General features: G+C 64.1%; 103 protein-coding genes and 1 tRNA gene (1 of these 104 cut by a window edge). 63 read left to right on the forward strand and 41 right to left on the reverse strand.

Features of this window, described 5'->3' with window-relative positions; genetic code table 11:
- Positions 1 to 262: 262 nt before the first annotated feature.
- A complete protein-coding gene (locus ABDB81_RS12200; RefSeq protein WP_346811454.1) occupies positions 263 to 1192 on the forward strand; it encodes a DUF3047 domain-containing protein in 930 nt (309 codons plus the stop codon).
- Between the two features lie 49 nt (positions 1193 to 1241).
- On the opposite strand, the gene ABDB81_RS12205 is transcribed toward ABDB81_RS12200, so the two are convergent.
- The gene (locus ABDB81_RS12205; protein WP_346811311.1) at positions 1242 to 2435 is read right to left on the reverse strand and encodes a M20 aminoacylase family protein; all 1194 of its coding nucleotides are present in this window, start codon (positions 2433 to 2435) and stop codon (positions 1242 to 1244) included.
- On the opposite strand from ABDB81_RS12205, the gene ABDB81_RS12210 reads away from it, so the two are divergent.
- The 6 genes from ABDB81_RS12210 (at position 2425) to ABDB81_RS12235 (ending at position 8542) form a co-directional block, all read left to right on the forward strand.
- The gene (locus tag ABDB81_RS12210) at positions 2425 to 2697 is read left to right on the forward strand and encodes a hypothetical protein (protein ID WP_346811313.1); all 273 of its coding nucleotides are present in this window, start codon (positions 2425 to 2427) and stop codon (positions 2695 to 2697) included. The two genes, ABDB81_RS12205 and ABDB81_RS12210, sit on opposite strands and share 11 nt — an antisense overlap.
- A 65-nt stretch (positions 2698 to 2762) precedes the next feature.
- Entirely contained in the window at positions 2763 to 4364 is a 1602-nt protein-coding gene (locus ABDB81_RS12215) for an ABC transporter substrate-binding protein (protein WP_137928247.1), read from the forward strand.
- A 191-nt stretch (positions 4365 to 4555) separates the two neighbouring features.
- Entirely contained in the window at positions 4556 to 5533 is a 978-nt protein-coding gene (locus ABDB81_RS12220; RefSeq protein ID WP_137928246.1) for an ABC transporter permease, read from the forward strand.
- A 3-nt stretch (positions 5534 to 5536) separates the two neighbouring features.
- On the forward strand, positions 5537 to 6466 hold the full coding sequence (locus ABDB81_RS12225; RefSeq protein WP_346811315.1) for an ABC transporter permease: 930 nt from the start codon (positions 5537 to 5539) through the stop codon (positions 6464 to 6466).
- A gap of 16 nt (positions 6467 to 6482) precedes the next feature.
- Positions 6483 to 7481 carry an ABC transporter ATP-binding protein gene (locus ABDB81_RS12230; RefSeq protein WP_346811317.1) on the forward strand — a complete coding sequence of 333 codons (999 nt, stop codon included), beginning with the start codon at positions 6483 to 6485 and terminating at the stop codon, positions 7479 to 7481.
- Complete coding sequence (locus ABDB81_RS12235; RefSeq protein ID WP_137928243.1) at positions 7478 to 8542, forward strand: ABC transporter ATP-binding protein; 1065 nt, start codon at positions 7478 to 7480, stop codon at positions 8540 to 8542. Before ABDB81_RS12230 ends, ABDB81_RS12235 begins: the two co-directional genes overlap by 4 nt.
- Before the next feature lie 71 nt (positions 8543 to 8613).
- Here the strand turns inward: ABDB81_RS12235 and ABDB81_RS12240 are convergent, their stop codons facing one another.
- Positions 8614 to 9813, reverse strand: a complete 1200-nt coding sequence (locus ABDB81_RS12240; protein WP_137928242.1) for an ABC transporter substrate-binding protein — start codon at positions 9811 to 9813, stop codon at positions 8614 to 8616.
- Between the two features lie 286 nt (positions 9814 to 10099).
- Between ABDB81_RS12240 and ABDB81_RS12245 the strand changes: the two genes are divergently transcribed.
- The 4 genes from ABDB81_RS12245 to ABDB81_RS12260 all read left to right on the forward strand — a co-directional run bounded on the left by ABDB81_RS12245 (position 10100) and on the right by ABDB81_RS12260 (position 15948).
- Positions 10100 to 12205: a molybdopterin oxidoreductase family protein gene (locus tag ABDB81_RS12245; RefSeq protein ID WP_346811319.1), complete on the forward strand. Its 2106-nt coding sequence runs from the start codon at positions 10100 to 10102 to the stop codon at positions 12203 to 12205.
- Positions 12202 to 13335 (forward strand): aminopeptidase, encoded by a 1134-nt coding sequence (locus ABDB81_RS12250; RefSeq protein ID WP_137928240.1) that lies wholly within the window; start codon positions 12202 to 12204, stop codon positions 13333 to 13335. The genes ABDB81_RS12245 and ABDB81_RS12250 overlap by 4 nt, the downstream gene beginning before the upstream one ends.
- Before the next feature lie 76 nt (positions 13336 to 13411).
- Positions 13412 to 14077, forward strand: a complete 666-nt coding sequence (locus tag ABDB81_RS12255) for a TetR/AcrR family transcriptional regulator (protein ID WP_202126699.1) — start codon at positions 13412 to 13414, stop codon at positions 14075 to 14077.
- A 188-nt stretch (positions 14078 to 14265) separates the two neighbouring features.
- Complete coding sequence (locus ABDB81_RS12260; protein ID WP_346811320.1) at positions 14266 to 15948, forward strand: long-chain fatty acid--CoA ligase; 1683 nt, start codon at positions 14266 to 14268, stop codon at positions 15946 to 15948.
- A gap of 76 nt (positions 15949 to 16024) precedes the next feature.
- Here ABDB81_RS12260 and ABDB81_RS12265 read toward each other — a convergent pair whose 3' ends face one another.
- From ABDB81_RS12265 to ABDB81_RS12280, 4 genes are all read right to left on the reverse strand, one after another.
- Positions 16025 to 16492: a hypothetical protein gene (locus ABDB81_RS12265; protein WP_346811322.1), complete on the reverse strand. Its 468-nt coding sequence runs from the start codon at positions 16490 to 16492 to the stop codon at positions 16025 to 16027.
- Positions 16489 to 16995 carry a MarR family transcriptional regulator gene (locus ABDB81_RS12270; protein ID WP_346811323.1) on the reverse strand — a complete coding sequence of 169 codons (507 nt, stop codon included), beginning with the start codon at positions 16993 to 16995 and terminating at the stop codon, positions 16489 to 16491. Before ABDB81_RS12270 ends, ABDB81_RS12265 begins: the two co-directional genes overlap by 4 nt.
- A gap of 68 nt (positions 16996 to 17063) precedes the next feature.
- The gene (locus ABDB81_RS12275) at positions 17064 to 18065 is read right to left on the reverse strand and encodes a tripartite tricarboxylate transporter substrate binding protein (protein ID WP_346811325.1); all 1002 of its coding nucleotides are present in this window, start codon (positions 18063 to 18065) and stop codon (positions 17064 to 17066) included.
- A gap of 184 nt (positions 18066 to 18249) precedes the next feature.
- On the reverse strand, positions 18250 to 19434 hold the full coding sequence (locus tag ABDB81_RS12280; RefSeq protein WP_160472998.1) for a porin: 1185 nt from the start codon (positions 19432 to 19434) through the stop codon (positions 18250 to 18252).
- 339 nt (positions 19435 to 19773) lie between these two features.
- On the opposite strand from ABDB81_RS12280, the gene coq7 reads away from it, so the two are divergent.
- The 15 genes from coq7 to ftsA all read left to right on the forward strand — a co-directional run bounded on the left by coq7 (position 19774) and on the right by ftsA (position 36986).
- Positions 19774 to 20397: a 2-polyprenyl-3-methyl-6-methoxy-1,4-benzoquinone monooxygenase gene (coq7, locus tag ABDB81_RS12285; RefSeq protein ID WP_137923397.1), complete on the forward strand. Its 624-nt coding sequence runs from the start codon at positions 19774 to 19776 to the stop codon at positions 20395 to 20397.
- Positions 20398 to 20876: 479 nt separating this feature from the next.
- Positions 20877 to 21305, forward strand: a complete 429-nt coding sequence (gene mraZ / locus ABDB81_RS12290; RefSeq protein ID WP_137923385.1) for a division/cell wall cluster transcriptional repressor MraZ — start codon at positions 20877 to 20879, stop codon at positions 21303 to 21305.
- 7 nt (positions 21306 to 21312) lie between these two features.
- Positions 21313 to 22290 (forward strand): 16S rRNA (cytosine(1402)-N(4))-methyltransferase RsmH, encoded by a 978-nt coding sequence (rsmH, locus tag ABDB81_RS12295; protein ID WP_137923384.1) that lies wholly within the window; start codon positions 21313 to 21315, stop codon positions 22288 to 22290.
- The gene (gene ftsL / locus ABDB81_RS12300; protein WP_137923383.1) at positions 22287 to 22604 is read left to right on the forward strand and encodes a cell division protein FtsL; all 318 of its coding nucleotides are present in this window, start codon (positions 22287 to 22289) and stop codon (positions 22602 to 22604) included. Before rsmH ends, ftsL begins: the two co-directional genes overlap by 4 nt.
- On the forward strand, positions 22601 to 24415 hold the full coding sequence (locus tag ABDB81_RS12305; RefSeq protein WP_346811327.1) for a penicillin-binding protein 2: 1815 nt from the start codon (positions 22601 to 22603) through the stop codon (positions 24413 to 24415). Before ftsL ends, ABDB81_RS12305 begins: the two co-directional genes overlap by 4 nt.
- Positions 24412 to 25959 (forward strand): UDP-N-acetylmuramoyl-L-alanyl-D-glutamate--2,6-diaminopimelate ligase, encoded by a 1548-nt coding sequence (locus tag ABDB81_RS12310; protein WP_346811329.1) that lies wholly within the window; start codon positions 24412 to 24414, stop codon positions 25957 to 25959. The genes ABDB81_RS12305 and ABDB81_RS12310 overlap by 4 nt, the downstream gene beginning before the upstream one ends.
- A complete protein-coding gene (gene murF, locus ABDB81_RS12315) occupies positions 25956 to 27365 on the forward strand; it encodes a UDP-N-acetylmuramoyl-tripeptide--D-alanyl-D-alanine ligase (RefSeq protein ID WP_346811331.1) in 1410 nt (469 codons plus the stop codon). The genes ABDB81_RS12310 and murF overlap by 4 nt, the downstream gene beginning before the upstream one ends.
- Positions 27366 to 27378: 13 nt before the next feature.
- Positions 27379 to 28548, forward strand: coding sequence for a phospho-N-acetylmuramoyl-pentapeptide-transferase (gene mraY / locus ABDB81_RS12320; protein WP_137923379.1), 1170 nt, complete (start codon positions 27379 to 27381; stop codon positions 28546 to 28548).
- Positions 28549 to 28589: 41 nt separating this feature from the next.
- Complete coding sequence (gene murD, locus ABDB81_RS12325; protein ID WP_346811333.1) at positions 28590 to 30104, forward strand: UDP-N-acetylmuramoyl-L-alanine--D-glutamate ligase; 1515 nt, start codon at positions 28590 to 28592, stop codon at positions 30102 to 30104.
- A complete protein-coding gene (gene ftsW, locus ABDB81_RS12330; RefSeq protein ID WP_137923377.1) occupies positions 30101 to 31342 on the forward strand; it encodes a putative lipid II flippase FtsW in 1242 nt (413 codons plus the stop codon). The genes murD and ftsW overlap by 4 nt, the downstream gene beginning before the upstream one ends.
- Positions 31339 to 32409 (forward strand): undecaprenyldiphospho-muramoylpentapeptide beta-N-acetylglucosaminyltransferase, encoded by a 1071-nt coding sequence (gene murG / locus ABDB81_RS12335; protein ID WP_346811335.1) that lies wholly within the window; start codon positions 31339 to 31341, stop codon positions 32407 to 32409. The genes ftsW and murG overlap by 4 nt, the downstream gene beginning before the upstream one ends.
- A 10-nt stretch (positions 32410 to 32419) precedes the next feature.
- Entirely contained in the window at positions 32420 to 33835 is a 1416-nt protein-coding gene (gene murC, locus ABDB81_RS12340) for a UDP-N-acetylmuramate--L-alanine ligase (protein WP_160472991.1), read from the forward strand.
- Complete coding sequence (locus tag ABDB81_RS12345; protein ID WP_160472990.1) at positions 33832 to 34815, forward strand: D-alanine--D-alanine ligase; 984 nt, start codon at positions 33832 to 33834, stop codon at positions 34813 to 34815. Before murC ends, ABDB81_RS12345 begins: the two co-directional genes overlap by 4 nt.
- 33 nt (positions 34816 to 34848) lie before the next feature.
- Positions 34849 to 35757, forward strand: coding sequence for a cell division protein FtsQ/DivIB (locus ABDB81_RS12350; protein WP_137923373.1), 909 nt, complete (start codon positions 34849 to 34851; stop codon positions 35755 to 35757).
- Positions 35754 to 36986: a cell division protein FtsA gene (ftsA, locus tag ABDB81_RS12355; RefSeq protein ID WP_061955279.1), complete on the forward strand. Its 1233-nt coding sequence runs from the start codon at positions 35754 to 35756 to the stop codon at positions 36984 to 36986. Before ABDB81_RS12350 ends, ftsA begins: the two co-directional genes overlap by 4 nt.
- 12 nt (positions 36987 to 36998) lie before the next feature.
- Here ftsA and ABDB81_RS12360 read toward each other — a convergent pair whose 3' ends face one another.
- The gene (locus ABDB81_RS12360) at positions 36999 to 37178 is read right to left on the reverse strand and encodes a hypothetical protein (protein ID WP_346811337.1); all 180 of its coding nucleotides are present in this window, start codon (positions 37176 to 37178) and stop codon (positions 36999 to 37001) included.
- On the opposite strand from ABDB81_RS12360, the gene ftsZ reads away from it, so the two are divergent.
- The 3 genes from ftsZ to lpxC all read left to right on the forward strand — a co-directional run bounded on the left by ftsZ (position 37165) and on the right by lpxC (position 40326).
- The gene (gene ftsZ / locus ABDB81_RS12365) at positions 37165 to 38361 is read left to right on the forward strand and encodes a cell division protein FtsZ (protein ID WP_137923371.1); all 1197 of its coding nucleotides are present in this window, start codon (positions 37165 to 37167) and stop codon (positions 38359 to 38361) included. The genes ABDB81_RS12360 and ftsZ overlap by 14 nt on opposite strands.
- Before the next feature lie 387 nt (positions 38362 to 38748).
- Positions 38749 to 39255, forward strand: a complete 507-nt coding sequence (locus ABDB81_RS12370; protein WP_137923370.1) for a peroxiredoxin — start codon at positions 38749 to 38751, stop codon at positions 39253 to 39255.
- Between the two features lie 153 nt (positions 39256 to 39408).
- Entirely contained in the window at positions 39409 to 40326 is a 918-nt protein-coding gene (lpxC, locus tag ABDB81_RS12375; RefSeq protein WP_137923369.1) for a UDP-3-O-acyl-N-acetylglucosamine deacetylase, read from the forward strand.
- Between the two features lie 76 nt (positions 40327 to 40402).
- Here the strand turns inward: lpxC and ABDB81_RS12380 are convergent, their stop codons facing one another.
- The 3 genes from ABDB81_RS12380 to ABDB81_RS12390 all read right to left on the reverse strand — a co-directional run bounded on the left by ABDB81_RS12380 (position 40403) and on the right by ABDB81_RS12390 (position 42983).
- Positions 40403 to 41104, reverse strand: coding sequence for a hypothetical protein (locus ABDB81_RS12380; RefSeq protein ID WP_137923368.1), 702 nt, complete (start codon positions 41102 to 41104; stop codon positions 40403 to 40405).
- 33 nt (positions 41105 to 41137) lie between these two features.
- A complete protein-coding gene (locus ABDB81_RS12385) occupies positions 41138 to 42310 on the reverse strand; it encodes a M20 aminoacylase family protein (protein WP_137923367.1) in 1173 nt (390 codons plus the stop codon).
- Between the two features lie 169 nt (positions 42311 to 42479).
- Entirely contained in the window at positions 42480 to 42983 is a 504-nt protein-coding gene (locus ABDB81_RS12390) for a DciA family protein (RefSeq protein WP_160472989.1), read from the reverse strand.
- Between the two features lie 272 nt (positions 42984 to 43255).
- On the opposite strand from ABDB81_RS12390, the gene secA reads away from it, so the two are divergent.
- The 5 genes from secA to ABDB81_RS12415 all read left to right on the forward strand — a co-directional run bounded on the left by secA (position 43256) and on the right by ABDB81_RS12415 (position 51004).
- Positions 43256 to 46048, forward strand: coding sequence for a preprotein translocase subunit SecA (secA, locus tag ABDB81_RS12395; RefSeq protein WP_137923365.1), 2793 nt, complete (start codon positions 43256 to 43258; stop codon positions 46046 to 46048).
- A 148-nt stretch (positions 46049 to 46196) separates the two neighbouring features.
- Entirely contained in the window at positions 46197 to 47423 is a 1227-nt protein-coding gene (gene argJ / locus ABDB81_RS12400) for a bifunctional glutamate N-acetyltransferase/amino-acid acetyltransferase ArgJ (RefSeq protein WP_160472987.1), read from the forward strand.
- A 42-nt stretch (positions 47424 to 47465) separates the two neighbouring features.
- The gene (locus tag ABDB81_RS12405) at positions 47466 to 48356 is read left to right on the forward strand and encodes an ATP-binding protein (RefSeq protein WP_137923363.1); all 891 of its coding nucleotides are present in this window, start codon (positions 47466 to 47468) and stop codon (positions 48354 to 48356) included.
- 6 nt (positions 48357 to 48362) lie between these two features.
- Positions 48363 to 48803 carry an NUDIX domain-containing protein gene (locus ABDB81_RS12410; RefSeq protein ID WP_137923362.1) on the forward strand — a complete coding sequence of 147 codons (441 nt, stop codon included), beginning with the start codon at positions 48363 to 48365 and terminating at the stop codon, positions 48801 to 48803.
- A 167-nt stretch (positions 48804 to 48970) separates the two neighbouring features.
- The gene (locus tag ABDB81_RS12415; RefSeq protein WP_346811341.1) at positions 48971 to 51004 is read left to right on the forward strand and encodes an oligopeptide transporter, OPT family; all 2034 of its coding nucleotides are present in this window, start codon (positions 48971 to 48973) and stop codon (positions 51002 to 51004) included.
- Positions 51005 to 51081: 77 nt separating this feature from the next.
- Here ABDB81_RS12415 and ABDB81_RS12420 read toward each other — a convergent pair whose 3' ends face one another.
- The 8 genes from ABDB81_RS12420 to ispB all read right to left on the reverse strand — a co-directional run bounded on the left by ABDB81_RS12420 (position 51082) and on the right by ispB (position 58501).
- Positions 51082 to 51270 (reverse strand): DNA gyrase inhibitor YacG, encoded by a 189-nt coding sequence (locus tag ABDB81_RS12420; RefSeq protein ID WP_130389136.1) that lies wholly within the window; start codon positions 51268 to 51270, stop codon positions 51082 to 51084.
- A gap of 6 nt (positions 51271 to 51276) precedes the next feature.
- Positions 51277 to 52035 carry a cell division protein ZapD gene (gene zapD, locus ABDB81_RS12425; RefSeq protein WP_137923361.1) on the reverse strand — a complete coding sequence of 253 codons (759 nt, stop codon included), beginning with the start codon at positions 52033 to 52035 and terminating at the stop codon, positions 51277 to 51279.
- A 261-nt stretch (positions 52036 to 52296) separates the two neighbouring features.
- Positions 52297 to 52923 carry a dephospho-CoA kinase gene (gene coaE, locus ABDB81_RS12430; RefSeq protein ID WP_137923360.1) on the reverse strand — a complete coding sequence of 209 codons (627 nt, stop codon included), beginning with the start codon at positions 52921 to 52923 and terminating at the stop codon, positions 52297 to 52299.
- 52 nt (positions 52924 to 52975) lie between these two features.
- A complete protein-coding gene (locus tag ABDB81_RS12435) occupies positions 52976 to 53875 on the reverse strand; it encodes an A24 family peptidase (protein WP_283205133.1) in 900 nt (299 codons plus the stop codon).
- An 18-nt stretch (positions 53876 to 53893) separates the two neighbouring features.
- Positions 53894 to 55156 (reverse strand): type II secretion system F family protein, encoded by a 1263-nt coding sequence (locus tag ABDB81_RS12440; RefSeq protein WP_137923358.1) that lies wholly within the window; start codon positions 55154 to 55156, stop codon positions 53894 to 53896.
- Between the two features lie 150 nt (positions 55157 to 55306).
- Positions 55307 to 57028, reverse strand: coding sequence for a type IV-A pilus assembly ATPase PilB (gene pilB, locus ABDB81_RS12445; protein ID WP_137923357.1), 1722 nt, complete (start codon positions 57026 to 57028; stop codon positions 55307 to 55309).
- 325 nt (positions 57029 to 57353) lie between these two features.
- Positions 57354 to 57430: transfer RNA gene (locus ABDB81_RS12450), tRNA-Pro, on the reverse strand.
- Positions 57431 to 57571: 141 nt separating this feature from the next.
- Positions 57572 to 58501 (reverse strand): octaprenyl diphosphate synthase, encoded by a 930-nt coding sequence (gene ispB / locus ABDB81_RS12455; protein WP_137923396.1) that lies wholly within the window; start codon positions 58499 to 58501, stop codon positions 57572 to 57574.
- A gap of 509 nt (positions 58502 to 59010) precedes the next feature.
- Here ispB and rplU point away from each other — a divergent pair.
- The 4 genes from rplU (at position 59011) to proB (ending at position 62111) form a co-directional block, all read left to right on the forward strand.
- Positions 59011 to 59322, forward strand: coding sequence for a 50S ribosomal protein L21 (gene rplU / locus ABDB81_RS12460; RefSeq protein ID WP_008647259.1), 312 nt, complete (start codon positions 59011 to 59013; stop codon positions 59320 to 59322).
- Between the two features lie 51 nt (positions 59323 to 59373).
- A complete protein-coding gene (gene rpmA, locus ABDB81_RS12465; RefSeq protein WP_071015560.1) occupies positions 59374 to 59634 on the forward strand; it encodes a 50S ribosomal protein L27 in 261 nt (86 codons plus the stop codon).
- A 211-nt stretch (positions 59635 to 59845) separates the two neighbouring features.
- Complete coding sequence (gene obgE, locus ABDB81_RS12470; protein WP_137923356.1) at positions 59846 to 60943, forward strand: GTPase ObgE; 1098 nt, start codon at positions 59846 to 59848, stop codon at positions 60941 to 60943.
- 49 nt (positions 60944 to 60992) lie between these two features.
- Entirely contained in the window at positions 60993 to 62111 is a 1119-nt protein-coding gene (gene proB, locus ABDB81_RS12475) for a glutamate 5-kinase (RefSeq protein ID WP_137923355.1), read from the forward strand.
- A 103-nt stretch (positions 62112 to 62214) separates the two neighbouring features.
- Here proB and ABDB81_RS12480 read toward each other — a convergent pair whose 3' ends face one another.
- Positions 62215 to 62805 carry a CNP1-like family protein gene (locus ABDB81_RS12480; protein WP_137923354.1) on the reverse strand — a complete coding sequence of 197 codons (591 nt, stop codon included), beginning with the start codon at positions 62803 to 62805 and terminating at the stop codon, positions 62215 to 62217.
- Positions 62798 to 63493: an RNA pyrophosphohydrolase gene (locus ABDB81_RS12485; RefSeq protein ID WP_346811346.1), complete on the reverse strand. Its 696-nt coding sequence runs from the start codon at positions 63491 to 63493 to the stop codon at positions 62798 to 62800. Before ABDB81_RS12485 ends, ABDB81_RS12480 begins: the two co-directional genes overlap by 8 nt.
- A 194-nt stretch (positions 63494 to 63687) precedes the next feature.
- Between ABDB81_RS12485 and ABDB81_RS12490 the strand changes: the two genes are divergently transcribed.
- From ABDB81_RS12490 to ABDB81_RS12515, 6 genes are all read left to right on the forward strand, one after another.
- Positions 63688 to 65409 (forward strand): proline--tRNA ligase, encoded by a 1722-nt coding sequence (locus ABDB81_RS12490; RefSeq protein ID WP_346811348.1) that lies wholly within the window; start codon positions 63688 to 63690, stop codon positions 65407 to 65409.
- A gap of 106 nt (positions 65410 to 65515) precedes the next feature.
- Positions 65516 to 66199 (forward strand): lytic transglycosylase domain-containing protein, encoded by a 684-nt coding sequence (locus tag ABDB81_RS12495; RefSeq protein WP_346811456.1) that lies wholly within the window; start codon positions 65516 to 65518, stop codon positions 66197 to 66199.
- Positions 66196 to 67122 (forward strand): 2OG-Fe(II) oxygenase, encoded by a 927-nt coding sequence (locus tag ABDB81_RS12500; protein ID WP_160472980.1) that lies wholly within the window; start codon positions 66196 to 66198, stop codon positions 67120 to 67122. Before ABDB81_RS12495 ends, ABDB81_RS12500 begins: the two co-directional genes overlap by 4 nt.
- A 7-nt stretch (positions 67123 to 67129) precedes the next feature.
- On the forward strand, positions 67130 to 67927 hold the full coding sequence (locus ABDB81_RS12505) for an AraC family transcriptional regulator (RefSeq protein WP_160472979.1): 798 nt from the start codon (positions 67130 to 67132) through the stop codon (positions 67925 to 67927).
- 108 nt (positions 67928 to 68035) lie between these two features.
- Positions 68036 to 68674 (forward strand): LysE family transporter, encoded by a 639-nt coding sequence (locus tag ABDB81_RS12510; protein WP_346811350.1) that lies wholly within the window; start codon positions 68036 to 68038, stop codon positions 68672 to 68674.
- 112 nt (positions 68675 to 68786) lie between these two features.
- Complete coding sequence (locus tag ABDB81_RS12515) at positions 68787 to 69419, forward strand: LysE family translocator (RefSeq protein ID WP_160472977.1); 633 nt, start codon at positions 68787 to 68789, stop codon at positions 69417 to 69419.
- Between the two features lie 33 nt (positions 69420 to 69452).
- Here the strand turns inward: ABDB81_RS12515 and ABDB81_RS12520 are convergent, their stop codons facing one another.
- Both ABDB81_RS12520 and ffh read right to left on the reverse strand, forming a co-directional pair.
- Positions 69453 to 69995 carry a hypoxanthine-guanine phosphoribosyltransferase gene (locus ABDB81_RS12520; RefSeq protein ID WP_137923347.1) on the reverse strand — a complete coding sequence of 181 codons (543 nt, stop codon included), beginning with the start codon at positions 69993 to 69995 and terminating at the stop codon, positions 69453 to 69455.
- 44 nt (positions 69996 to 70039) lie between these two features.
- The gene (gene ffh / locus ABDB81_RS12525; protein WP_137923346.1) at positions 70040 to 71431 is read right to left on the reverse strand and encodes a signal recognition particle protein; all 1392 of its coding nucleotides are present in this window, start codon (positions 71429 to 71431) and stop codon (positions 70040 to 70042) included.
- Between the two features lie 128 nt (positions 71432 to 71559).
- Here ffh and ccsA point away from each other — a divergent pair, with 128 nt between their 5' ends.
- From ccsA to ABDB81_RS12565, 8 genes are all read left to right on the forward strand, one after another.
- Complete coding sequence (gene ccsA, locus ABDB81_RS12530; RefSeq protein WP_137923345.1) at positions 71560 to 72495, forward strand: cytochrome c biogenesis protein CcsA; 936 nt, start codon at positions 71560 to 71562, stop codon at positions 72493 to 72495.
- Positions 72496 to 72560: 65 nt separating this feature from the next.
- Positions 72561 to 72839: a PP0621 family protein gene (locus ABDB81_RS12535; RefSeq protein WP_137923344.1), complete on the forward strand. Its 279-nt coding sequence runs from the start codon at positions 72561 to 72563 to the stop codon at positions 72837 to 72839.
- Entirely contained in the window at positions 72839 to 74866 is a 2028-nt protein-coding gene (locus ABDB81_RS12540; RefSeq protein WP_137923343.1) for a histidine kinase dimerization/phospho-acceptor domain-containing protein, read from the forward strand. Before ABDB81_RS12535 ends, ABDB81_RS12540 begins: the two co-directional genes overlap by 1 nt.
- Before the next feature lie 25 nt (positions 74867 to 74891).
- Positions 74892 to 76592: a sigma-54 dependent transcriptional regulator gene (locus ABDB81_RS12545; protein ID WP_346811354.1), complete on the forward strand. Its 1701-nt coding sequence runs from the start codon at positions 74892 to 74894 to the stop codon at positions 76590 to 76592.
- On the forward strand, positions 76585 to 77193 hold the full coding sequence (gene ampD, locus ABDB81_RS12550; protein WP_137923341.1) for a 1,6-anhydro-N-acetylmuramyl-L-alanine amidase AmpD: 609 nt from the start codon (positions 76585 to 76587) through the stop codon (positions 77191 to 77193). Before ABDB81_RS12545 ends, ampD begins: the two co-directional genes overlap by 8 nt.
- 569 nt (positions 77194 to 77762) lie before the next feature.
- Positions 77763 to 80702, forward strand: a complete 2940-nt coding sequence (locus ABDB81_RS12555) for a ribonucleoside-diphosphate reductase subunit alpha (protein WP_137923340.1) — start codon at positions 77763 to 77765, stop codon at positions 80700 to 80702.
- A gap of 135 nt (positions 80703 to 80837) precedes the next feature.
- The gene (locus tag ABDB81_RS12560; protein WP_137923339.1) at positions 80838 to 82031 is read left to right on the forward strand and encodes a ribonucleotide-diphosphate reductase subunit beta; all 1194 of its coding nucleotides are present in this window, start codon (positions 80838 to 80840) and stop codon (positions 82029 to 82031) included.
- 426 nt (positions 82032 to 82457) lie between these two features.
- Entirely contained in the window at positions 82458 to 83261 is an 804-nt protein-coding gene (locus tag ABDB81_RS12565) for a zinc-binding alcohol dehydrogenase family protein (protein ID WP_249359057.1), read from the forward strand.
- Between the two features lie 38 nt (positions 83262 to 83299).
- On the opposite strand, the gene ABDB81_RS12570 is transcribed toward ABDB81_RS12565, so the two are convergent.
- Positions 83300 to 84235, reverse strand: coding sequence for a recombination-associated protein RdgC (locus ABDB81_RS12570; RefSeq protein WP_346811356.1), 936 nt, complete (start codon positions 84233 to 84235; stop codon positions 83300 to 83302).
- A 140-nt stretch (positions 84236 to 84375) separates the two neighbouring features.
- On the reverse strand, positions 84376 to 84975 hold the full coding sequence (locus ABDB81_RS12575) for a YSC84-related protein (RefSeq protein WP_137923336.1): 600 nt from the start codon (positions 84973 to 84975) through the stop codon (positions 84376 to 84378).
- A gap of 183 nt (positions 84976 to 85158) precedes the next feature.
- Between ABDB81_RS12575 and ABDB81_RS12580 the strand changes: the two genes are divergently transcribed.
- Positions 85159 to 85689 (forward strand): hypothetical protein, encoded by a 531-nt coding sequence (locus tag ABDB81_RS12580; protein WP_346811358.1) that lies wholly within the window; start codon positions 85159 to 85161, stop codon positions 85687 to 85689.
- Between the two features lie 71 nt (positions 85690 to 85760).
- Here the strand turns inward: ABDB81_RS12580 and ABDB81_RS12585 are convergent, their stop codons facing one another.
- Together ABDB81_RS12585 and ABDB81_RS12590 are read right to left on the reverse strand one after the other, a co-directional pair.
- A complete protein-coding gene (locus ABDB81_RS12585; protein ID WP_346811360.1) occupies positions 85761 to 86594 on the reverse strand; it encodes an aldo/keto reductase in 834 nt (277 codons plus the stop codon).
- 129 nt (positions 86595 to 86723) lie between these two features.
- The gene (locus tag ABDB81_RS12590) at positions 86724 to 87122 is read right to left on the reverse strand and encodes a 4-oxalocrotonate tautomerase (protein WP_137923334.1); all 399 of its coding nucleotides are present in this window, start codon (positions 87120 to 87122) and stop codon (positions 86724 to 86726) included.
- A 152-nt stretch (positions 87123 to 87274) separates the two neighbouring features.
- Between ABDB81_RS12590 and ABDB81_RS12595 the strand changes: the two genes are divergently transcribed.
- Positions 87275 to 88159 carry a LysR family transcriptional regulator gene (locus ABDB81_RS12595; RefSeq protein WP_346811362.1) on the forward strand — a complete coding sequence of 295 codons (885 nt, stop codon included), beginning with the start codon at positions 87275 to 87277 and terminating at the stop codon, positions 88157 to 88159.
- A gap of 120 nt (positions 88160 to 88279) precedes the next feature.
- On the opposite strand, the gene ABDB81_RS12600 is transcribed toward ABDB81_RS12595, so the two are convergent.
- Both ABDB81_RS12600 and ABDB81_RS12605 read right to left on the reverse strand, forming a co-directional pair.
- On the reverse strand, positions 88280 to 89263 hold the full coding sequence (locus ABDB81_RS12600; RefSeq protein WP_137923332.1) for a tripartite tricarboxylate transporter substrate binding protein: 984 nt from the start codon (positions 89261 to 89263) through the stop codon (positions 88280 to 88282).
- A 148-nt stretch (positions 89264 to 89411) separates the two neighbouring features.
- The gene (locus ABDB81_RS12605; protein WP_137923331.1) at positions 89412 to 89885 is read right to left on the reverse strand and encodes a DUF2147 domain-containing protein; all 474 of its coding nucleotides are present in this window, start codon (positions 89883 to 89885) and stop codon (positions 89412 to 89414) included.
- A 1708-nt stretch (positions 89886 to 91593) separates the two neighbouring features.
- On the opposite strand from ABDB81_RS12605, the gene ABDB81_RS12610 reads away from it, so the two are divergent.
- Positions 91594 to 92196, forward strand: a complete 603-nt coding sequence (locus tag ABDB81_RS12610) for a histone H1-like DNA-binding protein (protein ID WP_160472967.1) — start codon at positions 91594 to 91596, stop codon at positions 92194 to 92196.
- Between the two features lie 226 nt (positions 92197 to 92422).
- Here the strand turns inward: ABDB81_RS12610 and ABDB81_RS12615 are convergent, their stop codons facing one another.
- The 10 genes from ABDB81_RS12615 to ABDB81_RS12660 all read right to left on the reverse strand — a co-directional run bounded on the left by ABDB81_RS12615 (position 92423) and on the right by ABDB81_RS12660 (position 101406).
- On the reverse strand, positions 92423 to 92890 hold the full coding sequence (locus ABDB81_RS12615; RefSeq protein ID WP_137923327.1) for a hypothetical protein: 468 nt from the start codon (positions 92888 to 92890) through the stop codon (positions 92423 to 92425).
- 69 nt (positions 92891 to 92959) lie between these two features.
- A complete protein-coding gene (locus ABDB81_RS12620) occupies positions 92960 to 93907 on the reverse strand; it encodes a carbohydrate kinase family protein (RefSeq protein ID WP_137923326.1) in 948 nt (315 codons plus the stop codon).
- A 110-nt stretch (positions 93908 to 94017) separates the two neighbouring features.
- Positions 94018 to 94518, reverse strand: coding sequence for a thiol peroxidase (tpx, locus tag ABDB81_RS12625; protein ID WP_137923325.1), 501 nt, complete (start codon positions 94516 to 94518; stop codon positions 94018 to 94020).
- 83 nt (positions 94519 to 94601) lie between these two features.
- Positions 94602 to 96317 carry a DUF3426 domain-containing protein gene (locus tag ABDB81_RS12630; protein ID WP_346811365.1) on the reverse strand — a complete coding sequence of 572 codons (1716 nt, stop codon included), beginning with the start codon at positions 96315 to 96317 and terminating at the stop codon, positions 94602 to 94604.
- A gap of 9 nt (positions 96318 to 96326) precedes the next feature.
- Complete coding sequence (prmA, locus tag ABDB81_RS12635; protein ID WP_346811367.1) at positions 96327 to 97241, reverse strand: 50S ribosomal protein L11 methyltransferase; 915 nt, start codon at positions 97239 to 97241, stop codon at positions 96327 to 96329.
- A 42-nt stretch (positions 97242 to 97283) separates the two neighbouring features.
- Positions 97284 to 98651, reverse strand: coding sequence for an acetyl-CoA carboxylase biotin carboxylase subunit (gene accC / locus ABDB81_RS12640; RefSeq protein WP_137923322.1), 1368 nt, complete (start codon positions 98649 to 98651; stop codon positions 97284 to 97286).
- 118 nt (positions 98652 to 98769) lie between these two features.
- Positions 98770 to 99228 carry an acetyl-CoA carboxylase biotin carboxyl carrier protein gene (accB, locus tag ABDB81_RS12645; RefSeq protein ID WP_137923321.1) on the reverse strand — a complete coding sequence of 153 codons (459 nt, stop codon included), beginning with the start codon at positions 99226 to 99228 and terminating at the stop codon, positions 98770 to 98772.
- A gap of 135 nt (positions 99229 to 99363) precedes the next feature.
- Positions 99364 to 99852 carry a type II 3-dehydroquinate dehydratase gene (aroQ, locus tag ABDB81_RS12650; protein ID WP_137923320.1) on the reverse strand — a complete coding sequence of 163 codons (489 nt, stop codon included), beginning with the start codon at positions 99850 to 99852 and terminating at the stop codon, positions 99364 to 99366.
- Positions 99853 to 100122: 270 nt separating this feature from the next.
- Positions 100123 to 100671, reverse strand: a complete 549-nt coding sequence (locus ABDB81_RS12655; protein ID WP_137923319.1) for a TlpA disulfide reductase family protein — start codon at positions 100669 to 100671, stop codon at positions 100123 to 100125.
- 51 nt (positions 100672 to 100722) lie between these two features.
- A complete protein-coding gene (locus tag ABDB81_RS12660) occupies positions 100723 to 101406 on the reverse strand; it encodes a UDP-N-acetylmuramate--alanine ligase (RefSeq protein ID WP_137923318.1) in 684 nt (227 codons plus the stop codon).
- A gap of 172 nt (positions 101407 to 101578) precedes the next feature.
- Here ABDB81_RS12660 and mpl point away from each other — a divergent pair, with 172 nt between their 5' ends.
- The 7 genes from mpl (at position 101579) to mtgA (ending at position 109240) form a co-directional block, all read left to right on the forward strand.
- Positions 101579 to 102976, forward strand: coding sequence for a UDP-N-acetylmuramate:L-alanyl-gamma-D-glutamyl-meso-diaminopimelate ligase (mpl, locus tag ABDB81_RS12665; protein WP_160472965.1), 1398 nt, complete (start codon positions 101579 to 101581; stop codon positions 102974 to 102976).
- Positions 102977 to 102991: 15 nt separating this feature from the next.
- On the forward strand, positions 102992 to 103591 hold the full coding sequence (locus ABDB81_RS12670) for a YqiA/YcfP family alpha/beta fold hydrolase (RefSeq protein WP_137923316.1): 600 nt from the start codon (positions 102992 to 102994) through the stop codon (positions 103589 to 103591).
- A 17-nt stretch (positions 103592 to 103608) separates the two neighbouring features.
- The gene (locus tag ABDB81_RS12675; RefSeq protein ID WP_346811458.1) at positions 103609 to 104247 is read left to right on the forward strand and encodes a chorismate lyase; all 639 of its coding nucleotides are present in this window, start codon (positions 103609 to 103611) and stop codon (positions 104245 to 104247) included.
- 145 nt (positions 104248 to 104392) lie between these two features.
- Positions 104393 to 106513 (forward strand): RNB domain-containing ribonuclease, encoded by a 2121-nt coding sequence (locus ABDB81_RS12680; protein WP_137923315.1) that lies wholly within the window; start codon positions 104393 to 104395, stop codon positions 106511 to 106513.
- A gap of 142 nt (positions 106514 to 106655) precedes the next feature.
- Positions 106656 to 107585: a TonB family protein gene (locus tag ABDB81_RS12685; RefSeq protein ID WP_160472963.1), complete on the forward strand. Its 930-nt coding sequence runs from the start codon at positions 106656 to 106658 to the stop codon at positions 107583 to 107585.
- Entirely contained in the window at positions 107585 to 108463 is an 879-nt protein-coding gene (gene aroE / locus ABDB81_RS12690) for a shikimate dehydrogenase (RefSeq protein WP_346811372.1), read from the forward strand. Before ABDB81_RS12685 ends, aroE begins: the two co-directional genes overlap by 1 nt.
- Before the next feature lie 75 nt (positions 108464 to 108538).
- The gene (gene mtgA / locus ABDB81_RS12695) at positions 108539 to 109240 is read left to right on the forward strand and encodes a monofunctional biosynthetic peptidoglycan transglycosylase (RefSeq protein ID WP_346811460.1); all 702 of its coding nucleotides are present in this window, start codon (positions 108539 to 108541) and stop codon (positions 109238 to 109240) included.
- Positions 109241 to 109300: 60 nt separating this feature from the next.
- On the opposite strand, the gene corA is transcribed toward mtgA, so the two are convergent.
- On the reverse strand, positions 109301 to 110263 hold the full coding sequence (gene corA / locus ABDB81_RS12700; RefSeq protein WP_137923312.1) for a magnesium/cobalt transporter CorA: 963 nt from the start codon (positions 110261 to 110263) through the stop codon (positions 109301 to 109303).
- Positions 110264 to 110749: 486 nt separating this feature from the next.
- Positions 110750 to 111634, reverse strand: coding sequence for an EamA family transporter (locus tag ABDB81_RS12705; RefSeq protein WP_346811374.1), 885 nt, complete (start codon positions 111632 to 111634; stop codon positions 110750 to 110752).
- Positions 111635 to 111753: 119 nt separating this feature from the next.
- Here ABDB81_RS12705 and pyrF point away from each other — a divergent pair, with 119 nt between their 5' ends.
- Positions 111754 to 112572, forward strand: coding sequence for an orotidine-5'-phosphate decarboxylase (pyrF, locus tag ABDB81_RS12710; protein WP_137923310.1), 819 nt, complete (start codon positions 111754 to 111756; stop codon positions 112570 to 112572).
- An 82-nt stretch (positions 112573 to 112654) separates the two neighbouring features.
- On the opposite strand, the gene ABDB81_RS12715 is transcribed toward pyrF, so the two are convergent.
- Positions 112655 to 113101, reverse strand: the 3' portion of a protein-coding gene (locus ABDB81_RS12715) for a CinA family protein (protein ID WP_346811376.1). Its footprint extends 51 nt past the window's final position; only the last 447 of its 498 coding nucleotides appear in the window; its start codon lies beyond the right edge, outside the window; the stop codon is at positions 112655 to 112657.

Here is a 113101-nt window from a genome sequence, read left to right on the forward strand (position 1 = left end):
CCAAAACCCCTCGACAGCCAACGCTGCGAGGGGTTTTGTCTTTGGGTCTTCGGGTTTAACGTTGATACCGGGGTTGTTGTATTCCTGTTTTCAGGGTCCCGGAGCATTCCGGCCTCAATACGCTTCTGATAAGGTCCACTCTCAAGCGCTGTACCGAAATCAGCGCGATGCAGTCTGCAACAGGAAGTCGCGGTGCCGCATGGCCTGACGCATGTTGTTGAGATTTGGCTAGCGGGTGGGGAAACAGGGTTTAGGGGGTCTTATGGCCAAGGAGTTTAGGCCAGCACTGGCATGTGTTGCGGGTATCGTATTGCTCGCCGGCTGTGCATCATCGGCATTGCCGCCAGTGGATCCGTCGAAGATGGCGGATATTTCAGATGGGAGTTGCAAGACGTTCGCGGTAAAAGCCGTGCCGATCACGGCTTCGGCCGCGGCGACTCCCGGTCCGTTGGCGCTCGCCAACCGGAGTGCGCCTTCTGACGTCGATGCGGAAGCTGGCGCGGATGGCGAAGCCGAAGCTGACGCCGAATTGGCGCAGCCCCTGGCGCAACTACCGCCATTTTCCCTGCTGGCGTCCTCAGGCCAGATGCAGTCGACCGGCTGGCAGCCCTGGAGGGTCAATCGGAACAAGACGCCCACGCGTTATAGCCTGACCGAACTGGACCAGCATACGGTCTTGCACGCACAGGCCGATGCGTCGGCGTCCGGTCTCTACGTCCCGCTGACCGAACGCGAAGCCCGAACGTTGCGTTGGCGCTGGAAGACGCGTGATGTGATCCGTGTTGCCGATAACGCGGTGAGTCATCGCGAGGATGCGCCGCTGCGAATTTTCGTGGCGTTCGACGGAGATCGCAGCAGTTTGCCGCTACGTGACCAGCTGATGTACGAAATGGCGCGCATCACCACGGGCCGTGAGATGCCCTATGCCACGCTGATGTACATCTGGGGTGGCCGTCGGCCCGAAGGCAGCATCCTGAACAATCCACACACCGATCGAGTGCGTATGATCGTCGTCGATTCGGGCACGCGCCACACGAATGAATGGCGATGCCATGAGCGGGATTTACGTGCCGACTATCGGAAGGCGTTCGGTTCGGATCCCGGCAAGATCCTGGCTGTCGGCTTGATGACCGATACCGATAATACAAAGAGTCGTGCCGAATCCTGGTACGGTGATATCGCAATCGACTAGTGCCTGCGAGGCGGACGACGGCCAGTATAGGCCGGCGTCCTTCCTCGGATCAGGCCGCAGGTAGCCACTTCTCCACAAGCTTCACGAAGAACGTCGAGCCAACCGGCAGCAATTCGTCGTTAAAGTCGTAGCTCGGGTTGTGCAGCATGCACGGGCCGATGCCGTGGCCAGCCTCTCGGTGTGAGCCTTCGCCATTGCCAATGAACAGGTAACAGCCCGGCTTCTCCTGAAGCATGAACGAGAAGTCTTCGGCGCCCATCGTCGGCTCTACGTTGCCATCGACGTTCGATGCGCCCACCAGTTCGCTCGCGATGCCCACGGCGAACTCGGCTTCTGCCGCGCTGTTGATGGTCGGCGGATAGTTGCGGCGGAATTCGAAGTCGATTGTGCAATCGAACGCCTGCGCCACGGCGCGCGACACTTCCTCCATGCGCCGCTCGATCAGATCGAGAACTTCCACAGTGAACGTCCGCACCGTGCCACCGAGCCAGACTTCGTTCGGCACGATGTTCGTGGCGTCCCCACCATGGAACTGCGTCACCGAGATCACGGCCGTATCGATCGGACGCTTGTTGCGCGTGATGATGCCCTGCAGTGCCGAGACGATTTGCGCGCCGGTGAACACCGGATCGCAACCGTTGTGAGGCATTGCGGCATGGGCGCCCTTGCCCCGCACCACGATCTTGAATTCATTGCTCGATGCCATGAGCGGACCGGCCGTCGTGCCGAACGAACCCACCGGCATGCCGGGCCAGTTGTGCATGCCGAACACGGCATCGCACGGGAAGCGTTCGAACAGGCCGTCCTTGATCATCTCGCGCGCGCCGCCACCGCCTTCTTCAGCAGGCTGGAAAATCAGATGTACCGTGCCGTCGAAGTTGCGATGCTCGGCCAGGTAGTGCGCGGCGCCAAGCAGCATCGCCGTGTGACCATCGTGACCACATGCGTGCATCTTGCCTTCGTGCTGCGAACGATGGCCGAACGTGTTGGCTTCCTGTAGCGGCAGGGCATCCATGTCAGCGCGTAGGCCGATCGAGCGGGTGCCGGTGCCGTTGCGCAGCACGCCCACCAGGCCGGTGGTACCCAGGCCGCGATGGACGTCGATGCCCCAGGATTCAAGATTCTTTGCTACGACATCGGCGGTGCGCTGCTCCTCGAAGCAGAGTTCCGGGTGAGCGTGTATATCGCGTCGGATGGCGCGGATTTCGGCTTGCGCCTGAAGGATTTCGGGAATGAGCTTCATGATGCCGTCGAGGCTGATCGGACATTTGCGATACCCCGATCATACGACGCCTATCGTAGAAGCGCCAAAACAAGGCCAGAGCGTCACGTTGATCGTAGAAACTGGTGCAGCGCCGCATCGGCGGGAAGCTGAGTGCGGGTGGGTTTCCCCGCATGGCGTCCACCGTCGCGTGCTGGAACAGTTCATGCTTGAAGTGCCCGGCCGGTTGCGCCCCGCGCTGCACGGTGGAACGCCGCACCAAAACGCGGCCTTTTCATCGTGATCACAGTGGGTGCGTGGCTGATCCATATTGTCATTTCAAGACATCCCTCCAGGGAGAATCGCACGATGTCCCTCAGCAACGTCAAGAAGGCGCTTGGCAAGAAGGCCGGCACGGTCATATTAGCTGGCGCTCTTGCCCTCGGCCTGTCAGCCCCTGCGCTCGCCGCCGATATCAAGATTGCCTTGAGTTCGCCGCCGACCTCGATGGACCCGCATTTCTACAACCTGTTCTCGAACATCAATGTGTCCGAGCACGTGTTCGATTCGCTGATCAAGCTCGATCCCGACAGCAAGATCGTGCCGGGGCTGGCGGAGTCGTGGAAGCTGGTGAACAACCTGACATGGGAGTTCAAGATCCGCAAGGGTGTGAAGTGGCACGATGGCACGGAACTCACCACCGAGGATGTGGTGTGGTCGCTCGATCGTCCGGCCACCATTCTCAACAGCCCAGGCAAGTTCGACGTCTACACCAAGGCGATCATCAACAAGAAGATCATCGACAAGTACACGATCCAGCTGACTACCAATCAGCCGTATCCGTTGATGCTGAATGACCTGACGTCGATCTTCATGGTGCAGAAGAAGGCCACGCAGGGTCTGACCTCTGATGACTTTGCGCAGGGCAAGGGGATGATCGGTACGGGTCCGTTCAAGTTCGTGAGCTATGCCCGCGACGATCGGGTGGAACTGGTTCGCAACCCCGACTACTGGGGTGCGAAGCCGGCCTGGGACAAGGTCACGTTGCGCTTCATCCCGAACCCGGCCACGCGCCTGGCCGCGCTGCTTTCCGGCGATGTGCAGGCCATCGAGAACGTGCCGACCCCGGACCTGCCGAAGGTTCGCAACGATCCCAAGCTGCAGTTCTTCTCGAAGATCTCGCATCGCGTGATCTACCTGTACTTCGATGCCAAGCGTGACAAGTCGCCGTTTGTCACGACGAAGGAAGGCCAGCCGATGGACAAGAACCCGCTGAAGGATGCGCGGGTGCGTATTGCCATCAGCACGGCTATCAACCGGCAGGGCATCAAGGACCGGCTGATGGAAGGCTTGTCCGAGCCGACGAACAACCTGGTGCCGCCCACGCTGTTCGGCTACAACCCGGCTTTGAAGACGCTGAAGTACGACCCGGAAGCCGCCAAGAAGATGCTGGCTGACGCTGGCTATCCGAACGGCTTCGGCATCACGCTGCACACGCCGAACAACCGCTATGTGAACGACGAGAAGATTGCACAGACCATCGCGCAGAATCTGACGCGCATCGGCATCAATACGAAGGTGGAAGGCATGCCGATGGCCACGTACTCGTCGAAGGGTATCAAGCACGAGTGGTCGTTCGGACTGCTTGGCTGGGGTGCACAGACCGGCGAAGTCAGCTCGCCGCTGCGCGCGCTGCTGGCCTGCGAGGACTCGAAGAAGGGCTTCGGCACCACCAACTGGGGCGAGTACTGCAATCCGAAGATGGACCCCGTGCTGGAAAAGGCGCTGGCCACCGTGGATGACGCGGAGCGTTCGAAGTTGCTCCAGGAAGCCACGGCCATTGCAGTGCTGGACGGCGGCATCATTCCCATCCACCATCAGGTGACGACATGGGCGACGCAGAAGGGCATCACGTACGTGCCGCGTACCGACGAGCGCACCTACGCGCACCTCTTCAAGCCGCAGCAGTAAGTGGCCGCAGAAAATGGCAGCGCTAAGTAGATAGTCGCAAAATCGGAGCCGGCGCAGCAGCCGGCCGGCTCCGGTATCATCGCGGCCCCGGCCCGCCAGAATGGCCGGGCGTACTGCCCACGACATCCCCCGTGGGTCGCGAACCCGCTGGCCGTGCCATGGCACACCGGCGAAAGGATAGCGTCTGAAACATGCTGGTTTTCATCATCCGGCGACTGATGCAGAGCGTGATCGTGCTGCTGGTCATGTCGTTGCTCGTCTTTCTCGGCGTGTTTGCGATCGGCAATCCGGTCGACATCCTGATCAGCCCGCAGGCCGACCAGGAAGACATCAAGCGCACCATTGCCGCGCTCGGTCTCGACAAGCCACTATGGGAGCAGTACTGGATCTTCCTGCAGAACGCGCTGCACGGAAATCTGGGAACATCATTCGCCCATGGCACCCCAGCGCTCAAGCTGATTTTCGAACGCATGCCGGCCACGATGGAGCTGGCCATCTGCGCGATCCTTCTCGCTATCGTGCTCGGTATTCCGCTGGGACTGTGGGCCGGACTGCGGCCGAATGGCGTGGCGGGCAAGACCATCATGACCGTGTCAATTCTCGGCTTCTCGCTGCCCACGTTCTGGGTGGGCCTGATGCTGATCATGGTGTTTGCTGTGCAACTCGGCTGGCTGCCGTCGAACGGACGCGGCGAGACGGTACGGGTGCTCGGCATGTCGCTGAGTTTCCTGACGCTGGATGGCATCCGGCACCTGATCCTGCCCGCCATCACGCTGTCGCTGCTCAATATCGCGATGGTGATCCGGCTCACGCGGGCTGGCACGCAGGAGGCGATGCTGCAGGACTACGTGAAGTTCGCGCGCGCCAAGGGGCTGTCGAACACGCGCATCGTTGGCGTACACGTGCTCAAGAACATCCTGATTCCCATTGTCACGGTGATCGCGCTGCAGTTCGGTTCGATCATCGCGTTCGCCATCGTTACCGAATCGATCTTTGCATGGCCCGGCATGGGCAAGCTGATCATCGATTCGATCCAGTTGCTGGACCGCCCAGTGATCGTCGCGTACCTGATGGTCATTGTGACCCTGTTCATCCTGATCAACCTGCTGGTGGACATCGTCTACAGCATGCTCGATCCGCGCGTGCGCATCGCTGACAACAAGGGCTGAGCCATGAGCACTCCGACCATACCCGATGCCGCCGCCACGCCAGTGGCCGCCGTGAAGGAGCAGACACCGTTCCGCCGCTTCGCGCGGCAGTTCCTGGAGAGCAAGCTGGCGGTGCTGGGCCTTGTCACGCTGATCGTGCTGCTGCTGATTGCGATCTTCGCGCCATGGCTGGCGCCGCAGAATCCGTACGACCTCGCCACGCTCGATGTGCTCGATGCGCGCATGGCGCCGGGCGAACAGTCCGGCATGGGCATGACCTTCCTGATGGGTTCCGACGAACAGGGCCGCGATATGTTGTCGGCCGTGATGTACGGCCTGCGTATCAGTGTGGGCGTGGGTGTGGTGAGCACGGTGATCGCCCTGCTGATCGGCGCGACACTGGGTCTGCTGGCCGGTTTTCTCGGCGGCCGCACGGAAGTGTTCATCATGCGCGTGGCCGACCTGCAGCTTTCGTTTCCGCCAATCCTGCTGGCGCTGATCCTTCTGGCATTCCTGCGGCCCGGCATTGGCAATATCGTGATCGCGCTGGTGGCCGTGCAGTGGGCTTACTACGCGCGGACTACGCGCAGCGCGGCGCTGGTGGAGCGGCGGAAGGAGTATATCGAGGCGGCCACGTGCCTGGGGCTGCCCCCGCGTCGCATCATGTTCCGGCATTTGCTGCCGAACTGCCTGCCGCCGCTGATCGTGATTGCTGCGCTGCAGGTGGCATCCGCCATCACCCTCGAAGCCACGCTGTCGTTCTTGGGGCTGGGCGTGCCGGTGACGGAACCGTCGCTGGGCATGCTGATCGCCAACGGCCAGCAGTACATGCTGTCGGGCAAGTACTGGATAAGTTTCTTCCCGGGCATCGCACTGGTGATCACCATCGTGGCGATGAACCTCGTGGCCGACCAGTTGCGCGATGTGCTGAACCCGCGCCTGCAAACGCAATGATCGAACGGGAGCCAACATGACGCAGCCGACTCTCGTCGTTGAAAACCTGAAGACGCAGTTCTTCACACGCGCCGGCGTGGCCAAGGCCGTGGACGATGTGTCGTTCACGGTGGGACGCGGCGAAATCATGGGACTGGTCGGGGAATCGGGTTCTGGCAAATCCATGACCGGGTACTCGATCATGGGATTGATCGATCCACCGGGCAAGGTCGTCGATGGTCGCATCGCGCTGACCAGCCGCGACGGTGTCACGCGCGACCTGCGCACGCTCACTGCCGCGCAGCAACGCGATGTGCGCGGCAATCGCATCGCCATGATCTTTCAAGATCCGATGATGACGCTGAACCCGGTCCTGCGTATCGACACGCAGATGATCGAGGCCGTGCGTGCGCATGACAACGTCAGCAAGGCCGCGGCCCGCGAGCGCGCTCGCAATGCGCTGGCACGCGTAGGCATTCCGTCGCCCGACGAGCGGTTGCTGGCCTATCCGCATCAGTTCTCTGGCGGCATGCGGCAACGCGTGGCCATCGCCATCGCGCTGCTGAACAAGCCGGACCTGATCATCGCCGACGAACCCACCACGGCACTCGACGTGACGATCCAGGGCCAGATCCTTTACGAGATGCAGACGCTGTGTCGCGAGTCGGGCACCGCGCTGATCTGGATCACGCATGACCTGTCCGTGGTGGCCGGTCTCGCGGACAAGGTGTGTGTGATGTACGCCGGCAAGATCGTGGAATCGGGCGATGTGCGACAGGTGCTGGAGCGTCCTGGGCATCCATACACGCATGGGCTGATCGGCTCGGCGCCATCGCGCAATCCACGCGGTACGCCACTGCGGCAGATCCCGGGCATGACGCCGTCGCTTCTGAACCTGCCGGGCGGCTGCTCGTTCCGCAATCGTTGTCCCTACGCCACGGAAATCTGCAAGACCGATCCGCCGCTCGATACCTCGCCCGATGGTCCTCAGCTACGCTGCTTCCATCCGGTCCATGCCCAGCAGGAGGCTGCATGAGCACGCCGGTGATCGATACCCCCAATGCCGCAGTGGCTGTACCGAACGCGGAGAGCAGCATGCCGCCGGCGCCGCTGCTGGAACTGCGCAGCGTGTCGAAGCGTTTCGTGAAGTCGCTCGATGTGGCCGCGAAGATCGCCAACGTCTTCGGCGCAAAGCAGAAGATGGAAGTGGTGCACGCCGTGGACAAGGTGGACCTGGCGATCCGTACCGGCGAAGTCGTCGGGCTGGTGGGCGAGTCGGGCTGCGGCAAGTCCACGCTCGGACGCATGGCCGTGGGCCTGCATTCGTTGACCGAAGGCGAGCGCTTCTGGCGCGGCACCGATCTCGATCGGTTGCCACCGGAGAAGAAACGCGAGCGGCAACTGGCGATCCAGATGATTTTCCAGGACCCTTACGCGTCGTTGAATCCGCGCCTGCGCGTGCTCGATATCGTCGGCGAGGCGCCGGTCGTGCATGGCATGGTCGACAAGAATGCGCAGCAGGCGTACGTGGAAGACATGCTCGTGCGCGTGGGGATGGACCCCACTGTGCTGCGGCGTTTTCCGCACCAGTTCTCGGGTGGTCAGCGGGCACGTATTGGCATTGCACGCGCACTGGCTGTGAAGCCGGAATTTCTGGTGTGCGATGAATCGGTGGCAGCGCTCGACGTATCGATCCAGGCCCAGGTGCTGAACCTGTTCATGCGCCTGCGTGAAGAACTGAACCTGACCTATCTCTTCATCAGCCACGATCTCGGCGTGGTCAAGCACATCAGCGACCGCGTGATGATCATGTACCTGGGGCGTGTGGTGGAGTCAGCGCCCACTGAGCAGGTGTTTTCGTCACCCAACCATCCGTACACGCAGGCACTGCTGGCCGAGGCACCGAAGCTGGAGGTTGGCAAGAAGACGTATGGGGCGATTCGCGGAGAAATCCCGTCGCCTCTGAATCCGCCGATGGGTTGTCACTTCCATCCACGCTGCCCGCACGCCATGCCGCGTTGCAGGGAGGAGCAACCGATGCTGAAGGAGATCGCGCCGATGCGGTGGTCGGCTTGTCATTTGAATGATGCCGCCTAGTCTCCCTGTCGGTGTTCTCCCCTCTCCCGCGTAGTGGGAGAGGGGAGCAAGCCAGACGAAGCGGTAGAGCACTACCGAATCACCGCACCCTTCGAATTAATGATCGTCATCTCCACGAACTTCGACCCGACGTGGTTGTCTGGTCCGAACTGGACGATGTAGCCGCCGAGGTCTACATTGCGCATGCTTTCCATGGCGGTGACAAAGCGTTCGCGGGTCAAGTCCTTGCCCGCGCGGCGCAATCCTTCCACGAATGCCTTGGCGGCGATGAAGCCTTCGATACTGGCGTAGTCGAACTCGTTCGATTTGCCGGCGGCCTGCAGCAGGCGCAGGTATTCGCGCACCACCGGCAGCGTGGCGTTGCCCGGATGCGGCATCACCTGCGAGATGATCACACCGCTGCCTTGCGGGCCCACTTCGCGGGCCAGTGCCTGCGTGCCGACGAACGACACGTTGTAGAACTGGCCACTGTAGCCCCGGCGCAGCGCTTCCTTCACGAAAGCGCCCACGGTGCGGTAGGCGCTGATCAGCACTACGGCATCGGGCTTGGCCTTCATCGCGCCCTGCATGGCGTCGCCGATCTCGACGGTGTTGCGGATCACGCTTTCCTGCGCCACCAGCTTCACACCGCTGTCGGCCGGCAGCGTCTTGATGGCGTGCTCGATGCCCGAGATGCCAGCGCGGCCATAGGCGTCGTCGTTGTAGACCACGGCGATGCGCTTGAGCCCGGTGGTGCGGATCTGGCGCACGATGGCAGCAGTTTCCTCGTCGTAGCCGGCGCGCACGTGGAACACATAGCGGCTGTGCGGCTCGCGCAGCGATTGCGCGCCCGTGAAGGGCGCGAAGAACGGGATGCGCATGTGATTGACCAGCGGCAGCACGGCCTGGCTCGTCGGCGTGCCCACGTAGCCGAACAGCGCGAAGACGCGCTCTTCCTCGATCAGCTTCCTGGTGTTCTTGATGGCCTCGTCGGGCTCGTACATGTCGTCGAGCGCCTTAAGCTCGATCTTGCGTCCGAACACGCCGCCCTGGCTGTTGATGTGGTCGAAGTACAGGCGCGCGCCCGCGTTCATCTGCTTGCCGAGCACTGCGGTGGAGCCCGTCAGCGCGGCCGACTGGCCCAGTACGATGGTGTCGGCCGTCACCCCGGTTTCCCCGGCGGCAGTGTTGACGCCCAGCGCGGCACCCGATACGCCGCATGCCGCGATGGCGGACGCCACCATCACGCCGACCATCAGCTGCCGGCGCTTGACCCCTGTCTTGAAACCCATGTAAATCCCCGTCAAAAAATCCGTACAACGTTCTGATTGATTCTGATGTTCTGTGCTGCTGGCGGACCCGCATCCCTTGTCCGGTCTTGTGCCGATACGGGCTTCCGACCGAGGGCCGGACTGCGCCGGCACATCATAATCGAATACAATCGGAGCCAAACAAATTCCCCGGTCCGGCAGGTTTTCGCCGACGCAGTGGCGCCACAGTCACGCCGTTGACACGCGCCCGGCCTGCTGTCTTTTCTGCCCGTACCGGGTGCCCCAGCCTGAATTACCTCTGATCGCCATGGCCCCCCGCATCGTTCGTGCCGCCTGTCCCCATGATTGCCCCGATACCTGTGCATTGCTCGTCACCGTGGAGGACGGGCGCGCGATCAAGGTGGCCGGTGATCCAGACCATCCCGGCACGCAAGGGGTGCTTTGCACGAAGGTGTCGCGCTATACCGAACGCACCTATCATCCAAATCGTGTGTTGACGCCGCTGCGCCGCGTGGGCCGCAAGGGCGAGGGCAAGTTCGAATCGGTGTCGTGGGACGAGGCACTCGACGAAATCGCCGCGCGGCTGTCAGCCATCGCGGCGCGCAATCCGGAAGCCATCGTGCCGTACAGCTACGCCGGTACGATGGGACTGGTGCAGGGCGAGAGTATGGCGGCGCGCTTCTTCCACAAGCTCGGTGCGTCGCTGCTGGATCGCACGATCTGCGCCAGCGCAGGGGCCACGGCGCTCAAGTACACCTATGGCGCGAGCGTCGGGATGGACATGGAGCATGTGGTCGACGCCAAGCTGGTGATCATCTGGGGCGGCAATCCGATCGCATCGAACCTGCACCTGTGGACGCGTGTGCAGGAAGCCAAGCGTCGCGGCGCCACGCTGGTAGCCATCGATCCGTATCGCTCGCTGACCGCCGAGAAGTGCCATCGCCACATTGCGCCGATGCCGGGCACGGATGGCGCGTTGGCGCTGGCGATGATCCACATCCTGATTCGCGACGACCTGCTCGATCACGACTACATCGCGCAGCATACGGTGGGCTTCGACGCGCTGCGCGAGCGCGCGATGGAATTTCCGCCCGCCCGCGCCGCCGAGATCTGCGGTGTGCCGGTGGAAGATATCGAGTGGCTGGCCGGCCTCTACGGCAATCTGGCCGTGCGCGAGCGCCAGCCCGTGGCGATCCGTATGAACTACGGCATGCAGCGCGTGCGCGGCGGTGGCCAGGCGGTGCGCGCGGTCGCGAGCTTGCCGTCCCTGGTGGGCGCATGGCGCCAGGCAGCTGGCGGCATGCAGTTGTCGACGTCCGGCTTCTTCCCGATCGATCACGAGACGCTGCAGCGTCCGGACCTGCTGCCGAACTGGCCCAGCCAGCCGCGCACCGTGAACATGAGCACGATCGGCGACGCCCTGCTCGACGATGGCACCACCGGCCAGGGTCCGAAGATCGAGGCCGTGGTGGTCTACAACAGCAACCCCGTGGCCGTGGCACCGGAGTCGGTGAAGGTGGCCGAAGGCTTCGCACGGGAAGACCTGTTCACGGTGGTGCTGGAACACTTCCGCACCGATACGGCGGACCACGCCGATTTCGTGCTGCCGGCCACGACGCAGCTCGAACACGTCGATGTGCACAAGGCCTACGGCCACACGTACTTCCTGGCCAACAACCAGGCGGTGGAGCCGCTGGGCCAGGCGCTGCCGAACACGGAGATTTTCCGACGGCTGGCGGCGCGCATGGGCTTCACCGAGCCGTGTTTTGCCGATAGCGACGAGACCATCGCCAGCCAGGCCATCCTGCGCGAAGACAAGCGTGCGGCGGGCATCAGCTGGGAGTCTCTCAAGGAGCAGGGCTGGCAGAAGCTGAGTGTCGGCGCCGCGCCGTTCGCTGACGGTAATTTCCCGACGCCATCCGGCAAGTGCGAGTTCTATTCGGAGGCGATGGCGCGTGACGGCCTGGACCCCGTGCCGGCCTATGTGCCGCCGTACGAAGCGCCGTCGTCCGCCCCGGAACTCGCCGCGCGCTATCCGCTGGCGATGATCTCGCCGCCGGCGCGCAACTTCCTCAACAGCTCGTTCGTCAATGTGGATAGCCTGCGTGCCACCGAGGGCGAGCCGCATCTTGACATCCACCCGGACGACGCCGCCGCACGCGGCATCGTCCACGGCGCGATGGTGCGGGCGTATAACGACCGCGGCAGCATGCAGGCGCGCGCCCGCGTGACGGATCGCGCCAAGCGCGGGCTGGTCGTGGGCCTGTCGATCTGGTGGAAGAAGCTGGCGCCGGATGGCAAGAACGCCAACGAACTGACCAGCCAGCGCCTCACCGACATGGGCCGCGCGCCGGTCTTCTACGACTGCCTCGTCGAAGTGGAGGCGGTCCCCTCGGAGGCATTGGCATCATGATCCGTTGGCCGGCCCGCCGGCGCCTGGCGGGTATCGTCGCGATACTCGCCCTGGGCGCACTGGCGGCCGGCTGCGACACGATCGGCTACTACTATCAGTCGATCGGTGGTCACCTGGGCGTGATGGCTTCGGCCAAGCCCATCGACGACGCCATCGCCACGGCCAATGGCGCCAACGACGCCCGGCTCGCCCAACGGCTCGAACTGGCGCGCCGCATCCGCGACTACGCCTCACGCGAACTGAAGCTCCCCGACAACGGCAGCTATCGCCGCTACGCCAATCTGCACCGGCCCTATGTGGTCTGGAGCGTCTTCGCCACGCCCGAACTGTCGATGGACCTGCGCAAGTGGTGCTTCCCGGTGGTCGGGTGCATCACCTATCGCGGTTACTACGACCAGAACGATGCCGAGCATTACGCGAAGGGTTTGCGCGGTGAAGGCTTCGAGGCCTACGTGGCAGGCATCCCGGCCTACTCGACGCTCGGCTATTTCGACGATCCGCTGCTGAACACTTTTGTCTACCAGCCCGAGGGCGAACTGGCGCGGCTGATCTTCCACGAACTGGCGCATCAGGTGGTCTACGTGCGCAACGACACCGCGTTCAACGAGTCGTTTGCCACGGCGGTGGAGGCCGCTGGCGTAGAGCGCTGGCTGGCGCAGGAAGGTTCGGCCGATGCACGTGCGAGCTACCGGATCTACGATGGCCGGCGCCGCCAGTTCCGGGCGATGCTGCTCGATACGCGCGACAAGCTCGTGAAGCTGTACAAATCCCCGCTGGACGATGCCGCCAAGCGCCAGGGCAAGGCGCGCATCTTCGAAGAACTGCGTGACGAGTATGGAACGCTGAAAGTGGAGTGGGCCGGCTACACCGGCTACGACCGCTGGTTCGACCAGCCGCTGACCAACGCCCACCTGGCCGCCGTGGCCACTTACCAGCAATGGGTGCCCGCGTTCACGGCGCTGCTCGCGCAATCCGGCGGCGACTGGGATCGTTTCTACGCCGCAGCACGCCAGATCGGCGACCTTCCGCCTGCCGAGCGCGATGCCGCACTGCGCAAGCTGGCACCTCCGGCCACGGAGGTCACGCCGTTGACAGCGGGACAGTCCGGCACTCCTGCCGCGCGGCCCTGAACAACGCTCTGCCCATCCCCTGAATCGCGGGAGTTTCCCGATGGTGGCGAGCGCAGTGCGTGCGAGAATGTCGCCTATGTCTCATGCCCCGAGAAAACCCGGCCACACGCCGCGCGCCACCATTGCCGCCACCCTGAGCGAGGACGGTCCGGCGCGCTCGCACGTTGCCGAACGCCAGGAAGCGCGCCGACGCCAGATCCTTGATACCGCCGCGCAGCTTTTCTACACGAAAGGCTACCCGGGCATGACGATGAACGACCTGTGTCGGGCGCTGGGTGTCACCAAGCCCGCGGTCTATTACTACTTCTCGGACAAGTACGAGATATTCGACATCCTGTGCCGCGAATCGGCGCAAACCTGCCTGCCTGTGATTCGCGAGACGGCCGATCCGTCCCTGCCGGTGCGCGAGCGCCTGCATGCCTGCCTGCTGGAGATGGCGAGGCGCTGCGTCAAATGCCACGTGGCAGCGGCGTTGAGCTTCCGCGACAACCAGTACCTGCAGCCAGAGACAGTGGACTGGCTCAACAGCATGGCCCGCGATTTCTACCGCGACCTGTATGGCCTGCTTGAGGAAGGGCGCGCGGCTGGCGTGTTCGCCTTCGGCGATGCGCGCGTGACAGCCCATTCCATGGGCGGCGTGATCGGCTTCATGTACACCTGGCACGAACCGGATCGCATGGACCCTGAAACGCTGGCGATCGAGCTGGCGCAGAACATGATGAAGCTGGTGTTGCCGGCCTGATTGATCGCGGCCAATCGTTGCAAAGATCGTCAGGGTATTCCCTCGAATGGATGGCTGCGTGACGCATAATCCACGATTTCCGCGATCGAATTCGTGGAGGACTTCGTCTAACGGGTTGTCTTTACATGGGGCAGGCGTTTAGCATTCCCAAAAAATCGAACGACCATTCAGAAAATTCAGGAGACGGTATGGAAAAGCTGTGGCTGAAACATTATCCGGCAGGCGTACCGGCAGAGATCGACGCCAGCCAGTTCCGTTCGCTGGCCCAGTTGCTCGAGGAATCGTTCCGTACCTACGCTGATCGCCGTGCGTTCATCTGCATGGACAAAGCCATCACCTATGGTGAGCTGGACGCGCTCTCGCGGCACTTCGCGGCGTGGCTCCAGGCACGTGGCCTGCGTCCCGGCGCCCGCGTTGCCATCATGATGCCGAACGTGCTGCAATACCCGGTGGTGCTGGCCGCCGTACTGCGCGCGGGCTACGTGGTGGTCAACGTCAATCCGCTCTACACGCCGCGCGAACTGGAACACCAGTTGAAGGACAGCGGCGCCGAAGCCATCGTCATCCTGGAGAACTTCGCTTCCACGCTGCAGGCCGTGCTCCCAGCCACGCCGGTCAAGCACATCGTGGTGGCCAGCATGGGCGACATGTTGGGCGGCCTGAAGGGTGCCATCGTCAATTTCGTGGTGCGCAACGTCAAGAAGATGGTGCCCGCGTGGGAGCTGCCCACCTGCGTGCGCTTCAACGATGTGCTGGCCGAGGGCCGCAGCATGGAACTGAAGCCGGTCAGCACCGGCCCGGACGACATCGCCTTCCTGCAGTACACGGGTGGCACCACGGGGGTGTCGAAGGGCGCAGTGCTGCTACACCGGAACATCGTGTCGAACGTGCTGCAGTCGGAAGCATGGATGCAACCGGCGCTGGCCAAGGGCGCGCACATCGACCAGGTCATCACGATCACGGCGCTGCCGCTGTATCACATCTTCGCGCTGACGGTCTGCTGCCTGCTGGGCATGCGTAGCGGCGGCCTGAGCATCCTGATTCCGAATCCGCGTGATATCCCAGGCTTCATCAAGGAACTGCAGAAGTACAAGTTCAACATGTTCCCGGCCGTGAACACGCTCTACAACGCGCTGCTGAACCATCCCGATTTCAGCAAGGTGGACTGCTCCGGGCTGCGCGTGGCCAACGGCGGCGGCATGGCCGTGCAGGAAGCCGTGGCCAAGAACTGGCTGGCCAAGACGGGCTGCCCGATCATCGAGGGCTACGGCCTGTCCGAGACCTCGCCGTCGGCCACCTGCAACCCCACCGATACCGACGCCTTCTCGGGCACCATCGGCTTGCCGCTGCCGTCCACCGAAGTGTCGATTCGCGACGACGACGGCAACGAACTGCCGCTCGGCCAGCCCGGCGAGATCTGCCTGCGCGGCCCGCAGGTGATGGCTGGTTACTGGAACCGCCCGGACGAGACCGCCAAGGTCATGACTCCGGACGGGTTTTTCAAGACCGGCGACATCGGCGTGATGGACGAACGCGGCTATACGAAGATCGTCGACCGCAAGAAGGACATGATCCTGGTCTCGGGCTTCAACGTGTACCCGAACGAGGTGGAAGGCGTGGTGGCGGAATGCCCGGGCGTGTTGGAAGTGGCAGCCGTCGGTGTGCCGGACCAGCACTCGGGCGAGGTGGTCAAGCTGTTCGTGGTCAAGAAAGATTCGGCCCTGTCAGAAGCCGACGTGATCGCCTTCTGCAAGGAACGGCTCACTGGCTACAAGCGACCCAAGTACGTGGAATTCCGCACGGAACTGCCGAAGACCAATGTCGGGAAGATTTTGCGGAGGGAGCTGCGGGATAGTCGGAAGGCGGCTTAAGCTTTCTCTCTCCCGGGTGGTTGTTCCCCTCTCCCGCACTCCGGAGAGGGGAGGCCACTATCAGTAGCAAGACCCCTCAACACTCATTCGACGGCGCCATCTGCGGCTGCGTCTGCCCATCCGGATAGATCAGCCGCACACATACACCCGGCTCTAGCCCCTGCGCCGCAGGCGCGTCCACCTGGGCCAGCGTCCCATCGTTGGCCTTCACCTTGTAGCGGTACAGATCGATTTGCTGCGGCGGCGCCGGACGGCTGAAGAGTCGCGTCAGGTCCACCGACACCCCCACGCCGCCACCGCCACCCCCTCCGCCTGCGAAGCCTCCCACGCCTACCCCAGTGGCCCCATAGGGCGTACCGGGGTTTGCCACGTCCACGCGGGACAGGAACGTCTTCTCGGTCACGCGGCCGAGCTTGATCGTCGCGTTGACAGGGGTGATCTGCGGGGCTGCCGGGGTGCTGCTGCAGGCGGATAGCGTGGCCAGGGTCATCGATACGGCGGCTACGGCCAGTATCGGCATCAGGCGGATGTGAGGTCGGGTCATGGCGTGGTCAGGCTTGTCTTCAAACGTCCCAGCAATCGGAACAGCGCGCGTCTGTCCGTTTCGGCAAGTCCGGAGAACAATTGTTCCACCCAGGCTTCGTGCGCACGCGCCATCTGCGAGAACGCGTCGCGTCCGGCGGGTGTCAGGCGGATCAGAAAGGCGCGGCGATCCGTGGGCAGGGCTTCACGCGTGACCAGGCCCTCCTGCTGGAGCTGGTCGGTGATGCCGGTGACATTGCCGCCCGTGACCATCATGCGACGCGACAGCTCGCCCATCTTGAGGCCCTCGGGATGGCGATCGAGTTGCGACATGAGGTCGAAGCGCGGCAGCGTGACCGCAAAGTCCTGCCGTAGCCGCGAGCGGATATCGCTCTCGATCAGCGTGGTGCAGGTGAGCAGGCGCAGCCAGAGCCGCAGCGCCTCGTGCTCCGATTCGCCGGCGCTGGTTTCCAGGTCTACTGGCGCAGCGTCGGCCGGACTGCTGCCGGCGGAAGGATTGGGCATCGGGATTGGGGCAACCTGAACATTTGATGCCTGAAGTATATGCGCGATGCCCGCGCCATCCGATAGCGTCAGTCCACCTTCGCGCCCGAATCCTTAACCACCTTCGCCCACTTCGTGGTTTCGCTGCGGATCAATGCGGCGAACTGCTCGGAGGTATTGCCCGAGGGCTCGGCGCCCTGGGCCTGCAACCGCTCGCGCACGGCAGGCGAGTTGAGGCTCTTGGCCACTTCCTGCTGGATGCGATGGACGATCTCGGTCGGCGAGCCGGCCGGCGCCAGCAGACCGAACCACGAACTCGCCTCGAAGCCGGGCAGGTTGGCGGCCTGGGCGATGGTCGGGACACCCGGCAGGGCGGGCGACGGCTTGGCACTGGTTACCGCCAGCGCCTTGAGCTTGCCGGTCTTGATCAACTGCATCGATGAGGGCAGGTTGTCGAACATCACCTGCATCGTGCCGCCGGCCATGTCGGTCAGCGCCGGGCCACTGCCGCGGTACGGGAAGTGGACCATGAACGTGCGCGTCTGCGTCTTGAACAGTTCGCCGGCCAGGTGGATCGACGTGCCATTGCCGCTCGACGCCATGTTCAGCTTGCCGGGATTGGCTCGCGCATAGGCAATCAGGTCGTTGACGCTATTGATCTTGTTCTGGGTGGCAAAGGCCGGGTTGACCACCAGAACGTTCGGCACGGCGGCCACCAGCGTGATCGGTACGAAGTCCTTGATCGGATCAAACGACAGTTTGCCGTAGAGCGACTGGTTGATGCCATGGGTGCCCACGGTCCCCATCAGCAGCGTGTAGCCGTCCGGGGCCGCCTTGGCGACGATGTCCGAGCCGATGTTTCCGCCTGCGCCGGGTTTGTTGTCGACCACCACGTTCCAGCCCGGCAGCTTCGACAGCTCGGCGGATACTGCGCGCGCCATGATGTCGGTGGTGCCGCCGGCCGGGAACGGCACGACCAGCCGGATCGGCTTGTTCGGATACGCGTCGCTGGCATGGGCGGTGGCGATGGCCAGCGGGCCCAGCGCGACGGACATCAGTAGCGCAAGGGTGCGGCGGCGAGGTTGTTGCATGACAGGGTCTCCATGGAAGGCGGCCGGTGTTCCGGTCTGGAGGCCATTCTAGAGGGCGGCGGTTACGGCGCGGATGAGGTGAAACCCGTTGAGACATTTGGGTGCGGGCGTCCGGGCCACGCCATGAAAAAAGGCGCCCGAAGGCGCCCTGCAAAGGAACAATGTCGATACGCGATACTGCGGATCAGAACTTGTGGCGGACACCCACGGCCACACCAACCTGGCTGGTCTTGCCCTGTTCGAGCGGATAGCCGTTGGCGAAGCTGACTGCCGAGGTGTCGAAGTTCAGGCCCGAGTTCTTCACGTACCCGGCCGTCAGGTAGACGTCCGTGCGCTTCGAGAAGTTGTAGTCGGCCACGAAGCTGATCTGCCACGGGTTCTTGGGGTTGTCGCGCACGAATGCCGACGATGCACGCATCGTCTTCACGTCGTCGTAGAAGTACGCCAGCGTCAGGCCCAGCGGTGCGGTGACCTGGTAGTTCACGCCAAACCAGTAATAGTTGTCGCGCAGCAGTTCCTGGTCGTTGGCATCGGTGGTGCGGCCGTAGCGGTATCCCGCCATCACCTTGGCCGGACCGAACGCGTAGCTGGCCGCGGCACCCACCTTGCGCGAGCGGCCCGGCTGGCCGATCGTGATAGTCGGGCGCCATTCGTCATAGGCCACCGTCAGGCCCAGGGGGCCGCTCATGTACAGCACGCCCGCACCACCGCCGGCGTTGTTGTTGAAGTTGCCAGGCGATTCGCCAGCGCCCGCGCCAGCCAGCGGCACCGGACCGATGGCAGCCACGCCCGTACCGAAGCTCCAGTGCGCCTCGGCCGTGACCGGACCCACCTTGGCCGTGTACTTCACGGTGTTGTCCGAACGGAAGTTGGTGCCCAGCTGTGCCACCACCGGCTCGTAGAGCGTCGCGTAGCCGGTCGGCGAGAAGTTCGCGAACATGTCGAACATCGTCGTGTACTGGCGACCGAAGGTCACGCGACCGTACGTGTTGCTCAACAGGCCGACAAATGCCTGACGACCGAACAGGCGGCCGCCTTGCTGCGATCTGCCATCGTCGAGACCGAAACCGCTTTCCAGCACGAACAGCGCCGAGAGGCCGCCGCCGAGATCTTCCGTACCACGCAGGCCCCAGCGCGAGCCGGACAGGCCACCGCCGGTCTGCAGGCCGACACGGCTACCGCCGCCTGCCAGCGAAGGCGGCCGGCCGTTCGGGCCCCAGCTTGCCGGATTGGTATTGAAGCCCGGTGCCAGGTTGTTGTTGTATTCGATCGGCACGTCGACGACGCCGTAGAGCGTCACGCTGGTTTGCGCGTTTGCAGCAGAGGCAAACGCGCTCATCGCGGCAAGCGCGAGTAGCGATTTTTTCATGCTGGGTGATCTCCACTTAAGAATTATTAGTTGAAGCTTCGGAAGGACCTCCTGTGAGCCCTCTACATCCTTCCGCGCTTGACTTCCTGAGAAGCTGCGGACAACTCTAGCAAAACACTTCTTTTTTCGACCCTGTGGTAAACGTCTTGTCTTCTTTTCACAACTAAGGGTTATTGGGTACGCAGGCGCAGGGTGCTCGCGCATGCATGGTCGGCATGGCTGACCTGCACAAAATGCCGCAGGTACAATGCGGGAATTCCCGAGACGCATTCGAGGCAAGCCTCTACCCATCAGTGGGGCATGTTCCATAAGCGTCGGCAGACCTATCCATTGACACGCATGGACACGTTCATCCGAGAATTCGATGTCGCACTGCGCGCAATTGCCGGTGCCACCCGCGCCGGCCGCGCCAATCCCGCCGATCGCCTGACGCCCGACACGGCGCCGATGAGCGCTGCGGACCGCCGCCATGTGGCCGGCCTCATGCGCATCAACCACGTGGGCGAGGTCTGCGCGCAGGCCCTTTACCAGGCGCAGAAGCTGACCGCTCGCACACCGGAAGTCCGCGCGCAGATGGACGCCGCCGCCGCCGAGGAGGAAGACCACCTGGCCTGGTGCGCGGAACGCCTGCGCGAACTGGGTTCACGGCCCAGCCTGCTCAACCCCGTCTGGTATGCGGGCGCATTTGCCATTGGCTGCCTGGCCGGCCGCGCGGGAGATCGCATCAGCCTGGGCTTCGTGGCCGAGACCGAGCGTCAGGTGGAACACCATCTGACCGGACATCTGGAACGCCTGCCAGCAGCCGATGGCCGCTCGCGCGCGATCCTCGAACAGATGCGCGATGACGAGATCCGTCACGGCGATGCTGCGCGCGATGCGGGTGGCGTGCCGCTGCCGGGGCCGGTGCGCGCGTTGATGCGTGCCGCATCGAAGGTCATGACTACGGCGGCGTATCGGATCTGAGTCTTAACTAAGTCGACTCTGAGTCTGAATACGGCCCCTGTGGAAAACCGCCACCAGCCCTTGCTTGGGCAGGGCTGGCGGTAAAACGTTGTATCCTTCCCCACGGCGCGGAACTGAATGCATCGCGCGCTGTCTGGCAGTCCCCCTCCCGTAGTTCTCAGGTGGTTTCTCTGCTTTGCTCCCCAAGTGCTTCATTTCATTAAGGATTCCCATTATCGGTGCGTGAAGTTTGCGCGCTAAGTCTTTGTTCTGATTAAAAAAATCCTGTTTGCCGCCCCATGGCGAGCCTTGACCGGCCAAAATGCTTCCTCTAAAGTGGGAAATAGTGTGAGGAAGTGTATTTTTGTGTGATAAACAGGGCTGTCTCTGCGATGATTCTTATCAGTTGGGACGGTCGCGGGCGAGGATGAATCGACCAGTCGGCGGCGTGAATACTGCGAGTTTCGCCAGTCACGCCGACGGCAACCGGGGGGCTTAGCTTGTTTCAGGGAGCATCGGCGCTGTCGCTGGATGCCAAGGGCCGGATGTCCATTCCGGCCAGGCATCGCGAAGCGCTGCAAACGCAGGCCGAGGGCCGGGTGACGCTGACCAAGCACCCGGACGGCTGCCTGCTGCTCTTTCCTCGCCCGGAGTGGGAGATTTTTCGCGGCCGCATCGCGGCGCTGCCTATGGATGCCCATTGGTGGAAGCGAATTTTCCTCGGCAACGCCGCCGACGTGGAGATGGACGGCGCAGGCCGCGTGCTGATTGCACCGGAACTGCGCAGTGCCGCCATGCTCGACAAGGAAGTGATGCTGCTCGGCATGGGCAGCCATTTCGAAGTCTGGGATGCCGCCACCTACGCCGCCAAGGAACAGGCGGCGATGGCGCAAGGCATGCCGGACGCATTGAAGAATTTCTCTTTCTGAAGAGGTCATGACCCCTAACGCAACGCCGGGGACCACCGCCCTGCGCCATCGCACCGTGCTGCTGGACGAGGCCGTAGACGCGCTCGTCTGGCGGCCCGACGGCGCCTATGTGGACGGCACCTTCGGAAGGGGTGGGCACAGCCGCGCGGTGCTGGCGCGGCTGGGGCCGGCCGGCAGCCTGGTCGCGTTCGACAAGGATCCGGCAGCAATCGCAGAAGCGGGCACCATCAAGGATGCCCGCTTCTCCATTGAGCACGAGAGCTTTGCGGAAATGGGCGCCCGGCTGGCAGGCCGCGCGCCTGTGGCCGGCGTGCTGCTCGACCTGGGTATCAGCTCGCCCCAGATCGACGAGGCGGCGAGGGGATTTTCCTTTCGTTTCGAGGGCCCGCTGGACATGCGCATGGACACCACGCGCGGCGTCACCGCCGCCGAGTGGCTGGCGCAGGCGGACGAGCAGGACATTGCCAGGGTGATACGAGACTATGGGGAAGAACGGTTTGCTGTACAGATTGCAAAGGCGATTGTTGCTCGCCGGCGCGAACCCGGCGATGGCGGACCACTCGCCACTACTTCAGACCTTGCCGCGCTCGTGGCGAAAACCGTCAAGACCCGTGAGAAGGGTCAGGACCCTGCGACCCGCACCTTTCAAGCTCTACGGATTCACGTCAATCAAGAGCTTGCGGACCTCGAAACCGGTCTGAAGGCTGCATACGATCTGCTGCAGGTCGGGGGCCGTCTGGTGGTGATCAGCTTCCACTCGCTCGAGGACCGCATCGTCAAGCGGTTCATGCAGGCGCACGCGCGTCCAGAGCAGGATGTCGATCCCGCGCTGCGCCGTGCGCCGCTGCGCGCGGTGGACCTGCCCCAGCCGACCATGAAGCTGCTGGGCCGCTTCAAGCCGGGTACCGAGGAAGTGGCCGAGAACCCGCGCGCGCGCTCCGCCGTGATGCGCGTGGCCGAGAAGCTTGGAGCGCAGCCGGCATGAACCGCCTGACCTTCTTTCTGCTCGCTGCTCTGATGCTCTGCGCCCTGTCCCTGGTCAGTGCGCAGCATCAGGCGCGCACGCTGTTCGTGGCACTTGAACGCGGGCAGTCCGAGGCCAAGCAACTCGATATCGACTGGTCGCGCCTGCAGTACCAACAGAGTTCGCTCAGCAAGAGTGCCCGCATCGCCGATTCGGCCCGGGACCAGCTCAAGATGTCGCCGGCGCTGGCCGGTCGCACGCACTACCTCCAGGGGGTGATACTGCCCCCCACACCTCCCGATGCCGAAAAGCCGGGCGGAGGCGCTGACAAATGACCGCCCGCCCGAACCTGAACCGCCCCCGCAACGGCAACAAGCCGCGCGGCGAGGCCGCACGTCCGCGCACCGGCCAGTTCTCGGCCAGTCCGGTGCTGGGCCTGCGCCTGCCGATGTGGCGGTCCAAGTTCGTGGTGTTCCTGATGTTTGCCGCGTTCGGGGCGCTGGCCATCCGCGCGATGTGGATCCAAGGGCCGGGCAACCAGTTCTATGAGGCCGAAGGCAAGAAGCGATTCCAACGCACGCTGGAGTTACCGGCCACGCGCGGCAAGATCCTGGACCGCAACGGACTGGTGCTGGCTACGAGTCTGCCGGTCAAGGCCATCTGGGCGGTGCCCGAGGATGTGCCGAACAATATCGACGCCCAGCAGATGCGCCAACTGGCGAAACTGCTGGAGATGTCCGAGAAGGACTTGCGCGCCAAGTTCAACGAGGACAAGAGCTTCGTCTACCTGAAGCGTCAGGTGCTGCCCGACGCGGCTGACAAGATCGCCGCGCTCAAGATCGACGGTATCCACCAGACCCGCGAATACAAGCGCTTCTATCCGGAAGGCGAGGCGATGGCGCACATCGTCGGCTTCACGAATGTCGAGGACAAGGGCCAGGAAGGGATGGAACTGGCGCGCGAGACCGCGCTGGCCGGCCGCCCGGGCGCGCGGCAGGTGATCAAGGACCGGCTGGGCCGCGTGGTCGAGGACGTCGGCATCCTGAAGACGCCGCGCGACGGCGAGGACCTGCAACTGTCGATCGACGCCAAGATCCAGTACCTGGCCTACAACGAGGTCAAGGCCGTGGTAGAGCGCCACAAGGCCAAGGCGGCCAGTGCGGTGGTCATCGATGCCCAGACCGGCGAGGTGCTGGCGCTGGCGAACTGGCCCACTTACAACCCGAACGATCGTAGCCGGCTGTCGGGCGAGCAGTTGCGCAACCGCGTGCTGACCGATACCTTCGAGCCGGGCTCGATGATGAAGCCGATCACGATTGGCCTGGCGCTGCAGCTGGGCCGCGTGACGCCGTCCACGGTGATTGCCACGACGGGAAAGTACAACTTCGAGGGTGCCACGATCTCGGACACCCACAACTATGGCTCGCTGACGGTGGGCGGCGTGATCCAGAAGTCGAGCAATATTGGCACGACCAAGATCGCGATGATGATGAAGTCCCAGGAAATGTGGGACATGTTCACGAGCGTGGGTCTGGGTCAGGCGCCGAAGATCGGCTTCCCGGGCGCCGTGGCTGGCCGCGTGCGTCCGTGGAAGAGCTGGCGCCCGATCGAGCAGGCAACGATGTCGTATGGCTACGGCCTGTCGGTGTCGCTGTTCCAGGTGGCGCATGCCTATACGATCTTCGCGCATGACGGCGAACTGATCCCGGTGTCGATGTTCAAGACCAATGGTCCGGCTTCGGGCGAGCGCATCCTCACGCCCAAGGTTGCGCGTGACGTGCGCGCGATGCTCGAAACCGTGACGGCCCCGGGCGGCACCGCCCCCGAGGCGCAGGTGATGGGTTACCGCATCGGCGGCAAGACCGGTACGGCGTACAAGCACGTTGGCCGCGGCTACGACCGCAGCAAGTACCGCGCGTCGTTCATCGGCCTGGGTCCGATGTCGAATCCGCGCGTGATCGTGGCAGTGAGCGTCGATGAACCCACGGCCGGCAGCCACTACGGTGGCGCAGTGGCCGGTCCGGCGTTCTCGGCGATCACCGGCGGCGCATTGCGGGCGCTGAACGTGCAGCCCGATTCGCCGATTCGCCAGTTGATGGTCACCGACAAGGTGGCCGAGAGCGAACCCCTGGGTGCGATGCCATGACGACCATGTCGATGCTCCCGCTCGAAGTTTCCGCCCAGGCCAGCAATGCGCTGGCCTGGCTGCGTACGCACGCCCCCGCTGGCGCGAGGCTGACCGGCGACACGCGCCGCCTGCAACCCGGTGATGTGTTCTTTGCCTACGTGCTTGGCAACGAGCGCCTGGCGACCGATGGGCGTCCGCATATCGACAAGGCCATCGCTGCCGGCGCGTCGGCCGTGATCTACGAATCCGACGATTTCGACTGGTTCCAGGGCGACGCCGTGCCGCACCTTGGCGTGTCGCGCCTGCACGAACTGGCAGGACCGATCGCGGCCGGCTGGTACGGCATTGCGGCACGCGGGCTGGCCGTGACCGGCATCACCGGCACCAACGGCAAGACCTCGTGCGCACAGTGGCTGGCTCGCCTGCTGCAGACTATCGGCACGCCATGCGCGACCATTGGCACGCTGGGCACGGGTTTCCCTGACGCCCTGCGGCACACGGGGTTCACCACGCCCGACGCCGTGCAATTGCAGGCCAGCCTGGCTGGTCTGCATGACGAGGGCGCACGCGCCATCGCGATGGAAGTTTCTTCGCACGGCCTGGAGCAAGGCCGCGTGGCCGGCACCGGGTTTGCCGTGGCCTTGCTGACCAACCTGACGCAGGACCACCTCGACTACCACGGCACGATGGCCGAGTACGAGGCGGCCAAGGCGATGCTGTTCCAGTGGGATGGCTTGCGGGTGGCCGTGCTCAATCGTGACGATGCAATGGGTGGCCGCCTGCTGGCTGGCAACGCTGCCGCCGTCAGCGCGCCGCAGGTGATCGAGTATGGCATCGACGGCAAGGCCGGCGCCACGGCGGGGCGGGCCCAGTGGCTGCGCGCCACCGACGTGCGCGCCACGGGCACCGGCACCGCATTCCGCGTCGACGGCAGCTTCGGCACGGCCGAGATGACCACGCCGATGATCGGCGCCTTCAACGTCAGCAACCTGCTGGCCGTACTTGGTGCTGCGCTGGCGCAGGGAGTCGCGTGGGATGCCGCGTTGGCCGCGTTGCGCACGCTGACGCCGGTGGAAGGCCGCATGGAACTGTTCGGCGGCCATGATGCACCGCTGGCAGTGGTCGATTACGCCCATACGCCCGACGCGCTGGTGCAGACGCTGACCGCGCTGCGTCCCGTGGCCGACGCCCGTCAGGGCCGGCTCTGGTGCGTGTTCGGCTGCGGCGGCGATCGCGATGCCACCAAGCGCCCGTTGATGGGCGGGGTGGCCGAGCGGCTGGCCGACGACGTGGTACTGACCAGCGACAACCCGCGCAGCGAAGATCCGCGCGACATCCTCGAACAGATTGCCGATGGCATGCAGGACCGTAGCCGCGCGAGGCTGATCGAGGACCGTGCCGCTGCCATTCTCCATGCAATCAAGCACGCCGCCCCGGCAGACGTGGTGCTCGTGGCCGGCAAGGGCCATGAAGCCACGCAGGAGATCCAGGGACGCAAGCGGCCGTTCTCGGACCGCGAACATGTGCGCCTGACCCTGGGCGCACGGGGGGTGTCGGCATGAATGGAACCCCGATGACGAATTTGCAGCAAGCCGCCGGCTGGATGGCCGGTGCGCGTATTTCAGGCGATGCCGCGCGTACGTTCACGCGCGTGCATACCGACAGCCGTACCGTCGCCGCTGGCGACCTGTTCGTGGCGCTCAAGGGCGAGCGGTTCGACGCACACGATTTCCTGGCCGATGTGGTGGCGCGCGGCGCCGCCGCGGTGCTCGTCAGCGATGACGCGGCCTTGGCCGGACTCGATGTTCCGGCGCTGATCGTGGCTGACACGCGCATCGGCCTGGGTGAACTGGCTGCCGGCTGGCGCCGCCAGTTCACGCCACCCACGGTGGCCGTGACGGGTAGCAACGGCAAGACGACGGTCAAGGAAATGATCGCCGCGATCTTCGCGGCGGCCGTGGGCGAGGCCGACCGGCTGGCCACGGGCGGCAACCTGAACAACGATATCGGCCTGCCGCTGACGGTGCTGCGCCTGCGCGCGCACCACCGGCTGGCCGTGCTCGAACTGGGCATGAATCATCCGGGCGAGACGGTCTACCTGGCGGGCATCGCCCAGTCGACCGTGGCCGTGATCACCAACGCCCAGCGCGAGCACCAGGAGTTCATGGTCAGCGTGGAGGCAGTGGCGCACGAGCATGCCAGCGCGATTGCGGCGCTGCCGGCTGACGGCGTGGCCGTCTTCCCGGTGGATGCCGAAAGCGGCGGCGCGCACGTGGCCATCTGGCGCCAGGCGGCCGGCACGCGTCGCGTGCTGGCGTTCGGCACCGATGCGTCCGCCGATGTGCGGGCCACGGTTTCGCTCGAGGATGGTGTGCAGGTATTGCATGTGGACGCGGAGGATAAAACGTTCGACTTGCGCCTGCCACTGCTGGGTGCACACAACGTGCGCAACGCGCTGGCCGCCACGGCCTGCGCACTGGCGGCGGGCGTGGACGTGGCAGCCATCCAGCGAGGCATTGCAGGATTTGCCGCCGTGAAGGGGCGCCTGCAGGTCAAGCACACGCCTGCCGGCGTGGTTGTGATCGACGACACCTACAACGCGAACCCGGATTCGGTGCGCGCCGCCATCGACGTGCTGGCCGGGTTTGCCGCGCCCCGCGTGCTGGTGCTCGGCGACATGGGCGAAGTGGGTGACCAGGGTCCGGCGTTCCATGCGGAGATCGGCGCTTATGCGCGCGAGCGTGGCATCGAAACGCTTTGGACGTTGGGCGAACTGGCGCCGCACGCGGTGCAGTCGTACGGCGCCGGTGCGCGCCATTTCGACAAGGCAGAGGCGCTGCTGGACGCGCTGCAGCAGGACAGGGAGGGTGTGGTGGCCGGTGCGGCCGCCGTGCTCGTGAAGGGATCGCGCTTCATGCGCATGGAACGGATGGTCGATGCGCTGGTCGCAACACCTTCCGCTCACTAATAGAAGACATACGATGTTATTGGCTCTGGCCCAGTGGCTGCAAAACGATTACAGCTTCCTGCGGGTCGTCAACTATCTGACTTTCCGCGCGGTGATGGCCAACCTCACCGCGCTTGTGATCGGCCTCGGTTTCGGGCCGTGGGTGATTCGTCGCCTCACCGAACTGAAGATCGGCCAGGCCGTGCGCACGATTGGCCCGCAGACGCACCTCGTGAAGGCGGGCACGCCCACGATGGGCGGCGTGCTGGTGCTGATCTCGATCGCCATCTCCACGCTGCTCTGGTGCGACTGGGGCAACCGCTTCATCTGGGTGGTGCTGCTGGTGACGATCGGTTATGGCGCCGTGGGTTGGGTAGATGACTATCGCAAGGTGGTCTATCGCGATCCGCGTGGCATGTCGAGCCGCGAGAAGTTTTTCTGGCAGACGCTGATCGGACTCGTCGCGGCCGTCTATCTGGCGTTCTCGGTGTCCGAGGCCAGCAACGTGCGCGTCTGGAGCCTGTTCCTGGGCTGGATCGAAGGCGGCATGTTTGCCGACGTGCCGTACAAGACCAACCTGATCGTTCCGTTCTTCAAGGAAATCAGCTACCCGCTGGGCGTCACGGGTTTCATCATCCTGACCTACCTGGTCATCGTGGGATCGAGCAATGCCGTGAACCTGACCGATGGCCTGGACGGCCTGGTCATCATGCCGGTGGTGCTGGTGGGCGGTGGCCTGGGCGTGTTCGCCTATGTGATGGGTAGCTCGGTCTACAGCAAGTACCTGCTGTTCCCGCACATCCCGGGGGCTGGCGAACTGCTGATCTTCTGCTCGGCCATGGCCGGCGCGGGGCTGGCGTTCCTCTGGTTCAACGCGCACCCGGCACGGGTGTTCATGGGTGACGTTGGCGCGCTGGCGCTGGGCGGCGCGCTGGGCACCATCGCCGTGATCGTGCGCCAGGAAATCGTGTTGTTCGTGATGGGCGGGATCTTCGTGGTGGAAACGCTGTCGGTGATGCTGCAGGTCACGTGGTTCAAGTTCACGAAGAAGCGCTATGGCGAAGGCCGGCGCCTGTTCCGCATGGCGCCGCTGCACCACCATTTCGAACTGGGCGGCTGGAAGGAAACGCAGGTGACCGTGCGGTTCTGGATCATCACGATGCTGCTGGTGCTGATCGGGCTGTCGTCGCTGAAGCTGCGCTGAGCGCATTCGTCTCTCTATATAGATAAAGGCAGGAAATCGAAGTGTTTGGCGCGTTGCAAAAACCTCAAGTGCTGGTACTGGGCCTCGGTGAATCGGGGCTGGCCATGGCACGCTGGTGCGGCCTGAACGGCTGCCGCGTGCGCGTGGCCGACACGCGCGAGGCGCCCGCCAACCTGTCCCCGCTGCAATCGGAACTGCCGTCGGCGCAGTTCGTCGGCGGGCAGTTCGCCGAAGCGCTGCTCGACAACATCGGCCTCGTGGCAATCAGCCCGGGGCTGTCGCCGCTGGAGGCGGACACCCGCGCGCTGATCGAGGCCGCGCAGGCGCGTGGCATTCCGGTCTGGGGAGAGATCGAACTGTTCGCGCAGGCGCTCGGTTATCTCGAAGCCACGTCGGGTTACGCTCCGAAGGTGCTGGCGATCACCGGCACCAACGGCAAGACCACGACGACTGCATTGACTGGCCGGCTGGCCGAACGGGCGGGCAAGACCGTCGGCGTGGCCGGCAACATCAGCCCGTCGGCGCTGGACAAGCTCTCGGCATGCATTGCCAGCGCTACGCTGCCTGATGTCTGGGTGCTGGAACTGTCGAGCTTCCAGCTTGAGACCACATATTCCCTGGCGCCCCATGCGGCGACTGTGCTGAACCTCACACAGGATCACCTGGACTGGCACGGCTCGATGGAAGCCTATGTCGCATCCAAGGCGCGCATCTTCGGCCCGGCCGACAAGGGTTGCGTGCAGGTGCTGAATCGCCAGGACAGGCTGACGATGGACATGGCCCGTGCCGGGGCGTCACTGGTGACGTTCGGCACCGACCTGCCCGAAGTGGCTGGCAGCTATGGCGTGCTGCGCGATGGCGGCATGCCGTGGCTGGCCGTGGCCGTGGCCGAGCCCGATCCCGAAGCGGAGAGCGAGCAGAAGCCGCGCCGCCGCAAGAAGGACGAGGTGGCAGAAGCCGCCGTGCCGGTGCGTCACAAGCGCCTGATGCCGGCGGACGCGCTGCACATCCGCGGCATGCACAACGCCACCAATGCTATGGCCGCGCTGGCCCTGTGCCGCGCAATCGACCTGCCGTTGAATGCGCTGCTGCATGGACTGCGCGAGTATCGCGGCGAGCCGCATCGCGTGGAATGGGTGGCGACGATCGACGAAGTCGAATATTTCGACGACAGCAAGGGAACGAACGTGGGTGCCACGGTGGCCGCGCTGAACGGGCTGGACAAGCGCGTGGTGCTGATCGCCGGCGGTGAAGGCAAGGGGCAGGATTTTTCGCCGCTGGCCGCGCCGGTGGCGCAGTACGCGCGGGCGGTGGTGCTGATCGGCAAGGATGCCGGGGCGATCCGCGAGGCACTGGGCACCGGAGCGGAGATCGTCGACGCTGCTTCGCTGGAAGACGCCGTGGAGAAGTCGGCAGCGCTGGCGGAGTCAGGCGATGTCGTGCTGCTGTCACCGGCATGCGCCAGCCTCGACATGTTCCGCAATTACGTCCACCGCGCGCAGGTGTTCCGCGGCGCCGTGGAAGAACTGGCCTTGTCCCGGGGGATCATGCCATGAGCGAGTCGCAGGTCAAGCGCAGCGGATTCATCGGCGCCACCATCGGCAATGCCTGGGGTGGGCTGCGTGACGCGGTCTCGGGCGTCAAGCCGACCCGTTCGCGCATGATGGAGTACGACCAGCCCTTGCTGTGGGTGGCGATCGTGCTGCTGACGTTCGGCCTCGTGATGGTCTATTCGGCGTCGATTGCGCTGCCCGATTCGCCGCGCTACGCCAACTACCGCGAGGTGCATTTCCTGACGCGCCACGCGTTTGCGTTGTTTGTCGGCCTGTCGATGGGGCTCGTGGCATTCCAGATTCCAGTGAAGGTCTGGGACAAGTACGCCCCGAAGCTGTTCCTGATCGCGCTGGCACTGCTGGTGATCGTGCTGGTGCCATTCGTCGGCAAGGGCGTGAACGGTGCGCGGCGCTGGATTCCGCTCGGCGTGATGAACTTCCAGCCCTCCGAATTGATGAAGCTGGCCGTGGTGCTGTACGCCGCCAACTACACGGTGCGCAAGCAGGAGTGGATGCAAACCGTCGCCAAGGGCTTCCTGCCGATGGGCGTGGCCGTGGTGGTGGTGGGCATGCTGCTGCTGCTGGAGCCAGACATGGGCGCGTTCCTTGTGATCGCGGCCGTGGCCATGGGCATTCTGTTCCTGGGTGGTATCAACGGCAAGCTGTTCGCCGGGCTGGTGGGCGTGGCGGTGGGCGCGTTCGGCCTGCTGATCACGGCATCGCCATGGCGGCGCGAACGGATTTTTGCGTACCTGAATCCGTGGGAAGAGAGCAATGCACTGGGCAAGGCATACCAGCTCACGCACTCCCTGATCGCCTTCGGGCGCGGCGAATGGACGGGCGTGGGCCTGGGTGGCAGCATCGAGAAGCTGCACTACCTGCCCGAAGCGCATACCGACTTCATCCTGGCTGTGATCGGTGAGGAGTTCGGCTTCATCGGCGTGCTGGTGATGATTGTGCTGTTCTACTGGCTGGTGCGCCGCTGCTTCAACATCGGCCGCACCGCACTGCAACTCGACCGCACCTTCGCTGGGTTGGTAGCCAAGGGCATGGGCGTGTGGATCGGCTGGCAGACGTTCATCAACATGGGCGTGAACCTGGGCCTGCTGCCGACCAAGGGGCTGACGTTGCCGCTGGTGAGCTACGGCGGCTCGGGCATTTTGATGAACTGCGTGGCGTTGGCGATCGTACTGCGGATCGATTATGAAAATCGAGTGTTGATGCGCGGAGGGAAGGTATGACAGCGCGCACCCTTCTCGTCATGGCTGGCGGCACCGGAGGACACGTGTTCCCCGGGCTGGCGGTCGCGCATGCATTGCGTGACGAGGGCTGGCGCGTGGTCTGGCTGGGTAATCGCACGGGCATGGAAGCCACGCTGGTGCCGAAGCACGACATCCCGATGGAGTTTATCCAGTTCGGCGGACTGCGCGGCAAGGGCCTGGTGACCAAGTTCATGTTGCCGCTGAACCTGCTGCGCGCGTTCTGGCAGAGCATCGGCGCGCTGCGCCGGGTGAAGCCGGATGTGGTGCTCGGCATGGGTGGCTACATCACGTTCCCGGCGGGGATGATGGCGTCGCTGCTGGGCCGGCCGCTGGTGCTGCATGAGCAGAACTCGATTGCAGGGCTGACCAACAAGGTACTGGCGAAGGTGGCCGACCGCGTGCTGTGCGCGTTCCCGGATGCACTGCCGGACAGCGAGTGGACCGGCAACCCCGTGCGCGCGGAACTGGCGACCATCCCGGCGCCCGAGTCGCGCTATGACCACCGCACCGGGCCGCTGCGCATCCTCGTGGTGGGCGGCAGCCTTGGCGCGGCCGCGCTCAACGACGTCGTGCCGAAGGCGCTGGCGCTGTTGCCCGAGGCCACCCGGCCCACGGTCAAGCATCAGGCCGGCGCGAAACAGATTGACCAGCTCCGCGCGAACTACGCGGCAGCGGGCGTGGCCGGCGAGACCGTGCCATTCATCGACGACATGGCGGCGGCGTATGCCGATGCCGACCTGGTTATCTGCCGCGCGGGCGCGATGACGGTTTCGGAAGTGGCGGCCGCTGGGGTGGCCGCGCTGTTCGTGCCCTTCCCGCACGCGGTGGACGACCATCAGACCACCAACGCGATGTTCCTGTCGAAGCAGGGCGCGGCGTTGCTGGTGCAACAGAACGAACTGGGCGCGGAAGGACTGGCGAAAACCATTGCCAGCCTGACGCGCGAGCAACTGAAGGACATGGCGCGCGCGGCGCGCAGCCTGGCCAAACCTGAGGCAACCCGGCGCGTAGCCGAGATCTGCCGGCAGGCGGCGGGCGAAAAGTGAAACGAATTCCATGAAGCATATCGTCAAGAACATCCACTTCGTAGGCATCGGTGGCGTCGGCATGAGCGGCATCGCGGAGGTCCTGCTGAACCTGGGCTACAAGGTCTCGGGCTCCGATGTGGGCAGCAATGCTGCCACGCGGCGCCTGGCCTCGCTCGGCGCACGCGTTTGCCACGGCCATGATGCCGCGAACGTGGAAGGCGCCAACGCCGTGGTGGTATCCACCGCGGTGGCCAATGAAAATCCCGAAGTCCTGGCCGCCCGCGCCAAGCGCATCCCGGTGGTGCCGCGCGCGGTGATGCTGGCCGAACTGATGCGCCTGAAGCAGGGCGTAGCCATCGCCGGCACGCACGGCAAGACGACCACGACCAGCCTCGTGGCCTCGGTGCTGGCCGAAGGCGGGCTGGACCCGACGTTCGTGATTGGCGGCCGGCTGAATTCGGCTGGCGCCAACGCGCGGCTGGGCACCGGTGATTTCATCGTGGCCGAGGCCGATGAGTCGGACGCGTCGTTCCTGAACCTGTTCCCGGTGATGGAAGTCATCACCAACATCGACGCCGACCACATGGACACCTACGGGCATGACTTTGCCCGGCTCAAGCAGGCGTTCGTGGAGTTCACGCAGCGACTGCCGTTCTACGGCATCGCCGTGGTATGCGTCGATGATCCGAACGTGCGCGAGATCCTGCCGTTCGTGTCCAAGCCCGTGGTCCGCTACGGCTTTGCCGAGGACGCCCAGATCCGTGCCATCAACGCGCGCGCCGTGGATGGCCAGATGCATTTCACGGTGCTGCGCCAGTTGAACGGCCACGCCGAGCCGCCGCTGGATATCGTGCTGAACCTACCGGGCGACCACAACGTGCAGAACGCACTGGCCGCCATCGCCATCGCCACCGAACTGGAGGTGCCCGACGCCGCCATCGTCAAGGCGCTGCGCGAGTTCCATGGCGTGGGTCGCCGCTTCCAGCGATATGGTGAAGTGGCGACGCCCGACGGCGTCGGCACGTTCACGCTGGTGGACGACTACGGCCACCACCCGGTGGAAATGGCCGCCACGCTGGCCGCCGCACGCGGCGCGTTCCCGGGCCGCCGGCTGGTGCTGGCCTTCCAGCCGCACCGCTTTACCCGGACGCGCGACTGCTTCGAGGACTTCGTGAAGGTGCTCGGCACCGTGGATGCGCTGCTGCTGGCGGAAGTCTATGCCGCTGGCGAGGCACCAATCGTGGCCGCCGATGGCCGCGCCATGACCCGCGCGTTGCGCGTGGCAAACAAGGTGGAACCCGTTTTTGTGGAACAGATCGAGGATATGTCCCAGTCGATCCTGAATGCCGTGCGACCTGGCGATGTGGTCGTGACAATGGGTGCCGGCTCGATCGGCGCCGTACCGGGACAACTGGTGTCGCACCAGACGGGAGGCCAGCAATGAGCTTCGTGGCCCATCCCAACATCGATCCGAAATCGCTGGGCAAGGTTGGCGTGCTGCTGGGCGGCAAGTCCGCCGAGCGCGAGATCTCGCTGATGTCCGGCAACGGCGTGCTGGCCGCGCTGAAGTCCCGTGGCGTGGACGCGCACGCGTTCGATCCCGCCTTGCAGTCCGTGGCGGAGCTCGCTGCAGCCAAGTTCGACCGCGTCTTCATCGCCCTGCATGGCCGCTACGGCGAGGACGGCACGATGCAGGGCCTGCTCGAACAACTGGGCGTGCCCTACACCGGTAGCGGCGTGCTGGCCTCGGCGCTGGCGATGGACAAGCAGGCGACCAAGCGGCTGTGGATGACCCACGGCCTGGCGACGCCGCGCTTTGCGATGCTGGACGCGAACACAGATTTCGACGCCGTGGTGCGTGACCTGGGCCTGCCGCTGATCGTCAAGCCGGCACGCGAAGGTTCGTCGATCGGCCTGACCAAGGTGACCGCCGCCGACCAGATGCAGGCCGCGTTCCAGAAGGCCGCCGACTTGGATAACGACGTCATCGCCGAGTCCTTCATCGACGGCGCGGAGCTGACTTGCCCGGTCGTGGGCGAGGGCGCGAGCGCCGCGGCGCTGCCAGTTATCAAGATTGTTGCGCCTGAGTCGAACTACGACTATCAAAATAAGTACTTTACTGACGATACCCAATACCTGTGCCCCTCGACTTTGCCTGAAGCGCTGGAGAACGAAGTCCGCGCGCTGGCCGTCGAAGCATTCCGCGTACTGGGTTGCCGAGGCTGGGCCCGCGCGGACGTGATGTTGACGCGCGACGGCAAGCCGTACCTGCTCGAAATGAATACCTCGCCTGGCATGACCGGCCATTCGCTCGTGCCGATGGCGGCGCGCGCGCAGGGCATCAGCTACGAGGATTTCGTGATGCAGGTGCTGGCGATGGCCACGCTGGATCTGCATCCGAACGAGCATTGGAAGCCCGAGTAACCCTGAAACGACGACCCGAAGACCCGACCAACCATGTGGCATAACGCGCGCCTGCTCAACCTGATCGCCTCAGCGCTCTACGCGCTGGTGGCGCTCATGGCGCTTGGCGCGGGGTTGCTGTGGTTGGCGCAGCGGCCCGTGTTCGGCATCACGCATGTGGAGCTGACCTCGATGGAAGGTGGTCAGCTGCGACACGTGAACGCGCCGAGCGTGCGCGCCAACGCGCTGGGCAAGCTGACGGGCAATTTCTTCACGCTGGACCTGAACGCGGCCCGCCAGGCGTTCGAGTCGGTGCCCTGGGTGCGCCACGCCAGCGTACGGCGCGAATGGCCGAACGGGTTGGCGGTGCAGGTGGAAGAGCACGAGGCGCTGGGCACGTGGGGCAGCCCGGACAGCGGCCGGCTGATCAACACCTACGGCGAGGTGTTCGTGGCCAACACGGCCGAGGCCGAAGAGGATGCGCAACTGCTGGCGCTGGATGGCCCGCAGGACAGCGAGGAAGACGTAGTGGAAAAGCTGGAAATCATGCGCGAGTGGTTCCGGCCGATGAAGGCCGAGCCGCTGGCGGTGGCGCTGTCGGGCCGCTACGCGTGGCGCGCGAAGCTGTCCAACGGCATGGTGGTCGAACTCGGCCGCGAGCAGAACGATGAAGACCGCGCTGCCATGGAGGCGCGGGTGAAGCGCTTCGTGGCCTCGTGGCCGCAGTTGACGGAGCAGTGGGGCAAGCAGATCGAGTATGCCGACCTGCGCTACCCCAATGGTTTTGCGATCCGCGCGGCCAGCGTGCGCTTCCTGACCGATGCCCAGGCCGCCGCGGCAGCCAAGGCAGCGGCGAAGGCGGCGGCCACAGGCACGGCGGCGGCGCCCCAGGCGGCTTCGGCCGGTAATACCAATAACAATCCGACGCGACTCAAGAGCAAGAACGCGGAGAAAAGTCGATGAGCAAGGAATACAAGGACCTACTGGTCGGTCTCGACATCGGCACCTCGAAGGTGGCGGCCGTGGTGGCGGAACTGCGCCCCGACGGCAGCTACGAGGTCATCGGGATGGGTCAGTCCGAGTCCAAGGGTCTGAAGAAGGGGGTCGTGGTCAACATCGAAGCCACCGTGCAGTCGATCCAGCGCGCGCTGGAGGAGGCCGAGCTGATGGCCGACTGCAAGATTGCCGAGGTGTTCACCGGTATCGCCGGCAGCCATATCCGCAGCTTCAACTCCAGCGGCATGGTGGCGATCAAGGACAAGGAGGTCACGCAGACGGACGTGGCCCGCGTGATCGAGACGGCCAAGGCGGTCAATATCCCGACCGACCAGCAGATCCTGCACATCCTGACGCAGGAGTTCATCATCGACGGCCAGGAAGATGTGCGCGAGCCTATCGGGATGAGCGGCATCCGCCTGGAAGTAAAGGTGCATATCGTGACCGGCGCGGTCAGCGCGGCGCAGAACATCGTCAAGTGCGTGCGCCGCTGCGGGCTGGAAGTGCATGACCTGATCCTGCAGCCGCTGGCGTCGAGCCTGGCCGTGCTGACAGAGGACGAGAAGGAACTGGGCGTGGTGCTGGTCGATATCGGCGGTGGCACGACGGACATCGCGATCTTCAGCGAAGGCGCGATCCGCCATACGGCGGTGATTCCCATCGCCGGTGACCAGATCACCAACGACATCGCGATGGCGCTGCGTACGCCGACGCCCGATGCCGAGGATATCAAGATGCAGTACGGCATTGCCAAGCAGGCGATTGCCGATCCGGAAGACATGATCGAAGTGCCTGGTGTTGGCGATCGCGGGACCCGCACGCTGAGCCGGCAGGCGCTGGCGGCGGTGATCGAGCCGCGCATCGAGGAACTCTATTCGCTGGTGCATCAGGTGGTGCGCGAGTCGGGCTACGAGGAACTGCTGTCGTCGGGCGTGGTGATCACCGGCGGCACGGCGATGATGCCGGGCATGGTCGAACTGGGCGAGGACATCTTCCTGAAGCCCGTGCGCGTGGGTGTGCCCGAGTATCGCGGCAACCTGCACGAGGTGGTGAAGAGCCCGCGTTATTCGACCGTGATGGGGCTACTGCAGGAAGGCTGCGTGCAGCGCATGCGCGGGCGCAAGGTGGCGGTGCAGAGCGGACAGGTCAAGCAGGTGTGGACACGCATGAAGGAATGGTTCGTCGGCAACTTCTGAAGCCGTCGCGTGTCAGGAAAGATTCAGTGCCGAGATCCCGGATCGCGGCACGAAGAGCAGGTCAGACGTTTCACCGGCCATATTGGCCAGGCAGTTTTTGATGGTTTCTTGTTCAGGAGCCAAGGGTTGCGGCGGGGAGGCTGCAGCGTTTGGGGACTGATTTTTCTCGGAGGCAGTGATGGACTTTGACATGATCGAAACGGAGATTCAGGACGGCACCATCATCAAGGTGGTGGGCGTGGGCGGTGCGGGCGGCAACGCCGTGCAGCACATGATCAGCCGTGGTGTGCAGGGCGTGGAATTCATCTGCATGAACACGGATGCCCAGGCTCTGAAGCGCTCCAGCGCATCGCGCGTGCTGCAACTCGGCAATACGGGGCTGGGCGCCGGCGCCAAGCCTGAGGTGGGCCGCAACTGCGCAGAACAGGCGCGCGAGCAGATCGCTGATTCGCTGCGTGGCGCACACATGGTCTTCATCACTGCCGGCATGGGTGGCGGTACCGGTACCGGTGCCGCGCCGATCGTGGCACAGGTGGCCAAGGAAATGGGCATCCTGACCGTGGGCGTGGTCAGCAAGCCGTTCGACTTCGAAGGCGCCCGCCGCGCCAAGGTGGCCGAACATGGTTCGGGCGAGCTGGAATCGTCGGTGGATTCGCTGATCGTCGTGCTCAACGAAAAGCTCTTCGAAGTCATGGGCGACGACGCCGAGATGGACAAGTGCTTCCAGTGCGCCGATGACGTGCTGCACAACGCTGTGGCTGGCATCGCTGAAATCATCAATGTCGATGGTCTGGTGAACGTCGACTTTGAAGACGTGAAGACGGTGATGGGCGAACAAGGCAAGGCCATGATGGGCACGGCAACCGTGTCTGGCGTGGACCGCGCCCGCCTGGCTGCCGAGCAGGCTGTGGCCAGCCCGCTGCTGGAAGGCGTGGATCTGTCCGGCGCGCGTGGCGTGCTGGTCAACATCACGGCCAGCCGCTCGCTGAAGCTGTCGGAAACCAAGGAAGTCATGAACACGATCCGCAGCTATGCCGCGGAAGATGCGACCGTGATTTTCGGTACGGTGTACGACGACGCGATGGGCGACGCACTGCGCGTGACCGTGGTGGCAACGGGCCTGGGCCGTTCGGCCAAGAAGCAGCAGCCGATGACGCTGCTGAAGACCGGTACGGACAACATGCCGGTGCAGATGATGTCGGGCATGACCGCCGCCACGTCGCACGCGCACGCCGCGCCGGACTACAGCAACCTGGATACGCCCGCCGTGTGGCGCAGCTCGCGTGAGTCCGCATCGGCTCACGTGGCGGCACTGCAGGAAAAGGGTGTGGATACGTACGACATCCCGGCCTTCCTGCGCAAGCAGGCAGACTGAGTTGGGCTCCGGCAGGGCAGCGGTAACAGCCGTGCGCCTGGCAGGTGGTCCTTGGTCCTTTACGCGTCGCGCGAGCGCTCCCTATCCGCTCGGCGATTGCCTGGACTGACGCGATACCCGTCAGGGCGCCCGGCTGTGCCGCGCCCGCGCCCCATGTCGTCCATCGCATCCCGTTGCCGGGACAGGCGGGCCATCGGCCGCCTCCCCGGACTCATCTCCCGCCTCCGGCGGCGGGATGTACTCGTCCGCGCGGCGCGTCCAGAAGACGCGCCGCGCGGCGTTTCTATCGCATGTAATGCCTGCCGCACCTGACGTAAACCGTGCTTGGTCGCGGTGATGTCAGTCTCTATGATGCAGGCAGGGTTTCCACCAAGAGGGCACAATTCCATGATCGCAGTTGGCCAGCGCGTCCCGGACGCAACGCTGTACGAATTCTTCGAAACGGAATCGGGTGGCTGCGCCCTCGGTCCCAACGCTTTCCAGGTGACCGAACTCGTCAAGGGCAAGAAGATCGTGGTGTTCGGCCTGCCCGGCGCGTTCACGCCGACCTGCTCGGCCAAGCATGTGCCGGGCTACGTTCAACTGATCGACGATCTGCGTGCCGCAGGCGTGGATGAGGTCTGGTGCCATTCGGTCAACGACGCTTTCGTGATGGGCGCGTGGGGCCGGGAGCAGCACGCCGGCGACAAGGTGCGCATGATGGCCGACGGCGCCGCCCAGTGGGCGAAGGCACTCGGCCTCGACCAGGACCTGAGCCAGCGTGGTCTGGGTGTCCGGGCGAAGCGCTACGCCATGGTCATCGACGACGGCGCGGTGACGCACCTGTTCGTCGAGGAACCTGGCGCATTCCAGGTCAGCAGCGCTGAAGCGGTGCTTGCAGCGTTGCGCGACTGATACGAAAGCTCCGTCATGAAGTGCCTTATTGGTCGCTTTACTTACATGTCTAACAGGCGGAAACAGTTTGGTGCAGCGCAGTATACCGGTTGGTGGTAGCATCGCCTTATTAGAATTTCCGCCCAATAGCTTTTAATAATAGTTGAGGCCGTCATGCTCAAACAGCGCACTATCAAATCCCTGGTGAAGACGGTTGGCATTGGTTTGCACTCGGGCCGCAAAGTGACGCTGACCTTGAGGCCTGCTCCCGCCGATGCCGGCATCGTTTTCACTCGCGTCGATCTTCCCGAAGCCGTGGAGATTCCCGTGGCGGCGTCCGCTATTGGCGATACTCGCCTGGCGTCGGTATTGCAGAAGGACGGCGCGCGCGTCTCGACGGTCGAGCATCTGATGTCGGCCTGCGCCGGCCTGGGTATCGACAATCTCTATGTGGATGTCGACGCCGAGGAAATCCCGATCATGGATGGCAGCGCCGCATCCTTCGTATTCCTGCTGCAGTCGGCGGGTATTGAAGAGCAGCCCGCCGCCAAGCGTTTCATCCGCGTCAAGAAAGCCGTAGAAGTGCGTGAGGGCGACAAGCTCGCACGTCTGGAACCATTCTTCGGCTTCAAGCTGGCCTTCACCATCGACTTCCGCCATCCGGCCGTCGACAAGACTGGCCAGACTTTCACGATCGATTTCGCCGATACGAGTTACGTCCGTGAAATTGCCCGTGCACGCACGTTTGGATTCGCCCATGAGGTGGAAGCTTTGCGCGAAATGGGCCTGGCCCGTGGCGGCAGCCTGGACAACGCCATCGTGCTGGACGAGCACCGCATGCTCAATAACGAGGAACTGCGTTACGGCGACGAGTTCGTGCGCCACAAGATCCTCGATGCGATCGGTGACCTGTACGTGGTGGGCCATCCGCTGATCGGTTCGTACGTGGCACACAAGTCCGGCCACGGCCTGAACAACCAGCTCCTGCGCGCATTGCTGGCCGATCAGGAAGCCTACGAATTCGTGACGTTCGACAAGATCGAGGAAGCCCCAGTGGCCTTCCTGCCGCAGGCCCAGCCGGCATTTGCCTGACGGCCAGCCCGGTTAAATCGAAAAAAAACCCCGCGTTCGCAAGAGCGCGGGGTTTTTTTCATGCCATTCCTTTTGCTCAGGCTTGCGCAGTCGCCGGCTTGGGACCTGCAATGGCCAGGACGATGCCGAGTGCGACACCGAGCAATGCCGCGAACAGGATCTGCGAATCCGGCGGCAGCAGGAAGGTCAGTCCATGAGCCGGGAGCCAGAAGAGCGGAATCGTCTTCTTGAACACGAATCCCCACTGCGTCTGCCAGTCCATCGCCTTCAGATGTTCTGCGACGGCGATGGGCCGGCACAGCGCGCGCAGCGATCCCTGATGACGGGCGATATGCATGTCCGTAACCTTGTGCGCGGTCATCATGACCGGCGAGAAGATCAGGTTCATCAGGGCGCTGATGGTGAGCGCGCCCGCCAGTTTCAGCATCGAGAATCCGCCGTTCATGGCGGCGACGACGCCATCCAGTCCCAAGTACTCGGCGCAATACGGCGAGCCGATGGCAAAGACCTTGAACGCGATGCTGATGAACAGGCCGAGAATCCCCCACACCACCATCTTCGGCAGAACACCAAAGCGTGCCAGCCGGTAGCCGCCGGTCCGGATGCGCTGCCCGATCACTTCCCCCAGTGTTGCCAGGACACCGAACTTGATGAATGCCATCACCATGCCGTGTTCGGCATTGAAGCCTTTGTAGGCGTCGAGCAATGCCGATGAGGCGACAAAGGGCAGCATGATCAGCCCAAGCAGGGCTAGCAGCGCCAGGTCCTGCATTTTCATGAGTGGCTCCCTGTGGTCATATGAAGGCCCGGACTACTTCAGGTAGGCTTCGGTGATGGCGCACCAATAGGCGGCGGCGGGAACCAGGCATTTGTCGTTGAAGTCGTAGCCCGGGTTGTGGACCATGCAGTAGCCCGGCTCGTCACCGGCGCCGATTAGCATGTAGCTGCCATTGGGATTGGCCTCGAGCATGAAGGCAAAGTCTTCGCTGCCCGGCAGTTGCGGCGCGTCGGTGTGCACCCGCTCTGCCCCGAACATGTCGCGCGCTACCCGGGCGGCAAAATCGGTGGCCTCGCTGCCATTGATCAGCACCGGACTGCCGTTGACGTGCATCACTTCGGCGGTAGCGCCGAAACTCTGCGCCTGCATCTGCGCCACTTCTCCGATACGCTTCAGCAGCACCGCGCGGACGGCGGGATTCAGGGAGCGCACACTAAGCTTCATCAGCGCCTTGCTGTTGATGATGTTCGGGGCCTCGCCGGATTGGATACTGCCGATGGTGATCACCGCAGCTTCGAACGGCGAGACACTGCGCGACACGATGGTTTGCAGCGCCGTGCCAATGTGGCAGGCGACGAGCGTGGCGTCGATGGCCTTTTCAGGAATGGCACCGTGCCCGCCCACGCCATGGATTTCGATGTGCAAGGTATCGGACGACGCCATGAATGCGCCTTCGCGGAAATAGAACTCGCACTCCTTGAATCCCGGCATGTTGTGCATGGCGAAAATGGCGTCGCAGGGAAATTCCCTGAACAAGCCATCGTCGACCATGACCTTCCCGCCGTAGAGCAGTTCTTCGGCCGGCTGGAAAATCAGGTGCAAGGTGCCGTCGAAATTTCTGGTTCTGGCGAGATACTCGGCGGCGCATAGAAGAATTGCCGTATGCCCGTCGTGCCCGCAGCCGTGGAATTTCCCTGGAACCGTGCTGCTCCACGCTTTTCCGCTGGTCTCGGCCATCGGCAGGGCGTCCATATCTGCGCGAATGCCGACCCGCTTTTTGCCGCTACCCACCTTCAACGTTCCGACCACGCCGGTCTTGGCCATGCCGCGAGAGACCTCGTAGCCCCAGCCTTTCAGCATTTCCGCTACCAGGTCGCCCGTTCTGGTTTCGGTAAAACCGACCTCCGGGAATTGATGGATCTGGCGCCGGATCTCGATGAAACGATCCGCGCTTTCGGTGATGGCTTGAAGAATGCCCTGATACATGATCGCTCTCCTGATTCCGGCAAAAAGTTAAGGGTTGGCCGGGAAAAGAATGCGGTGATCAGGGAGGCGCTTCCTTGTTCGTGGTCAACCGTCGCCGTTTCAGCGGTGGTCGTTCTGCGGGATAGCGAGATGCGTCAATTCCAGCCTGCTCCAAACGCAGGCGGCAGACTCAGCGGTGGCGTGCCAGCAACGCCTGCACGGCGTCCTTGAGTGGAGAATCCTCGAGATCGCGCGCCAGTGCATCCATGCTGCGCAGACCGAGTTCCGGCAGATTGGCGCCGCGCGGCTTGCGCTCGACCGGCCCAGTGTCCCAGTCGCCACGTCCGACTTCGGGTTGTACGCGTACCCGGATTGCGGTGACCTGGGAGCCACGTTGCTGCAGTCTCGAGAGTAGCGTCGGCACCACTTGGCGGACGCGGGCCGCAGCCGCGCCATGGGCTGCCAGCAGCAGGAGCGTGTGCTCCGCTTGCGGTCCCCGATTGTCGAACTTCACACCGGCCACGGCGATACCGGCCCGCATGCCGGGCGGGAGCAGCCCAAAAACCTCCGCCTCCAGCAGGGCCAGTTGCCGGGCGGTCTGCATCAGCGTGGAAACCGGCCCGGACTTGGCCAGCCAGTCTTGCAGGGGCTTGGCGGCAGGGGTCTGCAGGGCGTGGTGGGTGAACATGCGCATGCGCGCATTCTAGCGCGCAATACCCGGGGAGCACCTATCAGACCCGTGGACGGAACATTGAAGTCACCGCGTCAGTCCCAACCTGCTGGCGTAGTCCGGGACCGGGTTCCGAACTACGCCAGAGCCGTTGTAACTGTGCAGAATCTGCGCTGGCAATACGCCGGGTCAGGACATCGGCACATGATAAACTCGGCGTTTCGCGCCAATCTACTCATTCCTCGCGCTCGGTCGACCTGGTTCCTGCCGGTTGCTCGCGCAGGTGAAAGCACTCGATGATCACGGGCCTTCTCAAGAAAGTCTTCGGCAGCCGCAATGAGCGGCTGATCAAGCAATATCGCCGCACGGTGGCACAGATCAATGCGCTCGAACCGAAGTTCGAGTCGCTGTCGGACGACGAACTGCGTGGCATGACCGAGATCTTCCGGCAGCGCCATGCCGGTGGCGAGTCGCTGGAATCCCTGTTGCCCGAGGCCTTTGCCGTCTGCCGCGAAGCCAGCAAGCGCGTCATGAAGATGCGCCACTTCGACATGCAGATGATCGGCGGCATGGTCCTGAACGACAACAAGATCGCGGAAATGCGCACCGGCGAAGGCAAGACGCTGACCGCCACCCTGGCCGTGTACCTGAATGCGTTGACCGGCAAGGGCGTGCACGTCGTCACCGTGAACGACTACCTGGCCCAGCGCGATGCCGAGTGGATGGGACGCCTGTATAACTTCCTGGGCCTGTCGGTAGGGGTGAACCTGTCGCAGATGCCGCACGATCAGAAGCAGGTGGCGTACAACGCCGACATCACTTACGGCACCAACAACGAATTCGGCTTCGACTACCTGCGCGACAACATGGTCTATGACCCGTCGCAGCGGGTACAGCGGCCGCTGCACTACGCCATCGTCGACGAAGTGGACTCGATCCTGATCGACGAAGCGCGCACGCCGCTGATCATCTCGGGCCAGGCCGAGAACCAGACCGATCTCTACCAGCGCATGAATGGCATTCCCAAGCTGCTGGAGCGCCAGATCGGCGAGGAAAAGTCCGATGGCACGGGCGTGGAAAAACCGGGCGACTACTACGTGGACGAGAAGGGCCATCAGGTCTACCTGACCGAGGCTGGCCACGAAAAGGCGGAGCAGATCCTGGCTGCACAGGGCCTGATCGGCGAGGGCGAATCGCTCTACGCGCCACAGAACATCACGTTGATGCACCACCTGTACGCCGCCCTGCGCGCGCAGAGCCTGTTCCATCGTGACCAGCACTACGTGGTGCAGAACGATGAAGTCATCATCGTCGACGAGTTCACGGGCCGCCTGATGACGGGGCGCCGCTGGTCCGATGGCCTGCACCAGGCCGTGGAAGCCAAGGAAGGCGTGTCGATCCAGCAGGAAAACCAGACGCTGGCGACGATCACGTTCCAGAACTATTTCCGGATGTACGAGAAGCTGGCCGGCATGACCGGCACGGCCGACACCGAAGCTTACGAATTCCAGGAAATCTATGGCCTGGAAGTGGTCGTGATCCCGACCAACCGCCCGGCGCAGCGCCAGGATTTGCAGGACCAGATCTACAAGACATCGAAGGAGCGCTACGACGCGGTGGTGCGCGATATCCGCGACTGCTTCGAGCGCGGCCAGCCGGTGCTGGTGGGCACGACGTCGATCGAAACGTCCGAGTATCTGTCAGACCTGCTGAACAAGGAAAAACTGCCTCACCAGGTGCTGAACGCCAAGCAGCACGAACGTGAGGCTGAGATCGTGGCGCAGGCGGGTCGTCCGAAGATGATTACGATCGCCACGAACATGGCCGGTCGGGGTACGGACATCGTGCTGGGCGGCAACGTCGAAAAGCAGTCAGGGTTCATCGAGGCCGATGCGAGCCTGTCGGACGCCGAGAAGGCGCAGAAGATCGCGCAGCTCAAGGACGAATGGCAATCGCTGCACGAACAGGTCAAGGCTGCTGGCGGCCTGCATATCGTGGGCACCGAGCGCCACGAGTCGCGCCGGATCGACAATCAGCTGCGTGGCCGAGCCGGTCGCCAGGGCGACCCGGGTTCCTCGCGCTTCTACCTGTCGCTGGACGACCAGCTACTGCGCATCTTCGCCGGTGACCGCGTCCGCGCGATCATGGAGCGCCTGAAGATGCCTGAAGGCGAGCCGATCGAAGCCGGTATCGTCACGCGCTCGATCGAATCGGCGCAGCGCAAGGTGGAAGGCCGCAACTTTGACATCCGCAAGCAACTGCTGCAGTACGACGACGTTGCCAACGACCAGCGCAAGGAAATCTACAAGCTGCGTAACGACGTGCTGGAGTCGCAGGACGTTGGCGACATGGTGGCCAACCTGCGCGAGAGCGTGCTCGTGGAACTGTTCCGCGACTACGTGCCGGCCGAGAGCATGGAAGAACAGTGGGATATCGCGGGCCTGGAGCAGCGTTTGCGCGAGGATTGGAACCTCGACGTCCCGCTGGCCAAGACCGTGGAAGCCGCGCAGAGCATCGAGGACGAAGAACTGCTGAACATCGTCCTGAAGACTGCCCGCGAAACGTATGACGCCAAGATTGCTCAGGTGGGACGCGAGTCGTTCGCCGGCTTCGAGCGTTCGGTCATGCTGCAGAGCATCGACACGCACTGGCGCGAGCATCTGGCCGCGCTGGACCACCTGCGCCAGGGTATTCACCTGCGCGGCTACGCTCAGAAGGATCCGAAGCAGGAGTACAAGCGCGAGTCGTTCGAACTGTTCGCCCGCCTGCTGGACGTCATCAAGAGCGAAGTCACGCGCGTGGTGTTCAACGTGCAGATCCAGTCGCCTGAGCAGCTGGAGCAGGCATCGGAGCAGATCGAAGAGGGCTTGTCGCACCTCGAGAACGTGCAGTACAAGCATGACGACTTCGCCGGCAGTGCCGACCCGGTCGAGCAGGCTTCGGCACGCAGCGGGACTGCCATGGCGGCTGCCGCGGCCATGGGGGGCGACGACGTGGCGCTCGCGGGCATGCCCAAGGTTGGCCGTAACGACCCGTGCCCGTGCGGCTCGGGCAAGAAGTTCAAGCAGTGCCACGGCAAGCTGAGCTGAAGCCAGCCGCCGCTGCAGGCGCCGACGCGAAGGAGACTTCGCGCCGCGCTTCGCGATAGAACAAGAACATGCCCGCTTGGACTCGCGTTCAAGCGGGCATGTTCGTCAGATAGACCGAGTAGTCGTAAAAGTCCGTAGAGGAACGCAAATGCCCGTGAACTTGCCACTGCCGCAGGCAGAAAACCTGAAATCCGTCGCTGGTGTCGAACTCGGCTGGGCCGAAGGTGGCATCCGCAAGGCCAACCGCAAGGACGTGCTGGTGGTGAAAGTTGCCGAGGGCAGCACCGTTGCCGGCGTGTTTACCCAAAACCGTTTCTGCGCAGCACCGGTTCAGGTCTGCCGGGAGCACCTGACGGGCGGCGCGGGCATCCGCGCCCTGGTGGTGAACACGGGCAATGCCAACGCCGGCACGGGTGAGCCGGGACTGGCCGCCGCACGCGCCACGTGCGAGGCGTTGGCAAGGCAACTCGGCATCGCCGCCAGTCAGGTGCTGCCGTTCTCGACCGGCGTGATCCTTGAACAACTGCCGGTGGATCGCTTGACCGCCGCGCTACCGGCGGCCATCGCCAACGCGCGCGCAGACAACTGGCTGGCTGCTGCCGAGTCGATTATGACCACCGACACGCAGCCGAAGGCGGCTTCGCGGACGGTGGAGATCGACGGCAAGACCGTGACGATGTCGGGCATCAGCAAGGGCGCGGGCATGATCCGCCCGAATATGGCGACGATGCTGGGTTTTATCGCCATGGATGCCGCCGTATCGCAGCCTGTGCTCCAGAAGCTCGTGTCGCACGCCGCCGATCACTCGTTCAACAGCATCACGATTGACGGCGATACCTCGACCAATGATTCCTTCGTGCTGATCGCATCGGGCAAATCCGGCGCCACGGTGAACAGCGCCGAGGGTGTCGCTTTCGAAGCGTTGCGCGATGCCGTGACCTCGCTGGCGCAGGAACTCGCCCAGATGATCGTGCGCGATGGCGAAGGCGCCACGAAGCTGATGACGATTCGCGTGGAAGGCGGCAAGAACGTGGCGGAATGCCGCCAGATCGCCTATGCCGTGGCCCATTCCCCGCTGGTGAAGACGGCCTTCTACGCGTCGGACCCCAACCTGGGCCGCATCCTTGCCGCAGTGGGATACGCCGGCGTGGATGACCTCGACGTGGATCGCGTCAACCTGTGGCTGGACGACGTCTGGGTGGCCCGCGATGGCGGCCGCAATGCCGAGTATCGCGAGGAAGACGGCCAGCGCGTGATGAAGCAGGCCGAGATCACGGTGCGCATCGCACTGGGTCGTGGCAATGCGGAAGCGACTGTATGGACGTGCGATCTGTCGCACGACTACGTGTCGATCAACGCCGACTACCGTTCCTGAAATCCTAAAACTTCAAGTTTCAGCATCAGAGCCATCGCCCCCATGTCCGACCTCGCTACACGCCTCGACAGTTTTCTCGCCCGTCTTGAACAATGGTTGCCGCCGGAACTGACCGACGCGGACTGGAAGGAGGCGGTAGCGTTCCGGTGGCGCAAGCGGCAAAGCCTCTTTGGCAACATCGGCTATCTGCAGGCCATCCGCCAGTTGCCGCCGATTCATCTGACCGATCTAAAGAACATCGATCGTCAGAAGGATGCCATCGTGGCCAACACGCGCCAGTTCGTGAAGCATTTGCCGGCCAACAACGTGCTGCTGACCGGCGCGCGCGGGACTGGCAAGTCTTCGCTGATCAAGGCCTGCCTGAACGAATTCGTGCAGGATGGCCTGCGGCTGGTGGAAGTGGACAAGGACGATCTGGGCGACCTGGGCGATATCGTGGAGAAGCTGGCCACGCGGCCTGAATGCTTCGTCGTGTTCTGCGACGACTTGTCGTTCGAGGACGGCGAGTCGGGCTACAAGTCGCTGAAGTCGGCGCTTGACGGATCGGTGGCCGCGCAATCGGACAACGTGCTGATCTACGCCACGTCGAACCGTCGCCACCTGCTGCCCGAGTACATGAAAGACAACGAGACCTACCAGCACACGTCCGATGGAGAAATCCATCCGGGCGAGGTGGTGGAGGAAAAGATCTCGTTGTCCGAGCGCTTCGGGCTGTGGCTGTCGTTCTATCCACCCAAGCAGGACGAATACCTGGCTATCGTCGGGCACTGGTTGTCGCACTTCGGCTGCAGTGCGGCCGATATCGAGGCGGCACGCGGCGATGCGCTGGTCTGGGCGCTCGAGCGCGGTTCTCGTTCGGGCCGGGTGGCGTGGCAGTTCGCGCGCGACTGGGGCGGCAAGCACGGCAAGCCGTTCGTCGCGGACAAGGAATAACCGAGCATGAGTGGTCAGGAGGAAACCGTGACGACGTCCGACGGGCAGACCCGCAAGGTCACCGAGGTGGCCGTCGGTGTGATGATCCAGCCGGACGGCCGCTTCCTGCTGGCCCAACGGCCTGCGGGCAAGCCGTACGAAGGCTACTGGGAATTCCCGGGCGGCAAGCTTGAACCGGGGGAAACCGTCGAGGCGGCGTTGGCGCGGGAACTACACGAGGAACTCGGTCTCGATATCCTGCGCAGCGAACACTGGCACACGCTGGAACATGACTACCCGCATGCCTATGTGCGGCTGTATTTCTGCAAGATCACCGACTGGCGCGGCGAGCCGGTGGGACGCGAGGGTCAGGCGTTCTCCTGGCAGTCAGTGCCCGTGGAAGTCGGGCCGCTACTGCCAGCGACGATCCCGGTGGTCGAATGGCTGGCGGAAGAGTCGCGCGGCTAATGTTGTGATGGAGACCCGGCTGATTGCCGGGTTTTCTCTTTTTGGCGTGTGTTTGCTCCCCTCTCACGCTTGCGGGAGAGGGGAGAAAGAGAGGCGCGCGCGAGGGCTAGCCTACAAGGCTCACACCCATCAACCAACAACCCAACAACACAATCTCAGGAGGCTCCATGCAACGTGTCGATCGTATCGATGACGCTGTCTCGCTGCCCGAACTGACTTTACGCGGCATCATCCTTGGTGCCTTGATCACGGTAGTCTTCACCGCGTCGAATATCTACCTGGGCCTCAAGGTGGGGCTGACGTTCTCATCGGCCATTCCCGCCGCCGTGATCTCGATGGCCGTCCTGCGCCTGTTCCCGGGCGCGAACATCCTCGAAAACAACATGGTGCAGACGCAGGCATCTGCTGCGGGCACGCTGTCGTCGATCATTTTTATCCTGCCCGGACTGGTGATGCTTGGGCACTGGCAGGGCTTTCCGTTCTGGCAGACGCTCGCCATCTGCGCGGCGGGCGGCATGCTCGGGGTTATCTTCAGCATTCCGCTACGGCATGCAATGGTTGTGCAGAGCGACCTGCCGTATCCGGAAGGTGTGGCGGCGGCGGAAATCCTGCGCGTTGGCAGCGCGGGACAGGATGCCTCGGGCGCGAAGCAGGCTACGGGCCTGGCCGACCTGCTGGCGGGCGGTGTGGCGGCCGGTCTGTTCAGCTTCGCGGCGGGCGGATTGCGCGTGCTGGCCGAAGGTGCGAACGCCTGGTTTGCAGCGGGCGCGTCGGTGGTGCGGCTGTCGATGGGGTTCTCGCTGGCGTTGGTCGGGGCGGGCTATCTGGTTGGCATCGTCGGTGGCCTGGCGATGCTGCTGGGTCTGGTTCTGACCTGGGGCGTGGCGGTGCCGTGGCTGACGGCCATCACGCCGATGCCGGCGGGCGCCACGTTGCAGAGCTTTGGGACCTCGGTCTGGAGTTCTCAGGCCCGTTTCATAGGCGCCGGGACTATTGGCATCGCCGCCATCTGGACATTGGCTACGCTGTTCAAGCCTATGGTCGAAGGTGTGCGCGCGTCGATGGGTGCCATCCGCGGTCAAGGTGGTGCCGGGGAAGGCGGCGAGCTGCCTCGCACGCAGCGCGACATGCCGGTGATCTGGATCGGCCTGCTAATGGTCGTGCTGCTCGCGGTGCTGGCCGCCACGTTCGGACACTTCATGGCGCCGGCGCCGCTGGACCGCGCGGCAACATGGAAACTGGTGGGATGCGCGGTGTTGTTCGCGTTCGTGTTCGGCTTTCTGGTAGCGGCGGCGTGCGGCTATATGGCTGGCCTCGTCGGATCCTCCGCGAGTCCGATTTCAGGCATTGGCATCATCGCGGTGATCCTGGTGTCGCTGCTGATCCTCGGCCTTGGCACGCTCGACGGGCTGCTGGATACCCCGGAGGGCGGCAAGTTTGCGATTGCGCTGGCCATCTTCACCACGTCGGCCGTGGTAGCCGTAGCGTCGATCTCCAACGACAACCTGCAGGATCTGAAGACCGGATGGCTGGTCGGCGCCACGCCGTGGCGGCAGCAGGTGGCACTGCTGATCGGCTGTGCAGTCGGCGCGGCGGTCATTCCTCCGGTGCTGGATCTGCTCTACCACGCCTATGGTTTCGCGGGCGCGTTGCCGCGTGCAGACATGGACCCCAACCATGCGCTGGCCGCCCCGCAGGCCACGCTGATGACGGCCATCGCCACCGGCATTTTCACGCACCAGTTGAACTGGACGATGATCCTGATTGGCATCGCGCTGGGCGTCGTGCTGATCGCCATCGACGAAATGCTGCGCCGTCGTGGCGGCGTGGCGCGGCTTCCCGTGCTGGCGGTAGGCATCGGCATCTACCTGCCCCCCACCATCAGTTCGGCACTGGTCGTCGGCGCCATATTGTCATGGGCCTTGCTGAGAGTGGAGCGCCGCCGCGCCGAGGCACGTGGCGACGATGTCAAGACGGTGCTCGATCATGCCGAGCGGCGCGGCACGCTGCTGGCATCGGGACTGATCGTGGGCGAGAGCCTGATCGGCGTGGCGCTGGCAGCGGTGATCGGGCTGTCAGGCAAGGAGGCGCCTCTGGCACTGGTCGGCGAGGGGTTTGCCGGTACTGCGCAGTGGCTGGGACTGGCAGTGTTCGTGCTGGTGTGCGTGGGGTTCTGGAGGAGGGTGCTGGCGGCGCGGTGATAGCTTAAAACCGCCGCTTGGTTTTCTCCCCTCTCCCGCAAGCGGGAAAGGGGAGAAAACCAGGGGATCAGCAAGAACTAGTCGTCCTTATCCTCAGGCAATTCCGGCGACGCATCGGCGGGCTTGCCTTCGATCACGTACTTCTCGGACGCCCAGGCGCCCAGGTCGATTTGCTTGCAGCGTTCGGAGCAGAACGGGCGAAACTTGTTCTCGGGTGCCCAGACCACGTCCTTGGCACAGGTGGGGCATTTGACGACGGCAGGCATGGGACTTCAGAAATTGCAGAGTTTGAGCAGGAAGGGGATATCGGCGTCCACCGAGCGCGGGCGCATGTCGCCGTCCTGCTGCGTGAAGCGGACCCAGAGCATGTACTTGTTGGCGCTCATCTCGGGGATGAAGGCCAGCAGTGACTCGTCCAGGTACACCTGCATCAATTGGTAGCTGCGGCCGGAGAGCATTTGCTGGTAGCTGCCGCCGGTGGCGATCACCTTGCCGCTCTGGCCCGACTCGCGCAGCAGGCGCAGCACCATCGTGGCACCCATGCGCAGCGAGGCCAGCGGGCGTGCCCATTTGAGAATGTCGGCGCGGCGGTCTTCGGAAGGCCGGTGCTGCCACGCGTAGTAGGCCGGGAGATCGAATTCGCAGGTGCCGCCCGGAATGATCGCGCGGCTGCGAATACTGGTCAGCCACTCGTTGTCGGTCAGTAGCTGGCCCGCCTTGCCGACGGTCTGGTTCAGCGCGGCGATGCCCTGTTCGATTTCGGTAATGACGGAAACCAGCGCGTCCTGATCGATCTGTGGATTGGCACGCAGCGGCGCAAGCGCCTGACGCTGACGCTCCAGCTCCTTGATCAGATCGGTCTTGAGGTCGGCTCGGCCCGCCACATCGATGATCTCGAAGATCGTGGTGATGGCAACGTGATGCTGCAGCGGATGTTCCTGCCCGAGGAAATAATCCAGCCGATCGAACAGGTCCTCCAGGCGCAGGAGTGTCCTGATGCGTTCGTTGAAAGGATATTCGTACAGGATCAAGTCGGTATCCGTGCTACGCGCCGATTGGCCATTCGGGCGGTTCGTTTCAGTCGGGGGCGTTACGTGCTGCCCGTTGCCGGCTGTGGCCTGACCCGTGATCGGCAATTGTGCCGAAAGTCGTCACGCAGCACACATTTGCCAGCATGTTTCAGCGCATTCTATGCGAGTCACGGCGCGAGGACAAACTGAATCGGCCTCGAATTTCGCTCAAGCGGCGTACGCGGGACGTGCGAGCGTGCAATCGTGCGGCAATCGAGCCAATTATGCGGAGGCGGGGGCAGACGACGACAGCGAGCGATATAGCGCATCGAGTCTTTCCACCTGGGGTGCCAGCGCTTCGGGTGGGCCATCGTTGTCGATCACGTCGTCGGCTACCGCCAGTCGAGCGGTCCGCGTGGCTTGCCGGTTCATGATGGCCAGCACCTGCTCGCGCGAGAAGCCGTTGCGCGCCATGACACGGGCTTCCTGGGTGGATTCCTGGCAATCCACTACCAGCACACGGCCCACGCGGGCGCGCCACGTGCCTGACTCCACCAGCAGCGGCACGACGTAAATCAGGTAGGGGTGTTGTCCGCCCGCGCGGATTGCGGCGGCGCGCGATTCTGTCAGTTGGCGGATCAGCGGATGGGTGATGGCTTCAAGCCGGGCCTTGGCCGAAGGGTCGGAAAACACCAGCGCGCGCATGGCATCGCGGTCCATCGCGCCATCGCTTCGCAGGCAGCGCGGCCCAAAGGCTTCGACGAGCGGGGCGATGGCCAGGCCGCCGGGGGCGGTGATTTCGTGGGCGAGCAGGTCGGTATCGATCAGTGCGGCACCGCGTGCGGCGAACATGTCCGCGACGCGTGTCTTGCCGGAGCCGATACCGCCGGTGAGGCCAATTTCCAGCATGGGGGCAACAGTCGTTCCAGTGGCGATGCCGCTAACGATACCAGCTTTGAAACTACAGCCCGGGCAGCACCAGCGGCCGGATGCTCTCGCCGAAGAACAGGTAGACCACGCCCGCGCCGACGATATACGGTCCGTACGGGAACTGTGTGTCCTTGCCCTTGCGTTGCAGGAGCAGCAGCGCGCCGCCGAGCACGGCTCCCACGATTGACGACAGCAGAATCAGCGGCGGCAGTGACTGCCAGCCGAACCAGGCGCCCAGCGCCCCCATCAGCTTGAAATCGCCGTACCCCATGCCATCGTGCCCGCGCACCAGCCGGTAGACCGTGTTGACGGTCCATAGCACCAGATAGCCCGCGGCCGCGCCGATGACGGCATCGGCCAGCGGAGCGAACCAGCCCTGCAGATTCAGCAACAGTCCGAGCCACAGCAGTGGCAGTGTGATCTGGTCGGGCAGCAACTGGGTATCGGCATCGATCATGAACAGCGCCACCAGCGACCAGAGCATGGCAATGGCAGCCACCGCCTGCACCGTCGGCCCGAAATGCCACATCGCCAGCGCGCTGAGTGCGGCTGTCACGGCCTCGACGAGCGGATATCGGATGCTGATCGGCGTCTTGCAGGATGCGCAGCGCCCGCGCAGGAACAGATAGCTGACGACGGGAATGTTCTCCCACGCCGCAATTTGGTGATGGCAGTGGGGGCAGGCCGAGCGCGGCACCATGAGGTTGTAGCGCTCCGGGTGCGGGAGCGGCTCGCCCCGGAGTTCGGCAATGTAGTTGGCTTCTTCGTGATCCATCATCTTCGGCAAGCGATGGATCACGACATTCAGGAAGCTGCCGACCAGCAGGCCGAGCAGCCCGGCCACGACAATCAGGAACGCTGGCGGGAGTGCCGCCAGCATGTCCAGCGGGACCAACGGAATGGCGCCGCTGGCGCCCGGTACGGCTTGCATCGGTGACACCATCCTTCGTTAGACCACTTGGCCGAGCTTGAAGATAGGCAGGTACATGGCCACCACCATGCCGCCGATCAGCACGCCGAGGATCACGATGATCAGCGGTTCGATCAGGCTGGAAATAGCGGCAACGGCGTCGTCCACCTCGCGCTCGTAGAACTCCGCCACTTTCAGCAGCATGTTGTCCAGTGCGCCGGATTCCTCGCCGATCTGCGTCATCTGCAGCACCATGTTGTCGAATACATGCGTGGCCTGCATCGCATTCGTCAGGCTTGTACCGATCCGCACCGACTGCTCGATCTCGCGCGTCGCATCATAGTAAAGCCAGTTGCCGGCCGCACCGGCTACTGACTCCATCGATTCCACGAGCGGCGTACCGGCTGCAAACATGGTGGCGAGCGTACGTGTCCAGCGCGCGATCACCGCCTTGCGGAACAGGCTGCCGAAGATCGGCATTTTCAGCAGGGCCTTGTCATGCCAGCGCTGCACCTTCTCCGACTTCTTGCGAGCGTGGAAGTATCCGATGATCGATCCGATCGGGATGCCGATCACCGCATACCAGTAGGTGACAAAGAAGTCCGACATGTTGATCACGACCTGCGTCGGCGCAGGCAGTGCCGCGCCGAAGCTAGAGAACACGCCCTTGAAGGCCGGGATCACGAAGATCATCAGCACCACCGTCACCGCGAAGGCCACGCTCAGCACGGCGATCGGATAGATCATCGCGGACTTGATCTGGCTCTTCAGCGCGATGCTCTTCTCCATGTACAGCGACAACCGCTCGAGCAGCGCGTCGAGGATACCGCCTTGCTCGCCGGCGTCGATGAGATTGCAGTAGAGCGTGTCGAAGTACTTCGGCTGGCGCCGGAACGCCGTGGCCATGCTGCTACCCGCCTCGATGTCGAAGCGGATGTCGTTCAGCAGTTGCGTGAAGTTCGGGTTGGAGTGGCCGCGCGCGATGATGTCGATCGATTGCAGCAGCGGAATGCCCGCCTTGAGCATCGTCGAAAGCTGGCGCGTGAAGTACGCGATGTCCTTCTCTGTGATTTTCTTGCCGCGCGCCGCCTTGCGCTTCTTCATCTTGACGACGGTCAGCCCCTGCTTGCGCAAGGTGGCCGAAACCTCGGCCTGATTCTCGGCCCGCTGCTCGCCCTTGAAGGACTTGCCCTTCCGGTCCTTGGCTTCCCATTCGAAGATGTACTGCGTGGGCGCTTTCCGCCCTCTGGCCCGCGACGGTGCTGCCGTCCGGGCGCTCGCCGCTGGTGCGCGCGTCGCCATGATGTTTGACCCCCGACTGAATTGCTATGGAACTGCTTTTGTTTTTAGGGCATCCGCATCGTCGCGCGGATGCCGTTTGCGCAGCCTACCCCTCCTGGAGCCGCCCCGGCTGCGCGCCCGGCGGCTTCCTTTTCTGCTGCGCTTCTGCTGCTAACTGTTCGTCGTCGCCAGCACTTCTTCCAGCGACGTCACCCCTTGCTTGACCTTCAGCAGCCCCGAGTCGCGCAGCGACAGCACGCCTTCGCGCCGGGCCTGTTCCGCAATCTGCAGTGCCGTGCCGTGCGACAGGATGATCTGCTGCATGGCTTCCGAAATCGGCATGACCTGGTAGATACCGCATCGACCCTTGTAGCCGCTGCCGTTGCAGCGCTCGCATCCCACCGGGTGATAAGGCGTCCAGGAACCATCGATATCGGCCTCGGCAAATCCTGCGTCGATCAGCACCTGCGGCGCAAGGGCGCCTGCCTTCTTGCACGTACACAGCCGGCGCGCCAGACGCTGCGCGGTAATCATGAGTACCGACGACGCGATGTTGAATGGTGCCACGCCCATGTTCATCAGGCGTGTCAGCGTCGTGGGGGCGTCGTTCGTGTGCAACGTGGACAGCACAAGGTGGCCCGTCTGGGCGGCCTTGATCGAGATATCGGCCGTTTCCAGGTCCCGGATTTCGCCGACCATGATGATGTCCGGATCCTGCCGCAGGAACGACTTCAGCGCCGCCGCAAAGGTCAGGCCCGCCTTGTCGTTGACGTTGACCTGGTTGATGCCGGGCAGCTGGATTTCTGCAGGGTCTTCGGCCGTGGAGATGTTGATGTCGCCCTGATTCAACATGTTCAGGAACGTATAGAGCGACACGGTCTTGCCGCTACCCGTCGGGCCGGTCACAAGGACCATGCCATACGGGCGCTTGATGACCTCCATCAGCAGCGCCTTCTGCTGCGGCTCGTAGCCAAGCTGGTCGATGTCTAGCTTGTCGGTCGAGGAGTCGAGAATCCGCATCACGATCTTCTCGCCGAACAGCGTCGGCAGCGTCGAGACGCGGAAATCGATGGCCTTGTCGGTCGTTTCCTTGCCTTCCTTGTCCTTGGGCACCGAGATCAGCAGCTTCATGCGGCCGTCCTGCGGCACGCGCTTCTCGGAGATATCCAGGCGCGACAGCACCTTGATGCGCGTGGCGATCTTGTCGCGGATATCGAGCGGCGGACGCGCAACCTCCTGCAGCACGCCGTCCACACGGTAGCGGATGCGGTAGAAGAACTCGAACGGTTCGAAGTGGAGGTCGGAGGCGCCGCGGTTGAACGCTTCGGTCAACAGCTTCTGGAGGAACCGGACCACCGGCGCATCGTCGATCTCGTTGCCGGGCCCCTTGCGCGCGGCAGCCGCCGCCGAGGGGTCATACTCGATCATCTTCGTCGCGGTGGGCGTGACCGGCGAGATATTCTTGAGCGTGCCCAGCGCTTCCCCGGCCGCGCGCACATGCTTCATCAGTTTGTCGTGCTCGACGACCACGGTTTCCACGGGGAGGTTGAACTTCTGCTGGATCGCTTCCACACCCGCCTGGTTGGCCGGATCGGACATCGCCACGATCAGCCGGTTCTCGCGCCGCGCCAGCGGCAGCAGCCGATGCGCGTGGAATTCGCGGTTGCCGGCCAGTGCAGGCGGCACGCGGCTGAGGTTGTATTGCGCGAGATCGAGCAGCGGCAAGCGGTACTTGTCGGCGGCAAAGATCGCGATATCGTGCGCGGACATCGTGCCGCTGCCGATGATCTCGTCGATCAATTGCGACTTCTTCTCCCGGGCCGATTGCTCCAGCTGCGCGAGCAGCGCTGGTGCGATCCGCCGGCTCTGGGCTAGTGCTAAGCCTAGTGTCATGGCGAAAACTGTGCGTGATGCGCAGGTCAGCCTGAAGGAGCCAGGCGCGCGCTTGTTAACGGCGGTGGGAGCGGGGGCGAAGTCCCGGACCGAGGCAGTTTGCCGTCGGGGTCACTTTTTGTAAAGCCGGCGCGCGGGCCCGTTGGCGTTTGCGCGACACGGCTGCAACCCTACTTGCGCGGGGGGAAGAAAAGGGGGGAGAAACGAGGGGCGCAGGAGCGCGAAGGGAAAACAAAAAGCCGCACATTGCTGTGCGGCTTTTTGTGAATACTGCGTTTGATGCTGCGCGAGGATATCGTTGCCAATCGTCGTGATCATCGAAATCTGGTCGGGGTGAGAGGATTCGAACCTCCGGCCTCTACGTCCCGAACGTAGCGCTCTACCAGGCTAAGCTACACCCCGATTTTTATTGCTTCCTTCGGCTGTCGAAAACCTTGCGCCGTCAGCAGCAAAGAACAAAAGTTTAGCAGCGTTTCCGGAGGATGGGAAGGCCCTTTCTCAAGAAATTCGGCAGGGCGCCGTGCGTCGTCCGGCCCGTCTCTGTCAGCTCTGGCGTTGCAGCGAGAAGGCGCAGAGTTCGATCAGGGTGTCCTTGAGCGGCGAGTCGGGGAACTGCTTCGCGGCGGCTGCGGCGGCCTCGGCCTCGCGCTGGGCGGCGGCAAAGGTGATGTCGAGCGCGCCGCTGGCATGGATGGCCGCGAACACGGCGTCGAAATGCTCTGTGCCGCCCTGGACGATGGCCTCGCGTGCCAGTTCGCGTTGTTCTGCCGTGCCGTGCTCCAGCAGGTGCAGCAGCGGCAGGGTAGGCTTGCCTTCACGCAGATCGTCGCCGGCGTTCTTGCCCATCTGTTCGGCGCTTGCCGTGTAGTCGAGCATGTCGTCGATCAACTGGAAAGCCGTGCCGATGCGGCGGCCGTACTCGGCGGCGGCCTCTTCCATTGCGGCGTCGGCACCGGCCAGCACGGCACCCAGTTGGGCCGAGGCTTCGAACAGTTTGGCCGTCTTGTAGCGGATCACCTGCAGGTAGCGCTCCACGGTGACGTCCGGGTCGTGCATGTTCAGCAGCTGCAGCACCTCGCCCTCGGCAATCACGTTGGTGGCGTTGGAGAGAATCTCCATGATGCGCATGCTGCCGGCGTCCACCATCATCTGGAAGGCGCGGGAGTAGAGGAAGTCGCCAACCAGTACGCTGGCGGCGTTGCCGAACACGGCATTGGCTGTCTGGCGGCCCCGGCGCAGTTCGGACTCGTCCACCACATCGTCGTGGAGTAGCGTGGCGGTGTGGATGAACTCCACCACGGCGGCCAGTTCGTGATGGCGATGACCTTCATAGCCAAATGCCCGCGCGGAAAGCAGCAGGATCACCGGACGCAGGCGCTTGCCGCCCGCACTGATGATGTATTCGCCGATCTGTTCGACCAGCGGAACCTCCGACGACAGGCGTCGGCGGATAACGGCGTCAACGGCGCGCATGTCGGCAGCGACCGGGGCAAGCAAGGCAGTGGCGGAAGACTGGGACAAGATCAGATCACCGATTCGCGAAACCGGGGGATTATATGCGATGCGCGTTGGTGTATGACGGTTCCCTTCCGGCGACCGAGTGGTTCCTCGGGCGGGTTAGTCATGATGTGGGGCGGGGTACCGTGCATCTATAATGCCGCGCATGGACAAGCCTCGATCGACTCGACCGCAGGTCCGTCGCACCGCCTGGTGGGTGGCGTTCGCTGCCCTGGCCGGGTTTCTGCTGGCCGACCTGACCTGATCCGCGCAACCTCGGTGTGCGCCTCCCGCCGCAGCCTGTGCTCCGGCTGGCTATCTCGTTGTTTTCTTTGCCTTTTCTGTAAACAGCGCTATAATCCCCGGTTCCTTCGGTCGCGTCTACGTGCGCGCACCGTTTGCGGCGCACGAAACGGCGCCGGCTCGGGCGGCTTCGGCCGTCGGGGCAGCATTCCTCGTTTCATTCATACATGAGAGGTTCGACAATGTACGCGGTCGTAAAAACCGGCGGCAAGCAATACAAGGTTGCTGCTGGCGAAAAACTTAAAGTAGAACAGATACCGGCTGACATTGGCGCAGAAATCACGCTGGACCAGGTGCTCGCAGTGGGCGCTGGCGACCAAATCAAATTTGGTACGCCGCTGGTGAGCGGGGCTTCCGTCAAGGCTACCGTTATCGCCCAAGGTCGTCACGACAAGGTGAAGATCTTCAAGATGCGCCGTCGCAAGCACTACCAGAAGCGTCAGGGCCATCGTCAGAATTACACCGAACTGCGCATCGAAGCCATCGTGGCCTGAGCCTCGGCTCGGACACAGGCAACATCGCAATAGGTCAACTGGAGTTAAGACATGGCACAGAAAAAAGGCGGCGGTTCCACGCGGAACGGCCGTGATTCGGAATCGAAGCGTCTGGGCGTGAAGGTGTTCGGTGGTCAGGCTATCAACGCCGGCGGCATCATCGTTCGTCAACGCGGCACGCGTGTTCACGCTGGCGATAACGTGGGCGTGGGCAAGGACCACACCCTGTTCGCGCTGGTGGACGGCCACGTGCAGTTCGCCGTCAAGGGCGCTGCCAAGAAGCAGCAAGTCAGCGTCGTCCCGGCGGCCTGATAACAGCCTTTGCAGCACGAAAGGCCCCGCATCGCATGCGGGGCTTTTTTTGTTTTGAGAACGCTACCCAAACGATTCTGGCGTTGGGGCACGGCCTTGCCGTAACATTTACTGTCTGCGGCCACGTCTGGTCCAGAACGCCTCGCTCCGTTTTGGCAGCGTTTTCGGTCGGCAACTTGCTTGCCGGAACCTCCTCGGAAAGAAAACTAATATGAAGTTCATCGACGAAGCTCGTATCGAAGCGATCGCCGGCAATGGCGGCAACGGAAGTGCTTCGATGCGTCGCGAAAAATTCGTGCCGTTCGGCGGCCCCGATGGTGGTGACGGTGGGCGGGGCGGCAGCGTATTCGCGCAGGCCGACCGCAATATCAATACGCTGATCGATTTCCGCTACGCGAAGAAGCACGTGGCGAAGAATGGCGAGAACGGCCGTGGGGCAGACTGCTACGGCGCGGCTGGCGAAGACATCACGCTGCGCATGCCCGTGGGCACGCAAATCATCGACATGGATACCGACCAGGTCCTGGCCGACCTGACCGAGCATGGTCAGTTGGTGTGCCTGGCCGAAGGCGGCATCGGCGGCTGGGGCAACCTGCACTTCAAGTCGAGTACCAACCGCGCGCCGCGCCAGCAGGTGGACGGCAAGCCCGGCGAACGCCGCATGCTGAAGCTCGAGCTGAAGGTGCTGGCGGACGTGGGCCTGCTGGGCATGCCCAACGCGGGCAAATCGACCCTGATCTCGCATATCTCGAATGCCCGCCCGAAGGTGGCCGACTACCCGTTCACCACGCTCCACCCGAATCTGGGCGTGGTCCGCGTGGATCATGAGCAGTCATTTGTCGTGGCCGATATTCCTGGCCTGATCGAGGGCGCCGCCGAGGGTGCCGGGCTGGGTCACCAGTTCCTGCGCCACCTGCAGCGCACTGGCCTGCTGCTCCATATCGTGGACCTCGCCCCGTTCGACGAAGCGGTGGACCCGGTGGCGGAGGCCAAGGCCATCGTCAACGAGCTGAAGAAGTACGACGAATCGCTGTACGAGAAGCCGCGCTGGCTCGTGCTGAACAAGCTGGACGTGGTGCCCGAAGAGGAACGCGCAGCTCGCATCAAGGACTTCATCAAGCGCTACAAGTGGAAGGGTCCGGTGTTCCATATCTCGGCGCTGACCGGCGAGGGCTGCCGTGAACTGATCTACGCGATCAAGGATCACCTGGTCGCGTTGAAAGCCGAAGAGGCCGCGGCACTGGCCGAACCCGATATCCGCCTGGACGACCGTCTGCACAACGTCGAACGGGACGGGTCAGAAGACTGAACCGGCATCCGCCCATCATCATAAGAACCATCGGAGACAGGACCCCGCCATGCAATCGGTCATCGCCCAGGCAAAACGCATCGTCGTCAAAGTAGGTTCGAGCCTGGTTACCAACGACGGCAAAGGGCTGGATCACGATGCCATCGCACGCTGGGCGGCGCAGATTGCCAAGTTGCGCGGCACGGGCAAGGAGGTGGTGCTGGTCAGTTCGGGCGCCATCGCCGAAGGGATGCAACGGCTGGGCTGGTCGCGGCGTCCCAAGGAAATTCACGAACTGCAGGCTGCCGCCGCCGTGGGCCAGATGGGCCTGGCGCAGGTCTACGAAAGCCAGTTTGGGCGCTATGGCATCCGTACCGCGCAGGTATTGCTGACCCATGCCGATCTGGCGGATCGCGAGCGCTACCTGAATGCACGCTCCACGCTGCTGACGCTGCTGGGGCTTGGCGTGGTGCCGATCATCAACGAGAACGACACCGTGGTTACCGACGAAATCAAGTTCGGCGACAACGATACGCTCGGCGCACTGGTCACCAACCTGATCGAAGGCGATGCGCTGGTGATCCTCACCGATCAGCGCGGCCTCTACACCGCCGATCCACGCAAGGACCCGGCCGCCCAGTTCGTCGACGAGGCGCTGGCGGGCACGCCGGAACTGGAGGCGATGGCCGGCGGTGCGGGTTCGTCGATCGGCCGGGGTGGCATGCTGACCAAGATCCTGGCTGCCAAGCGTGCGGCCAAGTCGGGCGCGCACACGACGATTGCCTCGGGCCGCGAGCAGGATGTTCTCGGACGTCTGGCGACGGGCGAGGCGATCGGTACGCAGTTGCTGGCGCCGACGGGTCGGCTGACCGCTCGCAAGCAATGGATGGCCGACCACCTGCAGTTGCGCGGCCGTGTGCTGATCGACGCCGGTGCCGTGGAGAAGCTGACCGGAGGCGGCAAGTCGCTGCTGCCGATCGGGGTGACCGAGGTGCAGGGCGAGTTCGCGCGCGGCGAGGTCATCGCGTGCGTGGATACGGAAGGTCGCGAGGTCGCGCGCGGCATCACGAACTATTCCAGTGCCGAGGCACGCTTGATCGCACGCAAGCCATCGTCAGAAATTGAATCGGTGCTGGGGCACCTGAACGAGCCCGAACTGATTCATCGCGACAACCTCGTTCTGGTTTGAGATTGACCCGGTAGCGAATCAGCAGCACGCAACCAAGGGATACAAAACAAAACGGCGAGCCAACTGGGCTCGCCGTTTTGTTTTGGCGCAAATCGACGTCAGCTCACGGTCCGGTCCGGCGCGGTGCATATGCCTTCAGGTCGCGGATCAGGCGATCTGGCTTGCCTGCCACGGTGCGCCCATCGCAGAAGTAGTCCCGCGCCAGCGTTGCCGCATAGGCGTTGCGTGCACGGGTCTGCATGCGAATCCACAAGTCGCGTTCCTCGCCCATGTTCGGCACCCAGGCGGGGGCGTCCTTGGGCAGCGTGGCGTAGATGCGACGCTCGAAGGCATCGCAACGCAAGCCTTCGTAGCTGACGTTGCGGCCGCCGCCCGTGCTGGTGATGACCACGGTGTAGCGCACCACGTTGTCATCGCCCACGGAGATGGACTTCTGATCCACGGCGAATCGGAAATTGTCCGACGAGTCGTTGACCGAGAAGGGAATCAGGTCGGCATCCTGGGGCAACGCGGGCAGCGTGGTCTGCTGTTCCTTGAACGGCTTGTCCTCGAACGGATTGACGAAGCCGCTGCTGCTGGCCTTTTCCTCTTCCTCGGGCATGCCCTTGCCGGTGGTCTTGCAACCCGCCAGCACCAGGCAGGCGGTCATGCACAACAGGCCGGCACGAAGGCCCCGGCCGCTGAAACTATTCATCTGAACTCCGTGAGGTGGTTGCCGGACTGGCCGGCGCAACAGATGCGGTCGCCGGCACATCAGCAGCTTGCGCTGTTGCGTGGATGGTAACCGATGGGGTGTCCGCTGCCGGTTCGACATTGGATTCGTCCGCCACTTGATGCACCGGACGCGCGTCATCGCCATGACGACCGTGGTGACCATGGTGGTGCCCGTACGGGCTCAACGGCACGCGGGCGCGATGCAGGAAGCGTGACAACTCGGTCAGCGCCAGCTGGTACACGTCGCGCTTGAATTCGATGACTGCGTCCAGCGGTACCCAGTACTGGCTCCAGCGCCAGGCGTCGAATTCGGGATGGTCTGAGGCACGCAGGTGGATGTCGCAATCGCGACACACCATGCGCAGCAAAAACCAGATTTGTTTCTGGCCCCTGTAATGGCCGCGGATCTCGCGGCGGATGAACTTGTCCGGCACCTCATAACGCAGCCAGTCGCGCGTGCGACCGACGATCCTGACGTGCTCCGGTAGCAGGCCGACTTCTTCCTGTAGCTCGCGGTACATGGCCTGTTCAGGCGTTTCGCCGTACTTGATGCCACCTTGCGGAAACTGCCAGGAGTGTTCGCCGATTCGCTTGCCCCAGAAGACCTCGTTACGTGCGTTGATGAGGATGATGCCGACGTTCGGGCGAAAGCCTTCACGATCGAGCATGACTGCACCTCGAATCCTTTAGAATTACGACGATTATAAAGGATGCGCGCAACTAGGCCCGCCGCGGGGAATGCTGGTTTTCCCGAGCAAATGGGCAGTTTCAGGCGCGTCCTCTCCAATGGCAGCCCATGGCAGCCGGGCGGGCGGCGCGGTCGGAACGACCCGCCGTGCCCGGTCTTACGAGAAAGCAACGCATGAAAGCCTCGCAATTCTTCATTTCCACCCTCAAGGAAGCACCCGCGGACGCGGAAATCGTGTCCCACAAGCTGATGATGCGCGCCGGCATGATCAAGAAGCTCGGCGCCGGCATCTACAGCTACATGCCGGTGGGGCTGCGCGTGATCCGCAAGGTGGAGAACATCGTGCGCGAGGAAATGAACCGCGCTGGTGCGGTGGAACTGTCGATGCCGGTCATCCAGCCGGCCGAGCTCTGGCAGGAAACGGGTCGCTGGGACAAGATGGGCCCGGAACTGCTGCGCCTGAAGGATCGCCACGAGCGCGATTTCGCCGTCCAGCCCACGTCCGAGGAAGTCGTGACCGATATCGCCCGCAGCGATATCCGCAGCTACAAGCAACTGCCGGTCAATTTCTATCAGATTCAGACCAAGTTCCGCGACGAGCGCCGTCCCCGCTTCGGGATCATGCGCGGCCGCGAATTCACGATGAAGGACGCGTACTCGTTCGACCGTGACGTGGAGGGCCTGAAGGTCTCGTACCGGAACATGTACGACGCTTATACGCGCATCTTCCAGCGTTTCGGCCTGGAGTTCCGCGCCGTGGCGGCCGACAACGGCGCCATTGGCGGCTCCGGTTCGCACGAGTTCCACGTGATTGCAGAGACTGGCGAAGACGCCATCGTCTATTGCCCCACGTCGGAGTACGCGGCCAATATGGAAGCTGCCGAGGCCCTGCCGCTGCAGGCCGAGCGCGCTGCACCGGCCGAGGAACTGACGAAGACCTCGACGCCCGAGAAGGCCAAGTGCGAGCACGTGGCCGAGTTCCTGGGCATCCCGCTGGCACGCACGGTCAAGTCGATTGTGCTGGCCACCGAGGGCGATGCGGGCGTGCAGATCTGGCTATTGCTGATCCGTGGCGACCACGAACTGAACGAAGTGAAGGCATCGAAGGTGCCGGGCCTGACTGAGTTCCGATTCGCCACCGAAAGCGAGATCGTCGACACGTTCGGCTCGCCCCCGGGCTACCTCGGCCCGATCGGCACGAAAAAGCCAGTCAAGCTGGTGGCGGACCGCACGGTGGCCAACATGGCCGATTTCTGCTGCGGCGCCAACGAGCGCGATTATCACTACACGGGTGTGAACTGGGGCCGCGACCTGCCCGAGCCCGTGGTGGCGGATCTGCGCAACGTGGTGGCTGGCGATGCTTCGCCGGACGGCAAGGGCACGCTGGAAATCTGCCGCGGGATCGAGGTGGGCCACGTGTTCATGCTCGGCACGCGCTACTCGGAATCGATGCGCGCCACGTATCTCGACGAGAACGGCAAGACCCAGCCGATGCAGATGGGCTGCTACGGCATTGGCGTGACCCGTATCCTGGGCGCGGCAATCGAGCAGAACTACGACGAGCGCGGCATCATCTGGCCGGCCGCCATCGCCCCGTTTGCAGTGGTGGTGTGCCCGGTCGGTTATGACCGCAACGAGGCCGTGAAGGCCGAGGCCGACCGCATCCACGCTGAACTGCTGGCTGCGGGCATCGACGTGATCCTGGACGACCGTGGCGAGCGCCCGGGCGTGATGTTTGCCGACTGGGAGCTGATTGGCGTGCCGCACCGCGTGGTCGTGGGCGACCGTGGCCTCAAGGAAGGCAACGTCGAATACCAGGGCCGCCGCGACGCCCAGGCAACGCCGGTCGCCGTGGCCAACGTGGTTGCGCATGTGCGTGGCCTGCTAGCCGGCTGATCGGTCGCCTATCGTCATGCGCCTGGTGTTTCGTCAATCTGCTCTCACGATGCCGCGCCGCTGGTCTGCGGCGCTCGCCGCGGCCTTGCTACTCTGTGCCGTGGCGATGCCCGCCCATGCCGGCGCGCAGAAGGAGGAGGCACTCGCCGATTCCGTCCGTGGCGCGCTGGCCGCAGCCATCGCCGACAACCGTCCCGTGCGCCCGACGTTTGCGTCAGGCGGCGAGAAGATGGGCTACCTGAAGTGGCTCGGGGAGATGTCGGTGCGGCTGGAGTCGCGGATGCCGAACCCGCAGGCGCGCGTCGAGCTGATCGAATCCGTCTATTACGAAGCCAAGCGCGCGGGACTGGAGCCGTCGCTGGTGCTGGGTCTGGTGCAGGTCGAGAGCGGCTTTCGGAAGTATGCGATCAGCTCGGCGGATGCGCGCGGGTTGATGCAGGTGATGCCGTTCTGGGTGCGCACCATTGGCGACGGCGACACGCGCAAGCTGTTCCATCTGCAAAGCAACCTGCGCTACGGTTGCACGATCCTGCGCCATTACCTCGATCGCGAGAATGGCGACCTGTTCCTGGCGCTGGGCCGCTACAACGGCAGCCGCGGACGTCCCGAGTATCCGAACGCGGTGCTTGCCGCATGGAAGCGCTGGCAGTACTCGGAAGCCACCGTGACGATTGCTGGCGATCCCGATGGCGCGGCGCCGGCTGTCAATACGCCGTCGCGCCGAACGCTGCCGCCGGAACTGCCCGCGCGCAATCCGTTCTCGCCGCAGCGGCTGGCCAATCCGTCATGACGCGCGAGCATCGCACGGGCTATAGCGCTTCGTCGCCCGAGCTTGAACAGTGGTTGCGTCGCCATATCGATCAGGGCTTCGACGCCGAATCGCTGGTGCTGTCGATGCTGCGCTCGGGGTACGACGCCGGGTTTGCTCGCGATACGGTGAATGCTGCGCTGGGCCATCGTGCGCCGATCCGGCCAACGCCGGCGCAGGCGCCCATGCCGATGCAGGCCCGGCAGCCGATGCTTCAGCCTACCGCCGGGGCAACTGCGCAGGCGATGCCTGAGGCCGGTGCCGGCAGCAACGTCTTCCGCCACGAAGGACGCGAGATTCCGATCCTCTTCGCACTCGAAGCGCCGCGCATCCTGCTTCTGCAGAACCTGCTCGACGGCACCGAGTGCGACGCGCTGATATCGCTCGCAAGAGACCGGCTGCATCGCTCGCCGGTGGTCAATCCCGATACCGGTGCCGAGAACCTGATCGACGCCCGCACCAGCATGGGCGCGATGTTCCAGGTGGGCGAGCACGCGCTGATCGAGCGGATCGAGGCGCGCATCGCCGCAGTAACGGGCCTGCCCGCCGACCATGGCGAGGGCCTGCAGATCCTGAACTACAAGCCCGGCGGCGAGTATCAGCCGCACTTCGATTTCTTCAATCCGCAACGCCCTGGCGAAGCGCGCCAACTGCGCGTCGGTGGTCAGCGCGTTGCCACGCTGGTGATCTACCTGAACAGCCCGCCAGCAGGCGGTGCCACGGCGTTTCCACGACTTGGACTCGAAGTCGCACCGGTCAAGGGCAATGCGGTGTTCTTCAGCTACAAGCTCCCCGACGGTGGACTCGACGAGCGCACGCTGCACGCGGGGTTGCCGGTGGAGTCGGGCGAGAAGTGGATCGCCACCAAGTGGCTGCGCGAACTGCCGTATCGCAGCAAGCCTTGAGCCCGTCATGACGGCCAAGGCCACCCGATACTGGTTCGATCCTGCCTTGCCGATGGTCGAGAGTCGCAGTGCCTGCGACAGTCGGGCCGCCTATCTTCCGCATACCCATCCCACGGTCTCGGTTGGCGCCGTCGACGCTGGCCGGAGCGTCTTTACCCACGACCCGTACGTCACGCGACTCGCGCCGGGCGCAGTGGTCTGGGTGCCGGCTGGTTGCGTCCACGCGTGTAATCCCGAGCCCGATGCAGCGTGGAGCTACCAGATGATCCATATCGAAGCGGCCTGGGCCGATGCGGTGCTCGACGAGGCCGGTCGGGCCGGGCTGCGGCGCATCCACGTCACGCATGATGCGGAGGCTTACGCGGCAGTCTGCGCGCTGAATGCCGTGCTGTTTTCCGATAGCGATCCTGTGGAAAAGGAATCGGCGCTGGTGGCATGTATCGGCGACCTGCAGGAGATGCTCGGCGATGGCATGGATGCCCAACGCAGCGATGCCCAGGACCTGCACGATGTCACCGCAATGCTGCAGTCGCGTCATGACGATCGCCTGCCGCTGGCCGAACTGGCTGCTGTGGCGGGCCTGAGCCGTTATCAGTTGATCCGGCAGTTCCGCGCGCAGTTCGGCATGACGCCCCATGCCTATCAGCTCGACATTCGCATCAACCGCGCGCGACACCTGCTGCGCCAGGGCGACGCACCAGCGGACGTGGCGCAGCAGCTCGGGTTTGCCGATCAGAGCCATTTCCACCGGGCCTTCCGGCAGCGGGTAGCGATGACGCCGGGCGCGTATCAGCGCGTTGGCTGAATCCGCTGAATCCGCTGAATCCACCGAATCGGGCCGGGCGCAATTTTCTACAATCCTCGCCGCGCCGATCTCTCCAGACTCCGTCCCTTTGCGGCATGGAGTATGGCGATGGAACATTTTCCCTGGCAGCAGTTTGCGATGGTCGCGGGCGCGCACGCGCTGGCATTGTTGAGTCCCGGGCCGGACTTCTTCCTGGTTGTGCGCGCGGCGATGGTCGAGGGCGTGCGGCGCGCCTCGGGCGTGTGCCTGGGCATCGCGCTGGGCAACGGTGTCTATATCGCGCTGGCGATGGCGGGACTCGCGGCATCGGCAGGTGTCAACGGCGTCTTCATCACCTTGCAATGGGCGGGCTGCGGCTATCTGGCGTGGATGGGCTGGCGATTCCTGCGCGCGCACGGGAGTGTTGAGATACTCTCCGCCCAGACCGATACCGCGCCGCGCGGCGCTTGGCTCGTGCACGTGGGCACGGGCTTTCTCTCGGCTGTGCTGAATCCCAAGAACGGGTTGTTCTACGCGAGTCTGTTCGCCGTCCTCGCCGGGCAGCGCACACCGCTCGCCGCGCAGGCGGCCTATGGCGTCTGGATGTTTGGCGTGGTGTTGCTGTGGGATGTGGCGGTGGTCGCAGCTGTCCGTCATCCGGCGGTGATGCGGCGGTTTGTCCGCTCGGTGCGAACCTTGGAACGGATGACCGGGGCAGTGCTGTTGGGAATGGCGATCGCCGTGGCCGTCAATGCTGCGCGGCACTAGCCTTCCAGAGCACCCAGCCCCGTACCGGCACTTTTTGATCTAACTGTATCGGTACTGTACCGTTTGCCGTCCATAGACTGAGCGCCTGTCCTGATTTTCCTGGAGCGCCGTCATGGCTCTGACCCTTCCTCCCGAACTTGCAGCAAGCACTGGCGCGCTGATGGCCTATGCGGCTTTCGTGCTCGTCTCGTCGATCACCCCCGGTCCCAACAACACGATGCTGCTTGCCTCGGGCGTGAACTTTGGCCTGCGCCGGACGGTGCCGCATTTGTTTGGCATCTGCATCGGCATGGTGATCATGATGATCGTGGTCGGGCTAGGGTTGGGATCGGTGTTCACGGCGTTTCCGTGGACGTGGAGCGTGCTGCGCGTGGCGGCCACGGCGTACTTAGTCTGGCTGGCCTGGAAGCTGGCCACGGCGGGCGGATTGCAGGATCGCGAGGTGGCACGGCCGATGAGCTTTCTGCGCGCGGCGGCGTTCCAGTGGGTGAATCCGAAGGCGTGGGTGATGGCGGTGGGCGCATGCAGCGCCTATGTACTGCATCCCAATCTGTGGGTCAATGCCGCGCTGATGGCGGCGCTGTGCGGCGTGGTGAACCTGCCGAGCATCACGACTTGGGCAGTGTTTGGCGCCGCGCTGCGGCAGTGGCTGGCGAATCCGCGCGTGCTGCGCGTGTTCAATGTGACGATGGCGCTGTTGCTGCTGGCTTCCCTGTATCCCATCCTCGGCGCCCATCCGCACTGAGCGGGGCGCCGGGAGGGGTGGACAGACTGAGGTTCAGACCAGGGCGCGGATGGCGCCGAGGTTGCGCCAGTAGCCCTTGACGTCCATGCCGCAACCGAAGACGTAGCGATCCGGCACCTTGAAGCCGCAGAAGTCCGGATGCATCGGCTTGAGCTTGGTGAGCGTCTTCTCGCACAGCACGGCGGCGTGGAATTCCTTGGCGCCCATGTCCATGATGCGCTGGCGGATGGCGGCCATGGTCTCGCCTTCGTCCAGGATGTCGTCGAGCACCAGCACCACACGGTCCTTGACCGATTCGCGCGGTGCCACGCGCCACTGCATTTCGCCGCCCACGGTCTTGTTGTTGTAGCGCGAGAGGTGGATGTAGTCGAACTCCAGCGGAAACTGCAGCTTGGGCAGCAGCATGCCGGTGAAGACCACGGCGCCGCCCATCACGGACAGCACCAGCGGGAACGCGTCGCCCATCTTCTCCGTGATATCGCCGGCCATGCGGTCCAGCGACTCCTGCACCTCGGCGGCGCTGACGATCTCTTCGGAGCTGGCCCAGAGTTCGCGGGCCTGTTCAGCGGTCATCATATTGTGTGTCCTGTTTCGTAGTGTCTTGCGGATGCAGCCGCCGGTCAGCGGTTGAACAGGCCCTTCATGCCGCCCTTCATCCCACCCATCTGGCGCATCATCTTCATCATGCCGCCGCCCTTGAGCTTCTTCATCATGCCTTGCATCTGGTCGAACTGGTTCAGGAGGCGATTGACTTCCTGCACCGGCACGCCTGCGCCCGCCGCGATACGGCGCTTGCGGCTGGCCTTGATCAGTTCCGGCTTGGCGCGTTCGGCCGGCGTCATGCTGTTGATGATGCCTTCCATGCGGCCCACGGATTTCTCGGCCTGATCCATGTTGGCGCCCTGGGCCTGCTGGGCAAACTGCGCGGGCAGCTTGTCCACGAGGCTGCCGATGCCGCCCATCTTCTTCATCTGGCCGATCTGCGCCTTGAAGTCTTCCAGGTCGAAGCCCCCGGTCTTCTTGATCTTCTTGGCGAGCTTCTCGGCGGCTTCCATGTCCACGCCGCGCTGGGCTTCCTCGACCAGTGCGAGGATGTCGCCCATGCCCAGAATCCGCTGAGCCATGCGGTCGGCGTGGAAGGCTTCCAGGCCGTCGAGCTTCTCGCCCACGCCCACGAACTTGATCGGGCGGCCCGTGATGTGACGCACCGACAACGCCGCACCGCCGCGCGCATCGCCATCGAGCTTGGTCAGCACGACGCCAGTCAGCGGCAGGGCATCGTTGAACGCCTTGGCGGTGTTCACGGCATCCTGGCCGAGCATCGCATCGACCACGAACAGCGTCTCGGCGGGCTTCAGTTCGGTGTGCAGCGCGGCGATCTCCTGCATCATCGCCTCGTCGATACCGAGCCGGCCGGCCGTGTCGACGATCAGCACATCGTGATAGTGCTTGCGGGCCCAGTCGAGCGCAGCGCGCGCGATGTCGATGGGCTTCTGGTCAGGCTGCGACGGGAAGAAATCCGCGCCCACCTGTTCGGATACGGTCTTGAGCTGGGCGATAGCGGCGGGACGGTACACGTCGCAGGAAACCGTCAGCACCTTCTTCTTGCGGTTTTCCTTGAGCCACTTCGCCAGCTTGCCGGTGGTGGTGGTCTTGCCGGCGCCCTGCAGGCCGGCCATCAAAATGATGGCGGGAGGCTGGACGTTCAGGTTCAGCTCGTTGGCCTTGGCATCGGCCAGCGCTTCATCGCCGCCGATGATGGCCGTAAGTTCGCGCTGCACCACGCCCACGAGCGCCTGGCCCGGGGTGAGGCTGGTGACCACGTCCTCGCCAAGGGCCTTTTCCTTGACGCGGGCAATGAAGTCGCGCACGACTGGCAGCGCCACGTCGGCTTCGAGCATGGCAAGGCGCACTTCGCGCAGCATCTCGGCGGTATTGGCCTCGGTCAGTCGGGCCTCGCCGCGCATGGTCTTGACGACCCGCGCCAGGCGTTGAGTGAGGTTATCCAGCATGGCAGGAAAGGGGGAGGAGGTTCGGCTTGTGTGCGGGGCGCAGCGGGCTTTCGCGGGTAATGTGGCGGCGATCCATCGTCCGGATTCCCCGCGAACCGCCCGTGTAAGCACTAGGGTAAACTGCGTAAATGGCCATTGTACTGTATGCCCTGACGGCACTTCTCTACTGCGCCCTGGCCGTTCACGGCTGGGCAACGCGCAACCCGCGGCTCGCAACGGCCGGTGGGGCGACACTTGGCCAGCCCGGAAGACCGGGCGCGGCGGCCGCAGCCGTGCTGATGCCCGGACCTGGCGCGCGTACGGAAGGCCAGCCGGCCTGGTGGCACGGACTGGTCATGGCGGCGCTGGTCAGCCACGGCATGCTGCTGCACGAAACGATCTTCCCCGCAGACCGCATGATCTTCGGCTTCGCGTTTGCGCTGTCGGCGATGTTGTGGCTCGGCGTGGGCATCTACTGGATCGAAAGCTTTTTCTTCTCGCTGGCGGGACTCGGGCTGATCGTGTTTCCCGTGGCGATGCTGGCCAGCCTGATCCCGCTGGCATTCCCCGGTACGCAGATCCTTGGCTACGCTGCACGACCGCTGTTCAAGTTGCATTTCGTGATTGCCAACGTGGCGTATGGCCTGTTCACCCTGGCCGCCTTCCACGCTTTCCTGATGCTGCTGGCGGAGCGCCGCCTGCACGGTTTCACCCGGCCCGCAACGGGCGAACGGGCGCCGGATCAGTGGCTGGGCCGCTGGCTGGATCTGCTGCCGCCGCTGCTCACGCTGGAGAAGCTGCTTTTTCGCCTGATCGCCGCAGGATTCGTGCTGCTGACGCTGACGATCGTCTCGGGATTCCTGTTCTCCGAGCAATTGTTCGCCCGGGCCTTCCGTGTGGATCACAAGACCGTATTCGCGATCATCTCGTGGTTGATGTTCGGCGGCATCCTGATCGGGCGTGTCTATCGCGGCTGGCGTGGACGCACTGCGCTGCGCTGGGTGATCGCCTCGTTCGGCATCCTGCTGCTGGCCTATGTGGGCAGCCGCTTCGTGATCGAGGTGGTATTGCACCGGCTGGTCTGACCTGCGGCCGGTCTGCTTCTCTACATTTCTCCCGCTTTTTCTGCTTTCTTCCGCGACTCCGACCCATGGCAAGAATCTTTCTGCTGCTGGCTGTCGTGCTGGGCATCGTCTGGTGGATCCGGTCGCGCGCCAGTGCACGGGATGAGGCCAGCCGGACCAACTCCGCGCAGCAACGCCAGCAGGCAGCGACCGAGGCATCGACCGGCGATGGCGCTATCGAGCCGATGGTGCAATGCGCGCAATGCGGCGTCCACCTGCCGCGCACCGATGCCATTGCCTGGCGCGGCCTGCATTATTGCCGCCGCAGCCATCTGCCCGATTCGTCTGCTGAAGGCGGCGCGTGATGAAGCGGGCGCCGGGATGGTCGTCGCTGAACGGCTGGCGCATGCTGGTCGATCTCTGGCGCCAGCCCGAGCCGCCTGAATTTCACTGGCGCCTGCTCCGCTATTTCTGCTGGACCCGGTTGGCAATGGCTCTGCTGCTGTTCGGCTATGCCTGGCTCCCCATGGAGCGCGGTACGGCGGACATGTCGATTGCCATCGCCACCAGCGCCCGCACTGCCGCGGCCATTCCGGTCGTGTTGCCGTACCTGCTGATCGGCATCCTCTCGCTGGTAGCCTCGTTCTGGCGGCGCCATTTTCACTTGCGCGTGCGCGTGCAGGTCATCGTCGACCTGATGTTGCTCGCGGCCGTCTATACGGTGATGGGCCGCAGTGGCAGCCACGGCGAAGGGCTGGCGATGATCTTCCTGCTGCCCGCATTGGAGGCTGGCGCGCTGACCAGCCTGCTGTTTGCGCTGTCGGCGGCCGCCGTGTCCGCCATGCTGGTAATGGCCAACCCGTTCCTGCAGACCCTGCTGGCGCGGCAGGCAGACGCCAACCTGCTGGGCTCGGGCCTGTTCGGGCTGGTCTTCATGATCGCGGCATGGCTGATGTACATGCTGGCCAATCGGCAGATCGCCCAGGAGCAACTGGCGCTGGCGCGCGAACAGGAGCTGCGGCTGCAGCAGTTGGTGAACCGGCTGATGGTCAACGACATGCAGGATGGCGTGATGTTGGTGCGCGCCAACGGCGTGGTGGTGGCGGCCAATCCGGCAGCGTTCGTGCTGCTGGGGGTGCAGCCCAACGAGCGGATTCGCGAAGGGCAGGTGCGCGCCGGCGAGCGTGAGAACGCGTTGTTCGACCTGCGCCGGATTGCGCGGCTGCAGCCGTTGATGGAAATGCTGCGCGACTGGATCGCGCGCAAGGACGATGTGCCGCGCATCCTGCAGTTGCTGCCGCTGCCGTCGCGTCCCACCTCCGCGCGCAGTCCGATGCTGCATACCCGGCTGCGCCTGCGCTTTGTGCTGCCCGGGCTGGCCGGCTTGCGTTCGACGCTATCCAGTGTGATGACGTCGCCGACCGGGCTCGACACCGCAAGCTGGAATGACCTGTCTCCCGAGGGCGCGGCGCGGCTGCGGCTGGCCATCGCGCAGAACGAGGCCATGGCATGGAGTCCGGCCGACGAGACGCTGCTGCGCAGCGAGATGCGTGACACGGTGCTGGTGCACATCGAAAGCTGGGAGCGGATTGCCGAGCAGGTGCAGCAGGAAAAACTCGCGGCGATGGGCCGGCTGGTGGCCAGCGTGGCGCACCAGATCCGCAACCCGCTGGCGGCGATCAGCCAGGCCAATGAACTGCTGGCCGATTCGGGCGCGGGGGAGGGCGGTGAAGGCAATATCGATGCACGCCTGCTGCGCATCATTAGCGACAACGTGCGGCGGCTGGATCAGGTGATTTCCGACGTACTGCAACTCTCGCGACGTCCGAAGACCGGTCACAGTTCGGCGGATCTTTCACAGGCGTTGCCGGACATCGTGGATCGCTGGCGGGCGGAGATGCGCTCGCGGGCCGGCACGCGCACCGACGTGAATCCCAATGCCATCCGCGTGACAGTGGACCTGCGACGGCCCGTGATCTTCGATACGGCGCAGTTGCAGCAGGTGCTGGGCAATCTCCTGGACAACGCCTGGCGCTACTGCAGCCGGCTGCCGGGGTCGATCCGGCTGCTGGCCCATGCGCTGGACCAGCACCATGCCGAACTGATCGTCTGGAACGATGGCGCCGAGGTGACGCGCGAGCAGCAGCGCAGTCTGTTCGAGCCGTTCTTCACCAGCAACCCGCAAGGCACCGGGCTGGGCCTGTTCATGGCGCGCGAGCTGTGCGGCGCCAACGATGCGCAGGTGCGCTACGGCACCGTGGCGCTGGAGGCGTTGCTGGAACGCACGGGCATGCTGGCCGGCGGGGCTCGCGATACACTGCCGGCCAAAGCCTTCGTGCTGACGATGCGCATCGAGACCCCCGACACCGTCGCTGCTGCTTCGCCAAGTTGACACCACAATAAAGACGCCTCCCAACATGCCCGCCAGACCGTCCGCTCCTGATCCGATCCTCGTCATCGACGACGAGGCAGACCTGCGCGAACTGCTCGACATTTCGCTACGCCGCATGGGCCACGATGTGGTCATGGCCGGCTCCCTGGCCGAGGCGCGCATCCGGCTGGCCGAGCGCCGCTACAGCCTGGTGCTGACCGATATGCGGCTGGGCGACGGACTCGGCATCGAGATCGTACGGCAACTGTCGGCCTCGCCCGAGCGCACGCCGGTGGCCGTGATCACCGCATATGGCAGCGCGGACAATGCCGTGGATGCGCTCAAGGCGGGCGCGTTCGACTACATCGCCAAGCCGGTGTCGCTCGATCAGTTGCGCACGCTGATCCTTAACGCGCTGGGCCGCCACCAGCGCATGCCGGCGGATGGTGCGGTGGCTGCAGAGGGCGCGGAGATCGCCGATCTGGGCGATCGCGCTGCCGGGCTACTGCCTGGGCAGTCGGCGGCCATCCAGGAGGTGCGCCGGTCCCTGACGCGGCTGGCCCGCAGCATGGCGCCGGTGGTGATCAGTGGCGAGTCCGGCAGCGGCAAGGAGCGCGCGGCGCGGGCCATCCACGCCATCAGCGCGCGATCCGTGCATCCATTCGTGGCCGTGAACTGCGGCGCGATTCCGGAAACGCTGATGGAGTCCGAATTCTTCGGCCATGTGAAGGGTGCCTTCACGGGCGCGGATGCTGAACGCGGTGGCATTTTCCAGGCCGCGCACGGCGGCACGCTGATGCTCGACGAGGTGGCCGACCTGCCGCTGGCCATGCAGGTCAAGCTGCTGCGCGCACTGCAGGAGCGGCGCGTGCGCAAGATCGGCGCCAGCAAGGAAGACAGCGTCGATGTGCGCGTCATGTGCGCGAGCCACAAGGATCTGGCCGCGATGGTGGCCGCCGGCACGTTCCGCCAGGATTTGTATTACCGGCTCAACGTGCTGGAACTGCGCATGCCCACGCTGCGCGAGCGCGGTGAAGACGTGCCGGTGCTGGCGCGGGCGATCCTGGAACATCTGGCGGTGCGTTACGGCGACGCGCATCCGAAGCGGCTGTCGCGCGAGGCGCTGGAGCGTTTGCGTGCCTACCCGTTCCCGGGCAACGTGCGGGAACTCGAAAACCTGCTCGAACGTGCCTACGCGTTTGCGGAGACCGAAGAGATCGAGGTGGCCGACCTGGGGCCGCTCGAAGCCGGCATGGAGCGCGCGAACCTGCTGCAGCCGCGCGGGCCCCACATGGGCCAGATGCCGCCAGTCCAGATGGCGCCGCCGCCTGCCTATCAGGCTTGGGGTTCGACGTCGGGCTGGTCTGCTCCCTCGCACGCACCGGCTGGTGTAGCGGGAATATCGAGTCAGCCGGAGGAGCCGGAACTGCCGGCCGAACCGGCCCCGCTGGCAGCCGTGCGGGAAAGCGATCCGTTGGCCGATGCATTGGCCGGACTCGCACTACCGATCAACCTGCCGGCCCGGCTCGAAGCCATGGAGCGGGAACTGATTCTTCGCGCGCTACACCAGACCGGCTTCAACCGCACGGCCGCGGCGCCGTTGCTGGGCCTGAATTTCCGCCAGTTGCGGTATCGCATCCAGCAGCTCGGTATCCGCGACGAACGGGAAGGGCGCGATGGCCGGGACGGTGGCGACGCCAGCGAGGACGGTGAATCGCTCGCCGAAAACGAGGGCCGCGATGGCTGACCGCGGCGCGCTGGGCAACCAGCCTGGCTACCTGCCCGATGCCGACGGCTGGGTGCCCGCCGCGCGGCGCGTGCCGTCGCCGAACTTCGACGCACGCCCGGATGGCATGCCGGTGGACGTGGTGGTCATCCACAACATCAGCCTGCCGCCGGGACAGTTCGGCACCGGCGATATCGAGGCGTTCTTCCAGAACCGGCTCGATGCCTCGCGCCATCCTTTCTTCCAAACCATCCGCGATGTCCGGGTGTCGGCGCATTTCCTGATCTCCCGTGAAGGCGAACTGGTGCAGTTCGTGGCCTGCACGCAACGGGCCTGGCATGCCGGGCAGTCCGAGTACTGCGGACGGCAGCGTTGCAACGATTTCTCGATCGGCATCGAGATCGAGGGCACGGACGATGTGCCGTTCACCCCGGCCCAATACACGACGGCCGCCGCGTTGGTGGCTGCGCTGCGCACCGCCTATCCGATCCAGGGCGTTGCCGGACATAGCGATGTCGCACCCGGTCGCAAGACCGATCCGGGACCATGTTTCGATTGGGCCCGGTTCGTCACGCTGGCGAAGTTGCCTGTGGCGTTATTGCCATATTTGCGACAGGGCTAATTCGGTTTCGTATTCGTCATATCGGTGCAATGCCAATGTGACGGCGAGGTCGTATGCCTCCAAAGCGCGCAAATAACGGTACAATCGCCGCCCTTTTGAAGGGCCCCGCGCCCTGCTCCGGATCACCTATCGGATGATCCATGGTCATTAAAAAAATTTCGAGTTTTTGTGCGGCACCGAACGTGCTGCCGCCAACCCTTGCGGCAGCGCGCTTTGCGGGAATGTGGCGCCGCCGCATACCGCACCACGGTGTTGGAACGGCGCATGTCAAGTCTGTTCATTCACTCCCGTTTCACTATACTTAGCCCAGTTTTGAAACGGCACCACTAGATATAGTGGTACTTCCGGGGAGCCGGCCCTGATGTGGCGCGGGCGGCGCAGAGAGTGCGCAGCGTTCGCGTCATATTGGTCAACGGGCCGGGGTAGTGCCAGAAAGTCCCTAGCAAAGTGTTCGCAGTGCAGTTTGGTTCTCAACCGGCGACGCCGGTGCCGAGTGTCTTCTGAGGCGCATTTTGCTAGGGACTTTGTCGTCTTCTTATCAGTACTCAAAAAACACGGGGAGTTACCTCATGCAAACGGCCCAAAACGAACAGCAAACCACCGGCGTGGCCGGCATTGCCGGCGCGGCAGCCGGTACCGCGCAGCAGGGCGTCGCCGCTGCTGGCGTTTCGTATCAGGATTACAAGCTGATCCGTCGCAATGGCGCCGTGGTGTCGTTCGAGCCGAACAAGATCGCCGTGGCCATGACCAAGGCGTTCCTGGCTGTGAATGGCGGCCAGGGTGCTGCCTCTGCGCGCGTGCGCGAGATCGTCGAGCAAATGACCCAGGGCGTGGTGCGCGCACTGGTGCGCAGCCGTCCGAACGGCGGCACGTTCCATATCGAGGACGTGCAGGATCACGTGGAACTGGCGCTGATGCGCTCGGGCGAGCATGAGGTGGCCCGTGCCTATGTGCTGTACCGCGAGAAGCGTACGCAGGAACGCGCCCAGGCCAATGCCCAGGCGGTGGCGCGTGTGCAGGAAGGCGGCGTGTCGGTCAACGTGAACGACAACGGCGTGGTGCATCCGCTGGACCTGGTGGCGCTGCACGCGCTGATCGACAACGCCTGCAGCGGTCTCGGCAATGCCGTGAGCGCAGAGCCGATCCTGAAGGAAACGCTCAAGAACCTGTACGACGGCGTGCCGATGACGCAGGTCTACGACTCGGCCATCCTGGCTGCGCGTACGCTGATCGAGAAGGACCCGGCCTACAGCCAGGTTACGGCTCGTATCCTGCTGCACACGATCCGCAAGGAAATCCTGGGCGCCGAAGTGACCCAGAGCGAAATGTCGACGAAGTACGCCGAGTACTTCCCGAAGTTCATCGCACGCGGCATCGAAGCCGAACTGCTCGACGAGAAGCTGGCCACGTATGACCTGGCCCGCCTGGGCGCCGCGCTGGACGCCTCGCGCGACTTCCAGTTCAACTACCTGGGCCTGCAGACGCTGTACGACCGCTACTTCCTGCACGTGGAAGAGCAGCGCATCGAAATGCCGCAGGCGTTCTTCATGCGCGTGGCCATGGGCCTGGCGCTGGAAGAGAAGGATCGCGAAGCCCGCGCCATCGAGTTCTACCAACTGCTGTCGTCGTTCGACTTCATGTCGTCGACCCCGACGCTGTTCAACTCGGGCACGCGCCGCTCGCAGCTGTCGTCGTGCTACCTGACCACGGTGTCGGACGACCTCGAGGGCATCTACGAAGCCCTGAAGGAAAACGCGCTGCTGTCGAAGTTCGCCGGCGGCCTGGGCAACGACTGGACCAACGTGCGTGCGCTGGGCTCGCACATCAAGGGCACCAACGGCAAGAGCCAGGGCGTGGTGCCGTTCCTGAAGGTGGTCAACGACACGGCCGTGGCCGTGAACCAGGGCGGCAAGCGCAAGGGCGCGGTTTGCGCATACCTGGAGACGTGGCACCTGGATATCGAGGAATTCCTGGAGCTGCGCAAGAACACCGGCGACGACCGCCGCCGCACGCACGACATGAACACGGCCAACTGGATTCCGGATCTGTTCATGAAGCGCGTGATGGAGAACGCCGAGTGGACGCTGTTCTCGCCGTCCACCTGCCCGGACCTGCACGACAAGGTCGGCAAGGCCTTCGAGCAAGCCTACGTGGCCTACGAGGCCAAGGCCGCCAGCGGCGAGCTGAAGCTGTTCAAGAAGGTGCCGGCCATGCAGCTCTGGCGCAAGATGCTGGGCATGCTGTTCGAAACCGGCCATCCGTGGATCACGTTCAAGGACCCGTGCAACATCCGCAGCCCGCAGCAGCACGTGGGCGTGGTGCATAGCTCGAACCTCTGCACGGAAATCACGCTGAACACGAACGACAGCGAAATCGCCGTGTGCAACCTGGGTTCGGTAAACCTGGTGGCCCACCTGAAGCAGCAGGCCGACGGCACTCACGTGCTGGATCACGCCAAGCTGCAGAAGACGATCCGCACCGCGATGCGCATGCTCGACAACGTGATCGACATCAACTACTACGCGGTGGAGAAGGCGCGCAATTCGAACCTGCGCCACCGTCCGGTGGGCATGGGCATCATGGGCTTCCAGGATTGCCTGCACGTGCTGCGCACCCCGTACTCCAGCGACGCCGCGGTGAAGTTCGCCGATACGTCGATGGAAGCGGTCTGCTACTACGCGTACCACGCCTCGACCGAACTGGCCGAGGAACGCGGTCGCTACACCACGTACGAAGGCTCGCTGTGGGACCGTGGCATCCTGCCGCAAGACTCGCTGAAGCTGCTGGCCGAAGAGCGCGGCGGCTACCTGGACGTGGACATGTCGTCGTCGATGGACTGGACGTCGCTGCGTGCCCGCATCAAGCAGCACGGCATGCGCAACTCGAACTGCATCGCCATCGCCCCGACCGCCACGATCTCGAACATCATCGGCGTGTCCGCATGCATCGAGCCGACGTTCCAGAACCTGTACGTGAAGTCGAACCTGTCGGGCGAATTCACGGTGGTGAACGACTACCTCGTGCGTGACCTGAAGGCGCGCGGCCTGTGGGACGAGGTGATGGTTGCCGACCTGAAGTACTTTGACGGCTCGCTGGCCCGTATCGACCGCATTCCGCAAGATCTGCGCGACATCTACGCCACGGCGTTCGAAGTGGAACCGAGCTGGCTCGTGGAAGCGGCCAGCCGCCGCCAGAAGTGGATCGACCAGGCCCAGTCGCTGAACATCTACATGGCCGGCGCATCGGGCAAGAAGCTGGACGATACGTACAAGCAAGCCTGGCTGCGCGGCCTGAAGACGACGTACTACCTGCGTACGATGGCTGCCACGCACGTGGAGAAGTCCACTGTGTCGCGCGGCTCGCTGAACGCGGTGTCGTCGGGTTCGGACAACGGCTCGGCCATGGACGCCGCCGCTGCCGCAGCCCCGGCGATGCCCGAAGCCGAAGGCGCAGTCTGCACGATGCGCCCGGGCGACGCCGGATTCGACGAGTGCGAAGCCTGCCAGTAACAAACTGATTCACCCTCGATCTGCTCCCCTCTCCCGCTGCGCGGGAGAGGGGCCGGGGGAGAGGGCGGACGCGTCAGATGCCACGGCGTCGCGCCAGAGCCGCCCCTAAATACTGCGAATTTCCGGAGAAACACCATGCTGAGCTGGGACGACGACGTTCAAGCCACCCCGCAGGCCGCACCGCAGCCTGCCCTGCAACCTGCATCCGCCGCATCGGCCGCCGTCGACCAGCATGGCGCACTGCCGCCGGCCGCCACGGCGCCGACTGGCATCCTGGGCAACAACCCCAACGCTGCCGCCGCGCAGAGCTCGCGCCGCGTGAGTGCCGCCGACAAGCGCGTGATCAATGGCGCCACCGACGTGAACCAGCTGGTGCCGTTCAAGTACAAGTGGGCGTGGGAAAAGTACCTGGCCGGCTGCGCCAATCACTGGATGCCGCAGGAAATCAACATGTCGCGCGACATCGCCCTGTGGAAGGACCCGAACGGGCTGACCGAGGACGAGCGCCGCATCATCAGCCGCAACCTCGGTTTCTTCGTGACGGCCGATTCGCTGGCCGCCAACAACATCGTGCTGGGCACCTACCGCCAGATCACGGCGCCGGAATGCCGCCAGTACCTGCTGCGCCAGGCTTTCGAGGAAGCCATCCACACGCACGCCTACCAGTACATCGTGGAGTCGCTCGGCCTGGACGAAGCCGAGATCTTCAACGCGTACCACGAGGTGAAGTCGATCCGCGACAAGGACGAGTTCCTGATCCCGTTCATCGACACGCTGACGGACCCGTCGTTCAAGACCGGCACGCCGGAAAACGATCAGAAGCTGCTGAAGAGCCTGATCGTGTTCGCCTGCATCATGGAAGGCCTGTTCTTCTACGTGGGCTTCACGCAGATCCTGGCGATGGGCCGCCAGAACAAGATGACCGGTGCCGCCGAGCAGTACCAGTACATCCTGCGCGACGAGTCGCTGCACTGCAACTTCGGCATCGACCTGATCAACCAGATCAAGCTCGAGAATCCGCACCTGTGGACGCCCGAGTTCAAGGCCGAGATCACGGAACTGTTCAAGAAGGCCGTGGACCTGGAATACCGCTACGCCGAGGACACCATGCCGCGCGGCGTGCTGGGCCTGAACGCACCGATGTTCAAGGGTTACCTGCGCTTCATCTGCAACCGCCGCTGCCAACAGATCGGCCTGGATCAGCTCTTCCCGAACGAGGAAAACCCGTTCCCGTGGATGAGCGAGATGATCGACCTGAAGAAGGAACGCAACTTCTTCGAAACGCGCGTGATCGAGTACCAGACCGGCGGCGCGCTGTCCTGGGATTGATCGGCGCGGCGACGACGAGACGCCTCGATTGAAGGGTCGGCTGCAGCAGTACGAGAAGTCAAAAATGTAGAAACAAGTCCAGCAGCCAGGACGGGTGAGAGGCGGCCATCGGGTGAGAACCCGGTGGCCGTTTTTCTTTTTGGGGGCGATATCGGGCAACTTCACTTGATCCGATACCACCTCATCCCCCTTTTCAGAATCGGCTCAAATCGTTCGGCATTCCTCCTCCCTACGATGGCTTCCGACATCACCAAGGAGGTCGTCACGATGCAAGCTGTAGTGCTGGAAAACCTGGGGGAAGCGCCTCGCTTTGCCACATTTCGCGATCCGGTGGTTCGCGATCAGGAGGTCTTGGTACGCGTGGGTGCCGCCGCGATCCGTCCGGGCGATCTTAAGATTGCGCGGGGTCATCATCCGCGGATACCCATGGAACTGCCCCACATCTGCGGACGAGATGGCACGGGGTACATTGCCAACGGGCAGCCGGTGTACTTCCGGACCATCCGGAGTCCGTACGGGTCGATGGCAGAGTACGCGCCGGCGGATTGGACCGTGCCGATTCCGGAAGGCGTGGACATGGCAATGGCCGCCGCACTGATCGGGCCGGCAATGCGTGCCTGGCTGCCGCTGACCATGCGTGCCGACCTGGAGCCCGGCGAAACGGTGCTGGTGTTGGGCGCCTCGGGGATCATGGGGCGGCTGGCGGTGCAGGCCGCGCGCCTGCACGGCGCTGGCCGTGTGATCGTGGCGGGGCATCGTATCGACCTGCTATCGGTCACGGGGGCCGATGCGCTGATTGATCTCGGGCAATCGCCGAGCATGCTGCACTATGCATTTGCTTCGCATGTGGCGGACGGAATAGATGTCGTGCTCGACTTTGTATGGGGCGAGACCTTGGAATTGCTGCTGGCCGCGTTGATCGAGCCGGTGGGCGCCGCACACGCATCCGAGTACCGGGAGGTCCGCATCGTGTCCGTGGCAGAGCGTGGAGCGAGCAGCCTGATGATGGCGCCAACCGCGCTGCGGGATTCACGGGCCGTGTTGATGGGATCGGGGCCAGCGAATCATCCCGGTGTGGAGGACACGAGGCTGCTGGTCGAGGAAATCCTCGCTTGTATGCGCAAGGGCGACCTGCAGATGGTCGTGGATGCGATGCCGATGGTGTCGGTGGAGACCGCCTGGCAGGCCGCCCGCGACCCTGCGCGCAGGATCGTGCTGACGCTGGATTGAGGGACAGCGGGACAAAGGACCCTCAATCCAGCCTCTTGTCAGGCTGCCTTGCGCTGCTCCACCGGGGCTGCGCCTTCGGGCCGGCGTTCGCCGCCCAGGGCATCGGTGAGGTCGGTCAGCAGGCTGGCCAGTTCGCCGGCCATCAACGCGAAATCGGCGTCGAAGCGTTCGGCTTCGTCATGGAGCGTGGCGTCGGCCTGCTCCTTGATGACGTCGAGCGGGTTCACGCGCTTGACGGCCAGCGCGTCGGTCAGCACAAAGGAGACACGGTCGTTCCACGTCATGGCCAGTCGCGTGCAGCGCTTGCCGGCGGCGATGTGGCGGCGCAGGTCTTCGGGATCGAGCGGATGGCGCACATAGCGGACCGTGGCCTTGCTCTCGTTGCTCGATTGGAGCTCGATTTCCTGATCGACTGTGAAGCCGGCCGGGGCGGTCTCGGTCGCCAGCCATTCGGTCATGGCGGCAACGGGCGAGAGGTTGACCTGCAGGCCGACTACCGGCAGCGGGTCGATGGCCTTGAACAGCATGCCGCGCACTTCGTCCGCCTTGGCAGTACCGGCAGCGTCGATGGCGAGCCAGCCGTTGACGGGATCGATCCAGACGCGCGTATCGCGTCGAATGCTGAACGCCCGGGGTAGCAGCTCCTCGGTGATCTGTTCCTTGAGTTCCTTGAGTTGCTTGCGGCCGGGCTTGAAGCCTTGCTGCTCTTCGAGTTCGGCGGCGCGTGCCTTGGTGACCTGGTTCACCACGGTGGCGGGCAGCAGCTTCTTCTCGGTTCGGAGCACCAGCAGCATCTGGCGGTTGACGGTATGCACGAGTTGGTCGTTATCGCGCGGCGATGCCCAGCCCTGGGTTTGCATTTCGAGGCTGGTGCCCGGATAGAACGCGTGCTTGGCCAGGCAGGCTTCCACGTCTTCGGCGCTCAGCGTCCACGGGGCGGAGAAACGATGGATCTGGAGATTCTTGAACCACATAGGGAATTCGGCCTCGCGTACGGATTGGAAATTGGCAAGGGACGAATTCTAACGGGTCGGGGCCGCGCGGCGCGCCAAGAAAAACGCCCATTGCGCGGAGGCTTCCGCACAATGGGCGCATTCAAAGTCCCTCGGCTTGCTCAGATGTCGAGCTTCGAGATCTTGGTGCCTTCCAGGCTCAGGCCCGCCATCACGCCGGCGTTGGTCATCGCGAAACCGATGATCGGCTGCTGCGCCGTGTTGGTATCGATCTGGCCGTTGGCGCCAATCGTGGCGAGTGCCACGGTGGCATCTGCACCAACTTGCCAGCCGCTGCTGCGTACGAACTTGTCGTAGGCGTCCTGCGTCATGAACATCAGCACGAAGGCTTTGGACTGCGCGCCGATCTGCCAGCCGATCGAGCCGGAGATTGCGCGATAGTAACCACGGTTGGCGCCACCGGAGCGCAACACGCCATCGCCGTATTCGCCACCCACGATGAAGCCGGCGGACAGCAGCTTGGGGAAAATCAGGATGCCCTTGGCCTTGGCGCCCAGGTCACGCGCGCCGCTGGCGGTGGCGTAGAGGCGATTCAGCGTATCGCTGGCATTGGTATCGATTTCGCGGCGCTTGGACGCGGGATCACCCCCGTCCTTGGGGCCAGTGAAACTGCAACCCGTAAGCGACAGCGCACCGAGGGAAAGACCGGTAAGTCCGACAACACCGGCGCTGCCGGCGGACAGGAAGGTTCGACGTTTCATTATTTCCTCCAGGGGGTTCGTGTGTTGCAACCGCCTCTACAGCATAGGCGGGCAAGGCACTTCCGCAAATGCGATTTTGTCTGACACGGGGCCGGAGGGACTCTGACATGACCTCTACATACTTTCTTGCAAATTGACGGAACTTATTCAGGAACTGCATTGTTCGATGGGAGTCTTTGAGTCATGCACAAGACATATGCCCCCTCCGCAAGCGCCGCACGCCAACCCGGTCGTGTGGATTCCCAACCTGTCGCGGCTGCGATTGATGCAGTGCAGCGATGCACGCCGCGCCTGCCCAGCAGCCGTCTGGGTGCCGCCGCGGTGCCCCTGGCGGCGCTGTTTCTGGCGGCGTGTTCCTCGGCGCCTTCGGTAGAAACACCCGAAACCAAGCAGGAAGTTGCCCAGCTGAATTCTGGCTGGCAGGCCGAGCGCGCTAAATATATGGAGTGCGTCCAGGAAAAGGCGGACACGGGCGCGAAGGGTAAGGGCACCTCGCGCGACGTGGCCGCCGGTGCCCTCGATGCCTGCAAGGGTCAACTTACCGTCATGCACGACGCCTTCCAGTCCTACCTTTCCGCGCAGATGAGTTCGGCTCATGGCCAGAACAGCGCCCGCCAGGCGGCGGATCGCGTGACGACGGATACGCGCGAGAAGGCGCGCACATATCTGACGCGTTATGTGGAAGTGGAGCGCTACAAGGCGGGGCAGCGCTGAATTTCTTCTCACGCGCCGATAGAAATAGCTAACGACGATGCGACGCCCCCAAGCGTCGCATTTTTCTTTTTTTAAAGCATGGCGAGCGGCTGTGCATGGCGGGGCGGCGGAAACAGTTGATCGAGTTCTGCCCGCTGGGCCACCGTCAGCGTGATGGAGAGCGCGCCCGCGTTCTCACGCAGACGCTCGCGGTTGCCCGTCTTGGGAATGGCGATGACGTCATCCCGATCAAGCAGCCATGCCAGCGCCGCCTGCGCTGGTGTCATGCCATATGTTTGCGCGAAGTCTTTCAGGCCCGGGTTGCGCAGTAGCCGGGCCTGTTCGATGGGGGAGTACGCCATCACCAGCACGTTGCGATCGCGCAACCATGGCAGGAGGTCGAACTCGATGCCGCGCCGGCTCAGGTTGTAGAGCAACTGGTTGGCAGCCACTGCGTCGCCGCCCGGCGTATCCCAGAGTTCCTCCATATCGGCGAGGTCCAGATTGCTGACGCCGAAGTACCGGATTTTTCCGGCCTGCTGCAAGGCGAGAAATGCCTCGATGGTTTCCTCAAAGGGGATGTCACCGCGCCAGTGCAGCAGATACAGGTCGAGATGGTCGGTACCCAGCCGGCGCAGGCTGCGCTCGCACGCGGCCACCGTGCCCATGCGGCTGGCATTGTGGGGATAGACCTTGCTGACCAGGAAGGCGTCATCGCGGCGGCCGGCCAAGGCTTCACCGACCAGCGATTCCGATAGCCCTTCGCCATACATCTCGGCGGTGTCGATCAGGCGCAGACCCATGTCCAGACCGAGGCGCAGCGTGGCGATTTCCTCGGCGCGCGACTCGCGATGATCGCCGACATTCCAGGTGCCCATGCCCAATGCGGGAACGCGCTCGCCGCCGGGTAGCGTGACGTGCTTCATGCGGTGTCTCCGGTGCAGGAAGATAGACCCTCCACACTAGTGAACATCGCCTCCCGGTACAAGCCCGCCGCTTGCATGGCAGTCGTGCACCGGGCGCAGCAATCAGAGCACTGGCCGTTTCGTCCGCGATCAACCGTGCTGGTGGCGGAACTCCTGTGTCTTGCCGCCGTAGCCATAGGCCGCGGCCCGGGCGTCGATCACGTAGATATAGGACACCGGATTGACGTCGCCGATGATCTCCGACAGCGTGGCGAAGGTCTGCTTCAGGTACTCGGCTTTCTCGGCCTTGGTGTTGGTCTCGTCGGTCACGCTGATATCGAGCTGAAACGCATTGCGGCCCGTGCTGTATTCGGACAGCGGCTTGCCGCCGATGAACCATTGCTCGCGCGGCAGGAAGGTGACCGTGGTGGCAATCACCGGCGCTTCCTTGCGCAGCACGCGCTGGGTCAGTTCGCCCACTGCGGCGACAGCCTTTTGCATCAGTTCGGTGTCGGGATGACCAGAGATCTGCAGGGAAATGTGGGGCATGACAGGCTCCTTGAACGGTGATTTCCTCGGGTGCAGTGCATTGATGGAAGCGCTGCGTCGATGTCATCGTAGTGCCTGCCTTGATATCGGAAAAGCGGGAATATACGATACCATCCATCGGAATAACCGAATCGACTACGGATCGACATATCATGCGCAGTTTCGAGACCGACCAGCTCAGGACCTTTGTCGCCGTGGCCGACAGCGGCAGCCTTTCTGCCGCCGCGCCACGGTTGTTTCTTTCGCAATCCTCGGTGAGCGAGCAACTGCGCAAGCTGGAGGAACGCGCTGGCGTTTCGCTGCTCAAGCGCGGGAAGAAAGGGGCGGCACTGACTCCCGCCGGCGTGCGTTTGCTCGACTACGCCCGGCGCATCCTGACGCTCAACGAACTGGCGATGGCCGAGTTGCACGGCCAGTCGCTGGACGGCGAACTGCGGCTCGCAGTGACCGATTATTTCCGCCCCGGCGAGATCGCCGGCATGCTGCGCCGCCTGCGCGATCGCTATCCGTATCTGAAGCTGCACGTCACGGTGATGAAGAGCGCAGCCATCGACGCCGCAGCGGACATGGATGCATTCGATATCGGTCTCGGCATGCGGCTCGTTGGCAGCGGCGCCCAGTCCCGCTCCGCCGCGCGAGGCGGGGTGGTGTTGCGGCGCGAGGAACTGGCGTGGGTGGCCGCGCCCGAGGTGGCGGAGGCGGCAACGGAAACGCTGCCGCTGGTGCTGTTGCCCGATACCTGTTCGATGCATCAGTTCGTGGTGCAGCTGCTGATCCGCCGCAAGCGCACGTTCGACATTGCGCATTCGGCGTCCGGCGTGGCGGGTCTGCACCTGGCGCTGGCTGCGGGCCTGGGTGTGTCGTGCCTCAACGCGTCGGCCATCGGTCCCGGTGTGCTGCCGCTGGATGCGGCGGCCGTGGCCAAATGGAAACTGCCGGCCCTGCCATCGGCGGAGTTCTATCTGCTAGGGGCGCGGCGCGGTGAGAGCGAGTTCATTGGTCAGGCGCGCCAGGCGCTGGCGGAGCAGTTCGGCTAGCGGCCGGTATGCACGATGCTTCGCATGCGTCGCACGATGACTATATATAAGGAACAAGGCCTGCTCGAAGCGGGCCTTGTTTGCAGTTGACAGCGAGCGGCAGGCAGCGCGCGGGAAGAATTACTCGGCGCTCATGTGCGCGTTCTTCGCGATACGTCCCAGACGATCGCGCTCGGACTTGATGAACGCGACGAAGCTCTCCACCGAACCACCGGCCGGCTCGATACCGTTCTGGATCAGCCGTTCGCGGATCTCGGTGTTCTGCATGCCTGCCGTCAACTCTGCATTCAGGCGCTTGACGATGGCGGGGTCGGTCCCCTTGGGCGCGAAGATGCCCGCCCAGTGGCCGATGCGAACTTCGGGCAGGCCTTGCTCGGCCGTGGTCGGGATATTGGGTGCGGCGGGCATGTGCTTGTCCCACGTCGCGCCCAGCGCCTTGAGTTTGCCGGCCTTGATCTGCGGCAGCACCACGATCGACGCTTCCGAAGTGGCAGCCACCTGGCCGCCGATCACCGCAGTGATGCTTTCCGAACCGCTCTTGTAAGGCACCACGGTCAGGTCGGCGCCTTTCTCCTTGAGCATCTCTTCCACGAAATGCGGCGTGCTGCCGCTGCCTGCCGTGGCGAACGGTACGCCACCCTGCTTCTTCGAGTAGGCGACCAGTTCCGAGACATTGTTCACCGGCAGCGACGGCGATGCCACGATGACCGACGGACTCACCGCGATGAGTCCGACCGGCACGAGGTCGTCAGGCTGGTAGGGCATCTTCGGCCGAATCAGGCCGTTGGTGACGGTGCCCACCGCGCCGACCAGGAACGTATAGCCATCGGGCTTGCTCTTGGCCACGTAGTCCGCGCCCACCACGCCACCTGCTCCCGGACGGTTCTCGATTACCACGGGCTGGCCGATGCGCTTGCTGACGGCTTCGGCACCGGCACGCGCCACGAGGTCGTTGGCGCCGCCGGCCGTGAACGGCACGACGAACTTGATGACGTGATTCGGCCACGGGTCGGCGGCATGCGCAAGCGGAGCGAGGAGCGTGGTGGCGGCGGTAGCAGCGGCGAGTGCCAGAACCCGGACGGGTCCTTGGAGGGAATCGGTCATGCTTCAGTCTCCGGAATGTTATGTGGGTTTGAGATACCCATCCTACCGAAGGAAGCTGTCAGTTACCTGTAGCGAGTGGAGGCAGGCTGGGTCGCCTGCCTGCCGCCCCCACAGCCCCGCGATAATGCGCAGCGATGGGGGCTGGCCATCACTGCTGGCGGATCCAGCTCTGCGTGCGGCCAATCAGGCTGATGCCGATGAAGCCGCGCACGTTGAGGGTCTTGCCGTCGTCGGCCAGCGACATCTTGCACTTGTAAAGTTTGCCGGCCTCGGGATCCAGAATTTCACCGCCGGTCCATTCGTTGTCGCCGGTCTTCTTCAGTCCGGTGAGGATCGTCATGCCGATGATCGGCTGATCCTTGCGCGAGTCGGTGCACTTCTCGCAAGTGGATGGCTTGCCTTCGGTCGGCACCAGGCTCTTCACGAGCTTGCCGCTGTACACGCCATCCTTCTCGGTGATCTCGATGACGCCGCGCGGCTTGCCGGTGGTGTCGTCGATCGTGTGCCACGTGCCGGCCGGCGTGGCCTGGGCGGCGGCCATTGCGCTGGCTGCCATGGTGCCGACAAAAGTGGAAGCCAGGATGGCGGCGCGAAGCAGGGCGCGGATGTCGGTCAGGCGCATTGAAGTCTCCTTTTCAGAGTGTCAGTGTTTCGGTCGTTTAGTCGTGCAGTGTCGCAGGGTTGCAGCAAGGCGAGGAACGTTGCGTCAGGGCGTTGCCACACGCGACGCCAATCTACTGGGGGTCGGTGCGCTCCGCAATGACCCCCATCATTTGCGTACGCACCAGAGCAACCCCCGTGACATAGCCAGAGCGACTGGCAGTTGGCGGCTGTACGGGATTTTGTCGTGCAGCATATCGGGCGGGCAAGATCGTCCGAGGTATTCCTCTAGCCCTCCGTTCTTGGTGCGCTCCTGCGCCAGGTATTGGTAGGAACCCGGAGGCGCACACGCGTGTCCGCACCACGTTCGCCATCGGAGTGGATAGCGACCCACGACTGTCAGGTCAGACATCAAGAGATCGTTCGCCTGCCGTGCATCGACGATGCCGATGCGCGGTTGATGCGCTATCGATCCAATCTGCAAGCAAGCGATGCAAGCCGGAGACGGATGCGCGCGTGTGTCGACGCCTGTCGCGCATGTCGAATTCGATTCGAGTTGGTATCGATCGATGCCGATGCATGGACGCAAACACGCGTCGCAGAGACAAACCGTTGCGCTGACGCATCACTCTTTCGTCGTACTAAAGCAAACGCCGGATCGATGCGTGCGCACCGCGTCGTTGCATCGGCGCGATGTGCGAACGAGCGATTTATTTTCTTAGCGCAAGGATGTCGAAACGACGATGTCCCGGTTGGGCCAGAAGCCGCGGCGCCTCTTGCTCGACGTTGTGCGCGACAAGCGCGAGAGACATACGCATGATCCGAAAAGCCAATGTCCATGCGGTTCTCCAGCCGTTGGCTTGTGCGGGGACGTGGAGTTTCGAAGCGCATCGCGATGGTGACTGCGCACGTGTTGCACCGTGCGTGAATGTAATGCGCGCATGCTCGACGAAGACGCGTGACGACGCGTCGGACCATCATGCCGACACACGCGGATGGAACTTCGTTGATGGTGTGGCAGTCGAGATCGATGTGTGTGTCGATGGTGTTGTCATCGCAGAGCGCGCACGAAGTAGATCGATTCGATCTTGCGCGCAAGTTTTTTTGCACTTTTTTCTTAACATCATCGAGCAAACGAATTATGATTCGCCTTGACAAGAGTCTCACTTCATTGCATCGCGTGTCGTGTCACAACAAGCAAGCACAAGTAACGATGACACGATGCTCGATGACCGAGTGAATGCGGGTAGCCGAGGAGCACCAGAACTTTGACGCAGACCGAGCCGATCCGGTTTTCTACAACGCGTGCAGTGTGCTGTAGCCCAATGACGGGATGGGCGAGCTACCCTCTGATGAATGCCGTCTGCAGTGCGCGAGGCCAAGCCCGTGCTGCAGGCCTGCTGACCGATATCTCCTCTTTTCTGGCTGCGCGCCGACACGACGGACGGCGCGGGCCAATCGAATATTCCAGGGCACGGCCTGCCCCGGAGATCCGCCTGTACGCTGGCTTTGTGACCAGCGCGCGGATCTCGTGCCGCCGTGAACGAACCATGCCGCGCGGTGCGACGCGCGATGGTTTCCCTGCCACCGAATTCATTAGCGTGCGGTTAGAGAAGTGTCGTGCGCCGATGAATCGCTCGCTCGATTGGGGATCGCGTCAGACGCGCCTCGGGTCGGTCGGGTCGTCCATTTAGGTCATTCGATATTTCACGTTAGTGAAGGAGTTATCCATGGCAACTGCTGCAAAGAAAAAGCCGGCGGCTAAGAAGGCCGCCAAGCCGGCCGCCAAGAAGGCCGTCGTGAAGAAGGTCGCCGCCAAGAAGGCTGCTCCGGCCGCCAAGAAGGCAGCAACCAAGAAGGTCGCCGCCAAGAAGGTAGCAACGAAGAAGGTTGCCGCCAAGAAGGCAGCACCGGCCAAGAAGGCTGCAGTGAAGAAGGTTGCGGCCAAGAAGGTTGCAACCAAGAAGGTCGCCGCCAAGAAGGCAGCACCGGCCAAGAAGGCTGCAGTGAAGAAGGTTGCCGCCAAGAAGGCTGCACCGGCCAAGAAGGCAGCGGTCAAGAAGGTCGCCGCCAAGAAGGCAGCACCGGCCAAGAAGGCCGCAGTGAAGAAGGTTGCCGCCAAGAAGGCTGCACCGGCCAAGAAGGCTGTTGCTGCCAAGAAGCCGGCTGCCAAGAAGGCTGCTGCACCGGCCAAGAAGGCTGCTGCCAAGAAGCCCGCTGCCAAGAAGGCTGCCAAGCCTGCTGCGGCGCCTGCCGTTGCCCCTGCAGCTGCTGCAAAGACCGCGCTGAACCCGGCTGCGGCCTGGCCGTTCCCGACGGGCAACCGTCCGTAATCGCTCCGCCTCGTGCGAGCGGTCACCACAGGGAATTGCCTGGGCACGCATCGCGTGCCGCACTGACCGGATACGGCGTATCCGGTCCGCAAGACAGCAAGTCTTGCCGACCCGCCGATGGCACACGTGCCCGGCGGGTTTTTTATTTGCCGAAGCACCGGAAGCGGAAAGACAAAACGCCGCGGCCCGAGGGCACGCGGCGTCTGTTTTAGAACGGATAAGGGAATCAGTGCGTCACGCGCGTCACGCCGCCCGATGACAGCAACCTGACGCGATCGCCGGGACGGAACATCTCGTCGGCTTCCTGCGTGATGGCGCGCACGTCGCCGTCTTCCAACTGTACGGTGATTTCCAGGCCACGGCGCTGGGTGATGCGATTCTCCGCGGCGCTGCCAGCCAGTCCACCAAGCACGGCGCCCAGCAGGCCAGCCGCTACGGAACCGCCACCGCTGCCGATGGTGCTACCTGCTGCCACGCCGCCGATCGCACCGCCGGCAATGGTGCCGGCGCCGGTGGATGCCCCCTGGATCATCACCTCGCGCACGCCTTGCACGACGCCGTAGCGCACCACCTGCTCGCGCTGTGCCTGGCCCGGCGAATAGACGCTGCCGGAGTTCGAGTAGTTGGCGCAGCCACTGACCAATGCTGCCGTGGCCAGTATCGCCACGCCGCCAATTCGGAAGATCTGATTCATGGCAACTCCCGTCTGAATGCCGCGCCGTTCGTGTTTCAGGTCCGATGCGCGCGGTGCATCGTTTCCATCTTACGCGTAACGATATCCGAACGCCGATTCGAACCGGCTGCCGATCTCTTCACGCGAAATCCAGTGATTCTGCGGCCCTTGCTGAGCGATCTTGAGGGCGCCCATCAGCGAGGCGAGGCGACCCGTGGTTGGCCAGTCGAGGCCATTCTCGATGCCGTAGAGCAGACCGCCGCGGAAGGCGTCGCCGCACCCCGTGGGATCGACCACGCGTTCGGCCTGCACCGCCGGGATGGCGTGCTGCTGGCCATCTGCATAGATGGTGGCGCCACGTTCGCCGTGCGTCACGATGAACGCGCGGACCTTGGCGGCGATGTCGGCACTGGTCCATGCGGTGCGAGACAACATGACCTGCGCTTCGTAGTCATTGACCGTCACGTAGCTGGCGAGTTCAATGAACTGCCGGAGGTCCTCGCCGTTGAACAGCGGCATGCCCTGTCCCAGGTCGAAGATGAATGGGATACCTTCCTCGGCGAACTGGCGTGCGTGGTGCAGCATGCCCTCGCGGCTGTCCGGGGCGACGATGCCCAGTGCCGGACGCTGGCCCGACTTCACGGTGTCCCGCACGCTGTTGAGCGCCGACTGGTTCATCGCACCCGGGTGGAAAGCGGTGATCTGGTTGTTCTCCAGATCGGTGGTGATCATGGCCTGCGCGGTGAAGGTATCGGGCAGCGTACGGATGTGGTCCGTGCCGATGCCGAGGTCGCGGAAGTGATCCAGGTACGGGCCGGCATCCTGGCCTACCGTGGCCATCACGACCGGATCGCCGCCGAGCATCTTCAGTGTGAACGCGATGTTGCCGGCGCAGCCGCCGTACTCGCGACGCATGCCCGGCACCAGGAAGGAGACGTTCAGCATGTGAATCTGATCCGGGAGAATGTGTTCGCGAAAGCGCCCGTCGAACGTCATGATGGTGTCGTAGGCAACGGAGCCGCAGATCAGGCTGGACATTTCTTCTCCAAGTGGCCCGCGCACTCAGGGCCGTAACAAGTAAATTAAATAATTCCGCCCGTGCATGACGGGCGGATGGGTAACAATCGATTGTGTCCTACCGCACAGATTTACTTGAGCGCGGCCAGGGCAGCATCGTAGTTGGGTTCCTGCTTGATTTCGGCAACCAGTTCGCTGAACTTGACCGTATCGTTCTCATCCACCACCACGACGGCACGTGCGCATACGCCGGCCAGCGGGCCCGACTTGATGTCCACGCCGTAGGCGTTCTTGAACTCCGCGCCGCGCATCGTCGACAGCGTGACCACATTGGCCAGGCCTTCGGCGGTGCAGAAGCGGCCCATGGCAAACGGCAGGTCGGCCGATACCGTCAGTACTACGGTGTTGGTCAGGTTGCTGGCGGCTTCGTTGAACTTGCGCGCCGATGCCTGGCACACGGGCGTGTCCAGGCTCGGGACGATGTTCAGCACCTTGCGCTTGCCGGCGAAATCGGCAAGCGTCACATCCTTCAGATCCTTGCCAACCAGCGAGAAGGCCGGGGCCTTGTCGCCAGCCTGGGGAAACTTGCCGCCAACTTCAATGGCGTTGCCGCCGAGGGTCACGTTGCTCATGGTGCGTTCTCCTGATGGAATGGATGAAATACGGCCCGCCGGTCCAGTACATTGCCGGCCGGCGTGGCGGGGGCGATGGAAAATCAGGGGTAGAAGATCAGCACACGGTAGTTAGCTGCCGCCTGCTGCGTCCGGAATCGTACCCGAACCGGTAGCTCGCTGCCCGCGCGCAGACCCGTTGCGGCAAAGCCGCGCTGTGCCGCCTCCAGATACTCGGCAGGCTGCAGCACACGGCGCAGCAGTAGCTGGTCCTGCAGATCCGTCATAACGAGTTCGATAGCGGGCAGGGCCGTGGTCGCACGCCCTTGATTGCGCAGCGTGACGGCCAGCTGGTAGGCGTCGGTGCCTTCGTCCTGCTTCTGCAACTGGGAGCTTTCAATGCGTAGCGATTCAAGGTCACGCCACGGCGGCACCTCGCAACCGAGCGGCGCGCAGGCGGCTTCGAGCAATGGCCGCAACATCGGTACGCTACCGGCAAGATACGATCGTGTGAGATAGGTAGTCTGCGCAATTGCGCCGATCGCCAACACGACGACCGCAGCGACCTTCCAGCCACGCGTGTTCTTCGGTCGCGACACGGTCCTGGCCGGCGTGCGAGCTTGTTCGCGCCCGCGCGTATGGCGAAGGAAGTCGGGCGCGAAGCCCGGGCCCGACGGGTTTGATGACGGCGCAGAAGCGTCCGGACGCAGCCAGTGGCGCGTGGTGGTTTCGCGTGCTACGGCATCGGGCGTGCCATCGCGCAGGGTAACGCCGAGATCGTGCTCGATGACATCCTTGGCCTGTGCTGCCCACGCCTCGGCTTCGGGATCGGTCGGATCTGCCACGCGAAGAAAGCCGCTGGCACTGGGCACGACGTCCATGGGAGCAGGCGGCGGGGGCGCATCTGGCGGGGATATCCCATCGATGGTCAGGTCCGGCACCGATGTTGGCGCCGGCACCGATTGCGACGCGTGGGGCGCGTGAGGCGCTTCCGCTGGAAACAGCGCGGGCCAGCTTGCCTTGGCGCTATAGGCGCCCGATGGTGGCTGGGTCGATGGATTCTGCGGAGCGAATGCGGCTGCCGGGTCCAGTGACGAATGCGAACCTGGCGAACTCGGCGAACTTTGCGGGCTCGTCGCTTCAGGTGCGGCGCTGGGAGACTCGTCGTCGTCGAACGTCCCATGGTCCAGAATCGGCCACGGCACCGGCGGTGCGCTGCGGGGCGCGTAGAGATCGTCGGCGTCGGGGACCGAAGCCTCGGTTTCGTCGGGGTCCGATGGTCGCTCAGGTTCAGGTTCTGGTTCTGCTTCCGGTTCCGGTTCCGGCGAAGGCACAGGTGCAGGTTCGCCCTCCGGCTCACCTTCCGACTCCGTCTCCAGCCGGTCTTCCGTCGCCGGTTGTTCATCAGCGGGCGGCGTGACCTCGGGTTCCGACATCATCGTCGTCGGCGAGTCGAGCGCGGGCACTTCGTAGCCGGGATCGAAGCCGGGGTCGAACGGTGCTTCCTGTTCGCGGGCCCGCACGCTGTCCTGCATCCGCTCCGCGTGCGCCAGCGCGGCAGCCATCGTCACGGCTGAGGCTGTTGCGGTGGCGGGTGCGGTGTCAGGTGCTGCAGGGTTCGCAGGCGAAGTTGGGGACGGGGGCGTCGGTGCTGCGCCGGGCGTGCGCACGGGCACCTCGATCAGGTGTTCGCGCGCGTCGAAGACGGTGTCGCATTGTCCGCAGCGCACCAGGCCCTGGCGCAGCCGCAACTGGTCCGCGACAAGCCGGAACGCGGTGCGGCAGGCCGGACAGCGCGTAACGAGCTTGGCAGCAGCCATAGTGAAGGATCAGGATTGTTGGGGGATGTTTGCCGGACGCGTGCCGTGCAGGCACACCCAGCCTTCCTCGCTGCGCCATACCGACATGGCGATCCACGGCGCGTAGGACGCGGCCACTTCGTCGGCTTGCCGTTCCAGCACGCCGGACAGGATCAACCGCCCGCCCGGACGCACGCGTGCGCTGAGCATCGCGGCCATCAGCTTGAGCGGGTTGGACAGGATATTTGCCACCACCAGATCGTGCGTGGCTTCGGACACCGCTTCCGGCAGCGCAAAGCTGGCTTCCACGCGGTTGCGTTCGGCGTTATAGCGCGACGCGTCCACGGCATTCGGATCGATGTCGATGCCCACCGTATCGCCGGCACCGAGCTTCTTCGCCACGATGGCCAGGATGCCCGAGCCGCAGCCGTAGTCGAGCACGGTCTCGCCTGCCCGCACGTTCTGCTCCAGCCATTGCATGCACAAGCGCGTGGTCGGGTGGCTGCCCGTGCCAAACGCCAGGCCCGGATCGAGTTCCAGGATGACAGCGTCGGGGTCGGGCGCATCGTGCCAGGACGGCACGACCCAGATCTTCTCACCAATGCGGATCGGTTCGAATTGCGACTGGGTCAGACGCACCCAGTCCTGGTCTTCCACGGCGCGCAGCGTGAACGCCGGCACTGGGTCGACTCCGAGCTGATTCGCAGCTGCCGTGACCACCAGTGCGGGATCGGTCTCTTCGTCGAAGAGCGCCACCACGCGCGAACGGTTCCAGGCGAGCCGCGTCGGCTCCATCCCGGGCTCTCCGAAGAGCGGTTGCTCGTCGGGCGTATCGGCATCGGCGTCTTCCACCGAGACCGACAACGCGCCGAGGTCGAACAATGCGTCGGACCAGACTTCAGCCTGTTCCTGCGCAATTTCGATCACACATTCCTGGAAAGCCACGGGATTCCTTTTCTACTGCAGGGCCGGCCCGCAGGCCACGCGTCAGGGTTTGCCGCCCGACGCGTTGGCCTTCTGGGCCAGGCGGTGTTCAAGATAATGGATGCTGGTGCCGCCTTCCACGAAGTTGGCGTCGAGCATCAGTTCGCGGTGCAGCGGCACGTTGGTCAGGATGCCGTCCACCACCATCTCCGACAGCGCAATGCGCATGCGGGCGATGGCCTGGTCACGCGTGGCGCCGTACGTGATGATCTTGCCGATCATCGAATCGTAATTGGGCGGCACGAAGTAGCCATCATACGCGTGCGAGTCCACACGGACGCCAGGACCGCCGGGCATGTGCCAGGCAGTGATGCGGCCCGGCGACGGCGTGAACTTGAACGGGTCCTCGGCGTTGATGCGGCACTCGATGGCGTGGCCGGTCAGCTGCACGTCCTTCTGGCGGAAGCGCAGCTTCTCGCCAAAGGCGATGCGGATCTGTTCCTGCACGATGTCGATGCCCGTGATCATCTCGGTGACCGGGTGCTCGACCTGGACGCGCGTGTTCATTTCGATGAAATAGAACTCGTTGTTTTCGTACAGGAATTCGAACGTGCCGGCGCCACGGTAGCCGATCTTCTTGCAGGCTTCGGCGCAGCGATCGCCAATGCGTTCGATCAGGCGGCGCGGAATGTGCGGAGCCGGCGCTTCCTCGATCACCTTCTGGTGGCGGCGCTGCATCGAGCAGTCGCGTTCGCCCAGCCAGATGGCTTGCTTGTGCTGGTCGGCCAGGATCTGGATTTCCACATGGCGCGGGTTCTCGAGGAACTTCTCCATGTAGACCTCGGGATTGCCGAAGGCACGGCCGGCTTCTTCGCGCGTCATGTTGACGGCGTTGATCAGCGCAGCTTCCGTATGGACCACGCGCATGCCGCGACCACCGCCGCCACCGGCAGCCTTGATGATCACGGGGTAGCCCACGCGGCGCGCGGTGGCCAGGATTTCCTTGGGGTCGTCGGGCAGGGCGCCTTCGGAGCCCGGCACGCACGGCACGCCGGACTTGATCATGGCCTGCTTGGCCGACACCTTGTCACCCATCAGGCGGATGCTGTCGGCGGTCGGGCCGATGAAGACGAAGCCGGATTTCTCCACACGCTCGGCGAAGTCGGCGTTCTCGGAGAGAAAGCCGTAGCCCGGGTGGATCGCCTGGGCGTCGGTGACTTCGGCGGCCGAAATGATGGCCGGCATGTTCAGGTACGACAGCGGCGAAGGGGCCGGGCCGATACAGACGGCTTCGTCGGCCAGCTTCACGTACTTGGCTTCCTTGTCGGCTTCCGAGTACACCACCACGGTCTTGATACCCAGCTCGCGGCAGGCGCGCTGGATGCGAAGGGCGATTTCGCCACGGTTCGCGATCAGAATTTTTTCAAACATGGTCTCTCTCTGCGAGATCAGGGGCGGGCCCGGGCATACCTTGAAGGCGCCTCGGGCCGACGCTGACGGCCGGGAAACGTATCCGCGCGGCCGTCCACTGCAACCGGTCCGGGCCGGTTTAGCCGATCACGAACAGCGGCTGGCCGTATTCCACGGCCTGGCCGTTCTCGACGAGGATTTCCTTGATCACGCCGGCCTTGTCGCACTCGATTTCGTTGAGCAGCTTCATGGCTTCGATGATGCAGACGGTCTGGCCTTCCTTGACGGTATCGCCCACGTTCACGAACGGCGCGGCACCCGGCGACGGTGCGCGGTAGAACGAGCCCACCATTGGCGACGTCACGATGTGGCCGGCGGGTGCCTGCGGTGCGGCTTCGGCGGCAACTGGCGCGGCAGCGGCCGGTGCGGCGGCTGCAGCCGGCAGCGCCTGCATCTGCGGCATGGCCATCGGGGCGGCCACGACCTGCGGGGGTTGCTTGACGATGCGTACCTTGCCTTCGCCCTCGGTCACTTCGAGTTCCGAAATACCGGATTCGGCCACCAGGTCGATCAGCGTCTTCAGCTTGCGCAGGTCCATCTTCTTATCCTCCAGAATCGGGTTGCCCGGCCATCCTCCTGCAAACAGCAGGGAGTGCCGGCGTTGAGTCATTGATAGGCCAGCCACGCTGCGCGTGGCGGCCCCGGTTGTCTCTGTATCTATATAGGGAGCGAACTAGCTGCCCGGTGTTGCCTGTTCCTGCGCCAGCGCATATTCCAGCGCGAGCAGATAGCCTTGCCAGCCCAGTCCGCAGATCACGCCGACAGCCTGGTCGGAGAAATACGAATGATGGCGGAACGGCTCGCGGCGATGCACGTTGGACAGGTGGACCTCGACGAACGGGATCGCCACGCCAGCCAGCGCATCCCGCAGGGCCACACTGGTATGCGTGTATGCAGCGGGATTGATGACGATGAAGTCCACGCCTTCGCCACGCGCAGCCTGCACGCGATCCACGAGCGCACCTTCATGGTTGGACTGAAACGTATCCAGTTCGATACCCGTCTCGGCAGCCCGATTGCGCAGCGCTGCGTCGATATCTGCCAGTGTCGTGTGCCCGTACGTCTGTGGCTCACGGGTGCCCAGCAAGTTAAGGTTTGGTCCATGCAGGACCAGCACCTTGCGGTAGCGGGCGGAGCGGTTGACGGTAAGGGAAGTGGACACTGCGGCTCGACCAGTTCAACGAAATTGCGCGGAGATTACCGTAGCTTAGAGGGATTTGTCTAGCGTGGGATACAAGAGGCGTGTCGATTTCCAAGCACACGCCGCCGATCACGGGGCGTTCTCGGCACAAATCAGCAATTTCTCGTTGATCGGCTGTGAGTTGGTGGCAGATCGGCGACTTTAGCGTGTAGTTCGGATGCAGATGTATCAAAAAGGAACCGCCTCCTGCTCACCACGCCCGACTCTGTCACTCCCTCGCCTCACGCTGCCTCAAGCGCCTGGTAATTCCTTGCGGAGTTCCTCGGCATGAACACGTCCCATCTTGCGGTACTTCACGGCACCGTCAGGCGTGATGACCACGGTGTACGGCAAGCCACCCTGGGCGTTGCCGAACTGCTTGGCAAGCTCGGTGCCAGAGAAGCCGGCCACCGCGAGCGGGTACTTGACCGGCACCTTTTTGAGGAATTCCTGAATATTGGTGGCGGAATCGATACCAATGCCGACAAATTCCACGTTGCGTGCCGCGTACTCGCCGTGCAGCGCGGTTAGTTCCGGCATTTCCTCGACGCAAGGGCCGCACCACGGGGCCCAGAAATTCACGACCAGCGTCTTGCCACGCAATGCCGACAGATCGAGTGCCGTACCCGATGGATCGGGCATCTTTGCTTGAAAAAGCGATTCCACGGCCGTATCGGATGCTGGCTTCGGCGACATGACGAAATGCGCGGCGAGTGCACCCGCAACAGCGGCCACGATCGCCAGGACAATCCAGACGGCGACAGGCGTTCGGCGGGAGGAGGGCGAGGAGGTTGCAGTCATAGTGTCTATATAGATAGTAGTTACCGGGCAGTCGGTAATCGGCAGTGCGGGTCAGCTATCCGCCGCGGCCTTGTCGATCAGGGCACGCACCGCGTTGGCATCGGCACGGGGTACGCGCCCGGTGGCGTCGGCGCGCAGTGCGCCGCGTTCATCGTCCGCATCGTACAGCGCAATGTGGATGCCCACCGGCGCACCCAGTGCCTCGCGCACCTCCCCGGCCAGCAAACGGGTCTCGCGTGACGCCGGCCATTGCCCGCGCCACAGGAAGCTCAACGTCTCCACATCGCCCTTGCCGGCGAAGTGGCGCGATTCGCTGGTGTCGAAGTCGACCGAGGCATTGAGCAGGTGCAGCGCAACGTCCTTGGGGCTGTCGCAGAAACACTGGATATAGACATCGGAGTGTTCGGTGGCGGTGCCGTTGAGGACAGCACCCGCCAGATAGGGGCGGAATGGCGACAGATCGTCCATGGCGAGCACGGCCAGCCGGCGCAGCAGCGCCAGAATGCGGGGTTGGTTTTCACCCTGGAATAGCGCCTGGTAAGCGCGTACTTCTTCCTCGATCATCACGTTGTCAGGCAGCCATTCGCCGGCCACGCGCACGTCGCCCAGCAATTGGCGGGCAGCCTTGCGCTTGGCCGTGGCGTAGTCGGCGCCGTCTTCGGCGATCATGCGGGCAGCGGCCTGGGCGATTTCCTCGCGCAGGCGGGCGGGGTCGGAGGGCATACGTCGGGACATGGCCCGATGATACCCGCATGGCTGCCACGCTGACTGCGCGCAACCCCGGTTGCGGCCAGCCGCCGCAGGCCCGGGAACCCGGGGCATGCAGGTACAATCAGACCCTTCTTTGCTCCCGGCGGCAGTCGCCGCTGCGGATCCACGCATTTTCTGAAGCTTCCGAAGCATCTCCATGCATATTCACATCCTTGGCATCTGCGGTACGTTCATGGGCGGCCTGGCCGTGCTGGCCCGTCAGGCGGGACACCGCGTGACAGGCTGCGACGCCAACGTCTATCCGCCCATGAGCACCCAGCTCGAAGCCCAGGGCATCGACCTGATCGAAGGCTTTGATCCGGAGCAACTGTCGCTGGAACCGGACCTGTTCGTGATCGGCAATGTGGTGTCGCGCGGCAATCCGCTGATGGAAGCCATCCTCGATCGCAACCTGCCGTATGTGTCGGGCCCCCAGTGGCTGGGCGAGCACGTGCTGAACGGCAAGTGGACGCTGGCCGTGGCGGGCACGCACGGCAAGACCACCACCACGTCGATGCTGGCCTGGGTGCTGGAGGATGCCGGCTATAACCCGGGCTTCCTGGTGGGTGGGGTGCCCCAGAACTTCGGTATCTCGGCCCGGCTGACGGACTCCGATTTCTTCGTCATCGAGGCCGACGAGTACGACACGGCCTTTTTCGACAAACGGAGCAAGTTCGTTCACTACCGTCCCCGCACGGCCATCCTGAACAACCTGGAATTCGATCACGCCGACATCTTTCCCGATCTGGCCGCCATCGAGACGCAGTTCCACCACCTCGTGCGCACTGTGCCCGGCCAGGGCCGCGTGATCGTCAATGGCGTGGAACCCGCGCTGGCCCGTGTGCTGGAGCGCGGCTGCTGGAGCGAGGTGGAGCAGTTCGGCGTGGGCGACTGGCGCGAAGGCGATGCCAAGGCGCCTGCACCGACCGGCAAGGATGCGTTCGATGTGTTCTTCCACGACGAACTGGTCGGCACCGTGGTCTGGGACCTCCAGGGCACCCACAACCGCATGAACGCCATCGCGGCAATTGCTGCCGCCCGCCATGTCGGCGTGCCGCCCGCGCAGGCCATCGAATCGCTGGGCCGCTTCGCCAACGTCAAGCGCCGCATGGAAGTCCGGGGTGTCGCCCATGGCGTGACCGTCTATGACGATTTCGCGCATCACCCCACGGCGATCCAGACCACGCTCGACGGCCTGCGCCGCCGCGTGGGCAGCGCCCGCATCCTGGCCGTGCTCGAACCGCGCTCCAATACGATGAAGCTCGGCGTCATGGCCGCGCAACTGCCCGCCAGCCTGGAAGCCGCCGATCTCGTGTTTGGATATGGCGCGCCATCGGGCAAGGACGCGCTGGGCTGGAACCTGGGCGATGCGCTCGCGCCGCTGGGCGACAAGGCTCGCGCCTTCCAGGATCTGCCGACGCTGGTCGAGGCCGTGCGTGCCGCGGCGCGGCCGGGCGATCAGGTGCTGGTGATGAGCAACGGCGGGTTTGGCGGCGTGCATCAGAAGCTGCTCGATGCGATCGGCGCGGCCAACGCCGGCACCGACAACGCATAAGAGGCGAGAGCAAAGATGCTGCTGTACCTGCACGGCTTCCGTTCCTCGCCGCAATCGATGAAGTCCCGGCTCGTCCAGGAGCGAATGCGTAAGTGGGGCTTGGAGAAATACTTCGCCTGCCCCGTGCTCAACGTTTCGCCATCGCAGGCGATTGCTCAGGCGGAAGCTGCGATTCGCGGCGCGCGGGCCGGCGGCGAGACCGATATCGCCATCGTCGGCTCGTCGCTCGGTGGTTTCTACGCGCGCTGGCTGGCCGAGCAGCATGGCTGCCGCGCCGTGCTGCTGAATCCCGCCATCCACCCGTGGACTGACCTGGAAAAGTACCTGGGCGAGCAGCCGCTCTACCACGGCGGCGGCTCGGTGACGGTCAAGCGCGAGCATCTGCAGGAATTGCTCGACCTGCGGGTGGACATCATCACCCAGCCCGAGCGCTACTACCTGCTGGCGGCGACCGGTGACGAAGTGCTCGACTATCGCGAGATGGTCGAAGCCTGCCCGGGTGCGCGTATCAAGATCATCGAAGGCAGCGACCACGGTATCTCGGAATTCGACGAGTACGTCGACGACGTGCTGGCGTTCTGCGGCTACACACCCGACGGACGCCTGCACGCATGACGGTCGGCATGACGGCCCTGCAAGGGCTGCGCGCCGCCTGGCACGCTCATTTACCGTATGACGCCGCGATTCCCGTGAACCAGCGCCGCTGGATCGTCGGGGAGGGCTCGCTGACGGCCCGCCTGATGTCGGCCGCGACGCAGTTTCGCGTGACCCGCCTTGCCCAGACGCCGGCCTTGCCGTTCGCGGACGAGTGGCAGGCATTGGGGCTGATCCGGCCCGTGCCCGTCATCACCCGCGAAGTGCTGTTGATCTGTGACGATGTACCGGCGGTCTTCGCACACACCATCGTCGATCCGTACCGTGCGCGGCGCGACTGGCCGTTCCTGCGCGGGCTGGGTAACCGGCCGTTGGGCGGTGCGCTGTTCGTGGACCCGCGCGTGCGGCGTGATCCATTCCAGTTCGCCCGGCTGTCGATGCACCATCCGCTCCGTCAGGCATTGCAGCGCGTACTGCCGGCCCTGGCCGCAGTGCCGATGTTGCCGGCGCGACGCTCGGTGTTTCGGCGCGATGGCGGCGCCATGCTGGTCACGGAAGTCTTTCTGCCGGATCTTCTGCGCCGGCCTGCACCGCCCAGTACTGGCGCAGGCGGCACACGGCTGCCGCGCCGTATCGATACCTTCCGCGCCCTGCCGGAGCAGGACGCGCGGCCCTGACCTGGAAGTGCCGCGCCTGTGGCCCGTTGGCCGAAGGCGCGGTGCGGTATCATCCCGGGTCGAATATCCAGCCCGAGCCGTCTGACTTCAAGTGCGCCAACGCGCACTGTTGCAGCGTGTTCCGGCCCTTGTGAAAGTCCAATCCATGCAGTTGCTGTTCGAAGAAGGCGGCGAGATCCGCGCCGGCACCGTCCTTGCCCAACAGGGCGAGGCCTACCAGGTGGAGTTGCCCGCTGGCAAGCGCACCAAGGTCAAGGCAAAGGATGTGCTGCTGCAGTTCGCCCAGCCGTCGGCAATCGAAATGGTGCGGCAAACCGGCGACCTGACCGCCGAGATCGATCTCGATTTCCTGTGGGAATGCGCGCCGGCCGAGGAATTCGGCTTTGCCGAACTCGCCGCCGAATACTACGGCGCCGATGCGGGCGCGGTGCAGCAGGCCGCGCTGGCCATGGCGCTGCATGGCAACCCCGTCTACTTCCGGCGCAAGGGCCGTGGCCGCTATGCGCGCGCGCCGGAAGATCAACTCAAGGCCGCGCTGGCGGCGGTCGAGCGCAAGAAGCAGCAGCTGCTGTTGCAGGCGGAGTACGAGGCGCAGCTGAAGGACGGCAAGCTGCCCGAGGTGTTCCGCGGCAAGGTGCTGCAACTGCTGTTCAAGCCCGACAAGAACAGCCTCGAATACAAGGCGATGGATGCAGCCTGCACGGCGCAGGGCATGTCGCCGATGCGCCTGATGGTGGCCGTGGGCGGCGTGGAAAGCCCGCGCGCGCTGCATGAAGCCAAGTTCCTGGCAGACTGCTTCCCGAAGGGCACCGGCTTCCCCGACGTGGACGTGCCGGAGCCGCCGAATGACCTGCCGCTCGCTGACGTGCAGGCATTCTCGATCGACGACGTCACCACGACCGAAATCGACGATGCCCTGTCGGTGACGCCTCTCGGCGACGGCAAGCTGCGCATCGGTATCCACATCGCAGCACCGGCCCTGGGCATCCGCCGTGGCGAGGCGCTCGACACCATCGCGCGTCATCGTCTGTCCACGGTGTACTTCCCTGGCGACAAGATCACGATGCTGCCCGACAGCGTGGTGGATCGCTACACGCTGCAGGAAGGGCGCACGTGCCCGGCCCTGTCGCTGTACGTGACCATCGACCCGAACGGCATCGATGGCATGACCATCCTCGGCAGCGAATCGCGTGCCGAACTGGTGCCGATTGCCGCCAACCTGCGCCACAACCTGCTGGAGGATGTGGTCACCGAGGCCGCGCTGGCCGCAGGCACCGGCGACTATCCCTTCCGCGAGGCTTTGACCGAGCTGTACCGGCTGGCCAATTTCCTGCACGACGAGCGCCAGAAGGCGCGACTCGCCAGCGGCCTGCGTCCGGAATCGCACAACCGCGCGGACTTCAATTTCTACATCGACCGGCAGGACGATGGCAGCGAGCGCGTGCGGATCGAGCAGCGCCGCCGTGGATCGCCGCTGGACAAGATCGTGGCCGAGCTGATGATCCTGGCCAACAGCACGTGGGGCAAGCTGCTGGCGGACAACGGTGTGCCGGGCATCTACCGCACGCAGAAAGCGTGGGGCATGCATCGCACGCGCATGCAGACCTATCCCGCGCCGCACGAGGGGCTGGGCGTGGCGCAATACGCGTGGAGCACCTCGCCGCTGCGTCGCTACGTCGACTTGGTGAACCAGTGGCAAATCCTGGCCGTGGCCCAGCATGGCGTGACCGCCAAGCTCGTCGCTCCGTTCAAGCCCAAGGATGCGGATCTGCTGGCCGCCGTGGCGGATTTCGAAGGCACGTATGCGGCCTATGCCGATCACCAGTCCACGATGGAACGTTACTGGTGCCTGCGCTGGCTCAAGCAGGAAAACCGCGACAAGCTGATGGCCACCACGCTCAAGGAAGGCGCGGTGCGCTTCTCCGAGATTCCGCTGGTGACCCGCGTGCCCGAATTGGCGCAGGCCGCGCGCGGCACCCAGGTTTTGCTCGAAATCGGCGCCACCGACGAGATCACGCTCGAAGTCTCCTGTCGGGTGCTTGAGGTATTCGCCGGCGAAGGCGAACTGCCCGAGGAAGAGCTGGCGGGTAACGATCAAGGCGACGAGGGCGACGAGGGCGATGAAGTGCTGGCGGAGGTGTCGGCCGAAGCCGCCGCTGAAGCCGCTGCGGAGGATGCTGCGGAAGCCGCTGCCGAAGACGCGCCCGAAGGGACGGATGACGAGGCGTCGGCGCCACGCGACACCGATCCCGGTCCGGCTGCCTGAGCGCTTCGACAAACAGGGCGGCTCCCGTACAATCTGAGTCTGCGCCGGCCATCCCCCCGCCGTGGGGTGGCCGGCACGTATCGATTCTGTCCGACGATCGCTGCCCGATCGCCTTTCGCCTTCCATCAAGCCTCTGACCACAGTGAACGCCGTTCTCTCTGCTCCCCGCCACCCGCGCGATTGGTGGCAATCCAGCGGCACGCTGGCCAAGGCGATTGTCGTCTCGCTAGTCATTCATGCGGTGCTGCTGATGGTGCGGTTCGCCGCGCCGGAAGTCTTCGAGATCAAGCGTTCCGACCCGCAGCTCGACGTGGTGCTGGTCAACTCCAAATCTGCCGAGAAGCCGCGTAATCCGACGGTGCTGGCCCAGGCCAATCTCGATGGCGGCGGCGACCACGATGCGCAGCGTGCCACCACGCCGCTGCCGGCGCAGACCGAGTCCCGCGACGGCGATTTGATGCAGCTCACGCAGCGCCGGCTCGAACAGCTCGAGGAAGAGCAGCGCCGCCTGATGACGCAGTCACGCGAGGCCGCGCCGTCGGTACGCAGCCAGCCCCTGAAGCCCGGCGACAAGCCAACCGAGGCGCCGGTGCGAGGGCAGGACGACCGCACGAGCACGACCGAGATGGCCCGGCTGGAAGCGGAAATCGGCCGCAATCTCGAGCACTATGCCAAGCGGCCGAAGCGCATGCAGCTGACGGCCACGAGCGCCCAGGCCGTGGACTATGCGCAGTATTACGATCGTCTGCGTCGCAAGATCGAGATACGCGGCACCAGCGATTTCCCGCAGAAAAACGGCAAGCCCATCTATGGCCAGTTGATCCTGGTGATCAACGTCAACCGCCAGGGCAAGCTCGGCTATAACCGGGACGGCTACAACATCGAGGCCATCGACGTGGCGAAGAGTTCGGGCGATCCCGCGCTTGACCGTCAGGCCGTGGCCATTGTCCGTGCGGCGGCGCCATTCGGCGCGTTCACGCCCGAGATGCAGTCGAAGCAGGACATCCTCGAAGTCATTTCCACTTTCAAGTTTACGCGCAGCGGGCTGGACGTCCGGCTGCAAGGACGCTGATGACCGCAGAACAGCAATCCGCCGACCGCTACGTCGTGGTGGGCAATCCCGTTTCGCACAGCCGCTCGCCGGCGATCCACGCCGCCTTTTCGCGCCAGACTGGCGAGGCGGTGCAATACGATCGCCTGGAAGCGCCGCTCGATGCGTTTGCCGACACCGTGCGCAAGTTCCTGGCCGAAGGCGGCCACGGCTTCAACGTGACCACGCCGTTCAAGCTGGAGGCCTATGATCTGGCAGACCGCCTGACGCCGCGTGCGGAAGCCGCTGGCGCCGTCAATACGATGTGGATCGAGGATGGCTTGATCCATGGCGACAACACCGATGGCATTGGCCTGGTGCGCGATATCCAGGACAACCTCGACGTGCTGCTGGAAGACAAACGCATCCTCGTGCTGGGCGCCGGGGGGGCGGCCATGGGGGCGATGCTGCCGCTGATCGAGTGCCGTCCGTCGCGGATCGTGGTGGCCAACCGCACCGCGCAGAAGGCCAGCGATATGGTCGAGGAATTCGTCGAGGCAGCGGACCAGTACGGGGTGGAACTCTGGGCCGGTGGCCTGGATGCACTCGACGCGCTATCCGAGGACGAGCGCTGCGACGTGGTGATCAACGCATCGGCCAGCAGCCTGCAGGGCGAAGTGCCGCCGATGCCGGATTTCCTGCTTGGCGAAGGTGTGCTGGCCTACGACATGATGTACGGCGCCAAGCCGACCGTGTTCCTCGCGCACGCGGCCCGGTGCGGCGCGCAGACCGCCGATGGCCTGGGGATGCTGGTGGAGCAGGCCGCCGAGGCGTTCTACAACTGGCGCGGCGTCCGGCCCGCCACGGCACCGGTACTGGCCGATCTGCGCGCTGCGCTGCAGGCCGAAGCCGATCGCTGAAAGACGCCGGCCTTGGCCCGCCAGCGCAGCACTACCGCCCGGCCCTCGGCCAGATTGTCCGGCGCCGCCAATCCGCTGCGCTGGATCGGCTATTTCGGCGAATGCCTGATCATCGGCGTGCTGGCGATGCAGGTGTACTTCTTCCTGCAGATTGGCGCGTGGCAATACCTGAATCCCTCGTCCACGTCGTTCATGCGCGCGGAGCAGTGGCGGCTGTGCGGGTTCAACGTCTGGAGTTGCAAGGTCGATCACCAGTGGGTGGGCTACGACCAGATGTCGCGCAACATCAAGCGCGCGGTCATCGCCAGTGAGGATGCTGACTTCGTCAACCATCCCGGCTACGAACTCGATGCCATGCTCGACGCATGGGAGCGCAACAAAAAGCGCGGGCATATCGTGCGTGGCGGTTCCACGATCACGCAGCAACTGGCCAAGAATTTGTTCCTCGCATCGGAGCAGTACTACGTACGCAAGGGCCAGGAACTGGCGATTACGTGGATGCTCGAATTGTGGCTCGACAAGCAGCGCATCTTCGAGATCTACCTGAATTCAGTGGAGTGGGGCGAGGGCGTGTTCGGCGTAGAGGCCGCCGCGCAGCACTACTTCCGCACCTCGGCATCGAAGCTGACCGTAGGCCAGGCCGCAAGACTCGCCGCAGCGCTGCCCGCGCCGAAATGCTTCGACAAAAAGGAATACTGCGCCAACGTACGCGTGAACTTCCGCGTGAAGGCGTCGATCATCGCCAGACGGATGGGCGCGGCGACGCTGCCGGATTAGTACCGATATCCGCTGCTATTGGCTCCCCTCTCCCGCTGGCGGGAGAGGGGAGCCACGCCCTTAGCTGAGCCAACCTTTGCGCCTGAAATACACCAACGGAATCGCGGCCGACACCGCCATCAGCGCGATCGCCCATGGATAGCCAATGGCCCAGTCCAGTTCCGGCATCAGCTTGAAGTTCATGCCGTAGATGCTGGCGATCAGCGTGGGCGGCATCAGTGCCACCGACACCACCGAGAACAGTTTGATGATCTTGTTCTGGTTGATGTTGATGAAACCGACCGTCGCGTCCATCAGGAAGTTGATCTTGTCGAACAGGAACGCGGTGTGGTTTTCGATGGAATCGATATCGCGCAGGATCTGGCGGGCCTCGTCCTGTTGCTCGGCTGACAGCAACTGACTGCGCATGAGGAAGGACACCGCGCGGCGCGTATCCATGACATTGCGACGGATGCGGCCGTTCAGGTCTTCCTCGCGGGCGATGGTTTCCAGCACATCGGCCGCGGCGGCATCGGTCACGTTCTCGGCCAGCACGCGGCGGCTGGCTTCTTCCAGGCGCTCGTAGATCTCCTCGATCGAATCGGCCGAGTATTCGGCGTCGGTCGCGTAGAGATCCATCAGCACGTCCTTGGCGTTGCGCACCGAACCGGGACGCATCCGCGCGCGCAGCCGTACCAGCCGGAACACGGGCAGGTCTTCGTCGTGGATGGAGAACAGGACATCGCGCGTCAGCACGAAGGCCACGCGCACGTTACGCGACGCTTCCTCCTCGTCGAGCAGGAAATCGGTGCGGATGTGGATATTCTCGTCCTCACCTTCGAAGTACCGCGCCGACGCTTCCAGGTCGCCCAGGTCTTCCAGTTCGGGCAGGACGACACCGTAGGCTTCCTTGATCCACGCGAGTTCTTCGTCGTCGGGGCTGACCACGTCGATCCAGATGGGCTTGTGCTGCAGCAGCTCATTGCGCTCGTCGACCTGCTCCTGGGCAAGCCGACCTTTCTGCAGGACGAACAGATTGATCATCCCTAGACTTCCTTGTGACTGATTGCGCTGTGTCGAGGCATCGGAGACAGGCGCAGGCACGGCATCGGCAACAACCATGGGGCGGCCGGCAAGCGTGATCGCGCTGCATGCACGCGGCCATAGGGGCGTGGCGATGCAAGGCGATGGCGTTTGCCTGTTGCCTGGTTATGGCTGGCTGGCCGGGGAGAGGGAAGATCCGAAGCGCGACACGGCAGCCGTGGCGGCCGCCGCTGGGGGAAACGGAAAGACACTCACCCGCAGGTGTCTGCGGGCAAGCGCGGCGAAGGGCAGGGCGATGGCCCAGCCCGGTTCGACGTTACGCAGCCCGCAGTGACATGGCATCCGACGATGGCGCGATATTGTCGCGACAACCCGAACACCCGATGCTACTGCCCACGTACTTTCTCCGGGATTCTGATGGCCGCGAGTGTAATCCAACGCGGGGGGGCTTGTTAAGCGAAATCTAGGGTGTTGTACGGATGGCGCTCAGCGCCCCCGGCGCAGCAACGGCGCCAGCATGACAGACGACAATGCCGCGAACATCAGCACGATGGCTGCGTAATCCTGCCAGTGCGGCGTCTCCCCCAGCAGCCACATGCCGGAGAACACGCCGACCACGGGAATGAACATGATCGACAGGCTCGACACCACTGGTGGCAGGCTGCGCGCCAGCGCGAACCACACCAGGTGGCAGTACGCAAAGACCACCACGGCGTTGTAGACGATGGCACCCCATTCGATGGCGGTGGGCATGCGCCAGCCGGTCTCGAACAGCAGCGAGCCGATGGCGAGGAACGGCAGCGTGACAGCCAGCATCCAGAACGTGAGCGCCCCGATGGGCACGTCCAGCGGGGTGCGTTTCATCAGTTGGGTGCCGAAGCCCCAGCCTGCGGCGGCCACGAGCATCAGCAGCGTGCCGGCCGGGCTGCCGGTCAGCGCGGCAATCTCGCCGGACAGTAGCAGGACGGTGCCGGTCAGCGCGCAGCCGATGCCAATCCATGCTGACAACGCGATGCGTTCGCGGAAGATCAGGAGCCCCCAGACCACGGCCCAGATCGGCATGGTGTAGCCCAGGATGGCTGCCCGGCCCGAAGACAGCATCTTGACTGCGCAGATCGCGAACAAGTGCCAGATGACCATGTTCGGGATGGCCAGCTTGACCACCGTGGGCCATGTGGCACGCGGAATGTTCAGCGAATCGCCGCGTAGTTTCAGCGCCAGGCCCAATGCCACCAGCCCGCCGGCCATGCAGAGCAGGCGAAAGCCCATGGCGGGGAAGTGGGCGACGCCGATTTTCATGATCGGCCAGTTCAGGCCCCAGGCGAGGGTGAGGAATACGAGGAGGAGAAGACCGCGGCGGTCGAGTTGCATGGGACGTGGCGACGCAGACTGTCGCTCTTTTAAGCGGAAGCTGCAGACAATAGCACGCCAGGGGTTGGGCCAGCGGGTAGAATTGGCGTCACCCCCGATACAGATTTACCGAGCCCCTCATGACTTTTACCGAGCAGCTGTCCGCCGCATGGCAGCGTAACGATTCCCTGCTGTGTGTCGGTCTGGATCCGGACCCGGCCAAGCTGCCGGTGTCCCTGACCAGCACTGGCGGGGCGATTTTCTCGTTCTGCCGCGAAATCGTCGATGCCACCGCCGACCTGGTCTGCGCATTCAAGCCGCAGATCGCCTATTTCCACTCCCAGCGCGCCGAGGACCAGCTCGAGCAACTGATCGAGTACATCCATGACGCGCACCCGGGGATTCCGGTCATTCTCGATGCCAAGCGCGGCGATATCGGCTCCACGGCCGAGCACTACGCCATCGAGGCATTCGACCGCTACAAGGCCGACGCGGTGACGGTCAGCCCGTACATGGGTTTCGATTCGATGTCGCCGTATCTGGCGCATCCGGGCCGTGGCGTGATCGTGCTGTGCCGCACGTCGAACCCGGGCGGCTCGGACGTGCAGTTCCTGCAGGTCGACGGCAAGCCGCTCTACCAGGTGGTGGCCGAAGCCGCCCGCGAGCGCTGGAATACCAATGGACAGATGGGTCTGGTGGTCGGCGCGACGTTCCCGAACGAGATCGCCAAGGTGCGCCAGATCGTCGGCGACATGCCGCTGCTGATCCCCGGCATCGGCGCCCAGGGTGGCGACATCGAAGCCACCGTGAAGGCTGGCCGCACGGCTGACGGCACCGGCATGATGATTAACTCATCGCGCGCTATTCTCTATGCGAGCCGGGACAAGGACTTTGCCGTGGCAGCGCGCAATGCGGCGCTGCAGACCAGGGAGTTGATTAACCGGTACCGGCACGGTTGAACCAGCGGGGCCTCTCCTGCTGATGGTTTTCTCCCCTCTCCCGCATGGCGGGAGAGGGGAGCACTCCGAGCAGCTGTCAGAGTTACTCCTCGTTCCGAATCATCTCGATTAACCCGCGCATGGCATGCTCCGCCGCCTGCCTGCGGATCTGGGCGCGGTCGCCCTTGAAGCGTTGGGTGTCGGTGCGGGTGGTGATGCGGTTGCTCCAGCCGAAGCAGACCATGCCTACCGGCTTCTCGGGTGTGCCCCCGTTGGGTCCGGCCACGCCGGTGATCGATAGTGACACTTGCGCACGGCTGTTCAGCAGCGCGCCTTCGGCCATGGCGTGCGCCACCTCTTCACTGACCGCCCCGTGGTCGCGGATCACCTTGGCGGGCACGCCGATCATCGTCGACTTGGCTTCGTTCGAATAGGTCACGAAGCCGCGCTCGAACCATCCCGAAGATCCCGACACATCGGTAATGGCAGCGGCGACCAGTCCGCCCGTGCAGGACTCTGCCGTGGCGAGCATGAGAGAACGTTCCGCGAG

Source organism: Cupriavidus sp. DL-D2 (genome assembly GCF_039710735.1).
Lineage (GTDB): Bacteria > Pseudomonadota > Gammaproteobacteria > Burkholderiales > Burkholderiaceae > Cupriavidus.

What these genes read in the sequence shown, in the direction of transcription:
- ABDB81_RS12260 (WP_346811320.1), top strand. Translation starts at nt 14,266, where the DNA reads ATGGAAAAGCTGTGGCTGAAACATTATCCGGCAGGCGTACCGGCAGAG.
- rplU (WP_008647259.1), top strand. Translation starts at nt 59,011, where the DNA reads ATGTACGCGGTCGTAAAAACCGGCGGCAAGCAATACAAGGTTGCTGCT.
- ABDB81_RS12595 (WP_346811362.1), top strand. Translation starts at nt 87,275, where the DNA reads ATGCGCAGTTTCGAGACCGACCAGCTCAGGACCTTTGTCGCCGTGGCC.
- coq7 (WP_137923397.1), top strand. Translation starts at nt 19,774, where the DNA reads ATGGACACGTTCATCCGAGAATTCGATGTCGCACTGCGCGCAATTGCC.
- ABDB81_RS12420 (WP_130389136.1), bottom strand. Translation starts at nt 51,270, where the DNA reads ATGCCTGCCGTCGTCAAATGCCCCACCTGTGCCAAGGACGTGGTCTGG.
- ABDB81_RS12515 (WP_160472977.1), top strand. Translation starts at nt 68,787, where the DNA reads ATGGCTCTGACCCTTCCTCCCGAACTTGCAGCAAGCACTGGCGCGCTG.
- ftsL (WP_137923383.1), top strand. Translation starts at nt 22,287, where the DNA reads ATGAACCGCCTGACCTTCTTTCTGCTCGCTGCTCTGATGCTCTGCGCC.
- ABDB81_RS12350 (WP_137923373.1), top strand. Translation starts at nt 34,849, where the DNA reads ATGTGGCATAACGCGCGCCTGCTCAACCTGATCGCCTCAGCGCTCTAC.
- ABDB81_RS12405 (WP_137923363.1), top strand. Translation starts at nt 47,466, where the DNA reads ATGTCCGACCTCGCTACACGCCTCGACAGTTTTCTCGCCCGTCTTGAA.
- ABDB81_RS12360 (WP_346811337.1), bottom strand. Translation starts at nt 37,178, where the DNA reads ATGTCAAAGTCCATCACTGCCTCCGAGAAAAATCAGTCCCCAAACGCT.
- ABDB81_RS12510 (WP_346811350.1), top strand. Translation starts at nt 68,036, where the DNA reads ATGGAACATTTTCCCTGGCAGCAGTTTGCGATGGTCGCGGGCGCGCAC.
- pyrF (WP_137923310.1), top strand. Translation starts at nt 111,754, where the DNA reads ATGACTTTTACCGAGCAGCTGTCCGCCGCATGGCAGCGTAACGATTCC.
- ABDB81_RS12480 (WP_137923354.1), bottom strand. Translation starts at nt 62,805, where the DNA reads ATGAATAGTTTCAGCGGCCGGGGCCTTCGTGCCGGCCTGTTGTGCATG.
- ABDB81_RS12500 (WP_160472980.1), top strand. Translation starts at nt 66,196, where the DNA reads ATGACGCGCGAGCATCGCACGGGCTATAGCGCTTCGTCGCCCGAGCTT.
- ABDB81_RS12605 (WP_137923331.1), bottom strand. Translation starts at nt 89,885, where the DNA reads ATGCGCCTGACCGACATCCGCGCCCTGCTTCGCGCCGCCATCCTGGCT.
- ABDB81_RS12495 (WP_346811456.1), top strand. Translation starts at nt 65,516, where the DNA reads ATGCCCGCCCATGCCGGCGCGCAGAAGGAGGAGGCACTCGCCGATTCC.
- pilB (WP_137923357.1), bottom strand. Translation starts at nt 57,028, where the DNA reads ATGACACTAGGCTTAGCACTAGCCCAGAGCCGGCGGATCGCACCAGCG.
- ftsZ (WP_137923371.1), top strand. Translation starts at nt 37,165, where the DNA reads ATGGACTTTGACATGATCGAAACGGAGATTCAGGACGGCACCATCATC.
- ABDB81_RS12390 (WP_160472989.1), bottom strand. Translation starts at nt 42,983, where the DNA reads ATGCGCATGTTCACCCACCACGCCCTGCAGACCCCTGCCGCCAAGCCC.
- secA (WP_137923365.1), top strand. Translation starts at nt 43,256, where the DNA reads ATGATCACGGGCCTTCTCAAGAAAGTCTTCGGCAGCCGCAATGAGCGG.
- ABDB81_RS12310 (WP_346811329.1), top strand. Translation starts at nt 24,412, where the DNA reads ATGACGACCATGTCGATGCTCCCGCTCGAAGTTTCCGCCCAGGCCAGC.
- ABDB81_RS12615 (WP_137923327.1), bottom strand. Translation starts at nt 92,890, where the DNA reads ATGAATCAGATCTTCCGAATTGGCGGCGTGGCGATACTGGCCACGGCA.
- ABDB81_RS12385 (WP_137923367.1), bottom strand. Translation starts at nt 42,310, where the DNA reads ATGTATCAGGGCATTCTTCAAGCCATCACCGAAAGCGCGGATCGTTTC.
- ABDB81_RS12630 (WP_346811365.1), bottom strand. Translation starts at nt 96,317, where the DNA reads ATGGCTGCTGCCAAGCTCGTTACGCGCTGTCCGGCCTGCCGCACCGCG.
- rpmA (WP_071015560.1), top strand. Translation starts at nt 59,374, where the DNA reads ATGGCACAGAAAAAAGGCGGCGGTTCCACGCGGAACGGCCGTGATTCG.
- mpl (WP_160472965.1), top strand. Translation starts at nt 101,579, where the DNA reads ATGCATATTCACATCCTTGGCATCTGCGGTACGTTCATGGGCGGCCTG.
- lpxC (WP_137923369.1), top strand. Translation starts at nt 39,409, where the DNA reads ATGCTCAAACAGCGCACTATCAAATCCCTGGTGAAGACGGTTGGCATT.
- murG (WP_346811335.1), top strand. Translation starts at nt 31,339, where the DNA reads ATGACAGCGCGCACCCTTCTCGTCATGGCTGGCGGCACCGGAGGACAC.
- ABDB81_RS12250 (WP_137928240.1), top strand. Translation starts at nt 12,202, where the DNA reads ATGATCCGTTGGCCGGCCCGCCGGCGCCTGGCGGGTATCGTCGCGATA.
- ABDB81_RS12585 (WP_346811360.1), bottom strand. Translation starts at nt 86,594, where the DNA reads ATGAAGCACGTCACGCTACCCGGCGGCGAGCGCGTTCCCGCATTGGGC.
- ABDB81_RS12245 (WP_346811319.1), top strand. Translation starts at nt 10,100, where the DNA reads ATGGCCCCCCGCATCGTTCGTGCCGCCTGTCCCCATGATTGCCCCGAT.
- ispB (WP_137923396.1), bottom strand. Translation starts at nt 58,501, where the DNA reads ATGCGCGCCGTTGACGCCGTTATCCGCCGACGCCTGTCGTCGGAGGTT.
- ABDB81_RS12580 (WP_346811358.1), top strand. Translation starts at nt 85,159, where the DNA reads ATGCACAAGACATATGCCCCCTCCGCAAGCGCCGCACGCCAACCCGGT.
- ABDB81_RS12370 (WP_137923370.1), top strand. Translation starts at nt 38,749, where the DNA reads ATGATCGCAGTTGGCCAGCGCGTCCCGGACGCAACGCTGTACGAATTC.
- tpx (WP_137923325.1), bottom strand. Translation starts at nt 94,518, where the DNA reads ATGAGCAACGTGACCCTCGGCGGCAACGCCATTGAAGTTGGCGGCAAG.
- murC (WP_160472991.1), top strand. Translation starts at nt 32,420, where the DNA reads ATGAAGCATATCGTCAAGAACATCCACTTCGTAGGCATCGGTGGCGTC.
- obgE (WP_137923356.1), top strand. Translation starts at nt 59,846, where the DNA reads ATGAAGTTCATCGACGAAGCTCGTATCGAAGCGATCGCCGGCAATGGC.
- ABDB81_RS12265 (WP_346811322.1), bottom strand. Translation starts at nt 16,492, where the DNA reads ATGACCCGACCTCACATCCGCCTGATGCCGATACTGGCCGTAGCCGCC.
- ABDB81_RS12570 (WP_346811356.1), bottom strand. Translation starts at nt 84,235, where the DNA reads ATGTGGTTCAAGAATCTCCAGATCCATCGTTTCTCCGCCCCGTGGACG.
- accC (WP_137923322.1), bottom strand. Translation starts at nt 98,651, where the DNA reads ATGTTTGAAAAAATTCTGATCGCGAACCGTGGCGAAATCGCCCTTCGC.
- ABDB81_RS12545 (WP_346811354.1), top strand. Translation starts at nt 74,892, where the DNA reads ATGCCCGCCAGACCGTCCGCTCCTGATCCGATCCTCGTCATCGACGAC.
- ABDB81_RS12435 (WP_283205133.1), bottom strand. Translation starts at nt 53,875, where the DNA reads ATGCAAGCCGTACCGGGCGCCAGCGGCGCCATTCCGTTGGTCCCGCTG.
- ffh (WP_137923346.1), bottom strand. Translation starts at nt 71,431, where the DNA reads ATGCTGGATAACCTCACTCAACGCCTGGCGCGGGTCGTCAAGACCATG.
- ABDB81_RS12205 (WP_346811311.1), bottom strand. Translation starts at nt 2,435, where the DNA reads ATGAAGCTCATTCCCGAAATCCTTCAGGCGCAAGCCGAAATCCGCGCC.
- rsmH (WP_137923384.1), top strand. Translation starts at nt 21,313, where the DNA reads ATGACCCCTAACGCAACGCCGGGGACCACCGCCCTGCGCCATCGCACC.
- ABDB81_RS12680 (WP_137923315.1), top strand. Translation starts at nt 104,393, where the DNA reads ATGCAGTTGCTGTTCGAAGAAGGCGGCGAGATCCGCGCCGGCACCGTC.
- ccsA (WP_137923345.1), top strand. Translation starts at nt 71,560, where the DNA reads ATGGCCATTGTACTGTATGCCCTGACGGCACTTCTCTACTGCGCCCTG.
- ABDB81_RS12415 (WP_346811341.1), top strand. Translation starts at nt 48,971, where the DNA reads ATGCAACGTGTCGATCGTATCGATGACGCTGTCTCGCTGCCCGAACTG.
- ABDB81_RS12235 (WP_137928243.1), top strand. Translation starts at nt 7,478, where the DNA reads ATGAGCACGCCGGTGATCGATACCCCCAATGCCGCAGTGGCTGTACCG.
- ABDB81_RS12705 (WP_346811374.1), bottom strand. Translation starts at nt 111,634, where the DNA reads ATGCAACTCGACCGCCGCGGTCTTCTCCTCCTCGTATTCCTCACCCTC.
- ABDB81_RS12560 (WP_137923339.1), top strand. Translation starts at nt 80,838, where the DNA reads ATGCTGAGCTGGGACGACGACGTTCAAGCCACCCCGCAGGCCGCACCG.
- corA (WP_137923312.1), bottom strand. Translation starts at nt 110,263, where the DNA reads ATGATCAATCTGTTCGTCCTGCAGAAAGGTCGGCTTGCCCAGGAGCAG.
- ABDB81_RS12485 (WP_346811346.1), bottom strand. Translation starts at nt 63,493, where the DNA reads ATGCTCGATCGTGAAGGCTTTCGCCCGAACGTCGGCATCATCCTCATC.
- mraY (WP_137923379.1), top strand. Translation starts at nt 27,379, where the DNA reads ATGTTATTGGCTCTGGCCCAGTGGCTGCAAAACGATTACAGCTTCCTG.
- ABDB81_RS12410 (WP_137923362.1), top strand. Translation starts at nt 48,363, where the DNA reads ATGAGTGGTCAGGAGGAAACCGTGACGACGTCCGACGGGCAGACCCGC.
- ftsW (WP_137923377.1), top strand. Translation starts at nt 30,101, where the DNA reads ATGAGCGAGTCGCAGGTCAAGCGCAGCGGATTCATCGGCGCCACCATC.
- ABDB81_RS12200 (WP_346811454.1), top strand. Translation starts at nt 263, where the DNA reads ATGGCCAAGGAGTTTAGGCCAGCACTGGCATGTGTTGCGGGTATCGTA.
- ABDB81_RS12275 (WP_346811325.1), bottom strand. Translation starts at nt 18,065, where the DNA reads ATGCAACAACCTCGCCGCCGCACCCTTGCGCTACTGATGTCCGTCGCG.
- argJ (WP_160472987.1), top strand. Translation starts at nt 46,197, where the DNA reads ATGCCCGTGAACTTGCCACTGCCGCAGGCAGAAAACCTGAAATCCGTC.
- ABDB81_RS12345 (WP_160472990.1), top strand. Translation starts at nt 33,832, where the DNA reads ATGAGCTTCGTGGCCCATCCCAACATCGATCCGAAATCGCTGGGCAAG.
- ABDB81_RS12555 (WP_137923340.1), top strand. Translation starts at nt 77,763, where the DNA reads ATGCAAACGGCCCAAAACGAACAGCAAACCACCGGCGTGGCCGGCATT.
- ABDB81_RS12270 (WP_346811323.1), bottom strand. Translation starts at nt 16,995, where the DNA reads ATGCCCAATCCTTCCGCCGGCAGCAGTCCGGCCGACGCTGCGCCAGTA.
- murF (WP_346811331.1), top strand. Translation starts at nt 25,956, where the DNA reads ATGAATGGAACCCCGATGACGAATTTGCAGCAAGCCGCCGGCTGGATG.
- ABDB81_RS12660 (WP_137923318.1), bottom strand. Translation starts at nt 101,406, where the DNA reads ATGTCCCGACGTATGCCCTCCGACCCCGCCCGCCTGCGCGAGGAAATC.
- ampD (WP_137923341.1), top strand. Translation starts at nt 76,585, where the DNA reads ATGGCTGACCGCGGCGCGCTGGGCAACCAGCCTGGCTACCTGCCCGAT.
- accB (WP_137923321.1), bottom strand. Translation starts at nt 99,228, where the DNA reads ATGGACCTGCGCAAGCTGAAGACGCTGATCGACCTGGTGGCCGAATCC.
- ABDB81_RS12490 (WP_346811348.1), top strand. Translation starts at nt 63,688, where the DNA reads ATGAAAGCCTCGCAATTCTTCATTTCCACCCTCAAGGAAGCACCCGCG.
- ABDB81_RS12565 (WP_249359057.1), top strand. Translation starts at nt 82,458, where the DNA reads ATGGAACTGCCCCACATCTGCGGACGAGATGGCACGGGGTACATTGCC.
- ABDB81_RS12620 (WP_137923326.1), bottom strand. Translation starts at nt 93,907, where the DNA reads ATGTCCAGCCTGATCTGCGGCTCCGTTGCCTACGACACCATCATGACG.
- ABDB81_RS12225 (WP_346811315.1), top strand. Translation starts at nt 5,537, where the DNA reads ATGAGCACTCCGACCATACCCGATGCCGCCGCCACGCCAGTGGCCGCC.
- ABDB81_RS12220 (WP_137928246.1), top strand. Translation starts at nt 4,556, where the DNA reads ATGCTGGTTTTCATCATCCGGCGACTGATGCAGAGCGTGATCGTGCTG.
- ABDB81_RS12215 (WP_137928247.1), top strand. Translation starts at nt 2,763, where the DNA reads ATGTCCCTCAGCAACGTCAAGAAGGCGCTTGGCAAGAAGGCCGGCACG.
- ABDB81_RS12670 (WP_137923316.1), top strand. Translation starts at nt 102,992, where the DNA reads ATGCTGCTGTACCTGCACGGCTTCCGTTCCTCGCCGCAATCGATGAAG.
- aroE (WP_346811372.1), top strand. Translation starts at nt 107,585, where the DNA reads ATGACCGCAGAACAGCAATCCGCCGACCGCTACGTCGTGGTGGGCAAT.
- ABDB81_RS12540 (WP_137923343.1), top strand. Translation starts at nt 72,839, where the DNA reads ATGAAGCGGGCGCCGGGATGGTCGTCGCTGAACGGCTGGCGCATGCTG.
- ABDB81_RS12600 (WP_137923332.1), bottom strand. Translation starts at nt 89,263, where the DNA reads ATGACCGATTCCCTCCAAGGACCCGTCCGGGTTCTGGCACTCGCCGCT.
- ABDB81_RS12520 (WP_137923347.1), bottom strand. Translation starts at nt 69,995, where the DNA reads ATGATGACCGCTGAACAGGCCCGCGAACTCTGGGCCAGCTCCGAAGAG.
- ftsA (WP_061955279.1), top strand. Translation starts at nt 35,754, where the DNA reads ATGAGCAAGGAATACAAGGACCTACTGGTCGGTCTCGACATCGGCACC.
- ABDB81_RS12610 (WP_160472967.1), top strand. Translation starts at nt 91,594, where the DNA reads ATGGCAACTGCTGCAAAGAAAAAGCCGGCGGCTAAGAAGGCCGCCAAG.
- ABDB81_RS12590 (WP_137923334.1), bottom strand. Translation starts at nt 87,122, where the DNA reads ATGCCCCACATTTCCCTGCAGATCTCTGGTCATCCCGACACCGAACTG.
- ABDB81_RS12305 (WP_346811327.1), top strand. Translation starts at nt 22,601, where the DNA reads ATGACCGCCCGCCCGAACCTGAACCGCCCCCGCAACGGCAACAAGCCG.
- ABDB81_RS12210 (WP_346811313.1), top strand. Translation starts at nt 2,425, where the DNA reads ATGAGCTTCATGATGCCGTCGAGGCTGATCGGACATTTGCGATACCCC.
- ABDB81_RS12440 (WP_137923358.1), bottom strand. Translation starts at nt 55,156, where the DNA reads ATGGCGACGCGCGCACCAGCGGCGAGCGCCCGGACGGCAGCACCGTCG.
- proB (WP_137923355.1), top strand. Translation starts at nt 60,993, where the DNA reads ATGCAATCGGTCATCGCCCAGGCAAAACGCATCGTCGTCAAAGTAGGT.
- ABDB81_RS12240 (WP_137928242.1), bottom strand. Translation starts at nt 9,813, where the DNA reads ATGGGTTTCAAGACAGGGGTCAAGCGCCGGCAGCTGATGGTCGGCGTG.
- ABDB81_RS12255 (WP_202126699.1), top strand. Translation starts at nt 13,412, where the DNA reads ATGTCTCATGCCCCGAGAAAACCCGGCCACACGCCGCGCGCCACCATT.
- ABDB81_RS12655 (WP_137923319.1), bottom strand. Translation starts at nt 100,671, where the DNA reads ATGACTGCAACCTCCTCGCCCTCCTCCCGCCGAACGCCTGTCGCCGTC.
- ABDB81_RS12230 (WP_346811317.1), top strand. Translation starts at nt 6,483, where the DNA reads ATGACGCAGCCGACTCTCGTCGTTGAAAACCTGAAGACGCAGTTCTTC.
- ABDB81_RS12535 (WP_137923344.1), top strand. Translation starts at nt 72,561, where the DNA reads ATGGCAAGAATCTTTCTGCTGCTGGCTGTCGTGCTGGGCATCGTCTGG.
- ABDB81_RS12505 (WP_160472979.1), top strand. Translation starts at nt 67,130, where the DNA reads ATGACGGCCAAGGCCACCCGATACTGGTTCGATCCTGCCTTGCCGATG.
- coaE (WP_137923360.1), bottom strand. Translation starts at nt 52,923, where the DNA reads ATGCTGGAAATTGGCCTCACCGGCGGTATCGGCTCCGGCAAGACACGC.
- ABDB81_RS12280 (WP_160472998.1), bottom strand. Translation starts at nt 19,434, where the DNA reads ATGAAAAAATCGCTACTCGCGCTTGCCGCGATGAGCGCGTTTGCCTCT.
- ABDB81_RS12575 (WP_137923336.1), bottom strand. Translation starts at nt 84,975, where the DNA reads ATGAAACGTCGAACCTTCCTGTCCGCCGGCAGCGCCGGTGTTGTCGGA.
- ABDB81_RS12380 (WP_137923368.1), bottom strand. Translation starts at nt 41,104, where the DNA reads ATGAAAATGCAGGACCTGGCGCTGCTAGCCCTGCTTGGGCTGATCATG.